The organism is Pantoea sp. X-Soil-ISGK-421 (genome assembly GCF_059730785.1).
This window is the reverse complement of record NZ_AP035979.1, coordinates 3,444,972-3,560,314: the sequence shown is the minus strand read 5'-3', so window position 1 is coordinate 3,560,314 and position 115,343 is coordinate 3,444,972. Positions and strand designations below refer to the sequence as shown.

The 115,343-nt window shown below is 52.5% G+C and carries 85 protein-coding genes, 1 tRNA gene and 1 riboswitch (2 of these 87 cut by a window edge); of the genes, 43 read left to right on the top strand and 43 right to left on the bottom strand.

Annotated elements, in window-relative coordinates; genetic code table 11:
- Positions 1-25, bottom strand: the beginning of a protein-coding gene (locus AC6I8K_RS16340) for a TerC family protein (RefSeq protein WP_497827086.1). The gene continues 947 nt to the left of window position 1, outside the view; the window shows 25 of its 972 coding nt (coding positions 1-25); its start codon is at positions 23-25; its stop codon lies beyond the left edge, outside the window.
- Positions 26-296: 271 nt separating this feature from the next.
- Entirely contained in the window at positions 297-1,283 is a 987-nt protein-coding gene (locus tag AC6I8K_RS16335; protein WP_483817926.1) for a Gfo/Idh/MocA family protein, read from the bottom strand.
- 138 nt (positions 1,284-1,421) lie between these two features.
- Here AC6I8K_RS16335 and AC6I8K_RS16330 point away from each other — a divergent pair, with 138 nt between their 5' ends.
- The gene (locus tag AC6I8K_RS16330) at positions 1,422-3,110 is read left to right on the top strand and encodes a chloride channel protein (protein ID WP_497827085.1); all 1,689 of its coding nucleotides are present in this window, start codon (positions 1,422-1,424) and stop codon (positions 3,108-3,110) included.
- Here the strand turns inward: AC6I8K_RS16330 and AC6I8K_RS16325 are convergent.
- On the bottom strand, positions 3,107-3,607 hold the full coding sequence (locus AC6I8K_RS16325) for a M48 metallopeptidase family protein (RefSeq protein WP_064738435.1): 501 nt from the start codon (positions 3,605-3,607) through the stop codon (positions 3,107-3,109). The two genes, AC6I8K_RS16330 and AC6I8K_RS16325, sit on opposite strands and share 4 nt — an antisense overlap.
- A gap of 81 nt (positions 3,608-3,688) precedes the next feature.
- Between AC6I8K_RS16325 and rlmG the strand changes: the two genes are divergently transcribed.
- Entirely contained in the window at positions 3,689-4,807 is a 1,119-nt protein-coding gene (rlmG, locus tag AC6I8K_RS16320) for a 23S rRNA (guanine(1835)-N(2))-methyltransferase RlmG (protein ID WP_497827084.1), read from the top strand.
- Here rlmG and AC6I8K_RS16315 read toward each other — a convergent pair whose 3' ends face one another.
- The 3 genes from AC6I8K_RS16315 to AC6I8K_RS16305 all read right to left on the bottom strand — a co-directional run bounded on the left by AC6I8K_RS16315 (position 4,808) and on the right by AC6I8K_RS16305 (position 11,363).
- Positions 4,808-6,811, bottom strand: coding sequence for a 2,4-dienoyl-CoA reductase FMN-binding domain-containing protein (locus AC6I8K_RS16315; protein ID WP_497827083.1), 2,004 nt, complete (start codon positions 6,809-6,811; stop codon positions 4,808-4,810).
- A 322-nt stretch (positions 6,812-7,133) separates the two neighbouring features.
- Positions 7,134-7,757 (bottom strand): LuxR C-terminal-related transcriptional regulator, encoded by a 624-nt coding sequence (locus AC6I8K_RS16310; protein WP_483816278.1) that lies wholly within the window; start codon positions 7,755-7,757, stop codon positions 7,134-7,136.
- Between the two features lie 99 nt (positions 7,758-7,856).
- Positions 7,857-11,363, bottom strand: a complete 3,507-nt coding sequence (locus tag AC6I8K_RS16305; RefSeq protein ID WP_497827082.1) for an ATP-binding protein — start codon at positions 11,361-11,363, stop codon at positions 7,857-7,859.
- 652 nt (positions 11,364-12,015) lie between these two features.
- Here AC6I8K_RS16305 and AC6I8K_RS16300 point away from each other — a divergent pair.
- The 4 genes from AC6I8K_RS16300 to AC6I8K_RS16285 all read left to right on the top strand — a co-directional run bounded on the left by AC6I8K_RS16300 (position 12,016) and on the right by AC6I8K_RS16285 (position 16,092).
- Positions 12,016-12,717, top strand: coding sequence for a response regulator (locus tag AC6I8K_RS16300; RefSeq protein WP_483816276.1), 702 nt, complete (start codon positions 12,016-12,018; stop codon positions 12,715-12,717).
- A gap of 170 nt (positions 12,718-12,887) precedes the next feature.
- A complete protein-coding gene (idnD, locus tag AC6I8K_RS16295; RefSeq protein WP_497827081.1) occupies positions 12,888-13,919 on the top strand; it encodes an L-idonate 5-dehydrogenase in 1,032 nt (343 codons plus the stop codon).
- 9 nt (positions 13,920-13,928) lie between these two features.
- Positions 13,929-14,693 carry a gluconate 5-dehydrogenase gene (idnO, locus tag AC6I8K_RS16290; RefSeq protein ID WP_497827080.1) on the top strand — a complete coding sequence of 255 codons (765 nt, stop codon included), beginning with the start codon at positions 13,929-13,931 and terminating at the stop codon, positions 14,691-14,693.
- A 79-nt stretch (positions 14,694-14,772) separates the two neighbouring features.
- Complete coding sequence (locus AC6I8K_RS16285) at positions 14,773-16,092, top strand: gluconate:H+ symporter (protein WP_064738443.1); 1,320 nt, start codon at positions 14,773-14,775, stop codon at positions 16,090-16,092.
- A 30-nt stretch (positions 16,093-16,122) separates the two neighbouring features.
- Here AC6I8K_RS16285 and AC6I8K_RS16280 read toward each other — a convergent pair whose 3' ends face one another.
- Positions 16,123-16,842, bottom strand: coding sequence for a purine nucleoside phosphorylase YfiH/LACC1 family protein (locus AC6I8K_RS16280; protein WP_483816274.1), 720 nt, complete (start codon positions 16,840-16,842; stop codon positions 16,123-16,125).
- A 109-nt stretch (positions 16,843-16,951) separates the two neighbouring features.
- On the opposite strand from AC6I8K_RS16280, the gene AC6I8K_RS16275 reads away from it, so the two are divergent.
- The 3 genes from AC6I8K_RS16275 to AC6I8K_RS16265 all read left to right on the top strand — a co-directional run bounded on the left by AC6I8K_RS16275 (position 16,952) and on the right by AC6I8K_RS16265 (position 21,638).
- Positions 16,952-17,761 carry a 5'-nucleotidase, lipoprotein e(P4) family gene (locus AC6I8K_RS16275; RefSeq protein ID WP_483817925.1) on the top strand — a complete coding sequence of 270 codons (810 nt, stop codon included), beginning with the start codon at positions 16,952-16,954 and terminating at the stop codon, positions 17,759-17,761.
- Positions 17,762-18,449: 688 nt separating this feature from the next.
- Positions 18,450-19,919 (top strand): SulP family inorganic anion transporter, encoded by a 1,470-nt coding sequence (locus AC6I8K_RS16270; RefSeq protein WP_497827259.1) that lies wholly within the window; start codon positions 18,450-18,452, stop codon positions 19,917-19,919.
- Positions 19,920-20,213: 294 nt separating this feature from the next.
- Entirely contained in the window at positions 20,214-21,638 is a 1,425-nt protein-coding gene (locus tag AC6I8K_RS16265) for a GGDEF domain-containing protein (RefSeq protein ID WP_483816273.1), read from the top strand.
- Positions 21,639-21,652: 14 nt separating this feature from the next.
- Here AC6I8K_RS16265 and ddlA read toward each other — a convergent pair whose 3' ends face one another.
- A complete protein-coding gene (gene ddlA / locus AC6I8K_RS16260) occupies positions 21,653-22,747 on the bottom strand; it encodes a D-alanine--D-alanine ligase (protein WP_497827079.1) in 1,095 nt (364 codons plus the stop codon).
- 266 nt (positions 22,748-23,013) lie between these two features.
- On the opposite strand from ddlA, the gene AC6I8K_RS16255 reads away from it, so the two are divergent.
- From AC6I8K_RS16255 to AC6I8K_RS16240, 4 genes are all read left to right on the top strand, one after another.
- The gene (locus tag AC6I8K_RS16255) at positions 23,014-25,326 is read left to right on the top strand and encodes a type I secretion system permease/ATPase (RefSeq protein ID WP_497827078.1); all 2,313 of its coding nucleotides are present in this window, start codon (positions 23,014-23,016) and stop codon (positions 25,324-25,326) included.
- A complete protein-coding gene (locus tag AC6I8K_RS16250) occupies positions 25,323-26,564 on the top strand; it encodes an HlyD family type I secretion periplasmic adaptor subunit (RefSeq protein WP_064738450.1) in 1,242 nt (413 codons plus the stop codon). Before AC6I8K_RS16255 ends, AC6I8K_RS16250 begins: the two co-directional genes overlap by 4 nt.
- 5 nt (positions 26,565-26,569) lie before the next feature.
- Entirely contained in the window at positions 26,570-28,411 is a 1,842-nt protein-coding gene (locus tag AC6I8K_RS16245) for a TolC family protein (RefSeq protein WP_497827077.1), read from the top strand.
- A 337-nt stretch (positions 28,412-28,748) separates the two neighbouring features.
- Complete coding sequence (locus AC6I8K_RS16240) at positions 28,749-29,453, top strand: MgtC/SapB family protein (protein ID WP_064738452.1); 705 nt, start codon at positions 28,749-28,751, stop codon at positions 29,451-29,453.
- 111 nt (positions 29,454-29,564) lie between these two features.
- On the opposite strand, the gene AC6I8K_RS16235 is transcribed toward AC6I8K_RS16240, so the two are convergent.
- Together AC6I8K_RS16235 and AC6I8K_RS16230 are read right to left on the bottom strand one after the other, a co-directional pair.
- Positions 29,565-29,640, bottom strand: a tRNA-Ile gene (locus AC6I8K_RS16235).
- 189 nt (positions 29,641-29,829) lie between these two features.
- Positions 29,830-30,612, bottom strand: coding sequence for an SDR family NAD(P)-dependent oxidoreductase (locus tag AC6I8K_RS16230; protein ID WP_483816218.1), 783 nt, complete (start codon positions 30,610-30,612; stop codon positions 29,830-29,832).
- Positions 30,613-30,746: 134 nt separating this feature from the next.
- Here AC6I8K_RS16230 and AC6I8K_RS16225 point away from each other — a divergent pair, with 134 nt between their 5' ends.
- Complete coding sequence (locus AC6I8K_RS16225; protein WP_497827076.1) at positions 30,747-31,334, top strand: TetR/AcrR family transcriptional regulator; 588 nt, start codon at positions 30,747-30,749, stop codon at positions 31,332-31,334.
- Complete coding sequence (gene mug / locus AC6I8K_RS16220) at positions 31,331-31,846, top strand: G/U mismatch-specific DNA glycosylase (RefSeq protein ID WP_483816216.1); 516 nt, start codon at positions 31,331-31,333, stop codon at positions 31,844-31,846. The genes AC6I8K_RS16225 and mug overlap by 4 nt, the downstream gene beginning before the upstream one ends.
- A gap of 62 nt (positions 31,847-31,908) precedes the next feature.
- Here mug and rpoD read toward each other — a convergent pair whose 3' ends face one another.
- From rpoD to rpsU, 3 genes are all read right to left on the bottom strand, one after another.
- Complete coding sequence (gene rpoD, locus AC6I8K_RS16215) at positions 31,909-33,750, bottom strand: RNA polymerase sigma factor RpoD (protein ID WP_497827075.1); 1,842 nt, start codon at positions 33,748-33,750, stop codon at positions 31,909-31,911.
- A gap of 380 nt (positions 33,751-34,130) precedes the next feature.
- Positions 34,131-35,876 carry a DNA primase gene (gene dnaG, locus AC6I8K_RS16210; RefSeq protein WP_483816215.1) on the bottom strand — a complete coding sequence of 582 codons (1,746 nt, stop codon included), beginning with the start codon at positions 35,874-35,876 and terminating at the stop codon, positions 34,131-34,133.
- A 118-nt stretch (positions 35,877-35,994) separates the two neighbouring features.
- Entirely contained in the window at positions 35,995-36,210 is a 216-nt protein-coding gene (gene rpsU, locus AC6I8K_RS16205) for a 30S ribosomal protein S21 (protein ID WP_008103436.1), read from the bottom strand.
- Between the two features lie 281 nt (positions 36,211-36,491).
- Between rpsU and tsaD the strand changes: the two genes are divergently transcribed.
- Positions 36,492-37,505 carry a tRNA (adenosine(37)-N6)-threonylcarbamoyltransferase complex transferase subunit TsaD gene (gene tsaD / locus AC6I8K_RS16200; protein ID WP_483816214.1) on the top strand — a complete coding sequence of 338 codons (1,014 nt, stop codon included), beginning with the start codon at positions 36,492-36,494 and terminating at the stop codon, positions 37,503-37,505.
- A gap of 29 nt (positions 37,506-37,534) precedes the next feature.
- Here tsaD and plsY read toward each other — a convergent pair whose 3' ends face one another.
- Positions 37,535-38,134, bottom strand: a complete 600-nt coding sequence (gene plsY, locus AC6I8K_RS16195; RefSeq protein ID WP_064738467.1) for a glycerol-3-phosphate 1-O-acyltransferase PlsY — start codon at positions 38,132-38,134, stop codon at positions 37,535-37,537.
- A 107-nt stretch (positions 38,135-38,241) separates the two neighbouring features.
- Here plsY and folB point away from each other — a divergent pair, with 107 nt between their 5' ends.
- Positions 38,242-38,601 carry a bifunctional dihydroneopterin aldolase/7,8-dihydroneopterin epimerase gene (gene folB, locus AC6I8K_RS16190; protein WP_064738468.1) on the top strand — a complete coding sequence of 120 codons (360 nt, stop codon included), beginning with the start codon at positions 38,242-38,244 and terminating at the stop codon, positions 38,599-38,601.
- 191 nt (positions 38,602-38,792) lie between these two features.
- Positions 38,793-39,611, top strand: a complete 819-nt coding sequence (gene bacA / locus AC6I8K_RS16185) for an undecaprenyl-diphosphate phosphatase (protein ID WP_064738469.1) — start codon at positions 38,793-38,795, stop codon at positions 39,609-39,611.
- An 18-nt stretch (positions 39,612-39,629) separates the two neighbouring features.
- Here the strand turns inward: bacA and AC6I8K_RS16180 are convergent, their stop codons facing one another.
- Together AC6I8K_RS16180 and AC6I8K_RS16175 are read right to left on the bottom strand one after the other, a co-directional pair.
- A complete protein-coding gene (locus tag AC6I8K_RS16180) occupies positions 39,630-40,862 on the bottom strand; it encodes a multifunctional CCA addition/repair protein (protein ID WP_497827074.1) in 1,233 nt (410 codons plus the stop codon).
- 142 nt (positions 40,863-41,004) lie between these two features.
- Positions 41,005-41,628, bottom strand: coding sequence for a TIGR04211 family SH3 domain-containing protein (locus tag AC6I8K_RS16175; protein ID WP_008103426.1), 624 nt, complete (start codon positions 41,626-41,628; stop codon positions 41,005-41,007).
- Between the two features lie 204 nt (positions 41,629-41,832).
- Between AC6I8K_RS16175 and AC6I8K_RS16170 the strand changes: the two genes are divergently transcribed.
- The 3 genes from AC6I8K_RS16170 to hldE are packed head-to-tail and all read left to right on the top strand — an operon-like array spanning position 41,833 to position 47,511.
- Positions 41,833-43,143: a CYTH domain-containing protein gene (locus AC6I8K_RS16170; protein WP_497827073.1), complete on the top strand. Its 1,311-nt coding sequence runs from the start codon at positions 41,833-41,835 to the stop codon at positions 43,141-43,143.
- A 25-nt stretch (positions 43,144-43,168) separates the two neighbouring features.
- The gene (glnE, locus tag AC6I8K_RS16165) at positions 43,169-46,027 is read left to right on the top strand and encodes a bifunctional [glutamate--ammonia ligase]-adenylyl-L-tyrosine phosphorylase/[glutamate--ammonia-ligase] adenylyltransferase (protein ID WP_497827072.1); all 2,859 of its coding nucleotides are present in this window, start codon (positions 43,169-43,171) and stop codon (positions 46,025-46,027) included.
- Between the two features lie 59 nt (positions 46,028-46,086).
- On the top strand, positions 46,087-47,511 hold the full coding sequence (gene hldE, locus AC6I8K_RS16160; RefSeq protein WP_064738473.1) for a bifunctional D-glycero-beta-D-manno-heptose-7-phosphate kinase/D-glycero-beta-D-manno-heptose 1-phosphate adenylyltransferase HldE: 1,425 nt from the start codon (positions 46,087-46,089) through the stop codon (positions 47,509-47,511).
- 37 nt (positions 47,512-47,548) lie between these two features.
- On the opposite strand, the gene ubiK is transcribed toward hldE, so the two are convergent.
- Positions 47,549-47,854 (bottom strand): ubiquinone biosynthesis accessory factor UbiK, encoded by a 306-nt coding sequence (ubiK, locus tag AC6I8K_RS16155; protein ID WP_497827071.1) that lies wholly within the window; start codon positions 47,852-47,854, stop codon positions 47,549-47,551.
- A gap of 171 nt (positions 47,855-48,025) precedes the next feature.
- Positions 48,026-48,175, top strand: a riboswitch (FMN riboswitch).
- 107 nt (positions 48,176-48,282) lie between these two features.
- On the opposite strand from ubiK, the gene ribB reads away from it, so the two are divergent.
- The gene (gene ribB, locus AC6I8K_RS16150; RefSeq protein WP_008103416.1) at positions 48,283-48,939 is read left to right on the top strand and encodes a 3,4-dihydroxy-2-butanone-4-phosphate synthase; all 657 of its coding nucleotides are present in this window, start codon (positions 48,283-48,285) and stop codon (positions 48,937-48,939) included.
- Positions 48,940-48,995: 56 nt separating this feature from the next.
- On the opposite strand, the gene AC6I8K_RS16145 is transcribed toward ribB, so the two are convergent.
- On the bottom strand, positions 48,996-49,379 hold the full coding sequence (locus AC6I8K_RS16145; protein WP_064738475.1) for a cell wall hydrolase: 384 nt from the start codon (positions 49,377-49,379) through the stop codon (positions 48,996-48,998).
- A gap of 331 nt (positions 49,380-49,710) precedes the next feature.
- Between AC6I8K_RS16145 and ygiD the strand changes: the two genes are divergently transcribed.
- Positions 49,711-50,496, top strand: a complete 786-nt coding sequence (gene ygiD, locus AC6I8K_RS16140) for a 4,5-DOPA-extradiol-dioxygenase (RefSeq protein ID WP_497827070.1) — start codon at positions 49,711-49,713, stop codon at positions 50,494-50,496.
- A 38-nt stretch (positions 50,497-50,534) separates the two neighbouring features.
- Here ygiD and AC6I8K_RS16135 read toward each other — a convergent pair whose 3' ends face one another.
- From AC6I8K_RS16135 to tolC, 3 genes are all read right to left on the bottom strand, one after another.
- The gene (locus AC6I8K_RS16135) at positions 50,535-51,698 is read right to left on the bottom strand and encodes a glutathionylspermidine synthase family protein (protein ID WP_497827069.1); all 1,164 of its coding nucleotides are present in this window, start codon (positions 51,696-51,698) and stop codon (positions 50,535-50,537) included.
- Positions 51,699-51,706: 8 nt separating this feature from the next.
- Positions 51,707-52,381 (bottom strand): DUF1190 family protein, encoded by a 675-nt coding sequence (locus AC6I8K_RS16130; protein ID WP_061720467.1) that lies wholly within the window; start codon positions 52,379-52,381, stop codon positions 51,707-51,709.
- A 140-nt stretch (positions 52,382-52,521) separates the two neighbouring features.
- A complete protein-coding gene (tolC, locus tag AC6I8K_RS16125) occupies positions 52,522-53,994 on the bottom strand; it encodes an outer membrane channel protein TolC (protein WP_064738478.1) in 1,473 nt (490 codons plus the stop codon).
- A gap of 213 nt (positions 53,995-54,207) precedes the next feature.
- On the opposite strand from tolC, the gene nudF reads away from it, so the two are divergent.
- Genes nudF through parE form a run of 5 tightly spaced genes read left to right on the top strand, consistent with a single transcriptional unit; the run spans position 54,208 to position 58,662 of the window.
- Complete coding sequence (gene nudF / locus AC6I8K_RS16120; RefSeq protein ID WP_064738480.1) at positions 54,208-54,843, top strand: ADP-ribose diphosphatase; 636 nt, start codon at positions 54,208-54,210, stop codon at positions 54,841-54,843.
- On the top strand, positions 54,840-55,265 hold the full coding sequence (locus tag AC6I8K_RS16115) for a DUF1249 family protein (RefSeq protein WP_008103400.1): 426 nt from the start codon (positions 54,840-54,842) through the stop codon (positions 55,263-55,265). Before nudF ends, AC6I8K_RS16115 begins: the two co-directional genes overlap by 4 nt.
- 42 nt (positions 55,266-55,307) lie before the next feature.
- Complete coding sequence (gene cpdA / locus AC6I8K_RS16110) at positions 55,308-56,135, top strand: 3',5'-cyclic-AMP phosphodiesterase (protein ID WP_497827068.1); 828 nt, start codon at positions 55,308-55,310, stop codon at positions 56,133-56,135.
- Between the two features lie 3 nt (positions 56,136-56,138).
- On the top strand, positions 56,139-56,720 hold the full coding sequence (gene yqiA, locus AC6I8K_RS16105) for an esterase YqiA (protein ID WP_497827067.1): 582 nt from the start codon (positions 56,139-56,141) through the stop codon (positions 56,718-56,720).
- 46 nt (positions 56,721-56,766) lie between these two features.
- On the top strand, positions 56,767-58,662 hold the full coding sequence (parE, locus tag AC6I8K_RS16100; RefSeq protein ID WP_064738483.1) for a DNA topoisomerase IV subunit B: 1,896 nt from the start codon (positions 56,767-56,769) through the stop codon (positions 58,660-58,662).
- A 27-nt stretch (positions 58,663-58,689) separates the two neighbouring features.
- Here parE and AC6I8K_RS16095 read toward each other — a convergent pair whose 3' ends face one another.
- On the bottom strand, positions 58,690-60,162 hold the full coding sequence (locus AC6I8K_RS16095; protein WP_497827066.1) for a tetratricopeptide repeat protein: 1,473 nt from the start codon (positions 60,160-60,162) through the stop codon (positions 58,690-58,692).
- A 441-nt stretch (positions 60,163-60,603) separates the two neighbouring features.
- On the opposite strand from AC6I8K_RS16095, the gene AC6I8K_RS16090 reads away from it, so the two are divergent.
- The 3 genes from AC6I8K_RS16090 to AC6I8K_RS16080 all read left to right on the top strand — a co-directional run bounded on the left by AC6I8K_RS16090 (position 60,604) and on the right by AC6I8K_RS16080 (position 67,018).
- Entirely contained in the window at positions 60,604-62,733 is a 2,130-nt protein-coding gene (locus tag AC6I8K_RS16090; protein WP_497827065.1) for an Ig-like domain-containing protein, read from the top strand.
- Positions 62,734-62,779: 46 nt separating this feature from the next.
- Positions 62,780-63,655: an OmpA family protein gene (locus AC6I8K_RS16085; RefSeq protein WP_497827064.1), complete on the top strand. Its 876-nt coding sequence runs from the start codon at positions 62,780-62,782 to the stop codon at positions 63,653-63,655.
- Between the two features lie 123 nt (positions 63,656-63,778).
- Positions 63,779-67,018: an Ig-like domain-containing protein gene (locus AC6I8K_RS16080; protein WP_497827063.1), complete on the top strand. Its 3,240-nt coding sequence runs from the start codon at positions 63,779-63,781 to the stop codon at positions 67,016-67,018.
- A gap of 120 nt (positions 67,019-67,138) precedes the next feature.
- Here the strand turns inward: AC6I8K_RS16080 and AC6I8K_RS16075 are convergent, their stop codons facing one another.
- Positions 67,139-67,447, bottom strand: a complete 309-nt coding sequence (locus tag AC6I8K_RS16075) for a putative quinol monooxygenase (RefSeq protein ID WP_483816202.1) — start codon at positions 67,445-67,447, stop codon at positions 67,139-67,141.
- 31 nt (positions 67,448-67,478) lie between these two features.
- Positions 67,479-68,057: an NAD(P)H-dependent oxidoreductase gene (locus AC6I8K_RS16070; protein WP_064738489.1), complete on the bottom strand. Its 579-nt coding sequence runs from the start codon at positions 68,055-68,057 to the stop codon at positions 67,479-67,481.
- A gap of 160 nt (positions 68,058-68,217) precedes the next feature.
- On the opposite strand from AC6I8K_RS16070, the gene AC6I8K_RS16065 reads away from it, so the two are divergent.
- On the top strand, positions 68,218-68,982 hold the full coding sequence (locus tag AC6I8K_RS16065) for a transporter substrate-binding domain-containing protein (protein WP_483816201.1): 765 nt from the start codon (positions 68,218-68,220) through the stop codon (positions 68,980-68,982).
- Positions 68,983-69,053: 71 nt separating this feature from the next.
- Here the strand turns inward: AC6I8K_RS16065 and AC6I8K_RS16060 are convergent, their stop codons facing one another.
- From AC6I8K_RS16060 to AC6I8K_RS16035, 6 genes are all read right to left on the bottom strand, one after another.
- Positions 69,054-69,917, bottom strand: coding sequence for a ketose-bisphosphate aldolase (locus tag AC6I8K_RS16060; RefSeq protein WP_483816200.1), 864 nt, complete (start codon positions 69,915-69,917; stop codon positions 69,054-69,056).
- A 116-nt stretch (positions 69,918-70,033) separates the two neighbouring features.
- Positions 70,034-70,882: a class II fructose-bisphosphate aldolase gene (locus AC6I8K_RS16055; protein WP_483816199.1), complete on the bottom strand. Its 849-nt coding sequence runs from the start codon at positions 70,880-70,882 to the stop codon at positions 70,034-70,036.
- Between the two features lie 9 nt (positions 70,883-70,891).
- Entirely contained in the window at positions 70,892-71,983 is a 1,092-nt protein-coding gene (locus AC6I8K_RS16050; protein WP_483816198.1) for a PTS fructose transporter subunit IIC, read from the bottom strand.
- 11 nt (positions 71,984-71,994) lie between these two features.
- A complete protein-coding gene (locus tag AC6I8K_RS16045; protein ID WP_061720481.1) occupies positions 71,995-72,309 on the bottom strand; it encodes a PTS fructose transporter subunit IIB in 315 nt (104 codons plus the stop codon).
- A 24-nt stretch (positions 72,310-72,333) separates the two neighbouring features.
- Entirely contained in the window at positions 72,334-72,804 is a 471-nt protein-coding gene (locus AC6I8K_RS16040; RefSeq protein ID WP_064738494.1) for a PTS sugar transporter subunit IIA, read from the bottom strand.
- A gap of 17 nt (positions 72,805-72,821) precedes the next feature.
- Positions 72,822-74,384: a BglG family transcription antiterminator gene (locus tag AC6I8K_RS16035; protein ID WP_497827062.1), complete on the bottom strand. Its 1,563-nt coding sequence runs from the start codon at positions 74,382-74,384 to the stop codon at positions 72,822-72,824.
- Between the two features lie 407 nt (positions 74,385-74,791).
- Between AC6I8K_RS16035 and parC the strand changes: the two genes are divergently transcribed.
- The 3 genes from parC (at position 74,792) to ftsP (ending at position 79,387) form a co-directional block, all read left to right on the top strand.
- On the top strand, positions 74,792-77,062 hold the full coding sequence (gene parC, locus AC6I8K_RS16030; protein ID WP_483816195.1) for a DNA topoisomerase IV subunit A: 2,271 nt from the start codon (positions 74,792-74,794) through the stop codon (positions 77,060-77,062).
- A 41-nt stretch (positions 77,063-77,103) separates the two neighbouring features.
- Complete coding sequence (locus tag AC6I8K_RS16025; RefSeq protein WP_064738497.1) at positions 77,104-77,841, top strand: 1-acylglycerol-3-phosphate O-acyltransferase; 738 nt, start codon at positions 77,104-77,106, stop codon at positions 77,839-77,841.
- A gap of 118 nt (positions 77,842-77,959) precedes the next feature.
- Positions 77,960-79,387, top strand: a complete 1,428-nt coding sequence (ftsP, locus tag AC6I8K_RS16020; protein ID WP_497827061.1) for a cell division protein FtsP — start codon at positions 77,960-77,962, stop codon at positions 79,385-79,387.
- Positions 79,388-79,455: 68 nt separating this feature from the next.
- On the opposite strand, the gene dkgA is transcribed toward ftsP, so the two are convergent.
- The gene (gene dkgA / locus AC6I8K_RS16015; RefSeq protein ID WP_497827060.1) at positions 79,456-80,283 is read right to left on the bottom strand and encodes a 2,5-didehydrogluconate reductase DkgA; all 828 of its coding nucleotides are present in this window, start codon (positions 80,281-80,283) and stop codon (positions 79,456-79,458) included.
- A gap of 205 nt (positions 80,284-80,488) precedes the next feature.
- On the opposite strand from dkgA, the gene AC6I8K_RS16010 reads away from it, so the two are divergent.
- On the top strand, positions 80,489-81,409 hold the full coding sequence (locus AC6I8K_RS16010; protein ID WP_497827059.1) for an AraC family transcriptional regulator: 921 nt from the start codon (positions 80,489-80,491) through the stop codon (positions 81,407-81,409).
- Here the strand turns inward: AC6I8K_RS16010 and AC6I8K_RS16005 are convergent, their stop codons facing one another.
- Together AC6I8K_RS16005 and metC are read right to left on the bottom strand one after the other, a co-directional pair.
- Positions 81,410-82,072, bottom strand: coding sequence for a DedA family protein (locus tag AC6I8K_RS16005; protein ID WP_061720572.1), 663 nt, complete (start codon positions 82,070-82,072; stop codon positions 81,410-81,412).
- A 98-nt stretch (positions 82,073-82,170) separates the two neighbouring features.
- On the bottom strand, positions 82,171-83,361 hold the full coding sequence (metC, locus tag AC6I8K_RS16000; RefSeq protein WP_483816192.1) for a cystathionine beta-lyase: 1,191 nt from the start codon (positions 83,359-83,361) through the stop codon (positions 82,171-82,173).
- A gap of 260 nt (positions 83,362-83,621) precedes the next feature.
- Between metC and exbB the strand changes: the two genes are divergently transcribed.
- From exbB to AC6I8K_RS15985, 3 genes are all read left to right on the top strand, one after another.
- Positions 83,622-84,350 (top strand): tol-pal system-associated acyl-CoA thioesterase, encoded by a 729-nt coding sequence (gene exbB, locus AC6I8K_RS15995; RefSeq protein WP_196762319.1) that lies wholly within the window; start codon positions 83,622-83,624, stop codon positions 84,348-84,350.
- A gap of 5 nt (positions 84,351-84,355) precedes the next feature.
- On the top strand, positions 84,356-84,778 hold the full coding sequence (gene exbD / locus AC6I8K_RS15990; RefSeq protein WP_008103349.1) for a TonB system transport protein ExbD: 423 nt from the start codon (positions 84,356-84,358) through the stop codon (positions 84,776-84,778).
- A gap of 181 nt (positions 84,779-84,959) precedes the next feature.
- Positions 84,960-86,279, top strand: coding sequence for an MFS transporter (locus tag AC6I8K_RS15985; protein ID WP_483816191.1), 1,320 nt, complete (start codon positions 84,960-84,962; stop codon positions 86,277-86,279).
- Between the two features lie 499 nt (positions 86,280-86,778).
- Here the strand turns inward: AC6I8K_RS15985 and AC6I8K_RS15980 are convergent, their stop codons facing one another.
- From AC6I8K_RS15980 to AC6I8K_RS15960, 5 genes are read right to left on the bottom strand one after another with little or no spacing between them, the layout of a single operon-like run.
- Positions 86,779-87,744 carry a Csu type fimbrial protein gene (locus AC6I8K_RS15980; protein ID WP_483816190.1) on the bottom strand — a complete coding sequence of 322 codons (966 nt, stop codon included), beginning with the start codon at positions 87,742-87,744 and terminating at the stop codon, positions 86,779-86,781.
- Positions 87,741-90,176 (bottom strand): fimbria/pilus outer membrane usher protein, encoded by a 2,436-nt coding sequence (locus tag AC6I8K_RS15975; protein WP_483816189.1) that lies wholly within the window; start codon positions 90,174-90,176, stop codon positions 87,741-87,743. Before AC6I8K_RS15975 ends, AC6I8K_RS15980 begins: the two co-directional genes overlap by 4 nt.
- Positions 90,176-90,871, bottom strand: a complete 696-nt coding sequence (locus AC6I8K_RS15970) for a fimbrial biogenesis chaperone (protein ID WP_483817921.1) — start codon at positions 90,869-90,871, stop codon at positions 90,176-90,178. Before AC6I8K_RS15970 ends, AC6I8K_RS15975 begins: the two co-directional genes overlap by 1 nt.
- A gap of 28 nt (positions 90,872-90,899) precedes the next feature.
- Complete coding sequence (locus AC6I8K_RS15965) at positions 90,900-91,394, bottom strand: Csu type fimbrial protein (RefSeq protein WP_483817920.1); 495 nt, start codon at positions 91,392-91,394, stop codon at positions 90,900-90,902.
- A gap of 37 nt (positions 91,395-91,431) precedes the next feature.
- Entirely contained in the window at positions 91,432-92,001 is a 570-nt protein-coding gene (locus AC6I8K_RS15960; protein WP_064738508.1) for a spore coat protein U domain-containing protein, read from the bottom strand.
- Between the two features lie 547 nt (positions 92,002-92,548).
- On the opposite strand from AC6I8K_RS15960, the gene AC6I8K_RS15955 reads away from it, so the two are divergent.
- The 3 genes from AC6I8K_RS15955 (at position 92,549) to AC6I8K_RS15945 (ending at position 98,503) form a co-directional block, all read left to right on the top strand.
- Positions 92,549-94,651, top strand: coding sequence for a putative bifunctional diguanylate cyclase/phosphodiesterase (locus AC6I8K_RS15955; RefSeq protein ID WP_483816188.1), 2,103 nt, complete (start codon positions 92,549-92,551; stop codon positions 94,649-94,651).
- A gap of 158 nt (positions 94,652-94,809) precedes the next feature.
- Complete coding sequence (locus AC6I8K_RS15950) at positions 94,810-96,900, top strand: putative bifunctional diguanylate cyclase/phosphodiesterase (RefSeq protein ID WP_497827058.1); 2,091 nt, start codon at positions 94,810-94,812, stop codon at positions 96,898-96,900.
- Between the two features lie 190 nt (positions 96,901-97,090).
- The gene (locus tag AC6I8K_RS15945) at positions 97,091-98,503 is read left to right on the top strand and encodes an aminotransferase-like domain-containing protein (RefSeq protein WP_483816186.1); all 1,413 of its coding nucleotides are present in this window, start codon (positions 97,091-97,093) and stop codon (positions 98,501-98,503) included.
- Here AC6I8K_RS15945 and AC6I8K_RS15940 read toward each other — a convergent pair.
- The 5 genes from AC6I8K_RS15940 to AC6I8K_RS15920 all read right to left on the bottom strand — a co-directional run bounded on the left by AC6I8K_RS15940 (position 98,500) and on the right by AC6I8K_RS15920 (position 114,489).
- On the bottom strand, positions 98,500-98,982 hold the full coding sequence (locus AC6I8K_RS15940) for a YlaC family protein (RefSeq protein ID WP_483816185.1): 483 nt from the start codon (positions 98,980-98,982) through the stop codon (positions 98,500-98,502). The genes AC6I8K_RS15945 and AC6I8K_RS15940 overlap by 4 nt on opposite strands.
- Positions 98,983-99,252: 270 nt before the next feature.
- Positions 99,253-103,998: an Ig-like domain-containing protein gene (locus tag AC6I8K_RS15935; RefSeq protein WP_497827057.1), complete on the bottom strand. Its 4,746-nt coding sequence runs from the start codon at positions 103,996-103,998 to the stop codon at positions 99,253-99,255.
- A 221-nt stretch (positions 103,999-104,219) separates the two neighbouring features.
- Positions 104,220-109,022 (bottom strand): Ig-like domain-containing protein, encoded by a 4,803-nt coding sequence (locus tag AC6I8K_RS15930; protein ID WP_497827056.1) that lies wholly within the window; start codon positions 109,020-109,022, stop codon positions 104,220-104,222.
- A gap of 460 nt (positions 109,023-109,482) precedes the next feature.
- Positions 109,483-112,596: an Ig-like domain-containing protein gene (locus AC6I8K_RS15925; RefSeq protein WP_497827055.1), complete on the bottom strand. Its 3,114-nt coding sequence runs from the start codon at positions 112,594-112,596 to the stop codon at positions 109,483-109,485.
- 180 nt (positions 112,597-112,776) lie between these two features.
- Positions 112,777-114,489, bottom strand: coding sequence for a flagellar biosynthesis protein FlhA (locus AC6I8K_RS15920; protein WP_497827258.1), 1,713 nt, complete (start codon positions 114,487-114,489; stop codon positions 112,777-112,779).
- Here AC6I8K_RS15920 and AC6I8K_RS15915 point away from each other — a divergent pair.
- Positions 114,482-115,343, top strand: partial view of a flagellar motor protein MotB gene (locus tag AC6I8K_RS15915; protein ID WP_497827054.1) — the 5' portion only. It continues 41 nt past the right edge of the window; only the first 862 of its 903 coding nucleotides appear in the window; the start codon lies at positions 114,482-114,484; its stop codon lies off the right edge, out of view. The genes AC6I8K_RS15920 and AC6I8K_RS15915 overlap by 8 nt on opposite strands.

Genomic DNA, 115,343 nt, shown 5'->3' with positions numbered 1-115,343 from the left:
GTAACGGTGTGCCCACTGAGTGCATAGTCGTATCCTTTTCCAGACATAAAAAAAGCAGCTGAGGTCAGAAGACGTCAGCCGCTTTGATCGTGCTGCAAGCAAACCTCGCCTTCCGGCAAGGTCTCACTTACAACGCAGAATAGATTCCGGGTTGCCTGACGACCGGATGCGTGTTGCATGTTACATAGCGCATCGTAATGACGATCAATCAGCTTACAAGTTACTCCCCTTTGCAGCGCTCAACATACGGAGTTGAATCATCGCTTTCAAGAGGCTGCGGAAATGTTTTGCAATATTTACACTTCAGCCCGATCTGCCGGGAATACTACGCCCGTCTGGCGGCGGATTTCGGTGAGCAGCGCCGCCGTAATGCGCGAGGTTTCTAACGCCGCGTGCTCAACGTCACCGGCTTCAACTAATCCGGCAAAGATCTCTGCTTCATACAGCATGGTATTGATGTGCTGCGGCTGCGTCAGGTTTTGGCTCTCACCGCCGCGTGGAATAAAGCGCAGCTGCTGGCATTCGGCGATCTTTTCAATCACCAGCGATCCCGCTTCACCCTGAATTTCACTCGGAATCAGTGAATCGCTAACTTTTGAGTGCAGCAAGGTGACATCAAAGTCGCCGTAGCCCAGCACCACCACACCATGCGCATCAACGCCACTTTCCAGCAGGGAAGCTTGCGCTTTCACCTGTTGCGGTGCGCCCCACAAGGTGACGGCCGCGGCCAGGCAGTAAAAGCCGATATCCATGATCGAGCCGTTCGACCATTGCGGATTAAAGGTATTCGGATTCTCACCATCAAGATAGCGCTGATAACGCGACGAATATTGGCAGTAATTGATTAATGCCTTACGCAGTTTACCCAGCTGTGGCAGTGTTTTTTGCAGTTGCAGGAACGTTGGCAGGCTGGCGGTTTTAAAGGCTTCGAATAGCACCACCTGATGCTGACGTGCGCAGGCAATCATCGCCTCGGCTTCACGCAGGTTAGACGCCATCGGCTTCTCGCAAATCACATGCTTACCGTGCGACATAAACAGTATCGCCTGTTCACTGTGCAACGCATTCGGGCTGGCAATATACACCGCATCGATTTCACTGCTGGCGGCAAGTTCATCCAGTGAGGTGAAGGTCAGCTTGCAGGGGTAATCCACCACAAAGGCATCGGCCTGCTGCTGATTACGTGAATAAACGCCGCTCAACTTCATCTTGCCGGTTTCATGCGCGGCGTCGATAAACTGGCGGGTAATCCAGTTAGTTCCCACGATGGCGAAACGAATCACGTGCTGCTCTCCTGCTAAAGTAAAACGGCAGAGTAACATGTTCATCTGAGTGCCAGGCAGGCGAAATTTGATCCTGAGATCCGCATTCCAATATGATGATGCCGCACAACTTTTTAACCGACTAGCGGGGACGCGCGGGTGAGTGGAAGTAAACATGCTCTGAACTGGACCACATTACTGATCGCCATTCCCGTTGGATGTGTGGCTTCGCTGGTAACGCTGGCATTTCGCGGCGTGATCGAATTGATCAACCACCTACTTTTTAACAGTGATAGTGAAATCACCGTGGCAATGCATGTCTGGCCATGGATCTTCTGGCCGCTGCTGGTAGGGGCGGGCGGCGTATTAGCTGGTTTCTTCCTGCGCTATGCGGTGGCGATTGAAAAACAGGAAACGGTGCAGACCGATTATCTGGAAGTGATCAACGCCCGGCTTGATGCGGTACCCACGAAAACCTCGTTGTTCCGTGCACTCTCGTCAATTGCCAGTATCGGCAGCGGCGCGTCGATTGGTAAAGAGGGGCCGATGGTGCAGCTATCGGCGCTGAGCGGCAGTTTAATTGGCCGCTGGCTGCCTGCCTCATTCAATCTGCGCAATAGCGATATCGTGGCGATGGCCGCTGCCGCCGGGCTTTCGTCGGTGTATCACGCCCCGCTGGCATCGGCGATATTTGTGGCGGAAATCGCTTTTGGCATCTCGGCGCTGCAACGCTTGATTCCGCTGATAGTCTCGTCGGCGGTGGCGGTGATGACCATGTGGTCGCTGGGTTTCCGCAGCGCGCTATATCCATTATCCGAAGCACTATTTCAGATGGATATCAGCAGTTTGCTGATGACACTGCTGATTGGTTTTGTCGCCGGTATCGCCGGGTGGCTGCTGATCAAACTGATTGCCCGCAGCAAAGCGCTGTTTGGCCGCGTGCGTTCGCTGCCGCTGCGGTTGGGTGCGGGTGGGTTGGCGGTGGGCTTTCTGGCGCTGATCTCTACCGATATTCTCGGTAATGGCTACGAAGTGATCGTGAAAATTATTGATGGCCAGTATGTACTGATGGGCTTGTTAGGATTGCTGCTGCTGAAAACGCTGGCGACCACGCTGTCGGTTGGGTCCAATGCGGTCGGCGGGCTATTTACCCCTTCATTGTTGATCGGCGCACTGCTCGGCGTGGCACTGGCGCAAATGGGCGTGATGCTGCATTTACCGGTCGGCAATACCTTGCTGTATGCGGCCATCGGCATGGCGGCGGTGCTGGCGGCGGTCAGTCAGGCACCGTTAATGGCGATGCTGATGGTGTTAGAGATGACGCTAAATAGCAGCCTGCTGTTCCCGATTATGATCGCGTCGGTGTTGGCGTCAATGGTGGTGTATCGCCTGCAATCTTCCAGCACCTATCCGGTGGTGAGCAGTCATTTCAGCCGTTCCGAAGCTAAATATGACTTCGATAACATGCGTGTCGATCAGTTGATCATTCCCGGCGCGGCGCTACAGCCGGAAGAGTCGGTTGGGCAGGCGCTGGCGGTGAGCTCACTCAAGCGTGAACGTTATGTTTATGTGATTAATAGCGAAGGACAATTTCTCGGCGTGGTGTCGATTCACGATATTTCACGCAAGGTGTTAGCGCAGGAGATTACCCTGTATTCACCAGTGAGTAGCGTGATGGACAATAATTTTCCCTGCATTTATCAAAATCAAAGCATGCGCGAAGGTTGGGAAGCCTTTGCCCGTGTCACGCTTGAGCGTTTACCGGTGCTGAATAATCCGCAAGAGCGCCGTTTTATGGGCGCATTGACGAAAACCAGCCTGATTCAAAAAGCGCAGGAGTTTCTTTAAGCCGCGTTGCCGCGCATCGCCTGGTCGGTCATCCACAGGCGGGCGTCAAACTCCAACTGATGATAATCCGGTTCCATGTGGCAGCAGAGTTGGTAAAAGGCTTTGTCATGTTCTTTCTCTTTCAGATGAGCCAACTCGTGTACCACGATCATACGCAGAAATGCTTCCGGTGCGAGACGGAAGAACGTGGAGATGCGGATCTCCGCCTTGGCTTTTAGGTTGCCACCTTGCACGCGCGAAATCGCCGTATGCAGCCCTAATGCGTGCTTCATCACCTTGATCTTATTGTCCCAAATCACTTTGCTCACCGGTGGCGCGCTGCGCATGTAGCGGTTTTTCAGCGCCTGCGTGTAATCATAAAGCGCCCGGTCGCTGACGATATTGTGCGTATTGGGATAGCGTTGCTGGAGAAAGGAACCTAAACGCTCATGTTCGATCAGTGTCTGAACCTGCTCGAGGATGTTTTCAGGGTAACCCTGCAGATAGATTAATGACATTGGGATTCCCGGCGAAAGACAGTATACTGCGCCCCCTTTTTAGGGCGAAAATCGCGCAAAGTGTACCACGCCGGAGATTCCATGAGCCAACTTGAACTGACCAATCGCACGCTGACGCTGCACCGCTTCCCGCCCATGCGTGAGGAAAGCCCGCTACAGGCATGGGATTCCGCCGATGAATACCTGTTGCAGCAAGCGCTGCCTGAGGGACCGGTATTGGTGTTCAACGACAGCTTTGGAGCCTTGACCTGCGGACTTGGCGCGCGTCCCGTGTGGCACGTCAGCGATTCGCTGCTGAGCGAACAGGCGGCGAAACAGAACCTGCGTCTCAATGAGATGGATGAAGATCAGGTGCACTTTATCGATAGCCTGGCACCACTGCCAGCCGCGCCGGCGGTGGTGATGATCAAAATCCCCAAAGCGCTGGCTTTGCTGGAGCATCAATTGCGAGCACTGCGCGAAGTGGTCACGCCAGACACACTGATTTTGGCGGCGGCGAAAGCCAAGGATATTCACAACTCCACGCTGCAACTGTTCGAGCGTATTCTGGGCGAGAGCAAAACGTCGCTGGCGTGGAAAAAAGCGCGTCTGATTTACAGCCGCTTCACCGCGCCTGCCTTAGTGGATCAGCCTGCGACCACGGTTTGGCCGCTTGACGATTCTGAATATCAGATCCACAACCATGCCAACGTGTTCTCCCGCGCCTCGCTGGATGTTGGCGCGCGTTTCTTTATGCAACATCTGCCCTTTAACATTGAAGGCGAGATTCTCGATTTGGGCTGTGGCAATGGCGTGATTGGCTTGCTGGCGCTGGAACAGAACCCGAATGCGGATGTGCTGTTTTATGACGAATCTTACATGGCGGTGGCATCAAGCAAACTGAACGTGGAAGTGAACCGCCCGCAGGATATGGCGCGCTGCCAATTCCGCGTTAACAATGTGCTGAGCGGTTTCCCCTCGGATCGTTTGCATGCGGTATTGTGCAATCCACCTTTCCATCAGCAGCACGCGGTGACCGATCATCTGGCGTGGCAAATGCTGCGTGATGCGAAACGCTGCCTGCAATACGGCGGCGAGTTGCGCATCGTCGGCAACCGCCACCTCGGTTATCACGTCAAAATGAAAAAGCTGTTTGGCAACTGCGAGCTGGTGGCGTCCAACGCTAAGTTTGTAGTGCTGCGTTCGGTAAAACTGCGTTAATTACACGCTCAGCGCCAGTTCGGTTGCCTGAGCGATGGCGCGGCGAGCATCCAGCTCCTGCGCCACATCCGCACCACCAATCACGTGTACTGATTTACCTCGCGCGCTCAGCTCGTCCGCCAGCAGACGCAGCGGTTCCTGCCCGGCACAAATCACCACGTTATCCACCGTCAGCGCGATTGCTTCACCCTGATGGCGCAGATGCAATCCGGCATCATCAATCTTTAAATACTCGACGTCGCCCCACATTTGCACGCCGTGCGCTTGCAAGCTGGCGCGGTGGATCCAGCCGGTGGTTTTCGCCAACCCGGCGCCCGGCTTACCGGATTTGCGCTGCAGCAGCCAGATTTGTCGATCGGCGGGCTGTGGTTGTGGCGCCATCAATCCGCCACGCGCCTGCAAGCTGCGATCGATGCCCCAGCTTTGGTAGAAATCGTCATGGCTGGCTTGATGCAATAAAAACTCGGCGGTATCAAAACCGATGCCGCCCGCGCCAATAATCGCCACGCGTTTTCCGACCGCTTTTTTATCGCGTATCACGTCGAGATAGCTCAGTACGCTGGGATGGTCGATGCCGGGAATCGCCAGCTGGCGCGGTACAATGCCAGTGGCGATGATCACTTCATCGTAGGCTTCCAGTTCGTTAGCGTTCACGTAGTGTTCAGTCTTTATCGCTACGCCAGCGGCGGCGAGTTGGTGGCGGAAATAGCGCAGCGTTTCACTAAATTCATCTTTGCCAGGAATCTGGCGGGCGATATTAAACTGCCCACCAATCTGCGCATCGGCTTCGTACAGCGTAACCTGATGGCCGCGTTGGGCCGCCTGCAGCGCGAATGCCATGCCAGCGGGCCCTGCGCCAACCACCGCCAGCTTTTTTGGCTGTGCGGTATTGATCACCGGCATCAGGGTTTCGTGACAGGCGCGCGGATTCACCAGACATGAGGTGACTTTGCCGACAAAGATTTGATCGAGGCATGCCTGATTACAGGCAATGCAGGTGTTAATAGCATCGGGATGGCCGTTTGCCGCCTTGCGGACAAAAGCCGCATCGGCGAGGAACGGGCGCGCCATTGATACCATATCGGCGATGCCGTCACGCAAGAGTTGTTCCGCAACATCGGGATGGTTGATGCGATTGGTGGCGATGACCGGCACCGAGACACGTTCGCGCAGATGCTGAGTAACCCAGGCAAAACCGGCGCGTGGTACGCAGGTGGCGATGGTAGGAATGCGCGCTTCATGCCAGCCAATACCGCTGTTGAATAGTGTGACGCCACACTGTTCCAGCGCTTGTGCTAGCGCCAGCGTCTCATCCAGCGAGCTGCCGTTATTGACCAAATCGAGCATCGACAGGCGGAAGATAATGATGAAATCGCTGCCGACGGCATCGCGCACCGCTTGAGTGACTGCTAATGCAAAACGCTGGCGTCGCGCCACATCGCCGCCCCAATCATCATTACGCTGATTGGTATGCGCCACCAGAAACTGGTTAATCAGATAACCTTCCGAGCCCATGATCTCGACGCCGTCATAGCCGGCCTGTTGCGCCAGTTTGGCGCAGTGTGCAAAGTCACGAATGGTTTGCTGAATATCGTCATCGCTGAGCGCTTGCGGCGTAAAAGGACTGATCGGCGCCTGCAGCGCGGAAGGCGCAACCAGATCGCGTTGATAGCTGTAGCGTCCAGCATGCAAAATTTGCAGCGCAATTTTCCCACCTTCGGCATGGACAGCATCGGTGATGACGCGGTGCCAGTCGCACTGACTTTCCTGGTTAAGGATGGCACCGCCTTGAGCCACCACGCCTTGTGGGTTGGGCGCAATGCCGCCGGTGACAATCAGCGCCACGCCTTCGCGTGCACGTTCAGCATAAAAGGCGGCCAGACGTTGAGCGCCTTCAGCATGTTCTTCCAATCCGGTATGCATTGAACCCATCAGGAAACGGTTTTTGAGCTGGGTAAAGCCCAAATCCAGCGGGGCGAACAGGTGGGGATAATGTTCAGACATGATCACATACTCAGAAAGTGGTCGGATGAGTGAACTCTAGCGGGATTTTACTGGGAAGGAAATGTGTGGCGTTCAGCCTGTGAGAAGCATCAAAAAAAAGCAGGGCGGTAAGTCGCAGACGAAAGTATCGGACTTCTTTCGCCAGGCACGGGAAGAAACCTACTCGCCCTGTAAGAGCATGAAAAAGGGGCTAATAAATTAGCTCTGTGGTTATTAATTCCTTTAAAACTCAATCTTTGTAAAAACTGTCCGGGGTGAGGACAGGGCATATCATGCCTGATCACTGCGCGATTAATCCGCAAGACTGGTCTTGATTTTTCTTTTAACACGCACCGTTGCGCCGGGCGAGTTCAATGATATCAACCAGATTTTTCGACTCAAGCTTTTGGAATATTTTTGTTTTATAAGTACTAATGGTTTTATTATTTAATCCCAGCTCGAAAGCGATGATTTTATTTGATTTCCCCTGTGCTAATTGTCGTAAAATCAAATGTTCACGCTCCGTCAGGCGAGAAAGCATGTCTTGCTCATTCGCATAACGCTGACGTTTATCCAGAATATCGCCCGGTAGATAATTCACGTTGTTAGATACGCATCCAATAGCGGCGATCAGCGTTTGAATAGGATCGTATGTAGACACGAAGCCATTAGCTCCCTGACTAAGCGACTGTATAGATAAATGATTATTACCGCCCTGGCTTATCAGGATCACTTTCATCCATGTCTTTGATTTAACGATATCACGTAAAAATGCGATGCCGTTTTTTTCTTTAAAGTCAGGGTCTAATATGAGTATGTCGATGTGATGATGAATGATATCATCAATTCCATCGTTAATTGTGTGCGCTGTAGTGACACAATTAAAACCATTCATTAATAATAAAGCCTGCACGCCGGCGGCAACCAAACGATGCTCATCAACGATGAGGATTTTTGCATTAAACATATATCTCCCTTTAACGACACCGTAATGATGACGCTGGCGGCCATTATGTCCGGCGAAGTAATAGGGCGAACCGAGAAATGTCTCGTTAAGATTATGATTCTATAAAAACTGATTATTTTTCAGACGAACTTCTGCAAATTCTATTAATGATTGATTTACGCGATCTATTTCCGTGGCAATTTTTAGAATTAACGCTTCTACATCGTGTGCCTCCTCTTGATGCCTCTCCAGTTGGCGACCTAATTGCACCAGCGCCTGCGCATTGAGAATAGCCGCGCCGCCTTTGAGTTTATGGCCAAGTTGCGACAAGGTGCTGGGTTCCTGCGTTTGCTGCATTTCCGCCAGTAATGTTGCATGGCTGGTGCGAATGCTGGAGAGTAATTCCAAGCAGCTCTCAACATCTCGCTCGGCAAGTTGCGTCAGGAGCGGCGGGAAGCTTGTAATGCTTGTAGCCACTAACTCAGCAGCGTTAACCGTTTCTTTGGTTTCACCAATAACCCGAGTTTGTCCCGAATGGGCCTGGCTGCGGCGTGTGCAGTGTGCAATCTGTGCCAGCAATCGATCAAGATTCAGGGGTTTGAACAGGCAGTCATCCATTCCCGATTTTAAACAGCGCTGCATAATGTGCTGCTCTGCAGAGGCCGTTAGCCCGAAGAGCATAATGGGCGGTAATTGTTGCTGCTGTTCATATTGGCGCAGCGCCTCAGCAAACTGAAAGCCATTCATTCCCGGCATATTGCAATCGGTAATAATCAAATCAAAGCGCAGCGGCTCTTGCTGCCACAGCGTTAACGCTTCTGCAGCACTTTCACTCACTACAACCTGATGGCCTGACAACTCAAGCTGTTTGCCGAGTAGTAAGCGGTTAGGGGCATGATCATCAATTACCAGCACCGACAACTTGTCCGAAAGCAGGGGTTGTGACAGGTGTGGCTGCGTCTGATCGCGTGGTTCGCCCAGCGGCGCACGGAAGTAAAAAGAGAACACGGCACCTACGCCTGGCGTACTCTCGACAATCAATTCGCCATCAAGAAGATGGGCCAGATTACGGCAGATACTTAAACCTAATCCGGTGCCAAGTTGTTGTTGATGACGTTCGCCCAGCTGTACAAAGGGTTCGAAGATGGCATGTTGTTGATCTTCCGTCATGCCGCAGCCGTTATCGCTCACCTCTATGACGAATTCGCTGCCTTCCTCTTCCTGCGCGATGCCTTGCATGAGTACCACGGTGACCGTACCTTCTTCGGTAAACTTAATCGCGTTGCTCAAAAGATTAGAGAGAATTTGGTTGATCATCAGCGGATCGGTTTTCACCCAGTAGGCAGCAATATCCATCTCCACACGCAGCTCCAGACCCTTACTTTCTGCCTTATTACGAAACAGTGCGACCGCCTGTTCGATCACATCCGGCAAATAGACGGTTTCTGGCGTTGGCTGATACATACCGGATTCGATCTTCGAAAGATCGAGTACATCACCAATTAACGACAACAACGCGTGTGCTGAACTGTAGGCAACACGAATATTCTCTGAAAGTGACTCTGCCGGTTGCGATCGGGTTTCCAGTTCCAGCAACCCAATAATGGCATGCAACGGAGTGCGGATCTCATGGCTCATGCTGGCAAGGAATTCACTTTTCGAACGATTCGCTTTATCCGCAATATCTTTGGCTAGCTGTAACTCTTGCAACAGCGCATTGCGTTCGGTGACATCCAGCCAGCCGCCAATGACACCAGCCACATCGCCAAGACGATCGCGAAACGGTAACGTCCAGTTGTAGAGCTGAAAGGGTTGTTGATCAAACACCATATGAATATCGCGCATCACGGCTTCGCCATCGCGTAAGGTTTGCTGATAGCCATCTTCAATACTTTGGATACTGGCATTATTGCCCGTAAACACGTCGGACAGTCGTTTGCCAATCACTTCTTCTCGCCGGAAATTCATAAAGCGCAAATAAGCTTTATTACAGTCAACCAACCGGGTGTTTTTGTCGCGAATATACATAGCGACGGGCGATTCATTAAATAATGTATGGGTGAAATTAAGCTGATTTTTCAACGCATTTTCGGCTTGAATACGTTGCTGAATCACTTTACGTAAATGTCGGTTCCACAGCAGAATCAGCATAATTAACCCGGCGGAAACCATCACGATCATGAGGATCGCTTGTTTATAGTTTTGCCATGATGCGCTGAGAAACGGTGTTTCTGCCTGACGCCACTGTGCCAGCAGTGTGAACAGGGTTTCGGGTGGAATAGCTAATAAGGCTTTGTTGATGATACTCACCAGCATTTCATTACCGGGTTCAACGCGCATCACGAAACGCGCTGGTTCTGCGCCGAGTGTGCTTTCAACCACTAACTTATCGCCGAAATGATTACGTAGCAGATAATCTGCAAAAATTTTCGGTAGCACCACCGCATCAATCTTATGCTCTTGCAGCTGGCGCAAGGCATCAATGGGATCATCACTCTTAGCAAGGTTCAGATTGGGATAATGCTGCTGCATCCACTCTTTCATCGCCCGATTATTTAGCATCAATGCTGAGCCAAAGGGGAAGGTCTCGCGACCAATAATCGTGCGGGGCTTCTGATTACGGATAATTACCCAATGCGATACCAGCCACGGGCGTGTTCTCAGCGCAGGACTCGCCTCATCCTCCCGTTCAAGGATGTCGAGTGGGAAGAGACGTGGAGGTACGTAACTGCTGCTGCTCTCGGGAGGCTCTTCAGGTAAATGGGCGTGAAAGCTGAGGCCTGTGAGGTTAGTGATCAGCTCCAGGACATCGACGACCATGCCGCGAAATGGCATTTTGTTGGAGCGACTGCTAAGAGGGGCCAGCGCCATCGGCAGGGACGTATCAATGCACATATGCTCCTGCAGCCACTTCTCCTCTTCCTGCGTTAAGGCCAGCGGATTGCGCTGCAAAACATGGTGGGCATCAAGCTGCCAGCGTTTGGCTATCTGCATGCGAATGGCGAGGGGGATTTGCGGTAATGCCTGATTAATCGCCGCCGCCAGTAAGGGTAAGTGCGGGCTTATGCCGAAGCTAACATTCATCGGAATGCTGTGCTCATCGGGCACCACTTTTAAGGCATTAGCAAAGAGATAACGATTGAGATGGTTTAGTGTTGCGGCATTGCCCCACACTTTTCCCGTTTGACCAAAAACCACTGAAGCCACGGCATCGTAATTGCCAGGGAAGCGCACCAAAGGGTCATTTTTATAGGTACGCTCCAGATACTCGCGCAGCGGTGGCGCGCCAGACCAGGCAATACGCTGTGCAAAAGTCTGACTCAGGCTAAGCGGATGATCGGCTTTGTAACCCATTACGCTGTAGTCCAGCATCCATGGCGTACTGGCGATCAGCGGTTGTGGCAGAGATGAAGGATAAACCACATTGATCGCCAGCATGTGCATTTCGCCAGTCATCACGGCATTTTGCGCAGCGCTATGGCTGGGGTAGTGATACAGCTCGATAGTGGTGTCGAGCATACTTTGAATCAGGGAGAGGTAATCGGCACTGAGCCCTTCAAAACGTCGCGTATCGGTATCCATAAATAAAGGGGGTTGTGGCTGGCCCGCCACAGCCACTTTAAGCACTTTATTGCGAAATCCAGAAGGAATCGGTTCTGCTAATTGCAGGGCTGGCTGTGTAGTGTCATATCTCGCCAGCAGCTGCAGTGTTTTTTCCGTGGCGAATAATGAGCAGGAGAATAACGAAACAAGCAACAAAATTGCACAGCGAAAAGTAGTGAGCTGATTAGACACGGCACCATCTCGAAAAAATGAATTGCATTAATTTCAGTAAGGACATGGGAGTATAGAGATATTCAAACAATTCTCTCCTGTTATTTCTCAGACGTCATTTTTTTGCGACCATTCTCAAGCAATTAATTTGTTGTTAAAGAAAGTGCTTAAATGCATGAATTGTCATTTTCATTAATTGTTCATTTTATTCAATCTGTTACTTACGCACTATCCTTTCAAGACAATTCTTATGTGGTCTACCGGATGAGTTAAGTCAGAATTTTCGCAGTTTTACGTGAGCCGGCAACAATAAAGCCATCGCGATGAATAATAAAACCTGCAAAATCGTACTCATCATCGACTTTGCAGGTGAGTTGATTTTAAAAATAATAACACTGAGGTATATAAATTATCTCAATTGTCACTTATTAATGTCATCAGGTATTTTAACTGGTGTGGTTATCACAATTGGACAAAATTAAAACTGTAATAAGGGAATAAAGAAATGGTATATGCACACAACAAACAAGTGCGTGTTGCTGTCCTTGATGATCACCCAATGGTCCGTACCGTTTTCGAGTTATGTTTAAAACATGAGCCCGATATTCATTTGGTGGGCACTTGGGCTTCAAGCAATGAGCTGTTTAATCAGTTAAGAAGTACGGTGGTTGATGTTCTGGTGCTCGATTTCCTGCTAGGCGAGCGTGAACTTGACGGCCTGGCATTAGTTAAGCAATTACGTAATCACTATCCACAGCAAAAAATTCTGATCTCCTCTTCAATGGAAAGTCCGGCGATTGTCAAAATGGTGCTAAGCGCCGGCGTGAAAGGATTTATTGGTAAAAGCCATAACATGCAGGAGATTACGCACGCGATTCGTCAGGTTGCGCAGGGACGTTTATTCTTGTCCAGAGAAGTGGCCTATGAAGTGGAAAATCTGTATGTAATGAGTGAAGAATCACTGGATGATAGTCTCGACTTTAGTAACAAGGGAAATATGTATGAGAAGGTGAAAACTCTCAGCCCGCGTGAAGTCGAAGTGGTGCGTTGTTTCCTGGATGGTTTGAGCGTGTCGCAAATTGCCGTGAAGTTTAAACGCAGCCGTAAAACAGTGAGCGGCCAAAAACAATCGGCGCTGAAAAAACTTGGTTTGCGCTCCGATTCAGAACTGTTCAAATACAGTCATGACCTGATGTCAGGCTATTAATGTTCTTCACAGGCGGTACCTCACGTCCGCCTTGTTCCTCTCCTGCATCACATACTTCACGTTCCAGGTAACAGCTTCCCGTAACATAATTTTGGGTGATCTCTGTCACAGTTTTAAACTGCATAACCCGGTCTGATGGCCCCCATTGCGACAGCACTTAGGGGGACGTTATGAACATCGAAACACAATCCGGCGTGATCACCGGAAAAAAACAAGTCAGCGTGGCACAACAGCAGGTTAAATGGGACGGCAAAGGTACGCTGGTACGCATTACGCGCGGCGGCATTTGTGGCTCCGATCTGCATTATTATCAGGAAGGTAAGGTCGGCAGTTTTGAAATTAAGATGCCGATGATCCTTGGCCATGAAGTGATCGGTTATGTGGTGGAAAGCGATAACCCGGCACTCAAGCCAGAGCAAAAAGTCGCGGTTAATCCTTCTAAGCCCTGCGGTGAGTGCAAATATTGTCAGCGCAATCAGGAGAATCAGTGCACCACTATGCGCTTTTTTGGCAGTGCCATGTATGTGCCGCACGTTGACGGCGGGTTCACGCAATACAAAGTAGTGGATAGCGCGCAATGCGTACCGTTCCCATCGGATGCCGACGAAACGGTCATGGTATTCGCTGAGCCGTTGGCGGTATGCATCCACGCCACGCGCCAGGCGGGCGATCTCAGCGGCAAGCACGTTTTCATTTCCGGTGTGGGTCCGATTGGTTGCCTGATTGCGGCGGCGGCAAAAGCGCGCGGTGCCGCCTCAATTGTGTGCAGCGATATCAGCGAGCGTTCACTGGAGATGGCGCAGCAGATGGGTGCCACTGCGGTCATTCATGCCGCTGAAGGCGATTTCGCGCCTTATCTCGCCGATAAAGGCTACTTTGATGTGGCGTTTGAAGCCTCGGGGCATCCTGCTTCGCTACAGCGCTGTCTCGATGTGGTCTGCGCTAAAGGTACGCTGGTGCAGGTTGGCATGGGCGGCACCATTCCCAATTTCCCGATCATGGCGTTGATTGCCAAAGAGATTAATCTGGTCGGTTCCTTCCGCTTCACTCATGAATTCACTACCGCCGTCGAATGGCTGGCCACTGGCGTGATTAATCCGTTGCCGCTGTTCAGCGGTGAATTCGCTTTGCAGGATATTGATGCCGCGCTGCAGTTTGCCGGTGATAAAACCCGCGCCGCTAAAGTCCAGTTAACCTTTTAAGGAGCAGTGATGAGTCAGTTATTTTCCCTCGAAGGCAAGCGTGTGTTGTTGACCGGTTCGGCGCGCGGCATTGGGTTTCTTTTGGCGCGCGGCCTGGCTGAAGCCGGTGCTGAAGTGATCGTTAACGCCACCACCGCTGAAGGTGCGGAGAAGGGCGCCGCGCAGTTACGTGAGTTGGGATTACGTGCGCACGCCAAAGCTTTTGATGTCACGCAATCGTCGCAGGTCAAGCAGGCGGTTGACGAGATAGAAGCGGAGTGGGGCGCGATAGATGTGCTGGTGAACAATGCGGGCATTCAGCGCCGTCGGCCATTCCTCGAATTCCCGGAGCAGGACTGGAATGACGTTATCGCGGTAAACCAGACCGCCGTATTTCTGGTTTCGCAAACCGTGGCGAAAAAAATGGTGGGGCGGCAACAGGGCAAAATCATCAACATTGGTTCAATGCAGAGCGAATTAGGCCGCGACACCATCACCCCTTACGCCGCCTCAAAAGGTGCCGTCACCATGCTGACGCGCGGTATGTGCGTGGAGTTGGCGCGTCACAATATTCAGGTGAATGCCATTGCGCCAGGCTATTTCGTCACTGAAATGACCCAAGCGCTGGCTGACGATCCCGCCTTTACCGGCTGGCTGACCAAGCGCACACCCGCTGCACGCTGGGGCAAGCCGGAAGAGCTGATTGGCGCAGCAGTATTCCTCGCATCGGCTGCGTCCAACTTCGTTAACGGCCATCTGCTGTTCGTTGATGGCGGCATGCGTGTTGCCGTGTGATGCCAGGGCGCGGCTGGCGTTATCGCCGGGCCGCGCCTAAACCTTAATCACCCCTCTGTATTCCTAAGGATAATAAAAAATGCCAATAACCATCATTGTGCTGGGTGTGATACTGCTGCTGGTGTTGATGATTGTTTTTAAGGTCAATGGCTTCATTGCGTTAGTGTTTGTCTCGGCGGTAGTCGGTATTGCCGAAGGTATGACGCCGCTGAATGTCATGGCTTCGATCCAGAAAGGTATCGGTTCGACGCTGGGCGGATTAGCGATGATCCTCGGTTTCGGCGCCATGCTCGGGCGGCTGGTTTCCGATACCGGTGCAGCACAACGTGTGGCCACCACGCTGATCGCCGCTTTTGGAAAGGAGCGGTTGCAATGGGCGTTGGTGGTGACCGGACTGATCGTAGGTCTGGCGATGTTCTATGAAGTTGGCTTCGTGCTGCTGCTGCCGCTGGTGTTCACTATCGTGGCGGCCGCCGGTTTGCCGCTGTTGTATGTCGGTGTGCCAATGGTGGCTGCGCTCTCGGTAACTCACTGCTTCCTGCCACCACATCCCGGTCCAACGGCGATTGCCACCATCTTTGGCGCCAATCTCGGTACGACATTGCTGTACGGCATGATCATCACCATTCCAACAGTGATCATTGCCGGACCGGTTTTCTCGAAGTTTCTCAAGAGTTTTGAGAAGTCACCGCCAGAAGGGCTGTATAACCCAAAAATCTTCACGGAAGAAGAGATGCCGGGCTTCGGTATCAGTATCTTTGCCGCGGTGATTCCAGTGGTGCTGATGGCGATTGCCGCCGTCTTTGAATTGACCACACCGAAAGAGAACGCGCTGCGTCAGTTCTTCGAATTCATTGGTAATCCGGCGGTGGCGCTGTTTATCGCGGTAGTGATTGCAGTGCTGACGTTGGGGCTGCGCAACGGTCGTAAGATGGAAGAAGTGATGGATATGTGCGGCGAATCGATTGCCGCCATCGCCATGATCATCTTTATCATTGCGGGTGGCGGTGCGTTCAAACAGGTGCTGGTGGACAGCGGCGTCGGTAACTACATCGCCGATATGATGAAGGGATCGTCACTGTCACCGCTGCTGATGTGCTGGACGGTTGCGGCGATGCTGCGTGTAGCGCTGGGTTCCGCCACGGTGGCGGCCATTACCACCGCCGGCATTGTGACGCCCATTATCGCTGCCACACATGCCGATCCGGCTTTGATGGTGCTGGCGGTAGGTTCCGGCAGCGTGATCGCTTCACACGTTAACGATCCCGGCTTCTGGCTATTCAAGGGCTACTTTAACCTCAGCGTGGTGGAAACCCTGAAAACCTGGACGGTGATGGAAACGCTGATCTCGATTCTCGGTTTAGCCGGCGTACTGGCGCTCAATGCGGTAATTCACTGATCGATCAGGCTTCACAAGGATGTGAAGCCCTTAACCTCGCGTACGGATCCATGAGAAACGTGACTGATAGCCGCTGTCAAAATGGGTGTTATAGCGATAGCTGGAACCCGACTCCGCCATGCAGTAGGTGCAAACGTTCAGTACCTCAATATGTTCCGCCATGATTCCGCGCTGTAACAGCAAGCGCTGCGCCAGATTAGGCAAATCAAACCAGATTCCGTCTTGCTTTGCCCCGGCCTGCGGACGGATCGCTTGCGCATTGTGCGGCTGCCGAGTGGAATATGGCAACGGTGGAAGATCGTGACGATCCTGCATCTGCGTCAGCCAATCTTTACCCAACTCATAGCAGCACGGCCCGATCGCCGGACCGATTGCCACGCGCAGCGTTTCACGGCTGGCGCCGCGTTCCAGCAGACGGTCAATCGCGTTATTCAACACGCCACCCAGCGTACCTTTTAATCCGGCGTGTACCGCCGCAACTTGCTGCTGTTGCGGATCGGCAAATAACACCGGCAGACAATCGGCGGTATACACCGCGACCGGCAGATGATCTTCGCTAATCAAGCCATCCGATTCGCACCGCTTAGGCGGGATGTTTTGGCTTGCCAGCAACACGTTAGCGCTGTGACGCTGTTGGCCGTAAGCGGCATTAACTGGAACCGGCTGGCCAGCGGGCTGAAAGGCATATTCCAGCCAGGAAAAGTCATCCAGCAGTCTTGAACGTGGACCGCTATGTTGGTGCTGTGCCATAAGTGTCTCCTCTCACCAAACGGCTGCATTCTGCTGCCCACAGCTTACGTTAACTGCTACATTTTTAAAGCTTTACAAAAACTGACCCTAATCACTTAAGGATGAAATGATGAAGAAAACCACTTTGCTGGCGGCGTCCGGCTTAATGGCGTTGGCGTTGACCGGTTGTGCGCAACCCTCCAAACAGCAGGCGCAGCAGCAGCTCGGCCAGCAATCGGTACTGGCAGTGAACTGGTTCCAGCAATCCGGCGAATATCAGGCATTGAGCTGGCAGGCGTTTAACAGTGCGCGCATGGCCTTTGATCAGGCGCCATCGCTGGCGGGTAAACCGAAAGCGGTTATCGTCGATTTAGATGAAACGATGATCGATAACAGCGCCTATAGCGCGTGGCAGGCGAAGAACGGTCAGCCCTTCTCCGGTAAAACCTGGTCAGCCTGGACGCAGGCGCGTCAGGCAACAGCGGTTCCGGGGGCTGTGGAGTTTGCCAATTACGTGAATAGCCACGGCGGCACCATGTTCTATATCTCCAACCGCGATCAAAAAGATTATGCCGCAACGGTGGAGAACCTAACCAAGCTGGGCTTTACCGGCGTGAGCGATAAAACGGTGCGCCTCAGCACGGGCAATTCCAACAAGCAAGAGCGCTTCGACGCCGTGAAAAACGCCGGTTACAACGTGGTGCTGTATGTGGGCGACAACCTGAATGACTTTGGCGGTTCAACCTGGCATCAGGGGAATGCGCAGCGTCAACAGTTCGTTAGCCTTAACCATCAGCGTTTTGGCACCCAGTTCATCGTGTTACCGAACCCTCTGTATGGCGACTGGGAAAGTGGCATGGCGGAGAACTACAACAAACTGACACCTGAACAGCAATTGCAGGTACGTGAAGCGCGTATGAAAGCGTGGAACGGTAAATAATTCATTATGTGAAATAGCGTCTGTCCTGGCAGGCGCATTAATGCCCTCTTCAGGACCATTCATATTTACATTCATCCGTAACTATTATTCTCCTTACTTTTTTCCTGATTTCTTACTTTATTAATTCGATAAGAATAGTGAAATATATTGCCTTGTTTGCAAAAAGGCAGTGAATCACGCTAATCATAAATTTTATAATTAGGATTCTTCTCAGCTCAAAAGGTTTAGCTTATACCGCCAATCGAAAGGCACAGTATTCATGCGTGTAATTTTTTGTAATTGCATTAAGAATATTATATTTATAAATCATCTCATTTGATTGTTAATGTTGGTTTTTATAGGGCTGCTCTAATATTTCATTCCTTGCATAAACTTACCTGACTCATACGTTTACTGAATGTTTGTTTACAAAAAAGCTCACTTTGTCGCTGTTAGAAATATTCATGATGCAACGCTATGCTTAAGCGTCTATAAACAATTTTTGTGAGGAAGTTCTGCTTTCATCCTCAATTGTTCTCCATAGCCGCGTTTAATGACGTCGCTATTTACCTGAAAGCGATATTTTTAAACGTAGAGAGAAGATTATTGTGATGATCCTGAAAGCCTTATTAGCGAAAAATCGCAGTTGGGATTTGCAGCGCTGCGAGCGGTTAATTATCCAGCCTGCAGAGGAAACGATGCCATGAATATAAATACACTTCGTCAGGATATTCCGGCTGGTTTAGTGGTGTTTCTTGTCGCACTGCCGCTCTGTCTGGGCATTGCACAAGCGAGCGGATTGCCGCCTTTTGCCGGTCTGCTTACTGGCGTGATTGGCGGTTTGCTGGTCACTGCGCTTAGCCCATCGCGCTTTGCGGTCAGCGGTCCGGCTGCGGGATTGGTGACGATTGTGGTCGCGTCAATCGCCACGTTAGGAAGCTTTTCCGCCTTTCTCACCGCGCTGATTCTGGCTGGAGTGTTGCAATGCCTATTTGGCTTAGTGCGTGCAGGACGTTTTATCGCGCTGGTACCAAGCAGCGTCATTAAAGGCATGCTGGCGGCGATTGGTATTCTGCTGATTATGCAGCAAATTCCGGTGGCATTCGGCGCAGCGGGTGATGTCGAGCTGCTTGCGCTGGTCAACGGTGAGTTTCAATTTTCGAGTAGTGCGATGCTGGTTGCCGGTGTGGGGCTGATCATTTTATGGCTGTGGACTACTCCGCTGATCAAATCGGTGAAAGCGCTAAGCTGGATGCCGGGCCCGTTGGTCGCGGTGCTGGTGGGTTGTGCCGCTACGGTATTTGGCGATCGCCTGTTTCCAACGCTGGCCGAAGGCTTGCCACGTATCACACTGCCTGCTTTTGATAGCATGTCTGCGCTGGTAGCTGAGCTGGAAACGCCAGATTGGCAAGCGTGGCAGAACCCTTCAGTTTGGATGGTGGCAGTGACGCTGGCGCTGGTGGCGAGTCTTGAGACGCTGCTCAGCCAGGAAGCACTGAAGAAACTGCGCCCGCAAAATCCTGCACCCTCACCCAATAAAGAGATGTTTGCGCAGGGCATTGGTAACCTGACCGCCGGTTTCCTTGGCGCAATGCCGATTACCGCAGTGATCGTGCGCAGCTCGGTGAATGTTAGCGTTGGCGCCCAAACCAAGCTGTCGATTCTCATTCATGGTGTGCTGTTGTTAATCTGCGGGCTGTGGTTCAGTAATCTGCTTAACGCGATTCCACTTGCCAGTCTTGCGGCGGTGCTGCTCTATACCGGCTATAAGCTGGCCACGCCGCGCCTGTTCATTGAACAGATACGAATGGGGCCGCAGCAATATGTGCCATTCCTTGCCACCATCGGCGGCATTATCGTATTTGGCATGCTGGCCGGTATCGGAATAGGTATCGCTACCCAAATCCTTTACAGCATTTATAAAAGCCATCGCAATGCATTGCAGCTCACGCGCCATGACGATCACTACGTTTTGCGTTTTCAGCAGAATCTGACTTTCATGCACAATCCGAAGCTGCAGGGATTACTGGCCGAGATTCCGGAAAACAGTGTGGTGATTGTGGATCACGATAATGCCGAGTATATGGATCCCGATGTTAAAGCCGTGCTGAAAGACTTTGGTGAAAATGCGCGGGAACGCGGTATTCGTCTTAGTCAGTGGCCCGTTACGGTGAAATAGCCATAAGTCTTCGCTGGAATAAACGTTTTTAAACTAAAAAATCGGATATCTCGGATAGCCGATTTTTTTATTTACAGGGCATAATTGCCGCAAGTTACATCCTTTGTCTCAGGCGTTTCCACAATGCCATTTGGCCGACGCTGCTTTTTATAGCAGGTTGAGCGCCGCCCAGCCGCAGAGTAGGATGACGAACACTTGCTTAATTACCGAATCATCGCACGGTTATTTCCGGTTTAATGCTTGCTGATGCCTATGGCTGATGCCGGCACTTTCCAGGTTACAGGGTTCAGACGTATGCGCGTTATGCTGTTTGAAGAGAATAATTTTAAAAAGAATGCTCTCACACTGTTCTTCATTACGCTGTTTTTCTGCTTTATTGGCAGCCATTTACGCATCCCCGAAGAGTTTTCTCTGTTCTGGCCGGTCAATGCGTTGGTAGCCGGTTTAATGGTGAGGAACCCGTTTTTGCACACCACCTCCAGCTATCTGGTGTGCTTCAGTGCGATGATATTTAACGACACGGTATTTTCCGGCTGGGCGCTGCCCGCGTTTACCGTTAATTTTGCCAATATCCTGTTTATCCTCGTCGCGGTCAGCATGCTGATCAAACATCTGCAACGACCTTCAGCCAATAGTCAGGTGTTCAATGCTATGCGCATTTTCCCCGCCTGTTTTCTTGCTGCTGCAGCTTGTGCAACCTGGGGGGCGTGGGCGCAGGATATCGACTTCAATGCGCGCTTTATCGTGGCGTGGAGTGACTGGTTTAGCGAACAATTCTCCACTTCTCTGATGTTACTGCCAGTAATGCTGGCACGTCCGCTACGCTCGGTCTCACCCCGCACCTTGTTGCATCCCGGGAAACTACTGCCGCTGGCGGCGGTGCTGTTGTCGTTGATTATCGGGGCAATGATTGGCGGGGCGGGCAGCCTGACGTTCCCGGTGCCGGCGCTCATTTGGTGCGCCATCGTACTCCCCATCCCGCTGACCAGTTTGATGATTCTGATAACGGGTATTACCGAGATTGTGCTGGTATCCCACGGAGTCATGAATATTCAGGGTGACGACGCGCTGCTGCCGATTAGCCATCTCACGTCGGCACGCCTCGGCGTGGCCACCGTTGCGCTCAGTCCATTGCTGGTTGCCGTGAGCATGGATGCCATTCGCCAGTTGAATTATCGCCTCGCGTTACGCGCTAATTTTGATTTTCTCACTCAGCTGTTGTCGCGTTCTGGCCTGTATGAAAGCCTGAGAAATGAACCCTTTTCGCAGCAGCGTGAAGTAGGTGTAGTCATGCTCGATGTCGACTATTTCAAGGCCATTAACGACAATTTTGGCCACGATGCCGGCGATTGTGTGTTGGAAGAGATTGCGCGGAGGATTCAACGCGTGGTCGGTAATCGTGGCATGGTGTGTCGTTTCGGTGGGGAAGAGTTTGTGGTGGTCGTGTTTGATTGTAGCCACAGCCAGCTCTACCAGCTGGCCGAAACGGTGCGTCAGGCGATGGTCAAAGAGAAGTTCTGGATTCAGGGCAACACGGTGACGGTTACAGCCAGCTTAGGCCTGGCGCGCGGCAGTGCGCAGACTGAGCGGGAATGGCCGAGCGTCATTAACCGTTTGGTTTCAGCGGCGGACAAGAATTTGTATCTCTCTAAACGCAACGGTCGTAATCAAACCTCGCCGGCGATGGAACCGCGTAGCATAATGAATGACGTGGCCTGAGCCACGTCCGCCTTTCACACGCTGCTTTTCAGTTGGTTGGTTTGCTGGTGACGTTGCTGCGCCAGCTCAATCAGACGGGAAATCAGCTCGCTGTAGCTCAAGCCGGCTGCCTGCCATAACTTCGGATACATGCTGATGTTGGTGAATCCGGGTAATGTATTGACTTCATTGACAATGATTTCGCCACTGTCCGTCAGGAACACGTCAACGCGCGCCAGACCAAAACACTCTAATGCCTGAAACGCGGTAATCGCCACCTTACGAATCGCATCGCTGGCTTCATCGCTGATCGCGGCAGGAACCACCACCTGAGCGCCACTTTCGCTGATGTATTTGGTGTCATACGAGTAGAAGGCGTCATGCACGACCACTTCGCCGCACGGGCTGGCTTCCGGTGCATCATTACCCAACACCGCGCATTCAATCTCACGACCTTTAATCCCTTGCTCGATCAAGACTTTGCGATCGAAAGTAAAAGCCAGCTCCAGAGCAGTAGCAAATTCTTCAAGGCTATCGACTTTACTTACGCCAACCGACGATCCCTGGTTAGCCGGTTTGATAAACAGTGGCAAGCCCAAGCGCGCGATGACGGCCTCGGCATCAACATGCGCTCGCTGCGCCTGCGTCACACTGATCCACGGGGCGACATTAAGTCCGGCATCGCGCAGCAGACGTTTGGTGAAATCCTTGTCCATGCTGACGGCGGAACCGAGCACGTCAGAACCAACAAACGGCAGATTGGCCATGCGTAACAAACCCTGCAGCGAGCCATCTTCACCCAGCGTGCCGTGTACGATCGGGAAAATCACATCTACCTGTGACAGCGGCTGTGCCTGCTGACGGGTAATCAACTGTTGCGAGGAACTTCCGGGTACCAGCGCGACATTTTCACCTGAACGATTAAGGGCAATGAGCGTAGGATTCTCAGCGTTGAGTAAAAAACCCGATGCATCATTAAGATGCCATTCACCCTGTTTATCAATTCCCAGTAAAACCACCTCATACTTGCTCTTATCGATGGCTTCGAGGATGTTTTTGGCTGATTGTAATGACACTTCATGCTCAGCCGACTTGCCGCCAAACACTATCCCTACACGCTGTTTTGCCATTGCTATTTGTCCGATTGCGATAAAGCGAGCCAGTAAGATAACACGCCCAGGACAGCCATCAACAGCCTTGCTTTTTCCTGCATAAAGTCATGGAAAAAGCCTGTCGTCGTGCCCTTAGTCACGACTTTAAACAATTATTCATAACCGTTTGAGACAAGTCTTGGACGGCTCAAAACCTGCCTTCTGTCAGACTTTTCCCAATTCAAACAGGTACAACGGTGGGCAATGTGCTCACCGTTTTTTGTCAGGTTTACAGGAGTTGGGAAATGGTCGACCAGAAGCAGGATGCTGTGGAGCAGGATGCGCGTTCTGTTGCTCGTATTGAAACCACGGTGGATGACACGCTGTTAAAAAGCGTGGCTTGGATCTGCAAACACTATAAACGCGATAAAAGTGAAGAAGCGCTGGTGGCAGGTTTGCCTAAGGCCACGTTGCTTTCCCCATCACAGGCCATGACAGCGCTGGAAAATGCGGGCATTACCGGCGGTATGGTAGAGCGTCGTCTGCAGGATCTGCCGGAACAGTTGATGCCGATGATTCTGTTACGCAAAGAGGGCGGCGGCTGCATTGTGCTCTCGCGCCGCATTCACACTAATGAGGAAAATCAGCGCGAATTACGTTTTCAACTGGTGATGCCAGAAGTGAGCGCCTCTGCAGTAGAGATGAGCCTGGCAGAGCTGAATGAAATCTATGCCGGCTTTGCCGTGATGGCGAAACCCGCTGCCGTGGTTGATGAGCGCGCCAGTGAAATGCTGCCGGAAGTTAACGGTCATTGGCTGTTTACCACGCTGTGGCGCTATCGCCGGTATTACCGCAGCGCTGCGATTGCGGCGGTATTGATCAACGTACTGGGCCTTTCCAGCATCTTCTTCACCATGAACGTCTATGACCGCGTAGTGCCGAACCAGGCATTCGTAACACTGTGGTCATTGGCGATTGGTGTCACCATTGCCATGGTCTTCGAAGCCGTCACCCGTTTCGTGCGTGCGCATCTGCTGGACATGGCCGGTAAAAAGGCTGATTTAGTGCTCGGCAGCATGCTATTCCGCCAGGCGCTCTCTATTCAGATGGAGCACAAACCGGCTTCCTCGGGTACGTTTGCCAACCAGATTCGTGAGTATGAATCGGTGCGTGATTTCGTGGCCTCCGCCACGCTGGCGGCGATCTCTGATTTGCCCTTCATCCTGATGTTTGTCGGCGTGATCTTCTTTATCAGCGGTCCGCTAGCGATCATTCCGCTGATGATGATCCCGTTGATCATCATCGTCAGTGCCGCGATCCAGTGGCCGCTGGCGCGCATCATGAAAGAGAACCTGCGTGATGCCTCACTCAAGCAAGGTGTGCTGATTGAGTCGGTTGAAGGTATGGAAACGCTGAAGGCGGTAGGCGGCGAAGCACACATGCAGCGCCGCTGGGAAAACTTCAGTGCATTGCAATCAGCTAACTCAATGAAATCGAAGCGTTACTCCACGCTGGCAACCGGCGTAGTGACGTTCCTGCAGCAGTTCCAGACAGTGATGTTGGTGGTTGCCGGTGTTTATCTGATCAATGAAGGCACGTTTACCATGGGTGCGATGATCGCCACCGTGATGCTCGCCAGCCGCGCCACCGGCCCACTCGGGCAGGTGATTGGTCTGGCTGTACGTTATCAGCAGGCAAAAGCGGCATTAACCTCGCTCAATAAGCTGATGGAGATGCCTGTCGATCGTGACAGCAGCAAAACCTATCTCACCGATCCACCGCTGAGTGGTGAGATCACGCTGACCAACGTCAACTTCTCCTATCCGGCACCGCCGATGAAACCGAACCCGGAGATTCTCAAAGATATCTCGTTGAGCATCAAAGCCGGAGAACGCGTAGCGATTCTTGGCCGCATCGGTAGCGGTAAATCCACCTTATTACGTGTGATGGCACGTCTTTATCAACCGGTGAAAGGGCAGCTTTCGGCCGATGGTCTGGATGTTAACCAGATTGATCCAGCGGACTGGCGCAAAGCCGTTGGTTTTGTCGGCCAGGATGCGCGCCTGTTTTACGGCACGCTGCGTGAAAACGTGATGATTGGGCGCCCAGATGCGACGGCCAGTGAGCTGCTGCGCGTGCTGAATCTGACCGGTTTAGATCAAGTCGCTGCACGCCATCCAAGTGGCATCAATTTAACCGTAGGTGAGGGCGGTGAAGGCTTGTCCGGCGGTCAGCGTCAGCTGGTTTCACTGGCCAGAACACTGTTAACGCGTCCCAAAGTATTGCTGATGGATGAGCCGACCAGCGCGATGGATAGCATGACTGAAAACCAATTCCTCGCCCACTTACGTCGTGCCAGTGAAGGACACACGCTGATTGTAGTGACGCATCGTCCGTCCATTCTGGCGCTGGTTGACCGCATCATCGTGGTTGAGGAAGGAAAAGTGGTTGCGGATGGCCCGAAAGAGCAGGTTCTGGCCGCGCTGGAAGGCAAAAATAAAGCGCGTCCGCAGCCGCGTCAGGCGGTTGAACAGGCAGTTCGTCCGCCAGAACCCGCAAACGATGCTTCGGCGGCGTCAGCGCCAGCAGAAGCCCCAGCAGAGGAGGCTGCAGTATGAGTAAGTTGATGCCATGGCGTAAAAGTGCAAAGAACCTTTCTGCCGCTGATGCGGAGTTTATGAACGACGTGCAGGCTTCTTTGCTGTCGCAAACCACGCCCGGTTCGAAGCTGGTGATGTGGATCATCATTGCTGTCCTCGTGGGCGGATTGACCTGGGCTAATTACGCGCGTGTTGAAGAGATAACGAAAGGCGATGGCAAAGTCATTTCACGCAGCCGCGAGCAGGTTATTCAGAGCCTGGAAGGCGGCATTCTGGCGGAGATGAATGTGCGGGAAGGCACGGTTGTCGATCGCGGTGAAGTATTGCTAAAGATCGATCCTACTCGTGCGCAGTCCAGCTATCGCGAAGTCTTGAGCAAAGTGGTGGGCTTGAAAGGTAGCATTGCACGTCTGCGTGCAGAAGCCTATTCACAGCCACTTTCCTTTGATGAGCAGGTGAAAAGCGATCCCGCTGTTGTTGCCCAGGAAACCAAAGCGTATGAATCACGCAAGCGCGCGTTAAATGACAGCATTACCTCATTACAACGTAGCTATGCGCTGTCAATGCGCGAGATTCATTTGGCGGAACCGCTGGCGGCAAAAGGTTTGCTGTCGGAAGTCGAGCTACTGCGTATGCAGCGTCAGGCGAACGATATTCAGGCTCAGATTGTTGAACGACGTAACCGCTATCAATCTGACGCTCATACCGAGTTGGGCCGCCTGGAATTAGAGCTGAGCCAGGTGAGCGAAAACCTGATTGGTCGTGCCGATATCGTTGATCGCACCACGGTCACTGCACCCGTGCGCGGTACGGTTAAAAACGTGCGCGTAAATACCATTGGCGGCGTTATTCAACCCGGTGAACACATTCTCGAAATCGTACCGCTGGAAGAGCAGCTGCTGGTGGAAGGAAAAATTCGGCCATCGGATGTCGCCTTCCTGCGTCCTGGTCTGCCGGCCAAAGTGAAAATCACCGCTTATGACTTTGCCATTTATGGTGGGCTTGATGGACATGTTGAGTACATCAGTCCAGACACCCTAAAAGACGATCAAAAAGCCGCGAGTGGACGTCCAGACGATACCTACTATCGCGTATTGATCCTGACCGATAAAAGCACGCTGCATGCGGGTAATAAAGATCTGCCGATCATACCCGGCATGATCGCTACCGTTGAAGTGCGCACGGGTGAGAAGACCATTCTCGATTACCTGTTGAAGCCAGTTCTGAAAGCCAAAGAAGCATTCCGCGAGCGTTAATAATCATGAAAAATAATAACAAGATGCGCCACGCAAAGGCGCGTCATCTCTCTTTGCTTGCCGTTTGTGTCGCGGTTGTCATGGCGCCTGCGATCAATGTCATGGCTGATTCCACCAGTGAGCTGATGATGTTTGCGGAAATGAGCGGCCAGCGCCCGGCCGCTCCGGCGGCGGCATCGATAAAGCCAGTGCGAACTCAACCTTTGCCGGTTGCTGCTCCGGCAGCGCGGCCAATCTTTGTTGAAAGGCAAGTGCCTGCACCGGTGGCCTACAGTGCTGCGCCGGTTCAGCCAGCAACGCCACCCGTTTCTCCGCCTGTGGTGGTAGACGTTTCGCCGCAACGGGTCAATGTCGAGCAGCCCGTTCAGATCAAATCCAGGCCGACTCAGCCCGCTGAGACGCAGGGCGGAGGCTTCCTGACTGAAGAGCAGCGTCGTCCACAACCCCAGCCGTTTAATCCGATGCAACCGGCGCTTAAGGTAAGCCCACAGCAATCTGCGCCAACGGCGACTTATGCGCCAGCAGAAAGCTCAACGTCGGATTTCAAATATGTTAGCCAGCCAGTAGCCGATGCGGCAGTGAGGCTTTCGCCTGTAACCTTGAGCGGAACAGCCAATGAAACGGTGGCTGAGAGCGAAGTACGTCAAAAGTTTCTCTCAGCAGCACGCATCACCTGGCGTATAAGTCCGTCGTTAAAGTCTTATATCGCCCAAGGTGATGCGGCTGAAGCCAGCGTTGATGAAGCTAAAGGGCAACGCTGGCCGCAGGTGGACGTCAGTGCAGCTTCCGCGACCAAGGAGTTTGGCAGTGGGGCTAAAAACTATGAATATCAGGGTAATAAGCCTTCGTTAGGCGTTTCGGTAGCAACCAATCTTATCGATTTCGGCCAAACCAGCCGTACTATTGAAAGTCGCGAGGAGCGCGTTACGTCTGCACTGCAATCAGTGCAGGCACAGCGTGAAGATTTGGCGATGCAGGTCAGTAATGCATTGATTGAGTGGAATAAACAGCAGCACGTCATTGCAATTAGCAAGCAGTATCTGGCGCGTATGGCGGAGCTGACCAAAATGCTCAGCGGTATTGTTCAGTCAGATACCGGACGTCGCAGTGAACTGACGCAGGCAAAAGGGCGCTTGTTGCAAGCACAGAGCTACCTGGAAAATGCCGAATCACGCGCACGTGATGTCGAAATCACTCTGAATCGTTTGATGGGCAACAGTCGTGTGACTTTACCGGCCAGCGATAAGTGGTCGCTTTCCTTTGGTGATTTAAATCGCCAGCTCGCGAGTCTGGATGTGCATCCGCTGATCTTGCGCGCCAGCGCCGAAGAACGAGCGGCTTTCAAAGAAGCGGAAGCGATTAAAGCCTCGGGCTTACCAAAACTGAACTGGACCGTCAGTAAAAACACGCGGGAAGATCAATACGGACGCCAGCCTGCATGGCAAACCGGGCTGAACGTCTCCTGGGGTTTATTCCGTGGCGGTTCAACCAACGCACAAGAAATTGCTGCGATTAAACGGGCTGAAGCGAGCCGTCAGCAGGTGCAGGAGCAGCGCCGCGATCTGGAAAACCGTGTGCGTGCAGCAAGTCAGAATGCACACTCAACAGCGGAACGCGCCGTGTTGTACAAAAACCTGATTGTGGAATCCGATCGTATACGTAAGGACTTCTTCGATCAGTGGTATCACTTAGGCCGCCGTTCATTGCTGGACGTACTGAGTGCAGAAAGCGATCTTTACAACAACCAGGTTAGCGAAGTTACTAACCGTTTTGATAGTTATGCCGCCATTATCAGCGGTTATGCTAACTCAGGAACGCTAAGCCGTTGGCTACTGACGGGAAAATAATGCACAGACAAACCCGCTTCGGCGGGTTTTTTTAACCCAACGTAAACGAACTGAATTTTTGAGTTGGCGGCGCGGCATAAGTCACTTTAGAATCGCGGCGAATTTTTACCCAAGAGGAGAGCGACATTGGACATTTGTCCCGAACGATTACAGCAGGACCTCGCGGTAAGATAGCCTTAAAGCTGTCTTAACTGCCTGTTAAGACGGTGGATTTCCTTCCAGAATCACCCCTTTTCATTAGCATGATGCAGCTGATTCCTGGCTGTATTAGCACTGTCTGTGATCCATTATTTAACCGGATATTCCGCAAACAAAGAGTGGCGGAGTGGGGTCTGACATGGATTGGAAAATCTTTTTATTGCGCGTCACCGTCGCGCTGGTATTGGGCGCACTGATCGGTTGTGAGCGCCAGTTACGTCAACGTATGACCGGATTGCGCACCAATGCGCTGGTTAGCACCGGCGCTTGTCTCTTCGTTCTGATGACTCAAAGCGTGCCTGGCATCGCAACCGACGCATCGCGCGTTGCAGCCTATGTGGTTTCCGGTATCGGTTTTCTCGGCGGCGGCGTAATCATGCGTGATGGTTTAAATATTCGCGGATTGAATACCGCCGCCACCTTGTGGTGTACCGCCGCCATTGGCGTGCTGTGCAGCATGGGATTGCTGCTGGAAGCGACGATCGGCTGCATGATGATCCTGTGCGCGAATATTCTGCTGCGTGAACTGGCTTTAGGGATTAATCGACAAAACATCGTCTCTGCAGCCGAAGCGATACAACATTATAAAGTTCAAATTATCTGTTTGGCGCAAGATGAGGTTCAGGTTCGTAGTCTGATGCTGCACACGCTGGGCGGCAGCGGCCTGCGGCTGCAATCGTTGCACAGTGAAGATATGGATCCACCGCATCGTATGGAGGTGAATGCCGAAGTGATTGGTCATCCAACGTTAACCGATCAGCTTGAAAGCCTGGTGAGCCGCATTAGTCTGGAAAAAGGTGTGAGTTCGGTAAGATGGCAGGTGAGTGATTTAGAACATGATTGATATCAACAAATGCATTGGCAAACGTATCGCCATTTAATCGCTACTTTGCAATACCAACAAAAAGCCACCTTGAAAGAGGTGGCTTAATAGTATGATTTTCATCACTAAATTTGGTGGCCCCTGCTGGGTTTGAACCAGCGACCAAGCGATTATGAGTCGCCTGCTCTAACCACTGAGCTAAGGGGCCAGCGGAGCGGGGATTATAGAGTATCTTGTTAGGGTGATCCAGAGTTCACCATTTGGTTGGTGAAAATTACAGCAATGGCTGACTCTTTGATCTCCAAAAGAAAAATCTATCATGCCATGCTTTATCGCTTATTAAGCGCCCAATCATCATTGGTTTTTGAGACCAGGCTCATTCGAAAGTTTGCCAATGCTACAAATAGCGCGATGCAGGCTTGTTGAGCGAGATGAAGGGCAATATGGCGATGCGTGCTTCTTCGTACGTTTGCCAAAGCTGCATATCTTCCACGGACGGGATAGTCACCAACTCACCGGCATCAAGTCCACGTAGCGCTGCCGAGACTAAATCGTCCACTTCCATCAACATCTCTGCCGGAAGTTCGTGGATAGATTTTCCTGCGCGCTCAAAGATCTCGGTACGCGTTAAACCGGGCAGTACAGCTTGCACACGCACACCACTATCGGCTAATTCGCGATGCAGATTACGAGTCAGGGAAAGCACATACGCTTTACTGGCGTTGTACGCCCCATTCGCCGATTCGCTCACCAGCGCTAGCACCGAAGCAATATTCACAATCGTGCCAGTGTGACGTGCACGAAATACCTGGGCTGCACTGTGGGCCAGCTGCGTCAGCGCAACGATATTCAACGTTAGCATCGTTTGTATTTTCGCGATGTCACCGTCAAGAAATTCGCCTTCTACTGTCATGCCGGCGTTGTTGATCAAAAGAGTAATTGCATTATTTTGCTGGATTTCGCGATCGATTCTTTGCAAATCATCGTGCCTGGTTAGGTCTGCAACTAATACGCCGACTTCAACGCCGTGCGCCTCGCGCAGTGATTGTGCCAATGCCTTGAGCCTGGCTTCATCGCGCGCCACCAGAATCAGGTTTGTGCCGTGTGCTGCCAGTTGTTTTGCATAGGTCGCGCCAATACCACTTGATGCGCCGGTGATCAAAGCCAATTGTTGTGACATGGAATGTCCCTCTAGATGATGGTTATCATATTTACGTAGGTTAATATGACGATCATAATATTTACCGTCAAGCTAGAATATGATGGTTGTAATAATTACACTGATTGCCATCAACGATGTCGGAGTCAATAAAGATGGAAAAGCTGAGCCATAAAGCGCGTACACGACAGCGCATTTTGGATGAGGCCTCTGTGGTGATGCGCGAGAACGGAACTGAAAGCATTGGCGTCGCAGCGCTGATGAAGCGCGTGGGCTTAACACACGGCGGATTTTATGCACATTTCGCTTCTCGCGAGGATCTGGTGCAAGCGGTGATTGCTGAAATGTTTACCGATTCAGCGCGCCGCTTTGCGGGTATCACTTCAATCAACGATCCCGCTGAACGACTGAATCAGCTGATTGATAACTATTTGTCTGAGCAGCATTGCAACACGCCGGGTGAAGGCTGTCCGCTTCCTGCGCTGATAAGTGAAATGGCGCATTTGCCGGTCGAGGCGCGCACGCTATTTTCCCAGCAACGAGAAGCGATGCGGCAGCGTTTGGCAATGACGCTACGTGAACTCAATCATCCGCACGCAAACGACGCGTCCACCACGATATTGGCTGAGATGGTTGGCGCGGTAGCAATGGCACGCGCCTGTCCGGACCACGAGGAGGCTCGCACTATGTTAGCAAGCAGCCGTCGATCGGTTAAACAACGCGCCGGACTGGAGGCTGCATGAGTGAGCACGATATCCGTGACATCATCGCGCCTGATTTACAGGTACTGTTCTGTGGCATTAATCCGGGCAAGTCGTCGGCGCACACCGGATTTCACTTTGCGCATCCCGGTAATCGTTTCTGGAAAGTGATATATCAGGCTGGCTTTACGCGTGAGTTGCTTAAACCCGAACAGGAGCAGCGGCTGATGGAAACCGGCTGTGGCATCACGATGCTGGTTGAGCGTCCGACAGTGCAGGCTAATGAGCTAGGCGGTGATGAGCTTCGCGACGGTGGTTCACGTTTGCAGCAAAAGATTCTCCGCTATCAGCCGCGTGCGTTGGCGGTGTTGGGCAAGGATGCTTTTCAGAAAGCGTTTCGCCAGCGCAAAGTTGAGTGGGGCGAACAATCGCAAACGCTGGGTGAAACGCGTCTATGGGTGCTGCCCAATCCGAGCGGTTTGAATCGTGCGACGCTGGAAGAGATGGTCGAATCTTATCGCCAACTGCATGACTGGCTACAGATTAACGCGTGAAACACTGATTTTCAGGCAATAAAAAACCCCGGCAAGCCGGGGTTCTTTCGTCTCGACAACGATTAATCGTCGAGGAAGCTACGCAGTACTTCAGAGCGGCTTGGGTGACGCAGTTTACGCAGCGCCTTGGCTTCGATCTGACGAATACGCTCACGCGTTACGTCAAACTGTTTGCCTACCTCTTCCAGCGTGTGGTCGGTGTTCATATCAATACCGAAACGCATACGCAGAACTTTCGCTTCACGCGCAGTCAGGCCAGCCAACACGTCGTGGGTAGCTGAGCGCAGGCTTTCCGAGGTTGCGGAATCCAGCGGCAGCTCCAGCGTGGTGTCTTCGATAAAATCGCCCAGATGCGAATCTTCATCATCACCAATCGGCGTCTCCATAGAGATTGGCTCTTTAGCGATTTTCAGCACTTTGCGGATCTTATCTTCCGGCATCAGCATACGTTCAGCCAACTCTTCCGGCGTCGGTTCGCGACCCATCTCTTGCAGCATCTGACGCGAAATACGGTTAAGTTTGTTGATAGTCTCAATCATATGCACCGGAATACGGATGGTGCGCGCCTGGTCAGCGATAGAGCGGGTGATAGCCTGACGAATCCACCATGTCGCGTAAGTTGAGAACTTATAACCACGACGGTATTCAAACTTATCAACCGCTTTCATCAAGCCGATGTTGCCTTCCTGAATCAGATCGAGGAACTGCAGACCACGGTTGGTGTATTTCTTCGCGATGGAGATAACCAGACGTAAGTTCGCTTCAACCATCTCTTTCTTCGCACGACGCGCTTTCGCTTCGCCAATTGACATGCGACGGTTGATGTCCTTCACCTGCTCGATAGTCAAGCCCGTTTCTTCTTCGATCTGCTGCAGTTTGTACAGCGAACGATTCACATCATCTTCAACATCCAGCAGTTTTTCTGACCATGGCTTGTTCATAGCCAGCGCGGCTTTAAACCAGCTTGGGTTAGTTTCGTTGCCGGTAAACAACGTGATGAAGTTTTTCTTCGGCATTTTGCACAGTTCAATACACAGCTTCATGATCAGGCGCTCTTGCGTACGCACGCGCTCCATCATTTCACGCATATTGTTTACCAGGTAATCGAACTGCTTCGGTACCAGGCGGAACTGCTTGAACACTTCAGAGAGGTTCTGGATTTCGGCAACGGCGTCAGCATGGCTGCGGCCTTTGGCTTTGATGACGGTACGCGTCGTTTCGTACTGCGTACGCAGGTCGCCAAACTTCTCGCGAGCCAGTTCTGGGTCGATAGAATTATCGTCGTCAGAGCTGTCATCATCCTCTTCATCTTCTTCTTCGTCGTCATTCCGATCTTCCTGAGATAACTCAGAACCCACGTGCGTGGCGGTCGGCGCGATATCTTCTTCCGCGTTAGGATCGATGAATCCGATGATTAAGTCTGACAGTCGATAGTCGCCCGCTTCTACGCGATCATACTGATCGAGCAGATAGGTGATCGCTTCCGGATATTCGGCTACAGAGCATTGGACCTGATTGATACCGTCTTCGATGCGCTTAGCGATGTCAATTTCGCCTTCACGCGTCAGCAGTTCAACGGTACCCATTTCACGCATATACATGCGCACCGGGTCGGTAGTACGGCCAATTTCAGATTCAACACTGGATAAAACCTGAGCGGCGGCTTCTGCGGCATCTTCGTCAGTATCGGAGCTGTTTTCATTCAGTATCAGATCATCAGCATCAGGCGCTTCTTCTACAACCTGAATACCCATGTCATTAATCATCTGGATGATGTCTTCGATCTGATCGGAGTCGACGATATCTTCCGGCAGATGGTCATTGACCTCAGCATAGGTCAAATAGCCTTGCTCCTTACCACGGGTGACAAGTAGCTTAAGCTGTGACTGCGGGTTTTGCTCCATAAGACGGTATCCACACTTCTGTTAATTAGATTGGTGTCGGTCGGCGCGAGCCAACTATAACAGTGAAGGCGTTGTGTTTTTGCCGCTGCCTACATCGCGGCCAGGGCCTTTGCCCTCATATAATCGGCACTTAAGCCGCTTGTGTTCTTTCCGAGGCTAACTTACTTGCCATTTTCAGCGCTGGCAGTGCTCGCACTCCTCACGTACTTCAGTACGCTCCGGGTGCTGCGCGCTGGCAGCACTGAAACTGGCTGCGACGTTAACGCCTCTAAATCTTGAGCTGTTTGTTTTCCGGTTCGCTTATCGCGTCTAACAATCCGGAAATGACTGAGCCAGAATGCGGTTTTTAACGTGCTTGCCGTTCAGACCCAGTTAAAATCTTATTTTTTCGCTAATGCCTGGCTTAAAGCCCAGAATTCGCGGCGTTCGATGGCGCTTAAGCCTTCAGTTCGCTCGCGTGCGATCAGCGCTTCAAGGCGCTGTTCGAGCGCGGAATCGTAAATGCTCGCCAGTGAATCCTGGAACACTTCTTCCGCCTCTTCATCCACTATCATGTGGTTCCAGGTGGCCAGTGTTTCAAGGGTCTGGCTAAAATTTGTTCCGCGATATAACTCTAGTAGCTGTCCGGTGGTCAAGCCAGGATTCTCTGTACAACGGCTGACTAACTCCACAAATAGCGGTAAACCCGCCATTTTCGACTGCTCTAATCCATCCAGTGTAGGCACGATGGAGGCAAACTGTGGGTTCTGCACTAATAACGCAATCAACACGCGCATGGTGGTGCGTTTCAACGGTGGGGCAGTTGGCAGCACGCCACTTTCTGCCAGCTTCGGCATCAGCTTGTCTAACTGGTTATCGTCAAGAATCCCAAGTTTATTACCCAATGTTTGACGCATATAAATGCGCAGCGTTTCACCGGGGATCTGACTAATCAGCGGTAACGCCAGTGTTGCCAGCTTGGTCTTGCCGTCGCGTGTGCTCAAATCCACTTGCGGCATCAGGCTGTCGAACAAAAACGTGGAGAGCGGTGTAGCTTGCTCCATCCGCGCTTCAAAGGCTGCTTTGCCCTCTTTGCGTACCAGCGTGTCCGGATCCTCGCCATCAGGCAAAAACATAAAGCGTAGCTGACGACCATCATTCATGTAAGGCAATGCAGTTTCGAGCGTACGCCATGCCGCTTCACGTCCGGCTCGGTCACCGTCATAACAGCAAATCACGGTATCGGTTGAACGGTAAAGCAGCTGAACGTGTTCAGCAGTGGTCGAGGTGCCTAACGACGCTACAGCATAATCAATGCCGAATTGCGCCAGTGCCACCACGTCCATATAACCTTCGACAACCAGTAAACGCGTGGGTTGCGGATGATTTTTCTGCGCTTCATAAAGCCCGTATAACTGGCGGCCTTTATGGAAAATCGGTGTTTCAGGCGAGTTCAGATACTTCGGCGTGTCGTTGCCCAGCACGCGACCACCAAAACCAATCACGCGGCCACGCTTATCGCGGATAGGGAACATCACGCGATCGCGGAAGCGATCATAGGTGCGGCCTGAGTCATTGCTGACCAACATGCCGGCTTCCATCAGTGATTCGCGATCATCTTTCTGCTGCCCAAAGCGCTTCAGTGCATTATCCCAACCGGCAGGTGCATAGCCGATAGCGAAGTGATCGATCACTTCCTGACTAAGACCACGGGTGGCGAGATAGTGCTGTGCAGATTGCGCTTGTGGATTACGCAGGCTCTGTTGATAGAAGTCGTTAAGACCTTCCAGCAACTGATAAAGACTTTGACGTTGATGGCGCTCCATCTGGCTAGGGCCATTGCCCGCTTCATAGGGCACTTCTAAGCCATGAAGCGTGGCCAGCTCCTCAACGCTTTCAACAAATTCCAGACGATCGTGATTCATCAGGAAGTCGATAGCGTTGCCTTTGGCGCCACAGCCGAAGCAGTAATAAAACTGCTTCTCACCGCTTACGGTAAAAGAGGGGGTTTTCTCATTATGAAAAGGACAGCACGCGTGATAGTTCTTACCCTGCTTTTTCAGCTTAACGCGAGCATCGATGATATCCACGATGTCCGTGCGGGCAAGTAAGTCGTTGATAAATATGCGTGGAATTCGTCCAGCCATAAGCCCCGATTTTTCAGCTCATAAACGACAACAAGCCGCGCTTCCTTTCGGAAAGCACGGCCTTTTACTTGACTCTGTCTGCGTTTATCACGCGGCGGAAGCGAACTTCCGCAAGAAATTAGTACAGACGAGTGCGGCGTGCGTTTTCGCGAGCCAGTTTCTTGGCGTGACGCTTAACTGCAGATGCTTTAGCGCGCTTACGCTCAGTGGTAGGCTTCTCGTAGAACTCACGGCTACGAACTTCTGCCAAAACACCTGCTTTCTCGCATGAACGCTTAAAGCGACGCAGTGCTACGTCGAACGGCTCGTTTTCACGTACTTTAATTACCGGCATGTAACTCTTACCTCGATAAAATTCGGTTTTTGCTGCTGACTGCGGCGCCAGCACATTTCAAAATGGTGCAGCATTTTACTCCAGCCGCGGCTGACTTGTAAAGCACCATGTATAATTTAGAACCAACAGGGGCATATGCCATCGCGGCTGCCGGTTTTTTCAGGCCGTGGAGTATAGCGCACTCTTTGTGCGACAGAAAAACACTTTTTCAGGGGCAAAGTCTCTGGCGTAAGAATTGCCTGTGTTACACTGCGCGCCGCACGAAGAGGGTGATAAAAGCTATGCGAGTTCTGGGTATTGAAACGTCCTGCGATGAAACCGGCATCGCGATATATGATGATGCGTCCGGTCTGCTGGCAAATCAATTATATAGCCAGGTCAAACTGCATGCCGATTACGGCGGCGTGGTGCCTGAACTGGCATCGCGTGACCACGTACGTAAAACCGTGCCGCTGATTCAGGCTGCACTAAAAGAAGCCGGCCTTGAGCCGCAGCAAATTGATGGTGTGGCTTACACTGCAGGGCCAGGTTTAGTGGGTGCGCTGCTGGTTGGTGCCACCATTGGCCGTGCGTTGGCGTTCGCCTGGAATGTGCCGGCAGTACCGGTGCATCACATGGAAGGGCATCTGTTGGCGCCGATGCTGGAAGAGAATCCACCTGAATTTCCCTTTGTTGCGCTGCTGGTTTCCGGCGGGCACACGCAGTTAATCAGCGTGACCGGCATTGGAGAATACACTTTGCTGGGGGAATCGATTGACGATGCTGCAGGTGAAGCCTTTGATAAAACGGCCAAATTGCTCGGTCTGGATTATCCCGGCGGACCGATGCTGTCGCGCATGGCGCAGCAGGGCACTCCAAACCGTTTCCGCTTCCCGCGGCCAATGACCGATCGTCCGGGGCTGGATTTCAGCTTCTCCGGCTTAAAGACTTTCGCGGCAAACACCATTCGTGAGCATCAGGGCGATGAGCAAGCGCGCGCTGATATCGCCCGCGCGTTTGAGGATGCAGTGGTCGATACGTTGATGATTAAGTGCAAACGTGCGCTTGATCAAACCGGCTTCAAACGTTTGGTAATTGCGGGTGGCGTCAGCGCGAACCGCACGCTGCGTGAGCGAATGGCCGAGATGATGCAAAAGCGTGGCGGCGAAGTGTTTTATGCGCGCCCTGAGTTTTGCACCGATAACGGTGCGATGATTGCTTACGCTGGCATGGTGCGCCTCAAAGGCGGCACAAGCGGGGGACTCGGCGTCAGTGTACGGCCGCGTTGGCCACTGTCAGAATTGCCCGCCATCTAAAACGAAAAAACCGGCCTCGCGCCGGTTTTTTATTTCTTCTTCTTCCGCTTCCAGATTTTATTTTCCTGTCCGCGCCACAGGCGCTGGATGTTGTCGTGATGCCGCAAAAGAATCAGGCAGGACAGCATAGATACGGGAAAAGTGAATTGTGGTTTGAACCACCACACGTAAAACGGTGCGATGAGCGCGCTAACAATTGCGCCGAGTGAGGAGTAGCCACTCAGCAACACCGTCAGCAGCCAGGTACCGGTCATTAACCCCGTTAAATCCCAGCCAATCGGCGCAATGGCACCAAATGCCGTCGCCACGCCTTTACCGCCGCGGAAACGAAAGAATACTGGATAAATATGGCCGAGGCAGGCAGCAATCGCCGTTAATCCAAGATAGAGCGGCGTAACATGCAGCAGATAAGCGATCCACACGGGAAGCATGCCTTTCGCCACGTCAAAAATCAGTACCGCGGCAGCGGCAACTTTGCCTCCAATGCGCAAAACGTTGGTCGCGCCAGGATTACCTGAGCCTTCCAGGCGCGGATCGGGTAAACCAGCCAGTTTACACACCAGAATCGCACTGGAAATCGAGCCGCACAGATACGCGAAAATAATCATACCAAGCGCGATAGCACTCATAGCGTCGTACCGTTCCTTTTGGGTCGTTTTGTTCTCGATAAGCGTGGATAATACGCATAATCCGCCGGAAGTGGTATCCGGCTTAGCCAAAAACAGAGACTGACATCATGGATATCGTATTTATCGAGCAGCTTACCGTGTTCACGACCATTGGCGTTTACGACTGGGAACAGGGCATGCAGCAGAAGCTAGTGCTCGATGTCGAAATGGCGTGGGACAACCGCCAGGCCGCGGCCAGCGACGATGTGAAGGATTGCCTGAGCTACGCTGATGTCACCGAAGTGATCCTCAATCATCTGCAAGGCCAGCGTTTTGCTTTGGTCGAAAGGGTGGCGGAAGAAATCGCCGATCTGTTGATGAATCGTTTCAAAACGCCCGGCGTGCGAATAAAGGTAGGTAAACCGGGCGCTGTAGCCCAGGCAGCGAGCGTTGGCGTGCGTATTGAGCGCGGGACTATTCCGAAATAAATCTTCCGTGATTGCCATCACAATGAAACCAAACCAAATTATGGTGTGTCTCACTTGAGGCCGTTGCGCTAACGAACAGATTCTACCTGAATTTCTTAAGGTTTCCTTCAGCGTGACGCAGGCATAATTTCAGGCGGTAGCCCTTTGCGACCGCCTTTTTACTGTTTAAAACGGATAGAGGAAATATTTTGATGGCAGACATTCACCAGCTTTGGGTAGCTGCAATCCTGGGGGTTGTAGAAGGCCTCACGGAATTCCTGCCGGTCTCCTCCACGGGCCACATGATTATCGTTGGCCATCTACTGGGTTTTGAAGGTGAGACCGCTGAAACCTTCGAAGTTGTGATTCAGTTGGGATCAATTCTGGCTGTGGTCGTGATGTTCTGGCGTCGCCTGTTTGGTTTGATTGGGATTCACTTCGGTGAGGTCAAACACGAAGGCGTCGGTACCGGTAAATTAACGCTGATTCATATTTTATTGGGAATGGTACCGGCGGTGGTGATTGGTTTGTTGCTGCACGATCAAATCAAAACGCTGTTTAACCCCATCAACGTAATGTATGCGCTGGTCGTCGGTGGTGTGCTGCTGCTGGTGGCGGAATACTTCAAGCCGAAGCAACCTAAAGCGGTTGGCGTAGACGATATCACCTACCGTCAGGCGTTTATGATTGGCTGCTTCCAGTGTCTGGCGCTGTGGCCGGGCTTTTCGCGCTCGGGGGCGACGATTTCTGGCGGTATGTTGATGGGCGTAAGTCGCTATGCGGCATCGGAGTTCTCGTTCATTCTGGCGGTGCCGATGATGATTGGCGCAACCGGACTGGATCTCTACAAGAGCCTGGGCTTCCTGACGATGCAGGATTTGCCAATGTTTGCCGTCGGATTTGTGACGGCTTTCGTTGTGGCGCTGCTGGCGATCAAAGTGTTCCTTGAGCTCATCAAGCGTATCTCGTTCGTCTCTTTCGCCATCTACCGCTTCATTGTTGCGGCAGTGGTCTACGCCGTCTTTATGTAAGTTGCAACGCGCGGCCGGTTAAACGGGTCGCGCGTTAATCAACTCCGCCTGCAGTACCGCAATACGCCGACGCGTTAACTCTTCCCGCACTTCAGCACCTTTAAATCCTGCCGCAACCACCTCTTTGGTTGGCACCGCTTGCGCCAGCGAAAACGCCTGACGCAAATAGTCGCCTTGCGGATAAGCCATGCTTTCCATGCCCGCGCGCCCGCGTGCATCCGCTTCGCTGGTAAGCGCCATTTTTTCCACCCGATCGGGCTTGCGCCAGGCATCGATACGATCAAAAAGTGCGATTAAAGCGTCTGCCGGTTGACGCTCAATGGTGTGCACCACGTCATGGAATTCGGTCACCACTAACGCCAAATCACGTATCTGATTCGGCACGCGCAGACGTTGGCACAGCGCTTCAACAATCGGCACACCTGCGAGGCCATGCCCATGATGGCTAGGCCATTTTTCGGGTGGCGTCAGCGCTTTGCCGACATCGTGAAACAGCGTGGCGAAACGCACATCCAGTTGATCTGAGAGGGCGGCTGACATTGTCAGCGTCATCAGCGCATGTACGCCGGTATCAATTTCGGGATGCCATTTAATCGGGGCTGGAATGCCGTAAAGGCTATCAATTTCCGGGAACAGCACCTGCAGTGCGCCGCAATCACGCAGCACCTGGAAATAGACCTGAGGATTGCGCGTCAGCAACGCTTTTTCTGTCTCTTTCCACACGCGTTCTGCGGTGAGATGCGCCAGCTCACCACTGACCGCCATTTCGCGCATGAGCGCCTGGGTTTCATCGGCAATACGGAAATTTAGATGAGCAAAGCGGGCGGCGAAACGCGCCACGCGCAATACACGCAGCGGATCTTCATTAAAGGCGGCGGAAACATGGCGCAGCTGGCGTTGAGCCAGATCGCGTTGACCGCCATAAGGATCAATCAGTTCGCCACTGTCGCTTTGGGCGATGGCATTGATGGTGAGATCACGACGCTGCAGATCTTGTTCGAGCGAGACATCCGGTGCGAATTGCGTCACGAAACCCGTGTAACCCTTGCCGCTTTTGCGTTCGGTACGCGCCAGCGCATACTCTTCACGACTTCGCGGATGCAAAAAAACCGGAAAATCCCGACCAACTTGCTGATAACCTTCAGCCAGCATCGCCTCGGGCGTCGTGCCCACCACTACCCAATCTCGATCTTTTACCGGCAAACGCAGTAAGGCATCGCGTACTGCACCACCGACCAGAAACGTCTTCACTCAACCACTCCAGAAGCAAATCAAAAATTGCGTGCTCAACACGCTTGTTGCTTTATTGTTGCATACTTTGGCTAAAAATCGGGCACGCCAAAAAGGGCATCTTACGATCCCCTTAAATAAAAGAACAAATCTGCGTGGAGTGTTAGTTCATCCAGCGATCGTTTTTCTTCCGGCGCGGCACCATATGCGGCAGCAACAGACCCAGCAGCAGACCGACACCCAGCACGCCGCCGCCATACATAAACCACTGCATGATGATGGTGCGCTGTTTGTCATCCAACTGCACATTGGCGGCACTGACTTTCTTCTGCGCGACAATCAGCTCATTCTTCAGCTTCTGATTCTCCGCTTTCAGGCCATCAATGGTGCCATCGCTGTTGGCCACTTTGTTCTGCATCTCGGAAGTGCGCTGGTTCCAGCTGTTGTCGATATTCGCCAGCTTAGCCGTCAGGTCTTTAACCTGCTGCTCCAGCTGCGGCACGCGGGTGCGCAGGCTAGGATTAGCGCTCAGCTGCGAAAGTGGAATCCAGTTGGTTTTGCCTTCTGCATCACGAATTTGGCCATATTGAGAATCGTTATTGGTTTGCAGTAAGGTCACTTCCTCTCCGGCGTTCAGCTTGCCGATCAGGCGATACTGATCGCCGGGACCGCTGCGCACCCAAGTGGACAATTCATCGGAGATGTAACGCTTTTCGTCAGCAGCATGAGCAGGAGTGATGGCGCTGAAAGCCAGCAAAGAAAGGGCAGCAAGTGTGATTTTTTTCATTCGATGTCGTTTTTTCTTAATGGCGTAAAATTACCGGCACAGTCTGGAGACGCTTCTCAAAAATCTGAATGAGAACTATCCTGGTCTCAATCCGGTGCGAAAAGGGTCGTAAAAGCGCAAGAAAGCGGAGACAGCGGGCTTCCGGTGCATTACTCTTCGCCAGATTAAACTCGTAAGTGCCAGCAGCGTATTGAATAAAAAATTATGACCATTGAAATCGAATTAAAGTTCATTGCCACACCGCAAGCAGCCGAAAAACTGGCTGAAACGCTTGCCACCTGGCCACATCAGCACTTCGCCGCGCGCGAGCTGACTAACATCTATTATGAAACCGACGACAACCAACTGCGTCGTTGGGACATGGGCCTGCGCATTCGTGGTGTCGATCAGCGCTATGAAATGACGCTAAAGGCGGCCGGTAAAACCGTTGGCGGTCTGCATCAGCGTCCGGAATACAACGTTGATCTCCCTGAGCCGCAGCTGGATATTGCACGCCTGCCAGCAGAAATTTGGACGCAGGGTACTGACGTTGCGGAGTTGCAAGCGCGACTGCAGCCGCTGTTCAGCACGCATTTCCAGCGCGAAACGTGGCTGGTGCAATTTGGCGACAGCGAAATTGAAGTGGCGTTTGACCGCGGTGAAGTGGCTGCCGGTGAATTTAAAGAACCACTTTATGAAGTTGAGCTGGAGCTCAAGAGTGGGCAGCGCGCCGATATGCTGACATTCGCCGAAGCGCTTATCGCCATGGGCGGATTGCGTCTTGGTAGCTTGAGCAAAGCCGCGCGCGGCTACCAGTTGGCGCAAGGTAACCTACCGCGTCCAATCCGCACTTTACCGTTACAGAAAATCGCCGCTAAAGCGTCGGTTGAGCAGGGCATGATCAACGCGATGACCGCTGCACTGAATCATTGGCAATATCACGAAGAAGTCTGGTTGCGTGGTAATAAAGAGGCCAAAGCGGCTGTGATCGATGCGCTGGAGACACTGCGTCAGGCTTTCTCCTTGTTTGGTGCATTGGTGCCACGCAAAGCGAGCAGCGATCTGCGCCAAAAATTAACCCGTCAGGAAGAGCTGCTGGCCGATGAAGAGAATAATGCAGAAGCAACCTGCTTCTCATTGATCTCCGTTGAATCGCAGTTAGCACTTACTCACTGGCTGGTTGAGTCTCAGTGGCAACACTGGCTCGACGACAAGAGCAAAAGCAAGCTGGAGGGATCGTTCAAGCGCTTCAGCGATATTATGCTGAGCCGCATCTCGGCCGATCTCAGAGAAACCTTTGTTGACGTACAGCTGTTCAATGAATTTCAGGATAAAGCGACGCGCCTGAATCGCCAGCTGCTGGCGGTGAATCTGCTGGCGGGTGCCTATCCAGCGGAAGAGGTAAATATTTGGCTGGAAGGTTGGCTGGAGTTACAGCATGCCATTCGCGTCAAACAGAATCACGGCTTAATGCAGCTCGTGAATCTGGCGATTAAACCGGCTCCGTTCTGGCTCAATAGCGGAATCAAACGCTAACGAAAAATCCAATCAGGGAGAGAAGATGTTGTTACCGTTACCGGCGCTAATGCAGGCGCAGTTGACTAATGTGGCAGAGCGACTTAATTTGCCACTCTCAGCGTTCACGCCAGAACAGGCGAGTGCGCTGACCTTTAGTGACTTTATCCTTGATAATCTGCAGCAGCATCCCGAATGGTGGCAGCATCTACAACAGCAGGCGCCTGCACCAGATGAGTGGCAGCACTATGCCCGCTGGCTGAAAGACGCGCTGCAAGCGGTTGATAACGAAACCTCCCTGATGCGCGAACTGCGTTTGTTCCGTCGTCATATGCTGGTGCGCATTGCCTGGATGCAGGCGCTACAGCAATCCAGCACTGAACAGAGTTTGCAGCAACTCAGCACGCTGGCGGAAATCCTTATCGCGGCGGCGCGCGATTGGGTCTGGCAGGATTGCAGCCGCGATTTTGGCACGCCATGCAATGAAGCCGGGGAAGCCCAACCGATGCTGATTCTTGGCATGGGTAAACTCGGCGGCTGTGAACTCAACTTCTCTTCTGATATCGATCTGATTTTTGCCTGGCCGGAAAACGGCGTGACGCAAGGTGGACGGCGCGAGCTCGACAATGCGCAGTTCTTTACGCGCATGGGTCAGCGGCTGATTAAAGTATTAGATCAACCGACGGTGGATGGATTTGTTTATCGCGTGGATATGCGTCTGCGTCCGTTTGGTGACAGCGGTCCGCTGGTGCTGAGCTTTGCGGCACTGGAAGATTATTATCAGGAGCAAGGCCGCGACTGGGAACGCTATGCAATGGTTAAAGCGCGCCTGATGGGTGACGATCATGGCCACTGGAGCCAGGAATTGCAGCAAATGCTGCGTCCGTTCGTCTATCGACGTTATATCGATTTCAGTGTGATTCAATCGCTGCGTAACATGAAGGGCATGATTGCCCGAGAAGTCCGTCGACGTGGCTTGAAAGACAACATTAAGCTTGGCGCCGGCGGCATTCGTGAAACCGAATTCATCGTTCAGGTGTTCCAACTGATTCGCGGTGGACGTGAGCGTTCACTACAGCTACGCTCCTTGCTGCCCACGCTCAAAGCAATTGGCGAGCTGGCTTTATTGAGCCCCAAGCAGGTTGATCACCTGCGTGAAGCCTATCTCTTCCTGCGTCGGCTGGAAAACCTGCTGCAAAGTATTAATGATGAGCAAACGCAAACGCTGCCGGAAAACGAGCTTGATCGTCAGCGCCTGGCCTGGGCCATGGGCGCGGCAGACTGGAGCGCCCTGATACTGCGGCTTGAACAACAGATGTCAGGCGTGCGAGCCATTTTTGATGAGCTAATTGGTGACGATGCGCCGGATGTGGACGATCAGCCACAGTTGGCCGAATTTGCCGGTTTGTGGCAGGACGCGCTGGAAGAAAGCGATCTCATCCCGGTGGTGCCGCAGCTAGCAGATGCGCAGCGTCACGCGCTTTATAACGCGCTAAACAATTTCCGCCAGGATGTAAGCCGCCGTACCATTGGTCCACGCGGTCGTCTGGCACTCGATCAGCTAATGCCGCGTTTGCTCAGTGAAGTTTGTCCGCGCGAAGATGCGGATGTGCTGCTCAACCGCCTGACACCGCTGTTACTGGGCGTGCTGACACGTAGCACCTATCTCGAGTTACTTACCGAATATCATGGCGCGCTGCGTCATCTGATTCGCCTCTGTGCCGCCTCACCCATGGTTGCCAGCCAGCTGGCACGTTATCCGCTATTACTGGATGAGCTGCTCGATCCCGCAACGCTGTATCAACCCACCGCAACCGACGCCTACCGCGACGAACTGCGTCAATATCTGCTGCGTATTCCTACCGATGACGAAGAGCAGCAACTCGAAGCGTTACGCCAGTTTAAACAGGCGCAACATCTACGTATTGCCGCTGCCGATATTGCTGAAACGCTGCCAGTGATGAAAGTGAGCGATCACTTAACCTGGCTGGCCGAAGCGATTATCGAATCCGTGGTGCAGCAGGCTTGGCAGATGATGGTGCAGCGTTATGGTCGTCCATCGCATCTTACAAGCGATAATGAACGCGGTTTCGCGGTTGTCGGTTACGGTAAACTCGGTGGTTGGGAGCTAGGTTACAGCTCTGATCTTGATTTAGTGTTCTTACATGATTGTCCGGATGATGCTGAAACCGATGGCGAGCGCGTAATTGATGGTCGTCAGTTCTATCTACGCCTGGCACAGCGTGTGATGCATCTGTTTAGTACGCGCACATCGTCCGGCATTTTATATGAAGTGGATGCGCGTCTGCGTCCTTCTGGCTCGGCGGGCATGCTGGTCAGTACTTTTACCGCTTTTAACGAATATCAGCGCAGCGAGGCCTGGACCTGGGAACATCAGGCGTTAGTGCGTGCGCGTATTGTGTTTGGCGAACCCGCGTTGTGTGAACGCTTTGATGATATCCGACGAGGCATTCTTTGCCTGCCGCGCGAAGCGGGCTCATTACGAAAAGAAGTGCGTGAAATGCGCGAAAAAATGCGTGCGCATCTCAGCAATAAACATAAAGGTCGCTGGGAAATTAAGACCGATGAGGGCGGTATCACCGACATTGAATTCATCGCGCAATATCTTGTCTTAGGCTACGCAGCCGATCAGCCTGCGTTGACGCGCTGGTCGGATAACGTGCGTATTTTTGAACTGATGGCGCGGCAGATGATTATGCCCGAAGAGGAAGCGCAGGCTTTAACGCACGCTTACGTTACGCTGCGTGATGCGCTGCATCATCTTGCGCTGCAGGAATTACCTGGCCATGTGGCACCAGAAGCCTTTGTCGCAGAGCGCGCAGTAGTAAAAAGCAGTTGGCAGCGCTGGCTAAGCGCCACCGAATCTGACGGCGCGGAACAGTGAGCCTTATGGCTTATGTGGTAATATCCCGCGCATTATTTTGACCGTGTTGGAGTCTCTGAATGAAAGTAACACTGCCCACTTTTGGCAAGGCCACTGTGCTGGTCGTCGGCGATGTGATGTTAGACCGCTATTGGTATGGCCCAACCAGCCGTATTTCACCGGAAGCGCCGGTGCCGGTGGTGAAAGTGGATACCATTGAGGAGCGTCCAGGGGGCGCGGCAAACGTTGCAATGAACATTGCTGCACTCGGTGCAGCGTCGCGGCTGATTGGCTTGACCGGCGCCGATGACGCCGCGCGTGTACTGAGTGAAACCTTGCAGAAGGTGAATGTCGACTGCGATTTTGTGGCGGTGAAAACCCATCCAACCATTACTAAACTGCGCGTGCTATCGCGCAATCAGCAGCTGATTCGTCTCGATTTCGAAGAGGGTTTTGAGCAGATTGATCCGCAGCCAATTCACGATCGTATGCGTCAATCGCTGACACAAGCGGGTGCTCTGGTGCTTTCTGACTACGCCAAGGGCGCGCTGAACAGCGTACAAACCATGATCCAACTGGCGCGTGAAGCGAAAGTGCCGGTGTTGATTGATCCAAAAGGCACGGATTTCGAGCGTTACCGCGGTGCAACGCTGCTGACGCCGAATTTGTCGGAATTTGAAGCGGTGGTGGGTAAATGCAAAACCGTCGAAGAGATTGTCAGCCGTGGCATGCAGTTAATCGCTGATTACGAACTCTCCGCGCTACTGGTAACCCGTTCTGAAAATGGTATGACACTGCTGCAGCCGGGCAAAGAACCGCTGCATCTGCCCACACAGGCGCAGGAAGTGTATGACGTTACCGGCGCGGGCGATACGGTGATTGGCGTGCTGGCAGCCGTTCTGGCCGCTGGCGACAGCCTGGAAGAGGCGTGTTTCCTCGCCAATGCTGCAGCAGGCGTAGTCGTTGGCAAGCTGGGTACTTCCACTGTTAGCACCGTTGAGTTGGAGAACGCGATTCACGCACGTCCGGAAACCGGATTTGGTGTGATGACCGAGGCAGAGTTGAAAGGCGCTGTTGCTCTGGCACGTCAGCGTGGTGAGAAAGTGGTGATGACTAACGGCGTGTTTGACATCCTGCATGCTGGCCATGTTTCTTATCTGGCGAACGCGCGCAAGCTGGGCGATCGCCTGATTGTGGCTGTAAACAGTGATGCGTCCACGAAGCGTCTGAAAGGCGAAACGCGTCCAGTCAACCCACAAGAAAACCGCATGATTGTGCTGGGTGCGCTTGAAGCGGTGGATTGGGTGGTACTGTTTGAAGAGGATACGCCACAGCGTCTGATTGCTGAGGTGTTGCCGGATCTGCTGGTAAAAGGCGGTGATTATAAGCCGGAAGATATCGCGGGAAGCAAAGAGGTTTGGGCGAACGGCGGTGACGTGCGTGTGCTTAACTTCGAAGATGGCATCTCAACCAGCAATATCATCAAAACTATTCGCAGTCATTAAGTGTGAATGGGCGGGAGTCATGCTCCCGCCCATTAGCTTATTGCGGAGTATCGATTTTCCCAGCAGGATCTGGCGTGATGATTGCCGGCGCGGGTGCCGCTGGGCTTTCACTTTCTAACTTCGCCATGCGCTGTTCCAAAGCAGCTAACTTCTCGCGCGTGCGCAGCAGAACCTGCGTCTGCACATCAAACTCTTCACGATTCACCAGGTCCATGCGCGTCAACTGCGCCTGCAAAACCTGACGGATTTTCTTTTCGACATCATCGCCAAAATCGCGAATCCCTTTCGGCATAGCTTCATGTACCTGGCGAGCCAGTTGTTCAATTTTTTTCGTGTCGATCATGATTATTTCCTGGTTACGGTGGCCGATAGCTGCGCGTGTTCGGACTCAATAGCTATTAAGTGTAATGCCTGAAACGAAAAGGTTAAACCTGAAATCCGCAACGCAGGAAATGCAAAAGCATTTGCACTTTTGTCGATTGCCCGACCAGATGATTGGCGTTATAGTTTGTTCGCTTATTCTCAGGGCGGGGCGAAATTCCCCACCGGCGGTAAATCAGCTTTAGCTGAAAGCCCGCGAGCGCTCTCACAGCAATGTGAAAGGTCAGCAGATCCGGTGTAATTCCGGAGCCGACGGTTAAAGTCCGGATGGGAGAGGGTAACGACATCAGCCGGGCTTTGCCCGCGCGTCACGTTATTGCCATGTGTTCTGTACGCACTCCTAAGCACGCCCTGGTTCTGGTAACTCATATTTTATAAGGTTTTTTTACCATGAATCAGACGCTTCTTTCTGAATTTGGCACGCCTGAACAGCGTGTAGAACGTGCCATTGATGCGCTGCGCAACGGCCGCGGTGTAATGGTGCTTGACGATGAAAATCGTGAAAACGAAGGTGACATGATCTTCCCGGCAGAAACCATGACCGTGGAACAGATGGCATTAACCATTCGTCACGGTAGCGGTATTGTTTGCCTCTGCATTACTGAAGAGCGCCGCCAGCAGCTTGAGCTGCCAATGATGGTGGAAACGAATACCAGCGCGTACGGCACAGGTTTCACGGTGACTATTGAAGCCGCAAGCGGTGTCACCACCGGTGTTTCTGCTGCCGATCGTATCACCACCATTCGTGCTGCAGTGGCTGATGGTGCCAAGCCTTCAGACCTTAACCGCCCGGGCCATGTTTTTCCGCTGCGTGCGCGTGAAGGCGGAGTGTTGTCTCGTGGCGGGCATACTGAAGCGACTATCGATCTGGTGACGCTGGCAGGATTTAAACCTGCGGGCGTGCTGTGCGAATTGACCAATGATGATGGCAGCATGGCGCACGCGCCAGAAGCGATCGTGTTTGCTAAGCAACATGATATGCCGGTCGTCACCATTGAAGATCTGGTGGCGTATCGCCGTCAGCGTGAAACGCGTCACGCCAGCTAACTGAATGGATGTGCAAGAAAAAGGCCGGGTAGATATCTACCCGGCCTTTTTATGTTTTAGCGATTGGCATAAAACACGTGATTGCCAATTACCACAGTACGCTGAAAGGTATGACGCCATGCCGGTTTGACGCTATGTGCATGGAAGAAGGTCGCACCTTTTGTCACGTCCTCTAATTCCCCTTCAACAATCTTCTGTGCCAGATTTCTGGCGCGCTGCCAGCTCTTATCTTCATGTGGTGGGTAACGATAAGGATTTTTCTTGAGAGACGTCCAGGAGAACTGCTTTGGTGCGTACACCACAGGACAGATCTCTTTGACATCCCAGTTCGCACGGTTCATGGTCACCGTGCCAACGGCTATTTGTCCTTTAATCGGTTCGCCACGCGCTTCATGGTAGATATTCATCGCCAGGCACAATATTGCTCCCTGAATTAACATATATTCCACTGCTCTTGTTTCTAAAATCGAGTGGAGTTTAAGAAGCATATTTAAGGGATGTAACAAGACCGGTCTCGCTCAGTCTTACGCGCGCGCTATATCACTGATAAATAAAACAACGTAAAGTTTTATTGCGACAATTCTTCCATCAACTTCCCTCTCTCAGTTTGTCATTGAGTCCTTAAGCCAATCAGGAGCGCATGATGCTAAATTATGCCGGAATATCATTCAAATTTTCTGAATGAATTCATCATACTTATCAGCGTTAATCCCCATGCGAAAGCGCGTATCGTAACGTTTAACAAAGCGACACTTCGTCAGAGGATTAATCATGAGCACTACACGCATGCCTGCGCTGTTCCTTGGCCACGGTAGCCCGATGAACGTACTGGAAGATAATCGTTATACCCAAACCTGGCAGCATTTGGGCGCCACCTTGCCGCGTCCACGCGCGATTCTCGCGGTTTCGGCGCACTGGTACACACGCGGCACGGCGGTGACGGCGATGAATAATCCACGCACTATCCATGATTTTGGCGGGTTCCCTCAGGCGTTATTTGATGTGCGATATCCGGCGCCCGGGTCGCCCGAACTCGCTCAGCAAATCATTGATTTACTCGCACCAATCGCAGTTCATGCCGATCAGGAGTGGGGGTTTGATCATGGTTCCTGGGGTGTACTGGCAAAAATGTATCCCAATGCTGATATCCCGGTGGTGCAATTAAGTATCGACGGCACTAAACCTGCCGAATGGCACTACGCGTTAGGTCAAAAGCTGGCGTCATTGCGAGAAGCAGGAGTGATGATCGTTGCTAGCGGTAACGTGGTGCACAATCTGCGCATGCTGCGCTGGCAGGGAGCTGAAACCGCGTATCCGTGGGCGGAGCGTTTTAATCAGTTTGTGCGGGATAATTTGGCTTTCCAGGGCGAGGCCGCGGATCATCCGCTGGTGAACTTTATGCAGCATCCAGATGCACAGCAGTCGAATCCAACGCCTGAACATTATTTACCGCTGCTCTATATTCTCGGCGCGCGTGCCGCTGATGAAGCGATTACCCTTCCCGTGGAAGGGATGGAAATGGGCGCGATCAGTATGATGTCAGTGCAGATTGGCTAACGAACGCAGCCGCCCGAAGCGTGCGGGCGGCGTAGCGTTTACTCAATAAAGACGTGCGGATAGAAACGCGACAGATCCTGAGTGATCAGTGCGCGATCTTCACGCAGGCCGATGCCGGCAGGTTGATCGTCAATCAGCCAGCTACCAATCAGCGTGTAGCTATCACCAAATTTGGGTAACTGATAGAACTGCTGGATAATCATGCCTTCTTCGCCATATGGACCCTCGGCGCGCGCGATTTCCTGACCGTTTTCAATAATGCGAATATTGGCACCTTCGCGGGAAAACAGCGGTTTCACCACATATTTATCCATCTGCGGCGCGTTTTCATCATCTGCAAAGTAAGCTGGCAGCAAGTTAGGATGGTTGGGGAACATCTCCCACAACAATGGCAAGAGCGCTTTATTGGAAATAATGCTTTTCCACGCCGGTTCCAGCCAGCGCACACCGGCGTCCGCCAGCTTGGTGGAGAACACCTCGCGCAGCATGAATTCCCACGGATAGAGCTTGAACAGATTACTGATGACCTGATCGTTTACATCGGTAAACTGGCCTCTTTCACCCAATCCAATCTCATCAATATAGAGAAACTCGCTCGGCAGCCCGGCTTCGGTGGCGCAGTCCTGCAAATATTGCACTGTGGCACGATCTTCTTCGGTATCCCGACAGCAAGAGAAGTGCAGCCAGTTGAAACCGAATTGCTGATGCAGTGTGGCGAAGCGATCGATCAGCTTCTCTTGCAGGCTGTTGAATTGGTCGCTGCCCTGCGGCAGGTTGCCCGCTTTGACCTGATCCTCCAGCCAGATCCACTGGAAGAAAGCGGCTTCATACAATGAAGTAGGCGTATCAGCATTGTTTTCCAGCAGCTTGGCGTCACCTTTGCCATCCCATGCCAGATCGAGGCGTGAATAGAGTGATGGCTGGCGCAACTTCCAGGATTCACGCACAAAATCCCAGGTGTGCTTAGGAATGCAGAAACGGGTGAGTAGCTCGTCACTGTTCACCACTTTCTCCACCGCCTGCAAACACATCTGGTGCAGCTCGGCGGTGGTATCTTCCAGCTGTTCAACCTGCGCGAGCGTGAATTGGTAGTAAGCGTCTTCACACCAGTAAGGTTCGCCATACATGGTGTGAAACTGAAAACCATATTCTGCTGCTTTTTCACGCCAGTCTGGACGTTCCTGGATTGGAATACGTTGCATGCTGCGGCTTAGCCTCCCAGCGAGCGGCTGCCGGTGCCTGAGGCACTGCTGCGCTGCATGGTGTTTTGTTTTGCCACGCTGTCACCAAAGCCGCCACGCGTGATGGTGGAAGTGGTCGCGGGTTTCGGCGCCATCGCTGTTTTCGGCACGTTAATGGTGCGACCCGATGTCGCATTGCCGTAGTTTTTACCCGCAGCATCAACAAATTTACCATTTGCCGGGCTGTTAGGATTTTTTGGCGAGAAGAGCGGCTGTTGGGCAAAACCTGCGCCGCCGCTCATCATACGCCCCATCATGTAACCGGCCATCAACGGCATCCAGAAGCTACCGCTTTGCTGTGCTTCGGCATTATTAGCGGTAGTCCCTACGCCCGCTTGCGCTGGAGTTTGCTGGCACTGGTTTTCACCAAATTCAGCCACACAATCTTCACGCGTGGCGTATTTTGGCGCAGTACGTTCGGCTTCTTTCTGTGCGTTGTTATACGCAGTGGTACATTGCGCGCTCTGGCCAGGGTTGGCTTTTGCACAATCATCCGCGTTTTGATAGAGCGACACCGTTTCATCACTCTGTTCGCAGCCTGCCAGCATAAACACTGCGCTAACGGCAAAGGCGACTGGCGTTAAGTGGCGTGCCTGCCAGCTTTTACGGAAAGCGGCATGGCGAATATTTTTCGTCCGTTTCATTATTTTCATCCTGTGCCCAAAGGTGGGGTAAGGATAGGGGATGAGCGGTGGAAAATGAAGCGGGAAGCCAGATGGGGAAAGGATCTTTACGTAGCTATACGATTGAATGCGAAAGGGGCCGCATGCGGCCCCTTGGGGAATTAATTACCGAATGGATTTCCGCTGCTGCGTGCGGCAGCTGGACGGGCTTGTGCGGCGGCAGAAGGCGATGATGCCTTAGGACCGTTATCAACACGCGCGGCCTGTTGGTTATTTTCCGGCGCTACCACTTCTGGTGTAGTGGTAATCTCTTTGCCCAGCGTGCTATTCAGCTGCTGCAGATCCTGCTCGTTGAGCGTACCCAGCGCATACTTGATGTTCAGCTGGTTGATCAGGTAGCTGTAACGCGCATCAGAAAGCTGCTGTTTGGCGTTGAACAGGGTGGTAGTTGCATCCAGTACATCAACGATAGTACGCGTACCCACCTGATAGCCGGCTTCCATCGCATCCAATGAGCTTTGTGCAGAGACCACTGCCTGCTTGTAGGCATCGATGCTGCTGATAGACGCATTTACGTTGTTGAACGATGAACGAACCGTTTGAACCGCGCTACGGTGTGCGCCTTCAAGCTGTTCGCTGGCAGCCACATAGTTGTACTGCGCCTGTTTCACCTGAGAGGTAACCGAACCACCGCTGTACAGCGGCATGGTGAAGCTCAGGCCAACCTGGTTAGAACCGGTGATCGAGTCAGTGCTACCGGCACTCTGGTTAGCGCGGCTGCCGCCATATTTGCTGTTCGACATACCTGTTGAAGCGGTCAAATCCAGCGTTGGCATATGCCCGGTTTCGGCTGAGCGAATCTGCTCACGCGCCAGATCCTGGCTCAAACGCGCAGACAATAACGTCAAATTACGGCTTTCTGCTTCTTTCAACAGACTGGCAACGGCGTCTGGACGCGCGGTTTTGAAACGATCGATATTCAGTGAAGCCAGCGACAGATAATCCATGCCGGTAATCTGGCGCAGCGATTCCACCGCATTATCGAGGTTGTTACGTGCGGTTACTTCGTTAGCCAGCACGGTGTCATACTGTGCGCGGGCGTTCTGTACGTCGGTAATCGCCACCAGGCCAACGTTGAAGCGTTGCGTGGTTTGATCCAATTCGCGGTAGATCGACTGTTTCTGTGCTTCGGTGTAAGAAAGCGTATCGATTGCCTTCAACACGTTGAAATAGGCTGTTGCACTGTTCAGAATCAGGTCTTGCTGGGCAACCTGATAAGTGACGTCTTGAATACCGGCCTGTTTTTCCTGCAGCGACAGCGCACGCCATTTCGACATATCGAAAATAGTTTGAGTTAATTGCAGAGATGCGCTGGTCGTGTTGGAATGAATTCCGCTGCTGTCACGGTAGCCGTTGTTATAAGTGTAATCTGCGCCCAAACCTAACTGCGGCAATAAAGGACTACGCGCTTCATTAATTTTCTCAAATGCAGCGTCGCGGTCAGCGGCAGAAGATCGCAGATCGGGGTTGCTAAGGCGCGCCTGCTGATAGACCTGCAACAGGTTTTCTGCCTGGCTGGCAAGGCTGAATCCGCCCAGGCTCAGTCCAATAAAAAGTGGGAGCAGTTTTTTCATTTGCATTCCTTTTGTTGCAGCAAAATGCACGGGTAGTGCTGCAGGTAAGCCAAAAAAATAATCGCCGATTCTACAGAGGCGGCGTCAGAGATAAGTTGGCTGAACGTGCCTTCTTCCCCTAATTTACGTAAATAATTCAAAAAGAACCACTCGGACGGAGCGGTAGACTTGGCTTTTCTTTGCTCCATCCCAATCTGCATAAGGAATCAGACGATGATGAGTGAAAAAAAATCCCCTGTGACTTTCACAAAAAACGATGTAGAAATTATTGCACGCGAAACGCGTTACGATGGTTTTTTTTCCATCGTTAGCTACCGTTTCCGTCACCGCCGTTTTAATGGCGAAATGAGTGGTGAAGTGGTACGCGAAGTTTTTGAGCGCGGACACGCCGCCGTGCTGCTACCCTATGATCCCTTACGTGACGAAGTGGTGCTGATCGAACAGATCCGCATTCCTGCTTTTGATTCCAGCCCAACGCCCTGGCTGCTGGAAATGGTGGCTGGCATCATCGAATCGGGCGAAACGCCAGAAGATGTCGCGCGACGTGAGGCGGTAGAAGAAGCGGGCCTCAAGGTTGGCCGCGTGAAACCGATAGTGAATTACTTAGCCAGCCCAGGCGGAACGTCAGAGCGTTTGTCGGTGCTGGTGGGCGAAGTGGATGCCAGCCTGGCAGAGGGAAATCACGGGCTGGAGGAAGAGAATGAGGATATTCTTGTCCATGTGGTGAGCCGCGAACAGGCTTACCGTTGGGTGGAAGAGGGGATTATTGATAACGCGGCATCTGTCATCGCCTTGCAATGGCTGGCGTTGCACCATGAAAAACTACGAGAAGAGTGGAAGCAAATATGAAACAGCGCTATACCCCTGACTTTCCCGAAATGATGCGTCTGTGCGAAACCAATTTCGCCCAGTTGCGTCGCCTGCTGCCGCGCAATGATGAGGCGGGTGCATCGGTGATCTATCAGGTGAATGGCGCCAGCTATCAGCTCACCATCGAAGAATCGACGCGTTACACCACGCTGGTGGAAGTGCGTCAGGTGGCGCCTGCAGTGAGCTACTGGAGCCTGCCCTCTATGTCGGTGCGGCTCTACCATGATGCGATGGTCGCTGAAGTGTGTTCCACTAAACAGATCTACCGTTTTAAAGCGCGCTATGATTATCCTAATAAAAAACTGCATCAGCGCGATGAAAAACATCAGATTAACCAGTTCCTTGCGGATTGGTTGCGTTACTGCTTAGCGCACGGCGCTGTAGCAGTACCGGTCTGCTGATAGCGTAAAACGCAACGATGGCGTGGAGATTAAGGAAACGCTTTGGATAGCCTGCTAACTCTTCCTGCGCAAGATGGGTCTGATATCAGGATTCTACAAATCACAGATACCCATCTTTTTGCCGGAAAACATCAATCGCTGCTCGGGGTAAACACCTGGTCAAGTTTTAATGCGGTGCTGGATGCGATTGAGGTACAACAGCGCCAGTATGATCTGATTATTGCCACTGGCGATCTCGCTCAGGATCATACCGTCGAAGCTTACCAACACTTTGTAGCAGGGATTAATCGTCTGCCGAAGCCGTGCGTCTGGCTGCCGGGTAATCACGATTTTCAGCCGGCAATGGTAAATACGTTGGCTGATGCTGGCATCAAGTCAGATAAGCATGTTCTGTTAGGCGATCACTGGCAGTTAGTGTTGCTGGATAGCCAGGTATTTGGTGTACCGCACGGTATGTTGAGTGAATATCAGCTGGAGTGGCTGGACACCGCGCTACGTAAGTATCCTGAACGTCATACCTTGGTGTTGCTGCATCATCATCCGCTGGCTTCCGGTTGTACCTGGTTAGATCAGCACAGCTTGCGCAATCCACATCAGTTGGAAGCGGTACTGCAACACTTCCCGCGCGCGCGCAATTTGGTCTGTGGCCACATTCATCAGGAACTCGATCTTGACTGGCATGGCCGCCGCGTGTTGGCTTCGCCATCGACCTGCGTTCAGTTCAAACCGCATTGCACCAACTTCACCATTGATACGCTTGCTCCAGGCTGGCGCTGGTTTACCTTGCAGCCCGATGGCACGCTGGAAACCGAAGTGAACCGCCTGCAAAGTGACATGTTCCGCCCCGATCTTGACTCCGAGGGCTATTAGGCAATGGCGGCGCTGATCTATCTGCACGGATTCAACAGCTCTCCACAATCGGCGAAAGCCACACAGCTGCAGCAATGGCTCAACGAGCAGCATCCATACATCAATGTTATGGTGCCGCAATTACCGACGTTCCCGGCAGAAGCCGCCAGCATGCTGGAAGATCTGGTGATGCAATATGCCGGTGAACCGCTGGGATTGGTGGGATCGTCGCTCGGCGGCTATTTTGCGACCTGGCTGTCGCAGTGCTTTATGTTGCCAGCGGTGGTGGTTAATCCCGCCGTACGGCCGTTTGAGCTGCTGGTGGATTACCTCGGTGAAAACCGTAATCCCTACACCGGTCAGCAATATGTGTTAGAGTCTCGCCACATTTACGATCTGAAAGTAATGCAGATTGACCCTCTTGAAGCGCCCGATTTACTCTGGCTGTTGCAACAAACCGGCGATGAAATTCTCGACTATCGCCAGGCGCTGGAGTATTACAGCGCATGCCGCCAGACGGTTGAAGAGGGCGGCAATCATGCCTATATCGGATTCGAACGCCATTTCGCACAAATCGTTGATTTTCTGGGATTAAACACTCAGTGATGTTGTGAGGTGGGGCCATTTTCCTATTGCTAATCAGACATTTACGATGAGCCAATCAAGCTATAATGCCGATGCCATTGAGGTCCTGACCGGCCTTGAACCCGTGCGTCGTCGTCCGGGGATGTACACCGACACCACGCGCCCGAACCATCTGGGCCAGGAAGTGATCGATAACAGCGTCGATGAGGCGCTGGCCGGTCACGCCAAACGCGTGGAAGTGATTCTTCATGCCGATCAGTCGCTGGAAGTCATTGATGACGGTCGTGGCATGCCGGTAGATATCCATCCGGAAGAGGGCGTGCCTGCGGTTGAGCTGATTCTCTGTCGGCTGCATGCGGGCGGCAAATTCTCCAACAAAAACTATCAATTTTCAGGCGGCTTGCACGGCGTAGGCATCTCTGTGGTTAACGCCTTGTCGAAGCGCGTGGAAGTTACCGTGCGTCGAAATGGTGAGATCTATCAGATTGCTTTTGAAAATGGCGATAAAGTGCAGGATCTTACGGTTATCGGCACCGTCGGTAAACGCAACACCGGCACCAGCGTGCACTTCTGGCCAGATGAAAGCTTCTTTGATAGCCCGCGTTTCTCGGTTTCCCGCTTATCGCATTTGTTAAAAGCCAAAGCCGTATTGTGTCCGGGCGTTGAGATTGTCTTTAAAGACAAGGTCAACGACACCGAACAAACCTGGATGTATCAGGATGGCCTGACCGATTACCTGTGTGAAGCGATTGACGGCTTGCCAACGCTGCCAGAAAAACCGTTCGTTGGCAGTTTTGCTGGTGATGTGGAAGCGGTAGATTGGGCGCTGCTGTGGCTACCGGAAGGCGGTGAACTGCTGACGGAAAGCTACGTTAACCTCATCCCAACCATGCAGGGCGGCACGCACGTCAACGGCTTGCGTCAGGGATTGCTGGATGCCATGCGTGAGTTCTGCGAATACCGCAACATTCTGCCGCGCGGCGTGAAGCTCTCAGCCGAAGATATCTGGGATCGCTGTGCGTACGTGCTATCGGTGAAAATGCAGGATCCGCAGTTTGCCGGTCAAACCAAAGAGCGCCTGTCGTCACGTCAATGTGCGGCATTCGTATCGGCAGTGGTGAAAGATGCTTTTAGCCTGTGGCTGAACCAAAACGTGCAGGCCGCTGAAATGCTGGCCGAGCTGGCAATTTCCAGCGCGCAGCGCCGTATGCGTGCCGCGAAGAAAGTGGTGCGTAAAAAGCTCACCAGCGGACCGGCGCTGCCAGGCAAGTTGGCAGACTGCACCGCACAGGATTTAAATCGAACCGAATTGTTCCTCGTCGAGGGGGATTCTGCAGGCGGATCCGCCAAGCAGGCGCGCGATCGCGATTATCAGGCGATCATGCCACTGAAAGGTAAAATCCTGAATACCTGGGAAGTCTCTTCCGATGAAGTGTTGGCCTCGCAGGAAGTGCATGATATTTCGGTAGCCATCGGTATCGATCCCGATAGCGAAGATCTTAGCCAGCTGCGTTACGGCAAAATCTGTATTCTGGCGGATGCAGACTCCGATGGGCTGCACATTGCCACCTTGCTATGCGCGCTATTTGTGAAGCATTTCCGTTCGCTGGTGCAGCACGGCCACGTGTATGTTGCGATGCCGCCGTTGTATCGCATCGATCTCGGTAAAGAGGTCTATTACGCGCTGGATGAAGACGAGAAAGAAGGCGTGCTGGAGCAACTGAAGCGTAAGAAAGGGAAGCCGAACGTGCAGCGCTTTAAAGGGTTGGGTGAAATGAACCCGCTGCAGTTGCGCGAGACCACGCTCGATCCAAATACGCGTCGCCTGGTGCAGCTCACCGTTAGTGACGAGGATGTCGATCAAACGCTGCGCGTGATGGATATGCTGCTGGCGAAGAAGCGCTCGGAAGATCGTCGAAACTGGCTGCAAGAGAAAGGCGATCTCGCCGACCTCGAAGTCTAAAAAAAGGGACGCTACGGCGTCCTTTTTTTATTGCTGCAATGCCTGCTTAATGCGTGCAATCACCGCATCCCACCCTTCTTCCTGCCCACGTGCAAACAGGCGCATCTGTGGATACCAGGGTGAATCTTCACGTCCTTCCAGCCAGCGCCAATCCCGTGCCCACGCGGGCAACATCACCCAGCAGGGCACGCCTAGCGCACCGGCAAGATGAATTACGGATGTATCCACACCAATCACTAAATCTAGTTGCGCAATCACCGCTGCGGTATCCTGATAATTCGCGAATTGCGCGCCCAGCGGCTGCACCTGCGGGAAACCCATCACTTCATTTTCACCCGCCCCTTTTTGCAGGCTAAACCACTGCGTATCAGGTAGATCGAATAAAGGAGCGAGCTGAGAAAGATGTGCTAGTGAACGCTGGCTATCGTTTCTATGCTCGCTTGAGCCTTTCCACACGATACCGATTTTCTTGCTCCCGCCTGTGAGCGGCCAGAGCGCCTGATGCTCAGTTGAGCTGCTTAGATAAGAGGGCTGGATACAAAATGGTTGATCGGATGTTAGAAAATGTTGGGGTAAATCCAAAAGCGAGCACCAATAATCAGCATGTGGCAGTGCTGATTGCTTATCTTCACGCGTCAAATAGCCGTCTAAATGTGCCAGTGTTGTCATCAACGACTTAAGTGCTGGCGTTCCTAACATAATAATTTGCGCAGCCTGTTTTTCCGTTTTTATGCGCGAGAGGAAACGACAAAACTGAATTTCATCGCCCATCCCTTGCTCGGTGCGGACCAAAAGCGTTTTTCCGCTAAGATCTTCACCTTGCCAGTAGCGCATCGGCATGGCCGGCAGCGTAAAGAAGCGTTCAGGATTATCTGCCACATAACGTGACTGATAATTGCACCAGCCTTCTGCAAAGTTACCTTGTTGTAGTTGCACAATCCCAAGTGCATTGCGGCAGCGATGATCGTTTTGGCGCTCACGCAACACTTGCTGCATAAGGCTTTCAGCTTCAGATAGTTGACCCATGTGTGCCAGCACAGTGCTCATGCTGTAGCGCGCTTCGATGTAATCGGGTTGAATTTGTAATGCCAGTCGATATTGAAAAAGAGCTTCTTTATAACGTTGCTGTTTGTGTAACAAAATAGCGTAATTGTTGTGGCAGGCTGCGTAACGAGAATGGGCATGCATCGCCGATTGATAACATGTCTCGGCATCGGTAAAACGACCAGCATCATAGTGGGTTAAGCCAAGACCATTTAGCAACCCAGCATCATTAGGTGCCAGTTTCAATGCACGAGTATAGTAATGCTGCGCCAGTTCCAGATCGTTACTATGTCGCGCCAGACGTGCCGCTTCATGTAGAAACCAGCTGTCATAAGGCACGAGAGTCAAGCGTGCCTTAATTTTTCGCCAAGCCTCTTCTTTCTTGCCTTGTTGCAATAACTGAGTAACGGCCTTTTGCTGACGAGTATCGTTATTGAGGCGGGATTTATAATTCATTCTACTGTCCGGTCGCTGGCAAAGGGCATAATTTAAGTCAGTTAGCGTTTCAGTAGCGTCAAGACGAGTCTTGAACTCTTGTTAAGTTCGTCCCTACCAGGCGGGTGCTGTAATACAGCCATCTCTTGTCTTGTTTTTTCCATTCTTAATCATCTGTAACAACAGACGCTTCTCAAAAAGAACTCTAATTAGATTAACCATTAATTGAGATTCATGTTTTTTCTTTTTCATTTAAAAACATAGAGTTGCCTCGGTCGAATGGTTTTTTTAACTCTTTCATTCCCTTGTTAGAAAAAAATGGGTATCGAGACATGTCTTATGTGTCATTTTTTTTTTTTTAGCCAGGATGTGCGCAGTTTGAATCAGGCTGTTTGGGATTCAAGGAAGTTGAGCGCCAGAAATGATTTCTCGCGCCTAGTGTTTCTGACGAAGGATAAAAAAATGAGTATTTCACCAGTGAATGTGGCGGTGATTGCCAATAAAAAAATCACTAAAGCGGAAGCGCTTTCAGCTTCCAAATCAGGTAAGCCAGTAAAAATTACAGCAGTTGCAGAAGGTAAATACGTTCTGGCAGAAGGTGAGAATGGTGTCGCACCAGAAAACATTACAGTTAAACGTGTTGGGAAAAACCTGCATGTTATTTTAGAAGGTTCTGATGAGTTCAATCCCGATCTCATTATTGAAGAGTTTTATGACAAACCAGGCGAATTAATTGGCAAAGCAGAAGATGGCAGTATGCATCCTTTTGTCTCCACTGATGGTGACAGTGAGCATGATGCTGAGCAATTGCAGGATGGTGAAATCGCTTCTCTTGCTCTGGGAGAAGAAAGTGAGCAGGATTTAACGGGCTTAACGCTCGCCGAAGGATTTGATTGGTCTCCAGCATTATTGGCTCTTGGCGGTATCGCCGCACTCGCAGCAGCCGCTGGATTAGGCTATTTAGTCGGAAAAAACCAAGGTGACAAAGGATCTACTTCTACTGTTAAAAATAGTGGCGGTGAAGGCGGTGGTGAAGGTGGTGGTGAAGGCGGGGGCGAGGCAGGTAATGCGCATCAACCGCAGATCAGCGGAATGATTGATGATGTTGGAAGTATTACCGGTCCAATTGCCAATGGTGGTCGCACCGACGATGCAAAACCAACCTTAAATGGTAAAGGTACGCCGGGTAACACCATCGAAATTTGGGACGGCAGCACCAAATTGGGCGATGCTAAAGTTAATGATAAAGGTGAATGGACCTTCACACCAGGTAAGTCTATTGGCGCAGGTGATCACTCATTAATCAGCATTGAAAAAGATCCTAAAGGTAATGCCAGTAAGCCTAGCGATCCGTGGAAATTTACCGTAGATCTCACTGCGCCAGCGGCGGGAAGTATTGGCGCGGTGGTAAATAATGAAATAAATCCAGAACTACCTATTAAAAACGGCGGATCAACAAATGATGAAACTCCAAAAATTTCTGGTACAGCGGAGAAAGATTCAACCGTCGAAATTTGGGATAATGGAAAATTAATCGGTACAGTTAAAACAGATAAAGACGGAAACTGGTCTTTCATAACACCTAAATTATCAGAAGGCGAACATAAATTCAGCGCCATTGTTATCGATGCAGTAGGGAACAAGTCTTTACCCACGCCGCCATTTATTGTTGATGTCGATACAACGGCTCCCAATAACGGTGGGATTGAATATATTAAAGATGATGCAGATCACAAAATTATTGGTGGTGGTTCTACTGATGATAAAACACCAACCTTAGAAGGAAGTGGTGAGGATGGTGACATCGTTTACATTATCGATCATGGGGAGATTATTGGTTCTGCTATAGTTGAAAATGGCAAGTGGAGTTTCACCCCGGAAGAGCTTGCAGAAGGGCGGCACGAGTTTGAAATTATTGTTACTGATCCTGCGGGTAATAATTCTGATAAATCTCAGCCTGTAGTTATTGATATTATTTCCTCGGAGGTTCTTCCTCCGCCAAATCCTAACATTCCACCTTCCGGTGATGTTGATGATGTTTTTAAAGATAATAACCTGGCTAAAATAGAAACATCTATCCCTCGTGATGGGCATTCAAATGATTCAACTTTGCACATTATTGGACATGGCAATCCCGGGGATACTGTTATTATCTATATCAAAGGCGATAAATATAGCTATTCATTCTCAGCGCCAATCGATGGCGATGGTAAGTGGTCGATCAATACGCCAGAATTGAAGGATGATAATTATAACCTTCAAGCCGCATTTTATAATGGAACAGAGACTACAGGGCTCTCTGCAGATTATAAGTTTGAGATTGATACAATAATACCCATCAAACCACCGATAAGACCGACAGAAAATATTAATGAAATATTTGACATCCTTAATGAATTGGATGTTGGTCAAATTTTAAATGCTGTTGAAAATGATATTTTGTTAAGTGAAGAATTAGATAATGGCGTAAAAATGAAGTTGGAACTTGGCAATCTAACCCTGGAGTCATCATATGGTGTGACATCAGGCATTGATAACCATCATGCTATTGATGAGCTTAATAATGTCATTGTTAATTTAAATGATTATTGATGCTTTAGTTTGATTTTATTGAGTGATTATATACCAGGGATTAACCATGAAAATGAATATAAAATTAGTCTTGCCAGCATTATTGGCTCTACCTATGGCTGCAGCTTTGGATGTACAAGCTAGTCAGGTGTTTGGGGAGGTTTGGCGAGATACAATTGTTGCAGCGTCAGATCAGGCGAGAATCGTTTATTATCGACCTGCGTCGAACGAGGACACTAAGCCTGCTCATATTTATGTTGATGGCGAATTTCAAACTGCGCTGTTACCGAATGGATTTAGTGACTTTTGTGTTACACCCGGACAACACTCGTTAGGAAGTTATGTGGGCGATGCTCCACACTATTCAGGTAAGGAGTTACAACCTTGGCGAGATACGTTGAAAGCCGGTGTAACTTATTATGTGCGAGCTAATCTTGATGCGTCCGGTCGCCCTCTGGTAATTAAACCAGAAATAGCCTTGGCTGAAATGGTGGGGTTAAAAAAACAGAAGCATGTTTTATCTCGTGCCTCTGCAGTCGTGGTTTGTCATGGTAGTAGCCAACAGACATATGAAAATTATTCTTTCTCAAGTGACCTTCTTTTCCGTTTCAAAGGGTATGGAATTAATGATATCCAGGAAGAGGGTCGAAAAGCTTTAGTCGATTTTGCTCAAATGATCCGTGCCAGAAATATGTTGCAGAAAAATATCATTGTTACTGGATATACTGATCCACTCGGTGATGAGCAGAGCAACCAATTGCTTGGGCAACGTAGAGCTGACACGGTTAAACAAATGCTCGTTAATAATGGTGTTTCAATCAACAAAGTCATGTCTCGCAGCATGGGGGAAAGCCAGGTTAATAAACAGTGCTATGGCGGCAGGACAGAGAAAATTCAATGTTTTTCAAGTGAACGTCGAGTTGTAATTAGTATTGAAGATTAATTCATAAACACATCATTCCTTTTACGTTCGATTGACAACTGGGAAAGTAATTACCAAACGTGATTTGGGACATGTCCTGTGTAACGTATTCTCGTAACGCTTTTAATATAGACATGTTTCGCAGTGAATGATCTGGAAGTTACCAATTTATTAAGGAGCATTACAATGTCATCTACAATCAACGAATTACCAGCAGTAAAACCTATTCATTCTAAAGATTCTAAATTTGAATTCAAAGATTGGCCTGCTCCTGATGCAGTCGGTGGCTGGGTTGAAATCATTATTAATGAAGTTGTTTATACGACCACTGTTTCAGCTAGCGGGAAATATAATTTCTCACTGCCTGATGGCTGGGAAGATGGTATGCACGTTGTGCAAATTGTTACTGTCGATCCTGCAGGTTCGCGTAGCAGCCCATCTTTGTTCGTGCTGGACATTGATACCAAACCACCCGCTGCGCCGAAAATTATGCGCATTGTAGATAACAGTGGAAGTGACGATCATTATCTGACTCCAGGCGATGAAATTGCAGATAAAACGCCGGTTCTGTCTGGTTCTGCTGAACCCGGTTCAACGGTCACCATTTATGATGGTGCGACGGTTTTAGGCACTGCAACTGCCAATAAATTGGGCGTATGGGAGCGCGAAGTTACGCTGGCTAAAGGTAGCCACACTATCACAGTGAAAGCCACTGATGAGACGGGCAATACGGGAGCAGCATCAAGCCCGTATATAATTAAGGTGGCTGACGCCATTACAGTTGTTGGCCTTGATGATCAATCCAATACGGCTGAAACTCAGGCCATGCCAGAACCGTATAAAGCCGTTGGTGGATCAAGCCTTTCTCCGCAGAAAGAGAACACCATCAAGCTTACGGATATTGAAGCTGGTGCGGGTGAAGTGGGTTCACTGGTTCAGATCGTATTAGACAACAATGTGTACACGACTCATGTTCGTGCCGATGGCAAATGGTCCTGGAGTTCAGAAGTGCTGACCGACGGCTTGCATGTTTTGCAGGTTCGCCTGTTAGATGCCTCACTCAACTGGGGTGAGTCAACCCAAATTATTTACCAAATTGATGCCGCCTCTCCTGAGAAGCCGATCATCATGAACGCGCTGGATGATGTCGGTGGTATGCACAACCTCTCACCTGGTGATTTTACCAATGACAACATGCCAACCTTCAGCGGTATCGCACAGCCAGGTAGCAAGGTTACATTATACGATGGTGGTGCTGTCGTGATTGGTACCGCTATTGCCCTCGCTGACGGCACTTGGTCATTTACGCCATCAATAGGATTAACTGAAGGTACTCACTTTATTTCAGCGGAGTATACCGACAGTTTTGGTCGTGTAAGCCCGAAATCGGATGCCTTCAAACTGGAAATTGACACAAATACTCCAGTTACGCCTACGTTGGAGCTGGTTTATGATGACGAAGGCCGCTTAACTGGTGCAGTAGAAAGTGGCAAGGCTACGGATGATAAAACTCCCACGTTCTCAGGTTCTGCAGAGCTGGGTTCGATTGTTCGTATCTGGTCTGGTAGTACGCTTTTAGGCACTACAACGGTCAGCAAGCTGGGCAAATGGTCATTCACCCCATCTCCTGCACTTGTTGATGGAAACTATGATATTCAGGTAGATGCCATCAGTAAAGGCGGTAACGCTTCACCTAAAACACCGGTCTTTGATTTAGTCATTGATTCCACGTTGATGCAGCCAGTAGAAATTGGCGATGTCTTTGCAGACAACGTGAGCGGTGTTACTTCTTCGATTCCAGACGGCGGCGTAACCAATGACACCACGCCTGTTGTTAGTGGCGTTGGCAACGATGGCGATATTGTTTACCTCTATGTAGATGGTGCAACTTCTCCGATTGGCTCTGCAACAGTTGTTGGTGGCAAGTGGAGCATCACTCCTACCACACCTTTGTCGGAGAAAGCACATGAGCTAACTGTCCGTGCTAAAGACCCATCAACGGACAAATGGGCCCCTGTTTCGCAACCGCGCGATGTTGTCATCGACATCACTGCACCAGACAAGCCCGCTCCTGCCATTGTTATTGATGATCAAGGCGATGTGACTGGCCCTGTTGGATCAGACGGAGTCACCGATGATAAACGTCCTGAATTTAAAGGCGGTGGTGTAGATGAGGGCGATACTGTAGAAGTTGTTGTTAAAGACGATAAAGGCAATCCTGTCTTTGTTGGTACTCAGGTTGTTGATGCGTCGGGCAATTGGTCAATTACTCCACCAACTGACTTAGCCGATGGCGAATACCAGATTGTTGTTGGCGTAACTGACCCTGCAGGCAACAAATCTACGCCTTCAGATCCAGTGAAAATCATTGTTGATACGCAGAAGCCAGCAGATCTGAACAATGTTCAATTAACTGATGATGTAGGCGTAATTCAAGGTCCAATTTTGGATGGCATGTCCACCGACGATACTAAGCCAACATTTAGTGGTACAGGTGTTAACGGCACTAAAGTTGCTGTAATCATCGATGGTGTGGAAGTGGCTCGTGTTGAAGTAAAAAATGGTGCGTGGAGCTATACGCCAGTGACTGCCCTGTCCGAAGCTGCTCATACCATTTCTGCAATCCCAGTTAGCGCAGCAGGTGTAAAAGGCAACGCAACAACGCCGATTAACTTCACCATTGATACTACTGCCCCAGTTACTGGTACCTTCGACGGTGTTTATTATGATGCTGGCCAGTATGGCCCATTGCCAGAAGGCAAAGTTGATTTGTCTAAACCAACCAACGATAACACCTTAATTATGCGTGGTACCGGTGGTGAAGATGGTAACACCGTGTTTATTTACGGTAGCACCGGCACGGGTGAATTATTAGGTTCAACAACGGTAATCGATGGTAAATGGGAATTCACAACTGGCGTGTTAGAAGACCGCAGTCTCAATGACAATGGTAAATGGTACGATTTCCATGTTGTGTTACAGGATCCTGCAGGTAACCAGCTGAATGTGTCAACAAACTATAAAGTCGAAGTTGATACCGTCGCACCAACTAAGCCAGTTATTCCTGGCATCAACTCGGTATTTGCAATCAATGAATTGTCTGATGAAGAAGTTACCAATTTAATGTCAATGTCCATTAATGACATTGTCACGAAAGGTGAAAATAACTTGTTCATCGATAACGGCAAAGCGCAGTTGATGGTAAATGGCGAGAAAGGTGATGTGCTGAATATTGCTGATATTCTGCCAGAAGGTGCAGAAACAGCGTCCTGGCAGCAGGCAACTGGCACTGTAACGGTTGCGGGTGTTCAGTATAATGTGTACGAAAACAACGCAAACAATGTAGAACTGTTAGTACAACAAGGCATCGAAACCCATCATTAATAGCTAATGGTTTGTTTCTTTCCCTAATATTAAGCCCTTGTCTCGCGACAAGGGCTTTTAATTTTACGGTATCAATTCACAGGGTATGTTTAATATCAGCCACAAATGAATAATCAGTATCTAACTTGCTGGCTCCAGAACCAAAATCTTCACATCCACCACATCATCTTTGATCGCCGCGCGATGATCATCCATATGCGGCATCTGCTGATGCTGCTCCAAATGACGTAGCGATTCCCACTGTTCCAACATAAAGATTGAATCCGGTGAGTTCTGTTTCCACGGCACCTGCGCTTGATGGTCAACAAGGGCGTCATACTGATGGCAGCCTTCTTCTTCCAGCACGGTAGGAATCAGTTGATTGATGGCATCAAGCACCACCTGACGTCGGCCTGGCTTGACACAAATTTCTGCAACAACGGTTAACATAGCGCTTCCTCTTTTCCCTGGGTGCTTACAGTTAAGCAAAGATCTGGCTGAGATGAGTCCGATAACGTTCAATATCGCGTGGCACATCCGGCATTTTAATCACATCGTTACAGATAAAGGTTGGCAAGCTTTCCATACCAAGGAATTGATTGGCCTTGTGGAAGTGCAGATACAAGCCATCCACGCCAACACCTTCGAAGAATTGCTCAGGATCGTTAAAGGCTTCCAGCGGTGCGTTCCAGGTCAGTGACAGCATATATTTCTTGCCCTGAATCAAGCCGCCAGAGCCGTATTTTTTGCCAGCATCGCTGCGCGTGCGGCCATCGCTGGCATACAACGAACCGTGACCTTCGGTGAACACATCATCAATGTACTTTTTCACCGTCCACGGCTCACCCATCCACCAGCCCGGCATCTGGTAAATCACCACATCGCTGTCGAGATACTTCTGCACTTCTTCTGCCACGTTGTAATTGCTATCAGCGAGCGTGACTTGCACCTGATGGCCCAGGTCGCGCAGTTGACTGGCCGCAACCTCCGTTAATGTGTGGTTCAATTCGCCTTTCGAATGGGCGAAGGTTTTGCCGCCATCGATAATTAAAAAATTCATGTAGATTCACTCCGTTTCTGTTTGATGCCGCACACTCTACGCGCGCGCAGGAGTGAGAAAAATGCGTGATTGATCACAACACTTTTGCGTTTAACGCAATAATCCGGTCGCTTATGAAACAATCCGCACGCAAACCACCGTCAATTAAAAAGAAGAGATCATGAAAACCGCAATCTTAAGTGCATTACTTCTGGTGACTGGCGCTGCTCAGGCGCAATCCCATCTCGATGAAATCCGCGCAAACAAAACCCTCAAAGTCTGTACCACCGGCGATTACAAGCCTTACACCTATCTTCGCAGCGATGGCCAGTATGAAGGATTGGATATCAGCATGGCGCAGTCGCTGGCGGCAAGTCTTGGGGCAAAAGTACAGTGGGTGCCGACCACATGGAAAACCTTGAGCGATGATTTTGTGGCGAAGCAGTGCGATATCGCGCTGGGCGGCGTATCCGTCACGCTCAAGCGCCAGCAGCTCGCCTGGTTTGCTCAGCCGCTGGGTGTGGATGGCAAAATCCCGCTGGTGCGCTGCGCTGACAAAGCGAAATACCAAACGGTTGAACAGATCAATAAAGCCACCGTGCGCGTAATTGAACCAGCGGGTGGCACCAATGAAGCCTTCGTACACAGCCACCTGCCGCAAGCAACGCTGCAGCTGGCCGATAACGTAGGGATTTTCCAACAGTTAGTAGATAACAAAGCCGATGTGATGATCACTGATGCGTCTGAAGCACTGTTCCAGCAGCAGCATTATCCCACGCTGTGCGCCATCAATCCGGATAAACCGATGCAGTACGGCGAGAAGGCGTACATGATCCCGCGTGATGATATGAGCTGGAAGCTGTATGTCGATCAGTGGCTACATCTCAGCACCGCTACGGGAGAATATGCCCAGATTGCAAAACAGTGGTTAGGTGTTGCCCGATAAGAAGATCGTAGGGTCGCCATTCATGGCGACCGCTAATCCACGCACGCATCCATGCGCGCCCAAAATGGAACTTAACGATACAAACTCGCCTTACCCAAGCCACCAAACAGATTCATTTTGTAGCGAATGACTGCCTTCGCCGCCGCAATTGCATCCGGATAAATCACGTTCGGATCCCACCAGGTTTCGCGCGCCAGAATTTCACGCAGCTTGTCGAAATAGGCGAATTTCATGTCGCTGGAAATGTTGATTTTGCCAACGCCCAATGTCACTGCTTCAGCGATCTCCGCATCCGGATTCGCCGATCCACCGTGCAGCACCAGCGGAATGGTTACGCGCTGCGAAATGTCTCGCAGGATATGCATCTGCAGCTCAGGCTTCATATTTTTCGGGTAGATGCCGTGCGCGGTACCAATCGCCACCGCCAGCGTATCCACGCCGGTACGCTGCACGAAATCCTCCGCCTGCGCCGGTTCGGTGTAGATCACTTTACTCACGCCGCCCTCCACCGAAGTGCCGGTATCGCCGATGGTGCCGAGTTCGCCTTCTACCGAAACGCCCACTGAATGCGCCAGTTTCACCACTTCTTTGGTCAGCGCCACGTTTTCCTCATACGGCAGCAGCGAGCCATCGATCATCACCGAAGTGAACCCACACTGGATGGCGCGCATCACATGAGCGATAGATGCACCATGATCGAGGTGAAGAGTGAACGGCACTTTGCTTTTCAGCGTGCGTTCACGCACGTAGCCAAAGAACTCATCGGTAACGAACTCCAATTCGCTGGGATGGATGGAGATAATTGCGGGCGTATTGGTGGCTTCTGCTTCTTCTACTACCGCACGAATAAAGCAGCTGTCCGCCACGTTGAATGCGCCAATGGCATAACGGTGTTCACGAGTCGGTGCCAACATCTCTTTCATTGAAATCAACATGTTAATATTTCCTCAGCGTGATGTTTACCGGAGTCGACGCGTGCGCCGACCCGATGATGGATAGGAATGTGAAATTTACACTGCGATGTAGGGTCGCTTTATGGCGACCGCCGTGCTTAAACCTTACCCGCCGATCCTGACCAGCTCAGATACTCCACTACGACTTCGCGGCAAGCGGATTCCATAAGGCCCAGCAAATCGGCCAATTCGACGTGCGGATGCTTTAGCGCCTGTTCAACAGCCATTTTTCCGGCATCAAACACCGCCGCGCCGACGTTGATCTTGGCTACGCCAAATTCGCTGACGCGGCGAATATCCTCGGCTGGCGTGCCCGAACCGCCGTGCAACGCCAGCGGTCGCGTGGCAACAGCCTGCAGCTCCTGCAAGCGCTGGAAATCGATCTTCGGCTTCACGCCCGCCGGATAGAGCCCGTGCGCAGTACCGACCGAGATCGCCAGCAAATCGATATCGGTCTGCTCAATAAACGGCAGCACATCGGCTACCTGCGTCATCTTCACTGAGGCATCAGCCAGCTCGTAGGTTGGCGCATCGGCGATATGACCGAGCTCGCCTTCCACGCACACGCCAGCGGTATGCGCCATTTTCACTACGGCGGCGGTTTGGCGAATGTTTTCTGCCAGCGGTTCAGATGAAGCATCAATCATCAGTCCGGTAAAACCGGCGCGAAACGCCTGACCAATCAGCGGAAACGCTTTGCCGTGATCGAGTGCCAGCGCCACCGGCACGCTGGCGGCATCGGCCAGCGCCCTGACCAGCGGCACCGCAACGGCGGGAGGAAAATGTGCGCTGTGGCCCTGATAAACATTCAGAATCAAGGGCGCGCGCTGCTGTTCAGCGGCTTGTATGGCGGCACGCGCGGTTTCGAGGTTGAAGCAGTTAATGGCTAGCACCGCATATTTCTGCTGAGCTGCGGTCTGAATGAGGTCATTCATCATGGCAAACATGGTGGCTCCTTATTCCAGAGTGAATTTAATGTCTTCATCGCGGGTGCCGGGGGCTTCCACGTCATCGAACTCCTCATCCGCCTGGGTAACCGGTTTCTTCAGCACCGACAGCATCACGCCGCAGACGGTCGTACCGATGCCGAGCGCCAAACAGAACAGCCACGGCTTCTCAAACAGCGGCACCACAAACATCCCGCCGTGCGGCACCGGCGCGCCTACGCCCCACACCATAATCAGTCCACCGGCGATGGCGGAGGCCACCACACAGCTCCCGACCACGCGGAACAGGTCGCGTGCAGCAATCGGAATCACGCCTTCGGTAATCATGCAGATACCCATCGGGAAGGCGGCTTTTAGCGCCTCTTTTTCCGCTTTGGTGTACTTATTGCGGCTCAGCAGATACGAAAGCGTGATACCGAACGGCGGGATCATTGAACCGACAAACTTCACCGCTTCTGGCCCGTAAATGCCGTCAACCAGCATGCCGTCGGCGAACAGCGACATGGTTTTATTCACCGGACCGCCGAAGTCGAACGTGGCCATCGCGCCGAGAATTGCGCCCATAACAAACTTCGATCCGCCCTGCATCGATTCAAGCAGCCCAATCAGCGCCTTCTGCAACCAGACAATCGGCTGGCCGATAAAGGTCATCATTAACAGCCCGGCAATGATGGTGCTCAATACTGGCAGCACCATAATCGGCATTAAGCCCTGCATTGATTTGGGTAGCTTGATGATGTGACGCAGCAGCAGCACGGTATAACCGACGAGGAAGCCACCGAAGATACCGCCAATAAAGCCGGTACCGATCTGCCCGCAGATAAAGCCGACGATCAGACCGGGCGCAAAGCCAGGACGATCGGCGATCGAGTAGGCGATCGCCGCGCTGATCAGCGGTACGATCAGGCCCATGCCCCAGCCGCCGATTTGATTAAGCATCCACGCGAGGGTGCCGGTGTGTTTGCCGACATCCGGCCCGCCAATCACCTGGCCGAGCGCGATACAGATCCCGGCGGCGACGATCAGCGGGATCATCCAGGAAATACCGGTAAGCAGGTGGCCTTTGATCTCCTGGCCGTACTGACGTTTGTTGTCACTCATGCTGGATCTCCTCAGGCGCGCGCCAGTGAATCCGCCACTTTTTCGAGGAATTTCACCGGTGACTTGATCACCACTTCGGTTTTCACTCGCACAATGGGTTTGCCCTGGAAGCGCTCTTCGCCTTTGATCTTCACGTCAACAGCGAGGATCACCACATCGGCGGCGGCAATGTCCTCCTGCGTCAGCGCAGTTTCAGTGCCAATGGTGCCTTGGGTTTCCACGTGGATGATGTGGCCCAGCGCGTGGGCCCCTTTAATCAGTTTCTCGCGCGCAATATAGGTATGCGCGATGCCTGCCGTGCAGGCCGCTACACAGACGATATTCATGTGTTACCTCAGAGAGTGAGTGTGTTAACAGAGGTCGGTTTCGGCGTACTGACTAAACAGCCGGATGATATTGCTGGGGTCGTTTTCCACCAGCAGTTGGGCAATCACCTCATCATCGGCCAGCGCACTGGCCACCTGCGACAACAGGCGAATATGGGTGGTGTTCTGATCTTCCAGTCGCACCGCGAACAGGATGATGCAGCGCACCTGGCTGCCATCAAGCGTTTCCCACGGAATATCATGTTGGGTACGGCCAATGGCGAGCGTGGTCTGTTTCACCGCCGCCGATTTTCCATGCGGGATAGCAATGTGATTTTCGAAGCCGGTAGAACCTTCGGCTTCTCGCAGCCACACATCTTCAATAAAGGCGGCGCGGTCGCTAATGGCACCGTCGTTGAACAGCAAATCGGTCAGCTCATGAATCGCTTCTTCTTTGCTGGTGGCGGTGAGCGCCAGGTTAACGCGGCGTGGCGTGAGAATGCGCGAAATATCCATGGGGAATCCTCATTCAATTAATGTTCAGCCATAGCGCAGGAGGCGCCGTCGGGCAGCTGGCTGCCAATCATGGCGTCAGTCACCCGCCGAATATCGTCATCGTTAAAAAAGGCGCTGACATACACCGCCGGAACCGTTCCGGCATGGAGGTGAATGGTGGTAATCACCAAATCCACCGTTTCGCGCTGGCAAAATGCCGCGTGATTGCTGGCCGATACCACGCCGACAATTTCCCAATCGGGGAAAGCGCGCAGAATGCGGCTCTTGAGCAGATGCGATGTCCCGACGCCGCTGGAACACACCACCAGAATGCGTTTATGGGCGATTTGTCGTTCCAGCGCCGCCTGAAAATGCACGCAGAGATAACCTATTTCGTCATCCGCTATCGATGAAAGTCCCTGGCCGTGCGCCGTTAATTGCATGGCCTGTTTGGTCAGGGAAAATATCTCTTTCATCTCCTGCTGAATATCCTCCAGTAGCGGATTACGAATGTGAATATGATATTTGAGTCGATTTAACAGTGGCTTTATATGAACCAATAACCCTTCAAATAATAATCGGTCCTGCGTTAAGTCCTGCTGAATAAATGAGGAGAAACGATCGATTAATTCACAGGTTATTTTCACGGATTCAGCGGTGGAAAATTGATTATGCAGCGGCGCATTATCTCCGCGCTCTTCCAGCACAATGCCGGACGAAACAATATATTGATAAATAAAACCCACTTCATCGACTGGCAGTGCACAGCACATACGTTGCTCAATCTGCGCCACCATCTGTTTGGCAATGGTGAGAATGTGCTGATCGAGATCCTGCGCGCTGGTCAGGGTTTCCAGCGCCAGCGCATTACCTTGCGCCATGCGATGCATCATGATCAGGATGTGGGTGCAGAGATTGAGATACCACGCGTCTCCCAGCGGATAACTCAATTGCTGCTCCATTTGTTGCAGTAACGTCTGCACAAACGCCACATCCTCATCGCCAAAATAATGTACCAGCGCTTGCTGGCTGCCGGGATCGAGGCGTGGCAGCAGCGGCGTACCGGCGACGTTTTGCTGCATCACATCATTGATCAGCGAAACCATCGCCTGGCGTAACGTCTGCTCATTGCCTTCAATGTGCGTGCCGCCGGGACCGCGCTGTAGCGCCAAACCCAGCGGCTGCAGCCACTCTTCAATCACTTTTAAGTCATTAACAATCGACGCATGGCTAATGAAGTAGCGCTCCGAAAGCTTGCTGATTGAAGTCGCGCGTGGCGCATCACTTAATAGCTGCGAGGCAATCTTCACCCGTCGGCTGTTGTGGCTTAGCGCATCTGAGCTGCTTTCGTCGCCGTTGAGCTGCTGCTCGAGCTGCAGTCGCTGCTGGATATCATCAACCCGCAGTCGCACGCCGCGGCCCGGCGTTTTCTCCAGCTGTAACGACCAATTACTGAGCCAGCTTTCAAGCCACTGCAGATCGCGCTGAATGGTTTTCTCCGACACGCCAAGCTGTAACGCTAACTCTTTAACGGGTTGCGGTGCCGCATGATGCAACAGCCATTTTACTAATCGGTGTTGTCGCGAAGTCAGTATTTGCATTCGGTCACCCTTATTTTGGCAAAACGTTTATGGCGAATTGAAGTTTATATTTATTCCATGCCAGAAATCAGAAGCGCAAAACTGTGGGTCTTGTGGAGTATGAATTTAGGAGAGCATTGAGTAAGCAACAATACTAAATGATGTCCTTGCTGATGGACATCATTAATAGGCTATCTTCAGTGGGCAATTAATTGCGAAGTTGCTCACATATTATTGGCAATATTCTGTGTGACGCCGCTCCCATTACGTTTTAATTTTCCAACCGACATCACGTTATTTAATTCGAGACGATTCTGTTCGCCGCGCGGGCTTCTCTGTGACTAAACCGCACGAATAAGGTAATATCCTCGCCAAATGAGCGCCGGATGACCCGTCGTTGCGGGCCACGAAGTGAGGATGCGAGCTTAATGAGCGAATTGACGCAGGATGGTGCAGAGCGTCTTGCCCTGCACAAGTTTACCGAAAACGCGTACCTGAACTACTCCATGTACGTGATCATGGACCGTGCGCTGCCGTATATCGGCGATGGCCTCAAGCCAGTACAGCGCCGAATTGTGTACGCCATGTCGGAATTGGGCCTCAATTCCAGCGCCAAATTCAAAAAATCGGCACGTACCGTCGGTGACGTGCTGGGTAAATACCATCCGCATGGCGATAGCGCCTGTTATGAAGCGATGGTATTGATGGCGCAGCCGTTCTCCTATCGCTATCCGCTGGTGGATGGCCAGGGAAACTGGGGCGCACCGGACGATCCGAAATCCTTCGCCGCGATGCGTTATACCGAATCGCGCCTGTCTAAATACGCGGAAATTCTGCTGGGTGAACTCGGCCAGGGCACGTCGGACTATATCCCGAACTTCGACGGCACCTTGCAGGAACCGAAGATGTTGCCGGCGCGTCTGCCAAACATTTTGCTGAACGGCACCACCGGCATCGCCGTCGGTATGGCCACCGACATTCCGCCGCATAACCTGCGCGAAGTGGCGGAAGCCGCCGTTAAGCTGATCGACAACCCGAAAACCACGCTCAATGAGCTGCTGGATGTTGTGCAGGGGCCGGATTACCCAACTGAAGCCGAAATCATCACGCCACGCAGCGAAATCCGTAAGATCTATCAAAGCGGTCGCGGTTCGATCCGCCAGCGTGCGGTGTGGAAAAAGGAAGATGGCGATGTGGTGATCACCGCGCTGCCGCATCAGGTGTCGGGTGCGCGCGTGCTGGAGCAAATCGCTAACCAGATGCGCAATAAAAAGCTGCCGATGGTGGAAGATCTGCGTGATGAATCCAACCACGAGAACCCGACGCGCCTGGTGATTGTGCCGCGTTCCAATCGTGTGGATGTGGAGCAGGTAATGAATCACCTGTTTGCCACCACCGACCTGGAAAAAAGCTACCGCGTTAACCTGAATATGATCGGACTGGATAACCGCCCGGCGGTGAAAAACCTGCTGGAAATCCTCTCTGAATGGCTGGTATATCGTCGCGATACCGTGACGCGCCGCCTCAACTACCGTTTAGATCGCGTACTGCGTCGCCTGCATATTCTTGAAGGTATGTTGGTCGCGTTCCTCAATATTGATGAAGTGATCCACATCATCCGTACTGAGGATGAACCGAAGCCGGTGCTGATGTCGCGCTTTGACATCAGCGAAACCCAGGCCGAAGCGATTCTCGAATTAAAACTCCGTCATCTTGCCAAACTGGAAGAGATGAAGATTCGCGGCGAGCAGGCGGAACTGGAAAAAGAGCGCGATCAACTGCAGGCGATTCTGGCGTCTGAACGCAAGATGAGCAATCTGCTGAAGAAAGAGCTGCTGGCCGATAGCCAAACCTATGGCGACGATCGTCGTTCGCCATTGCGCGAGCGTGAAGAAGCCAAAGCACTGAGCGAAACAGAGCTGGTGAGCGCTGAACCGGTCACCATCGTGCTGTCGCAGATGGGTTGGGTACGCAGTGCCAAAGGTCACGATATCGATCCTGCCGGTTTGAGCTACAAAGCCGGTGACAGCTATCTGGCCGCCGCGCGCGGCAAGAGCAATCAGCCGGTGGCCTTTATTGACTCTACCGGGCGCAGCTACACGCTGGATCCGACCTCCTTGCCGTCAGCGCGCGGGCAGGGCGAACCGCTCACCGGCAAACTGACGCCGCCGCCGGGCGCGGCCTTTGAACAAGTGCTGATGGAGCCAGACGATCAAAAACTGCTGATGGCATCGGATGCGGGTTACGGCTTTATCTGTACCTTTGCTGATTTGGTGTCACGCAATCGTGCCGGTAAGGCGCTGCTGACACTGCCAGATAACGCTAAAGTGATGACGCCAATGGCGGTGCATTCGGGCGATGATATGCTGCTGGCGATCACGCAGGCCGGACGCATGTTGATGTTCCCGGTCGGTGATCTGCCGCAAATGTCGAAAGGCAAGGGCAATAAAATCATCTCGATCCCGTCTGCGGACGTTGCTGCGGGCACCGACAAACTACAATGGTTGCTGATTCTGCCGCCAGGCGCGTCGATCACGGTGTATGTCGGTAAACGTAAGCTGATCATGCGTGATGAAGATCTGCAGAAAGTGCGTGCCGATCGCGGTCGTCGCGGCAGCGTGGCGCGCGGCCTGCAACGTATTGATAGCGTAGAAGTGAATGCTCCAGCGCGTCCAAAAGCCGACGCGAGCGAAGAGTAACGCTGTAATTCAGGCGATGGAATGCCCAAGTTGAGGAATCTATGTTACTAATTTTACGCGCAATTATTGTTATTGTTTATTCGATTCTGGTCAGTATTGTTGGCTGTATCTGGTGTCTTTTTTCACCGCGTAATCCGCGTCACGTCGCAACGTTCGGCCATATGCTCGGTCGTCTGTCGACAGTGTTTGGTCTCAAAGTAGAACTGCGTAAACCGCCGGAAGCCGCGCATTACGGCAACGCAATCTACATTGCTAACCATCAGAACAACTACGACATGATTACCGCAGCCAAGATTGTGCAGCCAACAACGGTCACCGTGGGCAAGAAAAGCCTGCTGTGGATCCCGTTCTTTGGCCAGCTTTACTGGTTAACCGGCAACCTGTTGATTGATCGTGATAATCGTTCAAAAGCGCATGGCACAATCGGTGAGTTGGTGGACCAATTTAACAAAAAGCGCATCTCGTTCTGGATGTTCCCGGAAGGGACGCGCAGCCGTGGCCGCGGCCTATTGCCGTTTAAAACCGGTGCGTTTCATGCGGCGGTGGCGGCAGGCGTGCCAATCATTCCGATCGTGGTCTCCAACACCCACGACAAGATTAAACTGAATCGCTGGAACAACGGTTTGGTGATTGTGGAGATGTTGCCGCCCGTCGATACGTCGCAGTTTGCTACCACCTCGGTGCGTAAGCTCGCCACGCATTGCCGTGAATTAATGTCGACTAAACTGGAAGAATTGAACGCCGAAGTCGCCGAACGCGAAAAAAACGGTAAACTCTGACCAGCCAAATGGGGCAGGTGATCATCTGCCCCGATCTCAAGTCACACAGCAACGAATAATTAATTAAAACAACATGGACACGGCGTCCTCACGCCACGCTCAAAAGGTCTGAAGTTTTATGTCTTGCAGCAGACGTCAGTTTATTCAGCTTTCTGCCGGTGTCGCGTTGGCTTCCGGTGCCATACCTTACGCCGCTCGTGCCGCCGCGCCATTGGGCGACACGCCACTTCCTATTCCGCCACTGATTGAATCACGTCGCGGTCAGCCGCTATTTTTAACGTTACAGCGCAGCCATTGGTCATTTAGTGGCAACAGCAACAAAGTGCCGGTGTGGGGCTTTAACGGAATGTACCTCGGGCCAACGGTGCGCGTGTACAGTGGCGATGATGTGAAGCTGATTTACAGTAACCGCCTCAACGAACCGGTATCGATGACTGTCAGCGGTTTACAGGTGCCGGGCGCGTTAATGGGCGGTGCGCCGCGCATGATGTCGGCCGGAGCCGATTGGGCGCCGGTGCTGCCGATTCGTCAGGGCGCCGGCACATTGTGGTATCACGCTAATACGCCGAACCGCATGGCGCCGCACGTCTACAACGGCTTAGCCGGCATGTGGCTGGTTGAAGACGATGTCAGTAAATCGCTGCCGCTGCCGAAGCATTACGGCGTCGATGATTTCCCGCTGATCATCCAGGACAAGCGTCTCGATAACTTTGCCACGCCGGTTTACAACCCCACCTCTGATGGCGGGTTTATTGGCGATGTGCTGTTGGTCAATGGCGTGCAAAATCCCTACGTCGAAGTATCACGCGGCTGGGTGCGTTTGCGCTTGCTGAATGGCTCGAATGCGCGCCGTTTCGATCTTACCTTTTCCGATAATCGTCCGTTTACGGTGATCGCCAGCGATCAGGGCTTCCTGCCTGCGCCGGTGGCTGTACAGCTGCTTACGCTGGCGCCGGGAGAACGTCGTGAAGTGCTGGTAGATATGTCGCAGGGCGATGAAGTCTCGATTATGGCTGGAACAGCGGCGGGCTTGATGGATCGCCTACGCGGCTTGTTTGAGCCTTCATCCATTCTAACCAACACGCTGGTGCTGAGCTTACGTCCTACTGGTTTGTTGCCGCTGGTGACGGACAATTTGCCGATGCGTCTGCTGGCGGATCAGATTCTGGACGGCGTGGCGGTGCGCACGCGCGAATTCCGTATTGGCGACAGCAAGCCGGGCATTAACGGTGTGCTGTGGGACATGAACCGCATTGATAACACTGCGCAGCAGGGCACCTTTGAGCGCTGGATCATTCACGCCGATCGCCCACAGTCGCTCCATATTCAGGGCGTAATGTTCCTGATTAAGAACGTTAATGGTGCGCAGCCGATGGGTGAAGATCGCGGCTGGAAAGATACGGTGTGGGTTGATGGCAGCGTGGAATTGCTGGTGAGCTTCCCGCAGAGCTCGTCAGATCATTTCCCGTTTGTCTATTACAGCCAGACGTTAGAGATGGCGGATCGCGGGACAGCGGGGCAATTATTGGTGAATCCCACGTCTTAATTAAAACGGTGCGCATTCGCATTTATGCGCACCGTAGGGTCGCCAATCATGGCGACCTTTGCAAAACGCTAGCCGTTAAACGTCTCCGGATCTGGCCCCAGACGATTACCGCTATCCAGCTTACTGATCTCGCTCACCTCAGTTTTATCTAACCTGAAATCAAACACCTGGAAATTCTCACGAATACGTTCCGGCGTAATGGACTTCGGAATCACCACTAAGCCGCTATCCAGATGCCAGCGAATAACGATTTGTGCTGGCGTCTTGCTGTATTTCTTCGCCAGCTCGCGGATGATCTCCTGATCGAACACGCCTTTACCACCTTGCGCCAGCGGGCTCCAGGATTCAGTCTGAATCTGATGCAACGCATTCCATGCGTGCAGCGTGCGCTGTTGCAGCATTGGATGCAGCTCAATCTGGTTCACTACCGGCGATACACCGGTTTCATCGATCAAACGCTTCAGGTGCGCCTCGTGGAAGTTACATACGCCGATGCTCTTGGTTAAGCCCTGCTGCTGCAGCTCAATCAATCCCTTCCAGGCATCAACGAAGTTATCTTTTTCCGGGCACGGCCAGTGCATCAGATACAAATCCACCTGCTCCAGCTGTAATTTCTTCAGGCTGGTTTCCATCGCCTGCTGCCAGTTGGTTTGATCGTCATTCCATAGCTTGGTGGTGATAAAAATGTCTTCGCGTGCCACGTCGGTCTCTTGCAGCGCTTGTCCAACCGCTTCCTCATTTTTGTAGATGGCTGCGGTATCGATTGAGCGATAGCCGACTTTCAACGCTTCCAGGATGGCGTTACGCGCATCGTCAATGCTTGCCTGCCAGACGCCGAGGCCAAGCTGCGGCATCATATTGCCGTCGCGCAATTTAATAATGGGTTGCTCTGCCATAGTTGCTCCTTATCTGTTGCAGTGACTTACCGTAGAAAAGATGTGCTTAAGTCTAGTCAACAAACCTTGCCTGCGGATCATTGTGGCAAGCAGGCAGCAATTTTGCCCGGTAGATTTCTGCAAATTTCTTGCCTGATTCTCCAGTTTGATGGAGTTTTGAGCAGCCTTGCGGCAAACTGCATTTTTTGCTGCCTGAGAGAGAACCATGTCATACGACGCCCTTTGTCGCCAGCTGGCGCAGCGCGTGGTTGCACTAATGAGTGACCTGCATAAGCCGCTGTGCGCAGTAGAAAACGTCAAACTCATTTATGCCTGCGAAACCCTGCCGCGCACGCCGATGATGTACCAGCCAGGCATTGTGATTCTGTTTCAGGGGCGCAAAACCGGCTATCTCGGCAGCACCATTTTTCACTACGACGCCACCAAATATCTGATGCTTACCGTGCCGCTGCCGGTGGAGTGTGAAACCGAAGCTACGCTGGCAGAGCCGCTGGCTGGCATGTGTTTAAGCGTGGATGTCGCCAGCCTGCAGGATTTGCTGATGGATATCGGCGATGACGAGCAGTTCCAGCCGCAGGCGCAAACCTCGGGCATCCACTCGGCGTTCATGAGCGAAGAGATGCTGTGCGCCGCCGAACGTTTGCTGGATGTGATGAATAATCCGCGTGACGCCCGGGTACTTGGCCCACAGCTGGTACGCGAGATTATTTATTACGTGTTAACCGGACCGATTGGCGGCGCGCTGCTGTCGCTGGTCAATCGCCAGACGCAGTTCAGCCAGATTGCGCGTGCGCTGCGTCGCATCGAAAACCATTTTGCGGAAAGCCTCAGTGTCGACATGCTGGCTGCAGAAGTGAACATGAGCGTTTCAGCGTTTCATCACAACTTTAAAGCCGTGACGCAAACCTCGCCCCTGCAATATCTCAAGCGTTATCGTCTGCATCAGGCGCGTCTGATGATGCTACAGGATGGCATGAAAGCCAGCGCAGCAGCGGTGCGCGTGGGCTATGAAAGCCCGTCGCAGTTTTCTCGCGAGTTTAAGCGCTATTTCGGCGTGACGCCGGGAGAAGAGGCGAGCCGCGTGCGTCAAACAGTGCCGGTGCTACCGTTTGACGCCGCGTCGTAATCAGGAGACTTTCTGGCGGCGTTTTTTCCAAATCACCACAATGCTGCCGGCAAGGCCGATAAACAGCAGCGCGATTGGCAGAATCATCAGGATGGCCATTACCTGATCTTCATGGCGTTTGATAAAGGGTACATGGCTGATGCCGTAGCCCAGCGTCACCACAATGCCCACCCACAACAGCCCGCTCAACCAGTTAAACAATTGAAAGCGACCGTTGTTCAAACCAGAAATGCCCGCCATGGTGGGCAGCAAGGTGCGCACAAAGGCGAGGAAGCGGCCAACCAGTAGCGCCATCAACCCGTGTCGGTTAAACATATTCCACGCGCGCTGGTGATATTGCGCCGGCAAGTGTAATAACCAGCTTTTCACCAGTTTGGTATTGCCGAGCCAGCGCCCTTGCAGATAACTGAGCCAGCAGCCCAGACTGGCCGCCGTGGTCAAAATCACAATGGTTGGCACGAAATCCATCACACCTTTAGCGACCATCGCGCCCGCTAATAACAGCAGGCTATCGCCCGGCAGGAATGACGCGGGCAGTAAACCGTTTTCCAGAAATAGCGTCAAAAACATCACGCCATAGACAATCCACACCACATCCGGATTACCTAGCGCGGCAAAATCCTGATGCCAAAGCGCCTGGACAATCTCATGTAAAACACCCATCAGCTATTCCATCGAGTCACAAGGATTCTAATTTTAACCTTCTGTGGCATGGCATACGTTGATCTCTCATCACCGCCACAGCATGGTTTAGTTTCTGTTTAATTTTTTAAGCGCGCAAAGCCGGCTTTAAGATCATCCAGCAAGTCATCGACGTGTTCGAGGCCGATATGTAATCGCACTAATGTCCCGTCAAAATCCACGCCGCCCGCCGGACGAATCGCCGCCAGTTCTTCTGGTTGATTGGCCAGAATCAGCGATTCGTAGCCGCCCCACGAATACGCCATGCTGAAATGGTGGAAGTGATCGAGATAATTTGCCAGCTGCTCACGGCTCAGTTTTTCATGCAGGATGAACGAGAACAAACCGCTGCTGCCGCTGAAATCACGTTGCCAGAATGCGTGGCCTTTACACTGCGCCAGCGCCGGATGATTAACGCGCGCCACTTCCGGCCGCGTTGCCAGCCATTCGGCCACCTGCAAACCGCTCTCTTCGTGCTGACGCAGGCGCGTGCCGAGGGTGCGAATACCGCGGCTCGCCATATAGGCGGTATCGGCATCGACCATTTGGCCCATCAGATAGGAATTCTCGCGCAGCTGCGGCCAGCAACGTTCATTCGCTACCGCGGTACCAATCATCGCATCGCTGTGGCCAATGATGTATTTGGTGCCGGCCTGAATTGAAATATCGATGCCGTGCGCCAGCGCGTTAAACAGCACGCCCGCTGCCCAGGTATTGTCGATCATGATGATCGCATCCGGCGCTTTAGCACGCACGGCGGCAACAATCGCTGGAATATCCTGCACTTCCATAGTGATAGACGCAGGCGATTCGAGGAACACCACGCGGGTATTCGGCTGCACCAGCTCACCGATTTCGCTGCCGATACAGTGATCGAAATAGGTGGTGGCGACGTTCAGCTTGCTGAGAATTTTCGAGCAGAAATCCTGCGTCGGTTCGTAAACCGCGCCGCTCACCAGAATATGGTCACCGGCTTCGACGAAAGACAAAATGGCATTGGATACCGCCGCGGCGCCGCACGGATAGAGCGCGCAGCCTGCGCCGCCTTCCAGTTCGGTCATCGCATCTTGCAGTGAGAAATGGGTGAGGGTGCCGCGGCGGCCATAAAATAGCTCGCCTGAAGCGCGACCCGCGGTCGCGCGTTTTTTATCGGCGACCGTGTCAAAAACCAGGGATGAAGCGCGTTGAATTACGCTATTAACTGAGCCTTGAGTGTAACGTTTACTACGTCCCGCGCTGACCAGCGTGGTGTCTATTTTTTTCGTTGCCATCACTGCCTTTCCTGACATTTCCCACAAAACATCCACGTTACCACGAATCAGCCTGGTGGGTTGAGCCTGATTGGCGATTATCAGAGTGAGGCCAGTATTGCGCATAACATCCGCTAAATTGTGGATATCGCTGGCATCTTTGCTTTGTAAATAGTAATGAGAACCACTATCACTTCGGACGTTTTTTTTGCTATGATCCGCGCTTCAATCGTGAACTGTGCAACAGAAGTTGGAGATGCAGCGTGGTAGCCAGTGATTTGATGCAAACGGATCTTTCCGTTTGGGGCATGTATCAGCATGCCGATATCGTGGTAAAGATTGTGATGATTGGCCTGTTACTGGCTTCCGTTGTCACGTGGGCAATTTTCTTCGGTAAGTTTGCTGAGCTGAGCGGGGCGAAACGTCGCCTGAAACGCGAGCATCAGGCGCTGGGTGAAGCCCGATCGTTAAACGATGCTTACCGTGCTGCTGAAAACTTCAAAGGCAACAGCCACAGCGCTGTGCTGCTCAACGATGCGCAGAATGAGCTGGAGCTGTCCGCCGGCACTGAAGATCTGGATGGCATTAAAGAGCGCACCAGCTTCCGTCTCGATCGTCGCGTTGCGGCATTCAGCCGTCATGCCGGTCGCGGTAATGGTTTCCTCGCCACCATTGGTTCCGTTGCACCGTTTATCGGTCTGTTCGGTACCGTGTGGGGCATCATGAACAGCTTCATCGGGATCGCCAAAACGCAAACCACCAACCTTGCGGTCGTGGCGCCGGGCATCGCGGAAGCGCTGCTGGCCACCGCGATTGGTCTGGTTGCAGCGATTCCTGCGGTGGTTATCTACAACGTGTTCGCGCGTATGATTGCCAGTTACAAAGCCTCGCTGGGCGACGTCGCTGCACAGGTGATGCTGCTGCAGAGCCGCGATCTTGATCTCGGCAACGTCGATACCGCCAAAGAAGCCAACCGTCCAGCGGCGGCACAGAAACTGCGCGTAGGATAAGTATTATGGCGATGCGTTTAAACGATGACTCGGTAGGCGATGGCGAAATGCACGAAATTAACGTGACGCCGTTTATCGACGTCATGCTGGTTCTGCTGATCATCTTTATGGTCGCCGCGCCCTTAGCCACGGTCGATGTACGCGTAAACCTGCCAGCATCGACCAGCGCTCCGCAGCCGCGTCCGGAAAAACCGGTTTATCTCTCCATTAAGGAAGATAAGCAGATTTTCATTGGTAACGATGCGGTCACCAAAGAGACGCTGGTGAATGCGCTAACGGCGCAAACCGAAGGCAAGAAAGACACCACCATCTTCTTCCAGGCGGATAAATCAGTCGATTACGCCACTCTGATGGAAGTGATGGATCAGCTGCGCGAAGCCGGTTATCTGAAGATTGGTTTGATGGGCATGGAAACGGTGAAGAAGTAACCTCATCTCACCCACCTTGCCGTAGGGTCGCCATTCATGGCGACCTTTTTTTATGTCCCGCACTCAACTTGTTAATTCCTTGTTACTTTTGGTCTCATGTTTGTAAACTGCAATGGTGAAGAAGATCACATCTATTCCTGGCTTAGCACGTTAAAACGGAAGAAAAACCAGGAAGGACAATATGAGCTCAAGTCACTCTTTACAAAAGTCGTCGCAGGGCGGTGCCAAAACCATCTTTAGCGTTACCAGCGGTAACTTTCTTGAGATGTATGATTTTATGGTATTTGGCTACTACGCCACCGCCATCGCCAAAACCTTTTTCCCCGGCGATGATCCCTTTGCCTCTTTAATGCTCACGCTAATGACCTTTGGCGCAGGCTTCCTGATGCGCCCGCTCGGCGCGATTATTCTTGGCGCTTACATCGACCATCATGGCCGCCGCAAAGGCTTGCTGCTGACGCTAGGTTTGATGGCGATCGGCACCTTAACCATTGCGCTGGTGCCCGGCTATGCCACGTTGGGTGCCGCCGCGCCGATTCTGATTCTGCTCGGTCGTCTGCTGCAGGGCTTCTCGGCGGGCGTTGAATTGGGTGGCGTGTCGGTCTATCTGGCGGAAGTGGCGCCGAAAGGGCGCAAAGGCTTTTATGTCAGCTGGCAATCGGGCAGCCAGCAGGTCGCGGTGATCTTCGCCGCACTGCTCGGTTTGGGTCTGAATCATCTGCTGGCGAAAGAGGCGGTCACCGAATGGGGCTGGCGTATTCCATTTGTGGTGGGCTGTATGATCGTGCCATTCCTGTTCTATATTCGCCGCATGCTGGAAGAGACCGACGCTTTTAGCCAGCGTAAACATCATCCTTCAATGAGCCAGATTGTGCGTTCGGTCGGGCAAAATTGGGCGCTGGTGTTGGCGGGAATGTTGATGGTGGTGACCACCACCGTGATGTTCTACATGATCACCGCCTTTACCCCGACGTTTGGCAAAACCGTGCTAATGATGAGCGATAAAGAGAGCTTTTTGGTGACGCTGTTTGTCGGCCTTTCCAACCTGTTCTGGCTGCCGATAATGGGTTCACTTTCGGATCGCGTGGGTCGTCGTCCGCTGTTGATCGTATGTACAATATTGATGATTGTTACTACCTGGCCGGTGCTGCACTGGTTGGTAGGATCCCCAAGCTTTGCCCGTTTGGTTGAAGCCGAGCTATGGTTGTCGTTCCTCTATGCCAGCTACAACGGTGCGATGGTGGTCTATCTGGCCGAGATTATGCCAGCCGAAGTGCGTGCCACTGGTTTTTCAATGGCTTATAGTCTGGCAACCGCGCTGTTTGGCGGCTTCACCCCTGCGATATCGAGTTATCTGATTCATGCGACAGGTGATAAAGCAATGCCGGGCGTGTGGCTGTCATTTGCGGCGGTGTGTGGTCTGGTCGGCACCTTACTGATTGGCCGGATGGTAAAGCAGTATCAAGCGCGCCACGGCGCAGTTTCGCTAAGCGCGTCGTAAACCAGGTCGCCATAAATGGCGACCCTACAATGTATGCATCCGGATTTCGTAGGGTCGCCATAAATGGCGTAATGCCGATCAGTTAAGCACCAAGCCACTTTCGTTCGCCATCGGCTGGGGCAGTTTCAGCTATGCCGTGCGGCGACCGAGCAGAGGACGCCTGGCCGCGCCCTCTGCACTCCGGGGCCCTGCGCCAGCCCAGCCCGCCGCTGCGCGGTGCCTTCACTCATTCACGATTCCTGACGGACCGGCGGCGATTCGCTCCTGCTCAGCGCCGCCTCTCGCCGCATCCCTGCGGCTCGCCCTGGAATCCTTCACTCGCTCAGCGGGCTGGGATGTCGCCTCAACACCCACGCTAGAGCATCAATGCCTATTTTTTAATCACTGTCGCTGTAACGGCTGTAGGGTCGCCATTCATGGTGACCAGGTTACCGAGCCAATGCGCTGCTTAACTGATGAGCATTACGCCATTCATGGCGACCTGATCTTCATCTCCGGATTAAAACGACACATCCACCACCACGCTATCGGTGTAATTCCCCGCCGCCGGCGTATTCTGCGTGGTCAAAATCTGCGCCGTATAGGTGAAGTTGCGCGTCACGGTATCCGCATTCAACGATGTCGAGGTGCTGCTGCTCCAGCGATCGGTGCCGGTTGGCCCCCAGCGTGAGGTGGTGGTGGTGCCTTTGTAGATGTCATATGCCAGCCGGTTAGTTCCGCTCGCCATTTGCCGCGTGGTGCCGCTGTAATAACTGCCGTTGCTCAAACCCACGGTATAGGTGCTGCCTTTTGAGCACACCACATTAATCGTCTGCTGCACCGTGGAAAAACTTCTCACCAACGGCGCACTGCCAAAACTGACGTTCGGTGCGGTAATGGTGGTGCAATCGTTGGTGACCACCAGATTAACCGTAATCGGCATCGCCGTGCCGGGGCTGGTCTGCACCGTTCCCACGCACAATCCCGCCACGTTTAAACCGGCGCATACCGTATAACTGACGGTCAGCGTAATGGTGGTGGTATAGGAACCCGCAGCAATCACTTGTCCCGGCACGGTACGGAAATAGAGCGGAATGTTGAAATTGAGGCTGTTACCCAACGCCAGCAGCGAGGCCGAGCTCCAGCGATAGCTGCCGCCCTGTTGTAATTCGGTGGCGCAGGCGCTGTCGATACACAACCTGATTGGAATGTTATCGGTGCCGCCGCTGGCCGTTTTCAACACCGCGCGCGTGCCGCTGAGGTTTGAGGCGGTGGTGAAGGCATAGGTGATGTTATCGGAGCCCAGCAGAGAAAGCGTGCCCGATCCGCAGTTAACGTTGGTCGTGCTGGATGTGTTATTCACCGTCGAACCCACTGAAAACGTGGTGACTGAACCGAAGGTTGCGCTGGGTGCCGATAAGCTGCAAAGCGCATAGCTGGTGCCTGGCAGCAAAAACAGCGCGAGCAGCAGCAGAAGCTTTCTCATGGTGAAATCCCTGACTGTGAATTATCCGCGCTGCTCACCGCAGATCCCTGCGGTGGCGGTGGCAGCGGACAGGTAAGCGGTCCGTAAGTTTCGAGCGCTTTTGGCTGGCCGTGAGCAATATCCAGTTGCGTATCGCAGCTGCGGCCATCCGGCGTCACCACGTGAATCGGGTTATTGGCCGTGAGATCTTCCATCCACACAATGCCGTCCCAGCCGACATATTCGGTGGCCTGGTTCGGACGCAATATCTGGCTGGAAATGGGAATCGGCTGCCCGTTGCTGTCGTGTAGCACCACGCTGGCCGCGCGCAAACGCTCCACCGGGAAGTTAAGCAGATAGCCGCTTTTGCGTTTCACGGCAAAGCGCTGTTCTACCTTCGGCGCAGTCCGATCGGCCGGTAAATCGAGGGTGTCGATATCGTATTTAGCGCCGTAATAACTGCTGATCGAGGGCACCAGCAGATAGCCCTGATTATCCGTGCGGCCCATCGTCTGGTTCTCATAACGCACCGTTACGTCCGGATAATCGGTTTTCACCACCACAAAGGCATCGTTGATGTCATTGGCGGCGAAGACGCGGTTATCCATTAACACCAGCGAGCCGGTGAAATCGGCCCATTGCGTTGTGTTGTCGTTATCGCCGTAGAAACCGGCCGAAGTATCAATTTTATTGTTGCGATAACGCAGGCTGGCCTGGCGATAATCGCCGCTGTCGCTGCCCTGGTTGGCCCAGGCGGCATCATAAGAGAAACCGCCGTCGGTTGGCATGGCACGTGACACATACAGACGCTGGCTATTATTTCCTTGCTGATCGCGCTCCGTACTGACCGAGGCGCTGCTCTGCTCACCGAACGGGATGATCAGCGAAATCGCGCCGCTCCAGTTGCCTTGCGCCTGATCGCGGCTGGCGGAGACGTACAAACTGCTGTTGCCCCACAGATTTTTACTCCACGAAAGGTTCAATAACCGCGTGCGGTCACCGTTACCGCCGGCGATATCAAAATAGGCCAACCCAAGACTGCCGTAGTCACTCAGCGACACGCTGGCGGTGTACTGCGCGCTGCGGCGCGCCAGCGAATAGCTGGTGTTAGCGCTGTCGCCACGGCTGCCGACCAGCGCAAGATTACCAAAATCGACGCTGCGAATGATGTGCTGGGTTCCCAGGCTGAACCAACTGTTGTTGTACTGATAGCCCCAGCTATATTGCGTGCCTGGATTACCGTCCATCTGGCTCTGTGCCAGCGCGCTATTCACCACGCCAAAACTACCAAGCTTGAGCAATCCACCTGCGCCGCCCATCGCTACGCTGTCGCTGCCTTCCGCATGGCTCTCCAGCGTCAGCCAGTCGGTTAATCCGTAGCGATACGATCCGCTGGCGGCTGCTGCGCCGTAATCAAAATTCTGAATGCCGTAGTTTTCGCGTATCGCACCGGCGGAGAATGAGTAATCAGATAACCCTTGCTTCAGCAAACTGCTGGAGACATAAAACGGCAGCGTGGTGGTGATTTGTCGACCCACGGCATCGGTGGTGGTGATGACGGCATCGCCCGCACCATTAACGAAGGGCACGTTAGTGAGTGACCACGGACCCGGCTGTACCTCGGCCTGGGTGCTGCGGTAGCCATTAATAAAGAGATCAACCGAAGAGGGCACCGCTGCCTGGCCGGAAAAAGCCGGCAGCGGATAGGTCACCAGATCGGGTCGCACACTAAAGTCGCGTCCAATCTGCACGCCGCCGAGACGCACGCTGTTGCTCCAGCTCAGCGCATCCGTGACCAAATCCCCGGCGCGCCAGCTGATCACCGCGTTCTCATTTTCGTTGCTAAACCACGTGTCGTAGCGGATGTAACCTTCCTGCTGCCCTGAAACGCCCCCTTCCAACTGCTGTACGTAGACGCCATTGGTCGAAAACTGTCCAGCCGGACCGAAGAAGCGCAGCTCGTTCCAGCTGGAGAGGCGCGAACCGGCATTGTCGGTACGCGTGGCGTAGAAGTCATAGTTGAGCAAGGCGCCATTGCTGGCGCGGCCGGGAAAGCGCGGCGCATCCTGACGTTGGCCAATCGTTTGACCCGGCAGCCAGGCGGGCGGCACCGTCAGTAACAGGCGCTGGCGTCGTTCGTCGTACTCCACTTTCGCTCCGCTGAGTTGATTGACATCAATCTGCTGCCCTTGCAGTTTCTCTGCCGGAATTCCTGCGCGTTGCAGATCGCCACGTCGCAGCCAGAAATCACCGTTTTTGCGCTCAACCGGCACGATCTCGCCGCGTTGGCCCTGATTCACCACCAGTTCCAGCATGTATTGCTGACCGCCGGCATTATTCTCCAGCGCAGGCGGCGGTGGCAGTTCGGAGAACGTTTCCGCACTGCTGCTTATCGGACTGAGACAGAGCACACTGGCAACGGCCAACGCGCAGGGATGCGGCGTTAACTTCATCAACGCGCGGCAGCGCTGCTCCAGTGGCCTTTATTCATGTCAGCTGCCAGCTCACCGCTCACGCTGCTGGTTAATGGCCAGCGATTGCTGCTGTTCGCCAGCACGTAACCGAATAAGCCATTGCCCATTTTGCGCCCACCAATGGTGACGTTGCTTAAACGTGCGTGGCCGTTACCGCGATTGGTCAGCTCCAGCCAGCGTTTGCCGCCGCTGTTGACTTCCTGCCAGCTCAGCTGCGGTTTCGCCGTGTCGCGCGTGACGCCGTCGCCATACACGAAGAGCGGCACCGAATAGCGCATCTGGAAAGTGAGACCGGCCTGGTTTTCGCCCGGCGTGCGCGGCGTAGGGATCTCATCCAGCACCACGCGATACGACATTTCACGCCCGGCCGCGGGTGGCGTTTGTTTAATCAAGCGCACCAGCTGCCTTTGTCCCGGTTCAAGACGCACCATTGGCGGACTCGCCGCCACCTGTTGCTGTGTTTGATACTGTTCCTGACCATTCATTTGCTGCCAGCTGAAGATGCGCACCTGCATCATGGTGGTGGCATTGCCCCGATTTTCCAGCCACAGCTCGCTGGCTTTTTCTTGCGGATCGATAGCCGGATCGATGGGCCAAACCATCAGCGAGTTGGCGGCGTGCACCGCAGGCGTGAGTACCACAAGGAGCAACAGTAATCGGGCGCGCAGATTCATCTTCATATCATCCTTCTTATCACTGACGTCACCAACTGAGCGTGACGGTTAAAGTGTCGGTATAAGTCCCGGCGCGCGTCGGGCCGGGCAGCGTTAACAGGCCGTAAATCGGCAATGTGATGTTGTTGGCATTGCTGTAACTCAACGCCACGGCACTGTTCACCGGGATCGCCGTGGTATGCGCCGCATTGGTGAACAAGCTATAGGCCAGGGTATCGGTATTAGCCGTGTGTTTGAGATTGCGGGTGGAGGTGTAATTGCTGCCGCCGTTGATGCTCATACTCACGGCAGTGCCTGGCGTGCAGGCAAGAGTGATAGTGGTGCTTTGTACATAGCTGGCGCTGACGCTGCTGGAAGCCACGCCCGATTGCGTACCAAAATTAAGCGTGCCAAATACCCCGGTATTGGTACCGGAGACGACACAGCCTGCCACTACTGATGCTGAAACCTGAAACGTTGCCGTCGGCAACCCCCAGGCGGAGACGCTCCCTATCAGCAGGGCAAGGCCGCCTGCACTGTGCATCAACCGCTGCACTGCGGCCACCCTGATTATCCTTTCCTCAGTAATTCACCGCCACGTTAATGGTGTCAGTGTAAGTACCTGCCGGGATCAGCGGGTTAAAGCCGCCGCCCACCACGCGACCATAAATGGCGTAGTTGGTACCCAGCGTGGGGTCCGTAGTACCACTGGCGGCGATATTGGTGTTGTTAGCAATAGCGGTGGTAAACGCGGCGTCGCTATACAGCGTATAGGCAATGCCTTGGGTATTGTCTGAACCAAGGGTGAGGTAACGCGGTTGTCCACTCACTGTGCCATATACCGTAGACGGGGCAGTGTTACTGCTGGTGACTTGCACGTTGAAAGTTTGTCCGGTGGTACAGCGGACAAAGATGCCATTACCCGCGGCTCCGACCAGCGTGGCGTTGAGGGTATCGAAGGTTGCAGCGCTGCTACCAAAGTTCAGGGTACCAAAGTTAACCCCAGTCGTTGCAGACTGGCCGTTCACCAAACAGCCGGTGGTCAGCGTCAATGTAGCATTGATGGTTCCCGTTGTGGTGGCGGCAAAAACAGCATGAGGTACAAGTGCGGCGCTTAGGCTAGTTGCCACAAGAAAAAGCTTGAGTTTCATAATCATTCCTTACTGATTATCCAAGGTCAGTGCTTTTTCACCTGGTTATACATTTATGCAAATACAGCCAAAATCATGCAAGAGCCGGAACCGGCCAGACAGCGTAAGCGCCCGCTACCTAAGAAAATTCCTAGACGTTGGGTTAATAACTTATATCAGTTTTCTTTACTATAGATCAGCAAATCAGGCCTTGTACCGCAATGCTTCGTTTTTTCCCTAATCAATTCACTTTTTTCGCCGATAACTCAGTATTCGCAAGGGGTAGCGGGCAGTTAAAAAAACTAAACGGTCGATGATTTCTTCCTCTACCGCGCACATCGCTTCAATGTTATGTTCGTGCATTAATCAGATATTATTAATTTTTCTCTCAATGGCTGACGATGAAAATAAAAAAAACAGCATAACGACTCCAGAATTGTCCTGGTCGTTTTTTTGTTGAGCTTCGCCGCAGGCGGTCATGAATCCTGCTTGAGCGGCGTTTTATCATCCTTGTCCTAATTTGACGACAGCGTACCTGCTCCGCAGCGGGTAAAGTTTAGGAGCGCACATGCTACTGGTTACCTGGGATAGCGTTCTGGTTTCCGTTTCACTGATTGTGGCTTTCATCGCCGCCTTTACCGCATTGGATACCGCCGGGCGTGTTGCCGTCTCACGCGGCTGGCTAGCAAAACTTTGGTTGATAGGTGGCGGTACAGCGATGGGCATCGGGGTGTGGGCGATGCACTTTATTGGCATGCTGGCGATGATGATGCCGATGACCATGCGCTACGATGTCGAGCTCACCGTTCTCTCATTGCTGGTGGCAATAATCAGCGCCATCTTCGCTTTCGCGCAGGGCGTGCAAGGCAGTCATCTCACCCGCCGGCGCTTAGTGCGCGGCACGCTCATACTCGGCAGCGGCATCATTGTCATGCACTACCTCGGTATGAACGCGCTGATGATTGAAACCCCGATTCGCTGGAATATGCCGTTGGTCGCGCTTTCGGTACTCATTGCTTACGCTGCATCTGGCGCGGCATTGTGGCTGGCATTCCATCTGCGCCAGGGCGAAAGCCTGCTGCTATTGCGCGCTGGCGCGGCCGTACTCATGGGCATTGCCATTGCGGGGATGCATTACACCGGCATGGCCGCAGCGGAATTCATCTTGCCGATGACCATGCAGCATCACGGTGCGAGCGAAGAGGGGCTGGCGGTATGGGTCACCATTATCACGTTGAGCATTTTAGGACTGATGCTGCTGATCTCGATGCTGGATGCACAGCTACGTGCTGCTCGTCTCGCGGCCAAACTCAAGCGCGCTAACAGCGAACTGCGCCAGCTGGCGATGCACGACAATCTTACTGCGCTGCCGAATCGTGTGATGCTGGATCACCAGCTCACCACGCAGATCAAACAGGCAACGCTGCAGGATGAGCACTTCGCCTTGATGTTTATGGATCTTGACGGCTTTAAAGCCGTCAACGATACGTGGGGCCATCACGTCGGTGACCGCTTGCTGGTTGCGGTTGCTGAGCGCTTGCGTGTGCAGGTGAGTGAAGAGGTTCTACTGGCGCGTCTGGGAGGCGATGAATTCGTGTTGCTGTGTCCACAGTTCCATATCCATCAGGCCACCAGGCTGGCGCAACAACTCGTCCAGGTGATTGATGCGCCTTTCGATCTCGATCGTTATTCGCTGCGCGTCTCGCTCAGCGTCGGCATTGTTATCTTCCCGCTGCATGGCCGCAACCAGCAGGAGTTGATGTTTAATGCCGACTCCGCCATGTATCACACCAAACACAGCGGCCGTAACGGCTGGTGCCTGTTTGAACCGGCGATGAGTGCCGTGGCGCAGCATCAATTGGCGCTCGCTAACGATCTGTGGAACGCGCTGGAATATCAGGAGATGCGCCTGTTCTATCAGCCAAAATTCCGTGCGGGCGGCACGGTGTTGATGGGCTTTGAAGCGCTGTTGCGCTGGCAGCATCCGCGACGCGGCCTGCTCATGCCGGATATGTTTCTGGCGCGCGCCGAAAAAACCGGGCAAATTGTCGCGCTAGGAAACTGGGTGGTGAATGAAGCCTGCCGCCAGCTGAAACAGTGGCACGACGCAGGCAACGGTGACTGGACTGTTTCGGTCAATCTTTCGGCTCTGCAATTTCAGCAGCGCGATCTTATCGATAGCGTGCGTCAGGCGCTGCAGCGTCACCAGATTCCTCAGGGCATGCTGATGCTGGAGATTACCGAGAACATCGCCATGCGCGACCCGCAGTTCAGCCAGCAGCGCATTGCTGAATTGCATCGGCTAGGCGTGAAAGTCGCGATCGATAATTTCGGCATCGGCTACGCCAATTTGCTGCATTTGAAACATCTGGAAGCCAGCGAGCTGAAAATAGATCGCTCATTTATCAATAGTCTACGTGCCGGTAGCGAAGACGCCGCTGTCGTCAGTGCCATGCTGACGCTGGCACAAACGCTTAACCTGCGTATGGTCGCAGAAGGCGTTGAAACCGAGGAGCAGCAGCGCCTGTTAACCGGGTTGGGCTTCGACACGCTGCAAGGGTATCTGCTCGGCAAGCCGACACCCGCAGAGCGTATTGGCGAATTTACCGCTGCGCTTACCGTGCCGCTGCCGTTTACCGATAACGTTGTATCGATGGCTGGCGCGCAATAAACAATTTTTATTTTCTTCCGCATCGGAAGGTTTCATCGTTCAAAGACTCAGATCGGCGGGCTCGCTGCCGATAATTCCTACAATAAAACCAACAGATTCCACCTATTTAATAACAACACCACAGCTGACTTACACCGGCTTTAACTTGGGAAATCACTATGTTAGTGACTTCGTACGACTCGTTTACCGTCATCGTCTCGATCCTGGTGGCGATGCTGGCCTCGTTTACTGCGCTTGATATGGCAGGACGCGTGGCTTCCTCAACTGGCAAGGTGGCGCTGGTTTGGTTATTCGGCGGTGGATTCGCCATGGGCATCGGCATCTGGGCGATGCACTTCATCGGTATGTTATCGATGAGCCTCGACATGGTTATGAGCTACGACCCTATGCTAACCGTCACCTCCATGGTGGTGGCGGTGCTGGCCTCGGTTTTTGCCCTGTGGTTGGTGTGCTCCACCAGCACCTTGCCGTGGTCACGACTGTGTGGCGGCGCGTTGGTGTTGGGTTCCGGCGTGGTGGCCATGCACTACACCGGTATGGCGGCGCTGATGTTTTCCCCTGGTATCACCTGGAATTGGGGCTGGGTGGCGGCATCGGTGGCGATTGCGCTGGTGGCCTCGGGCGCTGCGCTGTGGCTGGCGTTTAACCTGCGCGAAGGACATGGTCGCGTCACGCTATTACGCCTTGGCGCGTCAGTGGTGATGGGCTGTGCGATTGCCGGCATGCATTATACCGGCATGGCGGCCGCCAACTTCCCGATGCAAAGCCACGCGACGCACATGGGCGTCAACAGTAACTGGCTGGCGGTGGTGGTGACGGTAGTGACGCTGGCGATCCTCGGCATCACCTTGCTGGTCTCGATGCTGGATGCACGTCTGCAGGCGCGTACTTCAATCCTCGCGCACTCGCTGGCTGAGGCCAATCGTGAGCTGGCGCAGCTGGCGCTGCACGATAACCTGACGCGTTTGCCTAACCGCATTCTGTTAGAAGACCGCCTGGAGCAAGCCATCAATAAAGCCAACCGCGAAAAGTCGCAGTTTGCGCTGATGTTTATGGACCTCGACGGTTTCAAAGCGGTTAACGATGCCTTTGGTCACCACGTTGGCGACAATCTGCTGATTGGCGTTACCGAGCGCATGACCGGCCAGATGAAAGGGCATTACACGTTAGCGCGCATGGGCGGCGACGAATTTGTGCTGCTGCTGGAGATTGATGATCCCAACGATGCCGCAGCCGTGGCCGATACGCTGGTCAAAGCGGTAGATCGTCCGTTCGATATCTCGCGCTATGAGCTGGTGGTGTCGCTGAGTATTGGTATTGCGGTCTATCCCGGCGATGGTAAAGACGAGCGCGAGCTGATGTTTAACGCCGATGCCGCCATGTACCACACCAAAAACAATGGTCGCAACGGTTACACTTTCTTCCAGCCGTCGATGAATATGCTGGCGCAGTCGCAGTTGCAGCTGAATAACGATTTGTGGCAAGCGCTGGATAACCAGGAGCTTCGGCTATTCTATCAACCTAAATACTGCGCGCCGAGCGGGCCCATCCTCGGTTTTGAAGCGCTGCTGCGTTGGCAGCATCCAACGCGCGGTCTGCTGGCACCCGACACTTTCCTGCCGATGGCGGAGAAGACCGGCATGATTGTGAGTATTGGCAACTGGGTGATCAACGAAGCCTGTCGTCAGCTGCGCTCCTGGCATTTGCAAGGTCATCCCCACTGGTCGATTGCGGTGAACCTGTCGGCGCTGCAGTTTGAGCAAAACAATCTGGTCGAAACCGTCACCGAAGCGTTGGCGCATCACCAAATTCCCGCCGAACTGCTGACGTTGGAAGTGACGGAAACCACCGCCATGCGCGACCCGGAAGAGAGCGTACGCATTCTCACCGAACTGACCAACATGGGCGTGAAGGCATCGATTGATGATTTCGGCACCGGCTACTCCAGCTTGCTGTATCTGAAGCGTTTACCGGCTAGCGAGCTGAAGATCGATCGCGCCTTCGTCAATGAACTACAGGCGAATTCTGAAGATGCCACCATCGTTTCAGCGATTGTTGCGCTGGCGCAGTCGCTGCATCTTAAAGTGGTCGCTGAAGGCGTTGAAACTCAGGATCAACAGGCGTTCCTCACCGGTTTGGGCTGCGATACCTTACAAGGCTATTTGCTGGGCAAACCGGTACCGCCGGAGCGGATTGCCGAACTGCCGAATTTCTACGAGGACGTGTTAGAGCTGGAGCGCATGCCTTAACGCTATTGATTCCCTCATCCCAACCTTCTCCCACAAGCGGGAGAAGGAGCCGATCCAGCACTTTGCACTTTTCTCATCCCAACCTTCCCCTGCTTGCGGGTGTTCTCCCTCTGTTCATTCCCTCTCCCGCTTGCGGGAGAGGGTTAGGGTGAGGGAAACTAGCCGCCAAATCCTCTACATCGGAGTTCGGGTGGCGAAATATCAGCAGTTGGTAGAGCAGCTTCGCACGCAGATCGAGGCGCGCATCTGGCCGCCGGGCGAGAAGCTGCCTTCGCTACGCCAGCAGGCGGAGCAGAGCGGGCTGAGCCTGATGACGGTGATGCACGCCTATGAAGTGCTGGAGAGCCAGGGTTGGATCGTCTCGAAGCCGCAATCGGGTTATTACGTGGCACCGCGCGCCGCCGAAAGTCGTCCACGCCTGCCGACCCAGGAAATCGCCAAAACCGATCAGGCCGATACCAACAGCTTTGTGTTTGACGTGCTGCAAGCCACGCGTAATCCCGCCATCATGCCATTTGGCTCCGCCTTTCCCGACCCAGAACTGTTTCCCCAGCGCCAGCTGATGCGCTCGCTGGTGAAAGTCTCGCACAACCTTAAACCCACCGATGCGCTCAACAATTTGCCGCCGGGCAACGAAGCGCTGCGTAAAATTCTGGCGCAGCGCTATGCGCAGCAGGGCATCACATTGTCGCCGGATGACATCGTCATCACTAACGGCGCGATGGAAGCGCTCAATCTCAGCCTGCAAGCCGTTACCGAACCTGGCGATTGGGTGATCCTTGAAAATCCGTCATTTTATGGTGCGCTACAGGCGATTGAGCGCCTCAAGCTGAATGCGATTGCCATTGCCAGCGATGTCGAAAACGGCATGGATCTGGAGGAGCTGGAGCAGGCGCTGCAGCGCTGGCCGGTGAAAGCCTGCTGGCTGATGACCAACCGGCAAAATCCGCTCGGCTTTACCCTGAGCGCCGAGCGCAAACAGCAGCTGGTGGAATTGCTGGCGCGCTACAACGTGGCGATGATTGAAGACGATGTGTACGGCGATCTGTATGAAGGCCATGACAAACCGCTGCCCGCTAAAGCCTTTGATCGTGACGGTAACGTGCTGCACTGCGGCAGTTTCTCCAAGAATCTGGTGGCGGGATTTCGCGTGGGGTGGGTGGCGGCGGGACGCCATGCGCAGCGTGTGCAGCGCATCCAATTGATGAGCACGCTGTCGACCAGCGCGCCGATGCAGCTGGCGCTCGCCGACTTCCTCAGCACGCGCAGTTACGATGCGCATTTGAAGAAGCTGCGTCAGACGCTGGCAAAGCGCAAGCAGCTGGCACAGCAGGCGCTGCGCCGAGTATTACCCAATGACGCCAGCATCAGCGATACGCCGGGCGGCTATTTCCTGTGGATTGCGCTGCCGGCGCACATTAACACCACGCAGCTTTATCATTTGGCGTTGCGCGAGGGGATCAGCATTGCCCCCGGCCAGCTATTTTCCAGCGGCGACGGCTTCAGCCACTGTTTCCGCTTCAACACCGCCTGGCCGTGGGACACACGCGCCGAGGCGGCGGTAGAGACGTTGGGCAAACTGATTGCCGGGTTAAAGGGCTAAACGTGGGCCGCCTGCTGGTGGCCCCAGGTGAGATAGTAAACGTCGTAGAAATCCACTTCACCTTTCTGCTTCATCAGACGATCAATACCGCTGCGCACGCGATCCGGGGTGTGCGGGTTATCCAGAATCTTATCCAGCGCCTGCTGAGAAACCGGCTGCACATAATACCATTCGCCGTTGTAGCAAACGCGCAGATCCAGCGTATCAATATCTTCAAAGCGGTACTTCGGATTGATATCCATCAGCATCAGCACGCTCATCACCAGCACAAACACCGTGGCAAACCAGAACGCCGGCCAGCCGAGCATCTCGGTGGTGAAGATCAGCGCAACGCTGAGTGCGTAGCATAAGTACATAGCGGCCCAGAGTCCGGGGTGTTTTTTTAAAAACGAGAAGCTAAAGCGTGGGCGATTATCACGCAATTCGTCACGGTTCAGCGTATCGATTTCGTCGAGCAAGATTTGTTTGATCGCGTCCATTGTTCACCTCTAATTATCACTGCCTGCCAGTAAAGCACATAACAGTGAAGCGAATTAGAGACAGATTGGTCAATTTTTTGTATAACAGTTTATGTTACAGCGGTGGGAGAAGATTGCATTGATAAGAATAAATATAGGGAGCTGTATACAGTCTCACTTTTAGAGCATATTGGTAATATTAACCAGAGGCTTTAAAAGATGATAAATAAGGGCCATGAAAAGCGGCCCTTATTTATAGTGTTGCTATTTTTTTATTTTAAATTTGAACGCTTAATGTTCAATCTTAATGTCTTGCTGAACTAATAGATCCAAATTTCTTTCATCGTTAACAAAAACAGTATATTCAGCTCCTGCGATAGTGATTAACCCTACCTGCTCCGCCCAGCTACCGATTTCCTCTTCGGATATAATATCTTGCCATGATAAAACGGAGGCTTCATCTCCAATAATGATGACTTGCTCATGATCATTAGCAATGAAAAGATTCTTTTGGCTTTGAACCAAAATATCATCTAAAGTGATTTTTTTTATGTTCTCCGATGTTTGCGTAATATCAATGATGCCATCGTGATTTGTCATCGACTCTGGAGTTTGAATAGCATTGCTTTGGTCTTTATCAACAACGGAAATTGAAATATTATCAATGCTAAAGTCATTTCCTGATGTTAAATCACTTGCATTTATAAAGGAAATTTTTACTAAGCCACTTTTGTCAGCAATATAGGTTCCGGTATATAGGGTTTTTGTTGTGGTCTGCTGAGATGGACTAATAATCGTCTTTCCGTCTACATTGAAACCCAAATATGAGCCAGCACCCTCGTTTGTTGTCTGGCGAGTCGCCTCATACGAAATGTAATAGGTTTTTCCATATGCAACTTCAATGTAATTATAAGCGACCTCACCAGAAAGATCATGAGATCCATTATTCGTGATGCTTCCCATTGCCTTAGTTCCATTATGATATTCCCATTTTCTAACCGTTAGGTTATTATTAAATTTATATCCACCACTTGCCTGCCAATCTTGAAAAGTGCCATCGTCAAAATCCCAAGTGTAGGATTTTGCTATAATCGGAGGAGTAATCTCGATGGTAAAATTAACGGAAGGATTCGATGCCTTATTAAAGGCCTTAAAGTTCCAGGTATCGTAAGGCAGTATCGTCGGCGGCGTCCACTCCCAGTGTCCGCTGTTGTCGGCAACCACCGAATAACCCTCGTTGGTGGGTTCACCGCTGCGCCAGAATGCAATATGCACGACGCTGTTCGCTTCGGCACTTCCGTGCAGCGTTGGCGTGATGTCATCGGTAATGCCGTTGTGTAAAACCTCACGTTGCTCTCCATCAAAGTTATCCCACGCATAATCAATGGTGGGAACATAGCTGTCAGCGGCAACGATTTTGAGTGCGAAGTTTTCTGCGGAGGGGTCGCGCGTCAAGGTGCTGCTCGCCTGAAACTCGTAGCTGGCCGGTATTAGTTGGTCTGAATCGTAGCTCCAGCGCCCGTCTGCACCGACGTTGACGCTGTCCAGCACCTCCCAGGTTCCCAGCACATTACGGTAATGCAGATACACCACGCTGTTGGATTCGCCGCGTCCGTGCAGGGTTGGCGTGCGGTCGTCTGTAATGGCTCCGCTGGTCAGCAAGCCGGTAAGGGCACCAAAATCGTCGTACGCGTGGGTAATGCTGGCTTCGCTGCCCGGCGTAAAATCAATCTCCAGCAGGAACTCGTCGCTCCAGCCGCCGCCCGCGTTGGCGCGAAACTCCCACCGGCCTTCGCCGAGCGCCGGAGGCGTCCAGCTCCAGTCGCTGCCGTTCAGCAGCGCGTTGCCGCCGTCCGTCCACGCGCCGGTCCCGCTACGGTACTGAATGCGCACCGTGCTGCCGGCGGGCGCGCTGCCGTGCAGCTCCGGTGTGGCATCGTCGGTCAGGCCGCTGTTCGTCAGCGTACCGGTGTAGCTGCCCACGTTGTCAACGGCGTGGGTGATGTGCGCTGAACCGCCGGGCAGCGGCATTGCGTCATCGCCGATTTCAATCACGAACGACGCCGATTGTTTGCTGGTGTTGCCCAGTTTGTCAGTGGCGGTGGCGGTGAGCGTGTGCGGCCCCTCGCTTAACGAAACCTCAATTTGCCAGACGCCGTTAGCAGCGGCGGTTACGCTGCCGAGCAGGGTGCTGCCCTCGTAGATTTTGACGATGCTGCCGGGCTCGGCGTCACCGCGCAGCACCGGATGGCGATCGTCGGTTTTCTCGCCGTAAAGGCGTGCGCCGGTGTTGCTGCCCGCATCATCAACGGCAAGTTCAATGGCAGGAACGTCGGGTGCGGTGGTGTCGATGTGTAAGGTAAACAGCACCGGTTCGCCAATCAGGCCGGAGATTTTAATCGCGTGAATCGAGATGTTGTGCAGGCCTTCATCCAGCGGCTGCTTAAGGCTAAAGCTGTAGCTGCCGTCTGGCTGAATGGCGGCGGTGTACTTATCATTATCAATCCAGATCACCACAATGCCGGACTTCTCACCGGGCACGCTGCCGTTGAAGGTGGGCTGGGTATTTTTCGTCCAGAGTTCGGTGCCGTTACGGGTGATGGCGCTGCCGAGTATGCCAAAGGAGGGAATATCGGGCGGTGAGGTTGGTATTCCATCATCAACAGGAGCGGCATCCGTTTCAGGGATAGTAACGTTTACGCCCTCCTGAACCAGTAATTCAGCCTCGCCATTTCTGTAGACGTGATAGTTAATGCCAGCAATGGTGACAAAGCCCGCCTGCTGCACCCAGAGCGTATTGGGGTTTCCGTCCGGGTGAATATCCTTCAGTGAAAGGCTGGCGTGGCGGTCTCCTTTAATCATTACCTGATTTAACTCATGGGAGATAAACAGGTTATTGCGACTTTCGGTAATAAGCTGGCTGAGGAGTTTTACTTTGGTACTTTCGTCCATATTGGAAATATCAAGCACGCCGTGCTGATCATGACTGTTTTCTGCCACTTCTTCAGTATTATTCTTTTTGGAAGAAACAGCATTGACGCTGATATCATCGATGCGAAAATCATTACCATTATATGATGGTTCATTATTTGTGATGGCTATTTTAACTGTTTTTGTTTCTGTTGCAATATAGGTTCCAGTAAAGACATGCCATTGCGAGGTGTTTGTTACATTCTGATGATTAATAACTAGTTTATTATCAATTGAAAAGCCAAGTTTTGCTGCCCAGCCATCAGTACCATATCGAAGTGCTTTAAAACTCACCTCATAAGTAATGCCTGCTTTAACTTCTATATCACGATAGATGACATCTCCCTTATAATTTCTATTTAAAATCGTTTGGGCGCCTAAACTAATTATATTAGTTGTAGTTACTAAATCTGAACCCGACTCCTTGGAATATTCCGTGGCAAGATGCCAGCCCTGAAGTGTATTATCATTAAAATCCCAAAAATAGGATTTTACCGGGGTTATTTCCAGCGAATAAACGGCTGAAGGGCTGGCAGCCTGATTATACACTTTAAAATTCCAGGTATCGAAGGTGAGAATTTTCGGTGTCGTCCATTCCCAGTGTCCGTTGCTGTCAGTCTTAACGGAATAGCCCGTATTAACAGGTTCCCCGCTGTGCCAGAATTCGATATTAACGATGCTGTTCGCTTCAGCAGTACCGTGCAGCGTGGGTGTCGTATCATCGGTCTTTTCATTATGTAAAACCTTGCCAATGTTCTCTCCAGCGTTATCCCACGCATAATCAATGGTTGGGACATAGCTGCCTGCGGCAACGATTTTCAGCGCAAAAGGTTCTCCTTCGGGGGCGCGCGTCAGGGTTTGGCTTACCTGAAATTCGTAGCTGCCCGTTACCAGGCTACCTGTATCGTAGCGCCAGCGCCCGTCTGAACCGACTTCAACGCTGTCTAGCACCTCCCAGGTTCCCTGGGTATTGCGATAATGCAGATACACCACGCTGTTGGATTCGCCACGTCCGTAAAGGGTTGGCGTACGATCGTCGGTGATGGTACCGCTGTTCAGTAAGCCGGTGTCCGTACCAAAATCGTCATACGCGTGGATAATGGACGTTTTGCTACCGGGCGCAAAGTCAATCTCCAGCTGGAACTCGTCGCTCCAGCCCGAACCGGCGTTAGCGCGAAACTCCCACTGGCCGGTACCAAGCGTTGGCGGCGTCCAGCTCCAGTCGCTGCCGTTCATTAACGCGTTGCCGCCGTCGGTCCACGCGCCGGCTTCGTTGCGGTACTGAATGCGCACCGTGCTGCCGGCGGGGGCGCTGCCGTGCAGCTCCGGCGTGTTGTCGTCGGTCAGACCGCCGCTGGTTACCGTACCGGTGTTGCTGCCCACGTTATCAACGGCGTGAGTAATTTGTGCCGCGCCGCCGGGCAGCGGTTCCGGTGCCGCGCTGTCATCACCAATTTCAATTACGAACGAGGCCGATTTTGCGCTGGTGTTGCCGAGCCTGTCGGTGGCGGTGGCGGTCAGCGCATGGCTGCCGTCGCTGAGGGAAACCTCCAGCGCCCAGCTGCCGTCAGCACCGGCTTGAGCGCTGCCGAGCAAGGTGCTGCCTTCATAGAGTTTCACGATGCTGCCGGGCTCGGCGTTGCCGCGCAGTACCGGATCGCGGTCGTCGGTTTTTTCATCAGACAGGCGCGCGCCGGTGCTGCTGCCCGCATCATCCAGTACAAATTCAATCAGCGGCGCATCGGGCGCGGTGGTATCAATATGTAAGGTAAACAGCGCCGGTTCGCCAATCAGCCCGGAAATTTTTATCGCGTGGATCGATATGTTGTGCAGGCCTTCATCCAGCGGCACCGGCGGCGTGAAGGTGTAGCTGCCGTCGGGCTGAATCGGCGCGGTGTATTTCACATCATCAATCCAGATCACCACGATACCGGACTTTTCACCCGGCACCGAGCCGTTGAATCTCGGCTGGGTTTTTGAGGTAAAAAGTTCGGTGCCGTTGCTGGTCGTGCTGCTGCCCAGAATGCTGGGCGAGGGGGAGTAATACTGTTCGTTTGAGTGCGTCATCTGTGGTTCCTCGGAATCGAATTCAGGGATACGAATTTTCCGATGAGTTGAGAATATTCCTAACGAGAACCGTCTGGAAAGGAACGCGTTAAACGTTCCAGTAAACGTGATAGTGATAAGTTAATTAACAAATAATAAAAGTAAGGGCCATGATAATCGATGGCCCTTATGGATATTTATATATTATTGTTGCGCTAATTACGCCGCTGATAAGTCTGGTGTTACCACTCTATTTTGATATCGCTTTGCACTAAAATATCGATGTTTTTAGCATCATTGATAATCACGTTGTATTCGATTCCGCCAATCGTTATCAGTCCGGCCTGTTCGGTCCAGTTGCTGATGTCATCCTGGTCAGCAATAAGATCGTGCAAACTCAATACCGAATGTTCATCCCCGGCGATCAACACCTGCTCATGTTCATTGGAAATAAACAGGCTTTTTTGACTTTCTTCCAGAATATTATCCAGCGTGAGCGCTTTCTTGTATTCCGATGTGGCAGAGATATCAATAACGCCTTGCTGGTGTGAATTCATATCGGAAACCACATCGATGGCATCTTCTGCTGCAACCTGGCTTTTCGTTGAACCAGAAGGCGTAAAGCCGCCGCCTATATGCTGGACCTTTATGTTGTCTATTGCAAAGTCATTATACCGCCATGAGCTGTTGTTTGAGAATATTTCAAATTTAATTAAGCCGGTTTTATCGGCTACCCAGCTTTCTAATACGGAGCTTGTTTTATCCAGATTTCCCAGCTCAATGACTTTTCCGTTGAGAATGAATGCCAGGTCAATACCGCTTTTATTTCCTAGCGATACGGCATTATTTACATTCATTGATATATCATATTTATGGCCTTCGACCACGTTGATCATCGTATGCATGACGGTTGATTTATAATCAATCCCGGTATACGGAGTGACAAATTCTAAATAACCTCTGCTTAACCGATAAGCCGCATTATAACTATCACCCGCGCCGCCCTTTCCACCGGGCCTTATTTCACCGTGTGCAGCGCCTAAAACCCAGCCCTGCAGGGTATTGTCATTAAAATCCCATGCGTAAGACTGCGCTGTAATGGGAGGTGCAATCTCGATGGTAAAATTAGCGGAAGGATCCGCTGCCTGATGATAGGCCTTAAAGTTCCAGGTGTCGTAGGTGAGGATGGTCGGTGGCGTCCATTCCCAGTGTCCGCTGCTGTCAGTCTTAACCGAATACCCCGTATAAACAGGTTCACCGCTGTGCCAGAATTCTATCTGCACGACGCTGTTCGCCTCGGCACTTCCGTGGAGCGTGGGCGTGATGTCATCGGTAATGCCGTTGTGTAACACCTTCAGATGATCTTCGCCAAAGTCATCCCACGCATACTCAATGGTTGGCACATAGCTGCCAGCGGCAACGATTTTGAGTGCGAAGCTTTCTGCAGAGGGATCGCGCGTCAGGGTGCTGCTGACCTGAAATTCGTAGCTGCCCGTTACCAGGCGGTCGGTATCGTAGCGCCAGCGTCCGTCTGCGCCGACGTTAACGCTGTCCAGCACCTCCCAGTCTCCCAGCACATTGCGGTAGTGCAGATACACCACGCTGTTGGACTCGCCGCGCCCGTAAAGGGTTGGCGTGCGGTCGTCGGTGATGGCCCCGCTGGTCAGCAAGCCGGTAAGGGCACCAAAATCATCGTACGCGTGGGTAATGCTGGCTTCGCTACCGGGCGTCAGGTCAATCTCCAGCAGGAACTCATCGCTCCAGCCGCCGCCGGCGTTGGCGCGAAACTCCCACCAGCCTTCGCCCAGTGCAGGGGGCGTCCAGCTCCAGTCGCTGCCGTTCAGCAGCGCGTTGCCGCCGTCTATCCACGCGCCGGTTCCGTTGCGGTACTGAATGCGCACCGTGCTGCCGGCGGGCGCGCTGCCGTGCAGCTCCGGCGTGGCATCGTCGGTCAGGCCGCTGTTCGTCAGCGTACCGGTGTAGCTGCCCACGTTGTCAACGGCGTGGGTGATGTGCGCTGAACCGCCGGGCAGCGGCATTGCGTCATCGCCGATGTCAATCACGAACGACGCCGATTGTTTGCTGGTGTTGCCCAGTTTGTCAGTGGCGGTGGCGGTGAGCGTGTGCGGCCCCTCGCTTAGCGAGACCTCTATTTGCCAGACGCCGTTGGCGGCGGCGGTTACGCTGCCGAGCAGGGTGCTGCCTTCGTAGATTTTTACGATGCTGCCGGGCTCGGCGTCACCGCGCAGCACCGGACGGCGGTCGTCGGTTTTCTCGCCGGAAAGGCGCGCGCCGGTGTTGCTGCCCGCGTCATCGAGGGCTAATTCAATGGCGGGAACGTCGGGTGCGGTGGTGTCAACGTGCAGGGTAAACAGCGTCGGTTCGCCAATCAGCCCGGAGAGTTTAATCGCGTGAATCGAGATGTTATGCAGACCTTCATCCAGCGGCTGAGTAAGGGCAAAGCTGTAGGTGCCGTCGGGCTGAATGGCGGCGGTGTACTTATCATTATCAATCCAGATAACCACGATGCCGGATTTTTCACCGGGCACGCTGCCATTAAAGGTGGGCTGGGTGTTTTTCGTCCAGAGTTCGGTGCCGTTGCTGGTGATGGTGTTGCCGAGTATGCCAAAGGAGGCAATTTCAGGCGGCGAGGTGGTGACGTCTTCATCAACAGGAGTGGCATCAGTGTCTGGGATGACAACGTTCACACCGTCCTGTACCAGTAACTCTCTAATTCCATTTTTTAATACCTGGTATTGAATTCCTGCAATCGTGATTGTACCTGATTGAATAGTCCATCCATTTTTTAAAGTGTTAATAGATGCACTATTTATTATTTCAAAAGTATCGCCATTGCCACCCTTAATCATTAACTGGAAATTGCCGTTATCAATAAATAATCCATTTCTTTTTATAATGGTGATGCTATCTGAATCTAAAGTGAGTTTATGACTCTCATCTATTGTCATAACTTCCATTTCATTAGCATGGGGTGTGAATCCATTAGAAGTCCTGGTTTTTTCACCTTTTATAGAGATGTTGTCTATGCTGAAATCATTACCCCAGTATCCGGATTCATTATTGATGACTGATATTTTAATGAGTTTTGTCTCAGTGGCTATGTAACTACCAGATAAAGTAGTGTAACCCAATGCACTGGAAAGTTGAGTGGCAGGAATGACCAGATTACCATCCATCATAAAACCTAGTTTTGGGTGGAGGACGGTGCTGGCATTTCCGCTATAATTATAAACGACCAAGTTAACATTGTAAGTGCTACCTGCTTCTACCTCGATCGTGTTGTATATAACATCTCCATCATAAGGTTTACCTGATGTAGGCGTTGTTGCTCTCAATACACCTTTTCCGCCTGCCGCTAATTCATAATATAAGCCATCAAGATAAGCCTCTGCTACAGTCCAGCTTTGGAATGTTTTATCATTGAAGTCCCAATTGTAAGATTGGGGCTGAGTATCAATAGTTAGTGTGAAAGTTTCTGATGTTAATTTTGAATCTAACGAATAGGACGCAATAAATTTCCAATTTGAATCAACCAGCACTAATGGTGGTGTCCATGTCCAGTGGCCACTCGAATCAGTTAGCACATCATGACTTCCCTCTGAAGGATAGCCATCTCGAGCATAACTTATTGTGACCATGCTGTTTGCTTCAGCGCTTCCGTGTAATGTGGGGGAGCTGTCGTTTGTTTTATCGTTATTCACAATTTGACCGGTTTTTCCTACATCGTCCCATACATAGTCAATGGTGGGAGCATAGCTCCCCACTGAAACGATTTTCAGCGCAAAAGATTCTCCTTGGGGATCACGCGTCAGGGTGCTACTGGCCTGAAACTCATAGTCAGCAGGGATAAGGCGCGGTGAATCATACGTCCAGCGTCCGTCTGCGCCGACGTTGACGCTGTCCAGCACCTCCCAGGTGCCCAGCGTATTGCGGTAATGCAGATACACCACGCCGTTGGATTCACCGCGTCCGTGCAGAGTGGGCTCTCGATCGTCGCTAATCGCTCCGCTGCTCAGGATCCCTGTATTTGCGCCAAAATCGTCATACGCATGGGTAAGGGTGGCTTCACCACCTTGTACAAAGTCAATCTCCAGCTGGAACTCGTCGCTCCAGCCCGAACCGGCGTTAGCGCGAAACTCCCACTGGCCTGAGCCAAGTGTGGGTGGCGTCCAGCTCCAGTCGCTGCCGTTCAGCAGCGCGTTGCCGCCGTCGGTCCACGCGCCGGCTTCGTTGCGGTACTGAATGCGCACCGTGCTGCCGGCGGGGGCGCTGCCGCGCAGCTCCGGCGTGTTGTCGTCGGTCAGACCGCCGCTGGTTACCGTACCGGTGTTGCTGCCCACGTTATCAACGGCGTGAGTAATTTGTGCCGCGCCGCCGGGCAGCGGTTCCGGTGCCGCGCTGTCGTCACCGATTTCAAGCACGAACGCCGCCGATTTTTCGCTGGTGTTGCCGAGCCTGTCGGTGGAGGTGGCGGTCAGCGCGTGGCTGCCATCGCTCAGGGAAACCTCCAGCGCCCAGCTGCCGTCAGCACCGGCTTGAGCGCTGCCGAGCAGGGTGCTGCCTTCATAGAGTTTCACGATGCTGCCGGGCTCGGCGTTGCCGCGCAGTACCGGATCGCGGTCGTCGGTTTTTTCATCAGACAGGCGCGCGCCGGTGCTGCTGCCCGCATCATCCAGTACAAATTCAATCAGCGGCGCATCGGGCGCGGTGGTATCAATATGTAAGGTAAACAGCGCCGGTTCGCCAATCAGCCCGGAAATTTTTATCGCGTGGATCGATATGTTGTGCAGGCCTTCATCCAGCGGCACCGGCGGCGTGAAGGTGTAGCTGCCGTCGGGCTGAATCGGCGCGGTGTAGCTAACATCATCAATCCAGATCACCACGATGCCGGACTTTTCACCCGGCACCGAGCCGTTGAATCTCGGCTGGGTTTTTGAGGTAAAAAGTTCGGTGCCGTTGCTGGTCGTGCTGCTGCCCAGAATGCTGGGCGAGGGGGAGTAATACTGTTCGTTTAAGCGTGTCATCCGTGGTTCCTCGGTATCGAATTCAGGGACACGAATTTTCCGATGAGTTAAGAATATTCCTAACGAGAACCGTCTGGAAAGGAACGCGTTATACGTTCCAGTAAACGTTGAACAGGTACGTTAATATCCATGTCATCAAAAGTGTGAATATAAATGATTTAATTCTGCTCACTTAAACAAGAAATTGCCTGGTTATGCAGGTGCGCATGAATGCGCACCCTGCGGAAACCCAGCTATAAAACCGTAGGGTCGCCATTCATGGTGACCGATTCACGTTTAAATGAAGATCATTAAAATATAAATAGCTCGGTGCTTATAAAAAAAGATCTATGGCTGGCGCTCATGTTGGCAACGGATGGATGGGGAGTTAGATTTGGTCTGAGCCTTATATTATCAGCTTAAAAAAATCCCCGGCAGCATTTCCGGGGATAGCTTTAAAGGTGAAAGGATTAACAGGGAATTACATCAACTCTGTTTTTACGCCTTGCTGGATAAGCCGTTCAGCATCATCACCTTGGGGATAAACCTGATATTCCATACCTGCCACGATAACGTTGCTGTCTTGATGCTGCCACGCACTAAGATTATTGTCTTCCGGCAGAATATCTTGCAGATCAATCCCCTTAATTTCGCCGTCATTTGCAGTGAGTGGCAATTGCCTGTCGTCACCAAACAGATCTTCTTCACTTGGTGATAATATCGTCTGCACATCCAGGGAAACGCTGCTGTCATTTATAGCGGCCACGTTTGCCAGATCGTTTACAATGTCGTTAGCGTTCACATCAGCATGGATTTGCAGATGTTCATTTTCCCATTCAACCTTCACGCCTTGCTGAACCAGCAGTTCAGCGCCATCAGCGTGACGGTAAACCTCAAACTGTTCGCCGGCGACCGTAATTGTGCCTTCCAGATGTACCCACTCACTCACCTGGCTGCCTGGCGGCAAAATATCCTTCAGCTGCACAATATCGCCGTGATTGCCTTTCACCACAAACTGCAAGGTGTCATCAGCGATAAACAGTTCCTTTTCCCCATATTTTTCGATTGCTGATGCATCGATAATTAACTTGTTATCACCGGAACCGGTCAAATCGATAGTGTTTAATATATCTTTCTGTTCAACATGGGCGGTCAAATCAAGAATTTTAGCACTCCCTTCTAAATAGTGGGTATTTTCTTCCGGTTCAACCGCAGCAGGCGGAGGAGTGAGTATGTCAGCAGCTGATTTATTGTAGGTGATATTATCTAAATAAAACGCTCCACTACCAAAGGTAATGTCATAAATTTCTTCAGATGCCCTTGAGGCAACTGTTTCATAAAGATCTTCAAATCTAATTGTTAAAGTTTGATGGGGTAAAAAGGTTAATGTAACATTTTTGCTAGAAGTGTAACCAGTTTTCGCTAAATTCCAGAATCGTACGTAATAGTCAAGGTTTTGAGTTTTATCATTGTAGTTAATAATGTCAACACTTGCTTTTGTCGGTGCAGTAAGTATGTTGAGCACTTTCCATGAATTAAATCTTATACCAAGGGCTCCCGTTGCCGGCATATGAATTACACCACCATGTTCTCCCGCGTCGGGTATGTAGGTCAATTTACTGGCCCCTATATGAACATCAGTATTAATGCTCCATTCTTTACTTAATTTATCTGGTATAGCATAACCATTAAAATCCAGCACATGCTTATTCCAGTGTTCAGGGCGAATATTAAGTTTAAATCCGCTCCAGTCGCTTTGACCCGCTTTCTGTACCTCAAAATTCCAATAACCGTTGCTTAGAGCCGCTTCGGGAGTCCAGTTCCAGTGCCCTTCAGCATCGGTCAGAACAGTTTCCGTTATATATTCCCCGTTACCTGATTGATAGCGTAAGGTCAACGCGCTATTGGCCGGGCCGCTACCATGCAGGGTCGGTGTGTTGTCATCGGTGGTGGCGCCACTGCTGCGGTTACCGGTACTGCTGCCCTCATTATCAAAGGCGTAGTCAATGGTCGGGAGCACATCAACATTGGCATCGATTGTCAGCTTGAAGTTTTTCGGGGCGATCTGTCCCGCCTTCTGCACAATAAAGGTCCAGCTTCCCTGGTCCAACGCGCTATCCGGCGTCCAGCGCCAGCGGCCATCTGCGCCTGCGGTAAAGCTGACCAGCGTGCTATCCCCATCGCCTAAATGATAGCTGAGGTACACCAGACTATTTGACTCCGCACGACCACGCAATTCGGGCCGGTTGTCATCGGTCGTCGCGCCGCTGAAACGTTCGCCGGTGCTAATGCCGACATCATCCCAGGCATAGTCGATAACCGGGTTAAAACCGTTTACGTCAGTGATCGTCAGGTTAAAAGGAGCCGTCCAGCTGCTGTGGCCTTGTGGCTGAACCTCAAATGTCCAGTTGCCCGTCGCCAGAGAAGGCGGCGACCAGAGCCATTTACCGCTGCTGTTAACGTCAATCGTGACGGTATGGCTGCTGCCATTCTCCACGCTATACCGCAGCGTGATACGGCTGTTGGCTTCGGCGCTACCGCGGAAGGTGGGGGTTTTGTCGTCGGTAATGGCATAATTGCTGAGGTAACCTATGGCCGGCTCAACATCGTCATAAACCGAATCGATGCGGGTGCGCGTCAGAATGTCTGCCGGGCTGGCGATATCCAGGGTAAACAGTGTGGATGGCGCAACGCCGGTACTGGCCTGAAACTCATACTTACCCCAAGCCAATGCTGAAGAAGGTGTCCAGCTCCAGTTTTCACCACTCAGCGTCGCCACTGCGCTACCGGCCCAGGTGTTGCTGCCTTCCAGTCGATAGTAGACCACCACGCTGCTGCCCGCAGCGGCAACGCCACGCAGTTCCGGCGTGTTGTCATCGGTCAAACCGCCGCTGGTGACCGTCCCAGTGTTGCTGCCCATATCGTCAACGGCGTGGGTGATGACTGTCGCGCTGCCGGGTGGCGTAACGGCGTCATCGCCAATTTCGAGCAGGAAAGACGCCGATTTTTCGCTGGTGTTGCCGAGTTTGTCGGTGGAGGTAGCGCTCAGCGCGTGGCTGCCGTCGCTCAGGGAAACTTTCAGCTCCCAGCTGCCATAAGTATCAGCTTTAACGCTGCCGAGCAGCGTGATGCCTTCATAGATGTTCACAATGCTGCCGGGCTCAGCTTTGCCGCGCAGTACCGGATCGCGGTCGTCAGTTTTCTCATTAGAAAAGCGCGCGCCAGTGTTGTTGCCCACATCATCCAGTGCAAATTCAATCAGCGGTGCGCCGGGCGCGGTGGTGTCGACGTGCAGGGTGAAAAGCACCGGTTCGCCAATCAGCCCGGAGAGTTTAATTGCATGAATCGAAATGTTATGCAGACCTTCATTCAGCGGCACCGGGGGCGTGAAAGTGTAGCTGCCGTCGGGCTGAATCGGCGCGGTATATTTAACATCATCAATCCAGATCACCACGATGCCGGACTTTTCACCCGGCACCGAGCCGTTGAATGTTGGCTGGGTTTTCGAGGTGGAAAGTTCGGTGCCGTTACTGGCAATGCTGCTGCCCAGAATGCTGGGCGACGGGGAGTAATACTGTTCGTTTGAGTGTGTCATCCGTGGTTCCATGGTATTGGATTAAAGGGCACGAATTTTCCACGATAATGCGCATTATCTGCTCAAGAAATGTCTGTAAAGGTATCTCTAAAGTGTTTCAATAACAGTTAATAAATGGCGTATGTTGCGGCTAAAATCTTATAGCCGCAACAACGATAGATTGAGGCAAACAAAGTGAGCTTACGTAACCTGCCCCACAATCTGCAAATTGGCATCATCTGGCACTTCGTTATACGAAAGCACATGCAGGCCTTTGGCAAACAGGCGCGCATAGCGGGCGATCAGCGGCCGCAGCTGCGGCGTCACCAGCAGCACCTGCGTCAGATTCTGCGCTTTCAGTTGCTCCATCATCACCGGCAGTGTGCTTTGCAACTGCGTCAGAATATTCGGATCGACCGGGAAGCTGTCCAGCGCCACTTTGCCGGCTTGCTGCGCCTGATTCAGCGCCGCCAGCAGCAGATTTTCCAGGCTGTTTTCCAGCGTATACGCTGACAGCGGTTTGTTATCAGGCGCAATCGCCGCTACCATCGCGCGACGCAGGGCGTAACGCACATCGGAGGTCAACAGAATCGGATCTTTGGTGATCGCCGCGCTCTCCAGCAAGGTGGTGGCGATAGTGGTGATGTCCTTCAGCGATACCTGATCGTTCAACAGCAGGCGATACACTTTCAGCTGCAAACTGAAGTTCACCGCCGCATTCACATCCTCGGATAACTTAGGCGCCACGTTCGCCAGGCGCTGATGCAGCTGCGTAATGTCATCGTAGTTAAACAGCTCCGGCAGATTCTCGCGCACCACTTTGTTGACGTGTGTGGCGACCACGCTGGCGCAATCCACCACCTGATAACCGAGATTCAACGCTTTGGCTTTCTGCTCGGGCAGGATCCAGGTTACCGCCATGCCGTACGCCGGATCGACATCCAGCACGCCATCAATTTCACCGTACTGTTCCGGCGTGGGGATCGCCATCAAACGATCGGCATGCACTTCGCCGACGGCGGTGCGAACGCCGTTGATCTTGATGGCGTATTGCGCCGGTTTAAGGTGGAAATCTTCACGCAATGCGATTTCCGGCAGTAGCACGCCGCTGGTTTCGGAGACCACTTGCCGCACGCCGCGCATGCGCAGCGTCAGCGGCGCACCTTTGCCTTTATCCACCAGCGTCACCAGCTTGTAGCCGAGGTTTAGGCCGATCGGCTCCACCATCGGGATGTTGTCCCAGCCGATGGCGGGCTGCTCTTCCGGCTGCGTCAACGCCTGGGTGATCGCCTCCATATCCTGGTGATCTTGCGTTGGCGCTTTCACGCCACGGCTTTGACGCCAGGCGGCGAACAGCAGCATCGCGGTAAAGATCAGGAACACCAGATGCGGCATGCCTGGCACAATCGCCAGCACAAACATCACAGCGGCGGCGGTATACAGCGTGCCCGGGCGCGCCAGCAGCTGCGACTTAATGTCATCGCCCATGTCCGCGCCGTCGCTGATGCGCGTCACGATAATCGCCGCGGCGGTTGAGAGCAGCAGCGATGGAATCTGCGCCACCAAACCATCACCGATGGTCAGCAATACATACTGTTCGAACGCTTGTCCCGCCGGTAAACCGTGCTTGAACACGCCGATCAAAATCCCGCCAACCACGCTGATCATCAGGATCATGATCCCGGCGATCGCATCACCGCGTACGAACTTCGAGGCACCGTCCATCGCGCCGTAGAAGTCCGCTTCGTTGGCGACATCTTTACGGCGCAGCCCGGCCTGTTCCTGATTGATCAAACCGGCATTCAGATCGGCATCGATCGCCATCTGCTTGCCCGGCAACGCATCCAGCGTAAAGCGCGCCGAGACTTCGGAGATACGTTCGGCACCTTTGGTTACCACCACAAAGTTGATCATCAAACGCGGTGGCAAGAAGGCGCATCACGGCCATCACGGCGGTGCGTGGAAAGTGGCGTTTGCTGACTTTACGTTGGCGATGATGGCGCTGTTTATGGTGCTGTGGATCATGGGGGCGGTAAGCGAGGACGAGCGTAAAGAGATTGTCGCGCAGCTAAACGGCACCTCGGTATTTGAAGGCTCGGGCTTCAATCCGTTTGATGTTGAAGACTCACGGGGCGCGGGATCGTCGATTATTGGCGAAACCATCGCCATTTCACCGCCGACGCAGAACGCAAGCGTGAGCAACTCCTCGGCTGATGTCAGCTTTAGCAACGGCAGTAAGCCGAAGGAAGATTTGGACAGCGTGCTATCACGTTCTGATAGCGAACTGGCGCTGCTGCAAAGCCAGCTGCAGCAGATGATCAACAGCTATAACGCACAGAATTATTTGATGCTGGAAACCCTGCCGCAGGGGCTACGCATCCTGATTCAGGACGATCAGGATCGCATGATGTTCCCGCGCGGCAGTGCGGTGTTAACGCCGTTCTTCCAGAAATTATTGACGGAACTCGGCCCGGTGTTTAACCGCATCGACAACAAAATCATGATCAGTGGCCACACCGACGCCGCGAAATACAGTGGTAACGCCGCCTACAACAACTGGAATCTGTCCGGCGATCGTGCTTTAGCGGCGCGCCGTGCGCTGGAGCGTGGTGGATTAGAGAGTGCGCGCGTGTTGCAGGTTAATGCCATGGCGTCACGCATGCCGCGAGATCGAGACGATCCCATGAGTGCGCGCAATCGCCGCATTGAGATCCTGGTATTAACCGATGCAGCAGCCGAAACCCTGTTCCAGTTTTATGGCCGCGAAG

Excerpts from the sequence above, each read along its gene's own strand:
- ddlA (WP_497827079.1), bottom strand. The coding sequence starts at position 22,747 with ATGGCAAAACAGCGTGTAGGGATAGTGTTTGGCGGCAAGTCGGCTGAG.
- AC6I8K_RS16060 (WP_483816200.1), bottom strand. The coding sequence starts at position 69,917 with ATGTTGATTTCAATGAAAGAGATGTTGGCACCGACTCGTGAACACCGT.
- AC6I8K_RS16265 (WP_483816273.1), top strand. The coding sequence starts at position 20,214 with ATGCGCGTTATGCTGTTTGAAGAGAATAATTTTAAAAAGAATGCTCTC.
- AC6I8K_RS16250 (WP_064738450.1), top strand. The coding sequence starts at position 25,323 with ATGAGTAAGTTGATGCCATGGCGTAAAAGTGCAAAGAACCTTTCTGCC.
- AC6I8K_RS15965 (WP_483817920.1), bottom strand. The coding sequence starts at position 91,394 with ATGCACAGTGCAGGCGGCCTTGCCCTGCTGATAGGGAGCGTCTCCGCC.
- AC6I8K_RS15940 (WP_483816185.1), bottom strand. The coding sequence starts at position 98,982 with ATGGACGCGATCAAACAAATCTTGCTCGACGAAATCGATACGCTGAAC.
- ftsP (WP_497827061.1), top strand. The coding sequence starts at position 77,960 with ATGTCTTGCAGCAGACGTCAGTTTATTCAGCTTTCTGCCGGTGTCGCG.
- folB (WP_064738468.1), top strand. The coding sequence starts at position 38,242 with ATGGATATCGTATTTATCGAGCAGCTTACCGTGTTCACGACCATTGGC.
- AC6I8K_RS16085 (WP_497827064.1), top strand. The coding sequence starts at position 62,780 with ATGAAAATGAATATAAAATTAGTCTTGCCAGCATTATTGGCTCTACCT.
- AC6I8K_RS16090 (WP_497827065.1), top strand. The coding sequence starts at position 60,604 with ATGAGTATTTCACCAGTGAATGTGGCGGTGATTGCCAATAAAAAAATC.
- AC6I8K_RS16025 (WP_064738497.1), top strand. The coding sequence starts at position 77,104 with ATGTTACTAATTTTACGCGCAATTATTGTTATTGTTTATTCGATTCTG.
- dkgA (WP_497827060.1), bottom strand. The coding sequence starts at position 80,283 with ATGGCAGAGCAACCCATTATTAAATTGCGCGACGGCAATATGATGCCG.
- idnD (WP_497827081.1), top strand. The coding sequence starts at position 12,888 with ATGAACATCGAAACACAATCCGGCGTGATCACCGGAAAAAAACAAGTC.
- AC6I8K_RS15980 (WP_483816190.1), bottom strand. The coding sequence starts at position 87,744 with ATGAGAAAGCTTCTGCTGCTGCTCGCGCTGTTTTTGCTGCCAGGCACC.
- rpoD (WP_497827075.1), bottom strand. The coding sequence starts at position 33,750 with ATGGAGCAAAACCCGCAGTCACAGCTTAAGCTACTTGTCACCCGTGGT.
- parE (WP_064738483.1), top strand. The coding sequence starts at position 56,767 with ATGAGCCAATCAAGCTATAATGCCGATGCCATTGAGGTCCTGACCGGC.
- AC6I8K_RS16315 (WP_497827083.1), bottom strand. The coding sequence starts at position 6,811 with ATGTCTGAACATTATCCCCACCTGTTCGCCCCGCTGGATTTGGGCTTT.
- idnO (WP_497827080.1), top strand. The coding sequence starts at position 13,929 with ATGAGTCAGTTATTTTCCCTCGAAGGCAAGCGTGTGTTGTTGACCGGT.
- tsaD (WP_483816214.1), top strand. The coding sequence starts at position 36,492 with ATGCGAGTTCTGGGTATTGAAACGTCCTGCGATGAAACCGGCATCGCG.
- AC6I8K_RS16055 (WP_483816199.1), bottom strand. The coding sequence starts at position 70,882 with ATGTTTGCCATGATGAATGACCTCATTCAGACCGCAGCTCAGCAGAAA.
- AC6I8K_RS15955 (WP_483816188.1), top strand. The coding sequence starts at position 92,549 with ATGCTACTGGTTACCTGGGATAGCGTTCTGGTTTCCGTTTCACTGATT.
- AC6I8K_RS15985 (WP_483816191.1), top strand. The coding sequence starts at position 84,960 with ATGAGCTCAAGTCACTCTTTACAAAAGTCGTCGCAGGGCGGTGCCAAA.
- AC6I8K_RS16045 (WP_061720481.1), bottom strand. The coding sequence starts at position 72,309 with ATGAATATCGTCTGTGTAGCGGCCTGCACGGCAGGCATCGCGCATACC.
- AC6I8K_RS15930 (WP_497827056.1), bottom strand. The coding sequence starts at position 109,022 with ATGACACGCTTAAACGAACAGTATTACTCCCCCTCGCCCAGCATTCTG.
- AC6I8K_RS16145 (WP_064738475.1), bottom strand. The coding sequence starts at position 49,379 with ATGTTAATTCAGGGAGCAATATTGTGCCTGGCGATGAATATCTACCAT.
- bacA (WP_064738469.1), top strand. The coding sequence starts at position 38,793 with ATGGCAGACATTCACCAGCTTTGGGTAGCTGCAATCCTGGGGGTTGTA.
- yqiA (WP_497827067.1), top strand. The coding sequence starts at position 56,139 with ATGGCGGCGCTGATCTATCTGCACGGATTCAACAGCTCTCCACAATCG.
- AC6I8K_RS16245 (WP_497827077.1), top strand. The coding sequence starts at position 26,570 with ATGAAAAATAATAACAAGATGCGCCACGCAAAGGCGCGTCATCTCTCT.
- AC6I8K_RS15960 (WP_064738508.1), bottom strand. The coding sequence starts at position 92,001 with ATGAAACTCAAGCTTTTTCTTGTGGCAACTAGCCTAAGCGCCGCACTT.
- mug (WP_483816216.1), top strand. The coding sequence starts at position 31,331 with ATGAGTGAGCACGATATCCGTGACATCATCGCGCCTGATTTACAGGTA.
- nudF (WP_064738480.1), top strand. The coding sequence starts at position 54,208 with ATGATGAGTGAAAAAAAATCCCCTGTGACTTTCACAAAAAACGATGTA.
- hldE (WP_064738473.1), top strand. The coding sequence starts at position 46,087 with ATGAAAGTAACACTGCCCACTTTTGGCAAGGCCACTGTGCTGGTCGTC.
- AC6I8K_RS15935 (WP_497827057.1), bottom strand. The coding sequence starts at position 103,998 with ATGACGCACTCAAACGAACAGTATTACTCCCCCTCGCCCAGCATTCTG.
- AC6I8K_RS15925 (WP_497827055.1), bottom strand. The coding sequence starts at position 112,596 with ATGACACACTCAAACGAACAGTATTACTCCCCGTCGCCCAGCATTCTG.
- AC6I8K_RS16065 (WP_483816201.1), top strand. The coding sequence starts at position 68,218 with ATGAAAACCGCAATCTTAAGTGCATTACTTCTGGTGACTGGCGCTGCT.
- rpsU (WP_008103436.1), bottom strand. The coding sequence starts at position 36,210 with ATGCCGGTAATTAAAGTACGTGAAAACGAGCCGTTCGACGTAGCACTG.
- AC6I8K_RS16280 (WP_483816274.1), bottom strand. The coding sequence starts at position 16,842 with ATGGCACAGCACCAACATAGCGGTCCACGTTCAAGACTGCTGGATGAC.
- ygiD (WP_497827070.1), top strand. The coding sequence starts at position 49,711 with ATGAGCACTACACGCATGCCTGCGCTGTTCCTTGGCCACGGTAGCCCG.
- metC (WP_483816192.1), bottom strand. The coding sequence starts at position 83,361 with ATGGCAACGAAAAAAATAGACACCACGCTGGTCAGCGCGGGACGTAGT.
- ubiK (WP_497827071.1), bottom strand. The coding sequence starts at position 47,854 with ATGATCGACACGAAAAAAATTGAACAACTGGCTCGCCAGGTACATGAA.
- AC6I8K_RS16040 (WP_064738494.1), bottom strand. The coding sequence starts at position 72,804 with ATGGATATTTCGCGCATTCTCACGCCACGCCGCGTTAACCTGGCGCTC.
- AC6I8K_RS16050 (WP_483816198.1), bottom strand. The coding sequence starts at position 71,983 with ATGAGTGACAACAAACGTCAGTACGGCCAGGAGATCAAAGGCCACCTG.
- AC6I8K_RS16285 (WP_064738443.1), top strand. The coding sequence starts at position 14,773 with ATGCCAATAACCATCATTGTGCTGGGTGTGATACTGCTGCTGGTGTTG.
- glnE (WP_497827072.1), top strand. The coding sequence starts at position 43,169 with ATGTTGTTACCGTTACCGGCGCTAATGCAGGCGCAGTTGACTAATGTG.
- AC6I8K_RS16230 (WP_483816218.1), bottom strand. The coding sequence starts at position 30,612 with ATGTCACAACAATTGGCTTTGATCACCGGCGCATCAAGTGGTATTGGC.
- dnaG (WP_483816215.1), bottom strand. The coding sequence starts at position 35,876 with ATGGCTGGACGAATTCCACGCATATTTATCAACGACTTACTTGCCCGC.
- tolC (WP_064738478.1), bottom strand. The coding sequence starts at position 53,994 with ATGAAAAAACTGCTCCCACTTTTTATTGGACTGAGCCTGGGCGGATTC.
- AC6I8K_RS16095 (WP_497827066.1), bottom strand. The coding sequence starts at position 60,162 with ATGAATTATAAATCCCGCCTCAATAACGATACTCGTCAGCAAAAGGCC.
- AC6I8K_RS16170 (WP_497827073.1), top strand. The coding sequence starts at position 41,833 with ATGACCATTGAAATCGAATTAAAGTTCATTGCCACACCGCAAGCAGCC.
- AC6I8K_RS16310 (WP_483816278.1), bottom strand. The coding sequence starts at position 7,757 with ATGTTTAATGCAAAAATCCTCATCGTTGATGAGCATCGTTTGGTTGCC.
- parC (WP_483816195.1), top strand. The coding sequence starts at position 74,792 with ATGAGCGAATTGACGCAGGATGGTGCAGAGCGTCTTGCCCTGCACAAG.
- AC6I8K_RS16175 (WP_008103426.1), bottom strand. The coding sequence starts at position 41,628 with ATGAAAAAAATCACACTTGCTGCCCTTTCTTTGCTGGCTTTCAGCGCC.
- plsY (WP_064738467.1), bottom strand. The coding sequence starts at position 38,134 with ATGAGTGCTATCGCGCTTGGTATGATTATTTTCGCGTATCTGTGCGGC.
- AC6I8K_RS16005 (WP_061720572.1), bottom strand. The coding sequence starts at position 82,072 with ATGGGTGTTTTACATGAGATTGTCCAGGCGCTTTGGCATCAGGATTTT.
- exbD (WP_008103349.1), top strand. The coding sequence starts at position 84,356 with ATGGCGATGCGTTTAAACGATGACTCGGTAGGCGATGGCGAAATGCAC.
- AC6I8K_RS16010 (WP_497827059.1), top strand. The coding sequence starts at position 80,489 with ATGTCATACGACGCCCTTTGTCGCCAGCTGGCGCAGCGCGTGGTTGCA.
- rlmG (WP_497827084.1), top strand. The coding sequence starts at position 3,689 with ATGAGCCAACTTGAACTGACCAATCGCACGCTGACGCTGCACCGCTTC.
- AC6I8K_RS15950 (WP_497827058.1), top strand. The coding sequence starts at position 94,810 with ATGTTAGTGACTTCGTACGACTCGTTTACCGTCATCGTCTCGATCCTG.
- AC6I8K_RS16130 (WP_061720467.1), bottom strand. The coding sequence starts at position 52,381 with ATGAAACGGACGAAAAATATTCGCCATGCCGCTTTCCGTAAAAGCTGG.
- AC6I8K_RS16135 (WP_497827069.1), bottom strand. The coding sequence starts at position 51,698 with ATGCAACGTATTCCAATCCAGGAACGTCCAGACTGGCGTGAAAAAGCA.
- AC6I8K_RS16115 (WP_008103400.1), top strand. The coding sequence starts at position 54,840 with ATGAAACAGCGCTATACCCCTGACTTTCCCGAAATGATGCGTCTGTGC.
- AC6I8K_RS16035 (WP_497827062.1), bottom strand. The coding sequence starts at position 74,384 with ATGCAAATACTGACTTCGCGACAACACCGATTAGTAAAATGGCTGTTG.
- AC6I8K_RS16325 (WP_064738435.1), bottom strand. The coding sequence starts at position 3,607 with ATGTCATTAATCTATCTGCAGGGTTACCCTGAAAACATCCTCGAGCAG.
- AC6I8K_RS15975 (WP_483816189.1), bottom strand. The coding sequence starts at position 90,176 with ATGAAGTTAACGCCGCATCCCTGCGCGTTGGCCGTTGCCAGTGTGCTC.
- AC6I8K_RS16075 (WP_483816202.1), bottom strand. The coding sequence starts at position 67,447 with ATGTTAACCGTTGTTGCAGAAATTTGTGTCAAGCCAGGCCGACGTCAG.
- AC6I8K_RS15920 (WP_497827258.1), bottom strand. The coding sequence starts at position 114,489 with ATGATCAACTTTGTGGTGGTAACCAAAGGTGCCGAACGTATCTCCGAA.
- AC6I8K_RS15970 (WP_483817921.1), bottom strand. The coding sequence starts at position 90,871 with ATGAATCTGCGCGCCCGATTACTGTTGCTCCTTGTGGTACTCACGCCT.
- AC6I8K_RS16240 (WP_064738452.1), top strand. The coding sequence starts at position 28,749 with ATGGATTGGAAAATCTTTTTATTGCGCGTCACCGTCGCGCTGGTATTG.
- exbB (WP_196762319.1), top strand. The coding sequence starts at position 83,622 with ATGCAAACGGATCTTTCCGTTTGGGGCATGTATCAGCATGCCGATATC.
- AC6I8K_RS16225 (WP_497827076.1), top strand. The coding sequence starts at position 30,747 with ATGGAAAAGCTGAGCCATAAAGCGCGTACACGACAGCGCATTTTGGAT.
- AC6I8K_RS16255 (WP_497827078.1), top strand. The coding sequence starts at position 23,014 with ATGGTCGACCAGAAGCAGGATGCTGTGGAGCAGGATGCGCGTTCTGTT.
- AC6I8K_RS16275 (WP_483817925.1), top strand. The coding sequence starts at position 16,952 with ATGAAGAAAACCACTTTGCTGGCGGCGTCCGGCTTAATGGCGTTGGCG.
- ribB (WP_008103416.1), top strand. The coding sequence starts at position 48,283 with ATGAATCAGACGCTTCTTTCTGAATTTGGCACGCCTGAACAGCGTGTA.
- AC6I8K_RS16070 (WP_064738489.1), bottom strand. The coding sequence starts at position 68,057 with ATGAATTTTTTAATTATCGATGGCGGCAAAACCTTCGCCCATTCGAAA.
- AC6I8K_RS16300 (WP_483816276.1), top strand. The coding sequence starts at position 12,016 with ATGGTATATGCACACAACAAACAAGTGCGTGTTGCTGTCCTTGATGAT.